The sequence below is a fragment of the Kocuria sp. ICS0012 genome, from assembly GCF_001665945.1.
Lineage (GTDB): Bacteria > Actinomycetota > Actinomycetes > Actinomycetales > Micrococcaceae > Kocuria > Kocuria marina.
In genome coordinates this window covers 1-104,229 of sequence record NZ_LZMM01000033.1, presented here as the reverse complement: position 1 = coordinate 104,229, position 104,229 = coordinate 1, and the positions used below count along the sequence as shown (strand labels likewise).

Here is a 104,229-nt window from a genome sequence, read left to right as displayed (position 1 = left end):
GGCGCGGCGGGGGGCCGGCCGGGCCCCCCCCCGCCCCGGGGGGGGCCGGGGGGCCCCCCCGCGGCGCGGGGGGGGGCGGCCCCCGGGGGGGGGGGGGGGGCCCCCCCCCCGCTTCTGTATGCTGGAGGGCGGTCTGCCACGGGCGGGCCGCCTCATGACCACGAATCGGCCCCCGGGAGGATCCATGCCCAGCATCATCGAATCGGAACCCCAGGACGAGGCCCTCGGCGGGGACCGGCAGCTGCGGCGCACCGAACCGGCACGTCGCAGGGTCCTGCTCAAGCTCTCGGGCGAGGTCTTCGGTGGCGGCAGCGTGGGCGTGGACACCTCGGTGGTGCGTGAGATCGCCGAACAGATCGCCGCGACCGTGGGCCGCGTGGAGACCTCCGTGGTGGTCGGTGGCGGCAACTTCTTCCGCGGCGCGGAGCTCTCCCAGGCCGGGATGGACCGTTCGCGCGCCGACTACATGGGCATGCTGGGCACCGTGATGAACTGCCTGGCGCTGCAGGACTTCCTGGAGCAGTGCGGCGTGGACACGCGCGTGCAGTCCGCCATCAAGATGGAGCAGGTCGCGGAGACCTACATCCCCCGCCGTGCGATCCGCCACATGGAGAAGGACCGCGTGGTGATCTTCGGTGCGGGTGCGGGCCTGCCCTACTTCTCCACGGACACCGTGGCCGCGCAGCGCGCCCTGGAGGTGCACGCGAGCGAGGTCCTCATGGCCAAGAACGGTGTGGACGGCGTCTACACCGCGGACCCGCGTAAGGACCCGGACGCGCAGCGTCTCGCGAGCCTCACATACGACCAGGCAATCGCGCGGGACATCCGCGTGATGGACCAGACCGCGTTCGCGCTGTGCCGCGACAACAACGTGACCATGCGCGTGTTCGGCATGGAGGGCGCGGGCAACGTGACCCGCGCGGTGCTGGGCGAGGAGATCGGGACCCTGGTCACCCCGTAAGGTCTCGCGGGCCGTCGCATCGCGCGACCAGCCACCCCCTGCCCGTTAGAGTGGGGAGAACGAACCGTCGCCACCGGCGTCAGTACCGCCGGCCGGCCAGCTCATAAGGAGAAACACCCGTGATTTCAGATGTCCTCTCGGATGCCACGACCAAGATGGGTAAGGCGGTGGACGCCGCCAAGACGGACTTCTCCACGGTTCGTACCGGCCGGGCCAACCCGGCGCTGTTCTCGAGCCTGCTCGTGGAGTACTACGGCACGCCCACCCCGCTGCAGCAGCTCGCGTCGTTCCAGACCCCCGAGGCCCGCACCCTGCTGATCACCCCCTACGACCGCAGCGCTCTCAACGACATCGAGAAGGCCCTGCGGGACTCGGATATCGGCGCGAACCCCGCCAACGACGGCAACGTGATTCGCGTGGTCATGCCCGAGCTCACCGAGGAGCGCCGCAAGGAGTACGTGAAGATTGTCTCGAACAAGGCGGAAGAGGGCCGGGTGTCCGTGCGCAACGTGCGCCGCCACGCTAAGGAGGCCATCGAGAAGCTCGTCAAGGACGGTGAGGTCGGCGAGGACGACGGCAAGCGCGGCGAGAAGGACCTGGACGCTGCGACCAAGAAACACATCGACCAGATCGACGATCTGCTTAAGAACAAGGAAGCCGAACTGCTCGGCGCCTGATGGCATCGGCTGATTCCCCCGGCTCCCCGCACCGCGACACCCGCCAGCCGTCTCCCGCCCCGGCGGGGGAGCAGGGGCGGGCGCACGACCCCCTGGTCACCACGGGCTCGCTGCGGCAGGTCCTCACCCGCCCCTTACAGCGCAGCACCGAGCACAAGGCCCCCTCGCGGGCGGGCCGTAACCTCCCGGCCGCCGTGGCCGTGGCCGTCGTGCTCATCGGCGCGCTCGTCACGGGACTGTTCTTCGTCCCGCTCGTACTGGCCCTGCTGGCCGGGACCGCGGCGGGTATCGGGGTGTGGGAGATCGCGCGGTCACTGACCTACAAGGGCGTGCAGATCCCGCAGGTCCCCGCGGTGATCGCGGCGGTGCTCATGCCGCTCGCGGCGTTCTTCGGCGGGGCGGAGGCGCTGTCCATGGCGCTCGTGCTCGCCGTGACACTCGTGGTGGTGTGGCGGGCCTTCGGGCCCAAGCAGGGGATGATGCTGTCCATCATGGGCTCGGTGTTCGCGCTCGTGTGGGCCTCGTTCCTGCTGAGTACGGCGGTGCTGCTCTACCACTCCCCGGACGGCCCCCACAAGGTCCTCACGATCATCCTGCTGGCCGTCAGCTCCGATACCTTCGGCTACGCGGTGGGGGTCGTATGGGGCAAACACCCCATGGCCCGCAAGATCTCTCCCAAGAAGTCGTGGGAGGGTTTCGCCGGATCCGTGGGCGGTGCCGTGGTCGTGGGCGTACTGTGCGCGCTTTTCCTCGTGGAGATGCCGTGGTGGCAGGGCGCGGTCCTGGCGGTCGCGATCGTCGTCGTGGCCACCGTGGGCGACTTCTCCGAGTCCATGATCAAGCGGGAGATCGGGATCAAGGACATGGGGACCCTGCTGCCTGGTCACGGCGGAGTGATGGATCGCATCGACTCCATCGTCTTCGCCGTGATCACCGGCTACGTGATCTTCGAACTGTTCACCGTCCTGGGGTGACGCGGTCGCGGGCCGACCGCCCGCGCGCCCGGTCCGCACGGACGCCGCCCCTCGCGGGTCGCGTCCCGGCCGCGGAAGGGCGGGTATGAGTACTCAGCAACGTTTCGATCGCCTCGGCGAGCGGGCCTGGGGTTACGACCCCGCCCAGGTGGACGACTTCCTGGACCGCCTCGCCGCGGTCATGCATACGACGACGCTGCCCGCCCCCGGTGGCCACGCGGACCCGGTCGCGGGCCCCGGGACGGTCGCTGAGCCGGTCGTTGACCCGGCCGATGTCACGGACCCCGTCACCGCCGAGGACTCTGCTGCGTCCGCGGACACCGCCGGGGCGACTGACGCGGACCGTGAACCCGAGAGCGCGGAGGCGGCGCAGCGGCGTCGTCGGCTGGGCAGCCGGCAGGTGCGCGAGCGCGTGTTCGACCGCGTCAAGGGCGGTTACGACCCCGGAGCGGTGGACGCCCACCTGGACGCCGTGGAGGACGAGCTGTTCGCGCGGGAGAAGGCCGCGTTCGTGGCCGAGCACGGCGCCCGGCGCTGGGAGGAGCACCTGGAGCTGTTGGCCGGGCTGTTGCTGGGGCGGCTCAACCGCCCGCACGGTGAACGCTTCCGCCGGCCGAGTTCGCACCGCACGCTGGGTTACGCGGCGGCGGACGTGGACGTGCTGTGCGACCGGCTCATGGACGCGTTGCGCGGTGAACCCGAGGTGGACCCGCGGCTCGTGAGGACGGCGGTCTTTCGATCCGCCCAGGGTCAGCGCAGCTACGAGGAACAACAGGTGGACGCGTTCCTGGACCGGGCCGTGGAGTTCGTCCTGGCCATGCGGCCGTAGCGGCGCGCCATGACGCTGAATGTATACACAGATCGATCAAAATTGTAAGGTGGGCTAACCAAACCGCGAATTTCAGGGGTTTTTCGACGTTGTGACGGGCATGTCTTGTGTCATTGGATACACAGTGCGTACTGTGGTGGCCATCACACAAGGAGGCACACATGGCGTCCACGCCCCCTGTCGACCCCAACGGTTCCACGGCAACCCGGGGCATCGACTTCCCCGCGGTCCAGCGTTCGCACGAGTTCCAACGGCTGCGCTCGACCCACCGATCCTTCGTCTTCCCCCTGGCCATCGCGTTCCTGGTCTGGTACCTGCTCTACGTGGTCCTCGCCATCTACGCGCCGGGCTTCATGTCCACGCGGGTCGTGGGCAACGTCAACCTGGGTCTGATCCTGGGTCTGCTGCAGTTCGTCACCACATTCGGGATCACCGCCGCGTACGTGAGCTTCGCCAACCGCAAGCTCGATCCGCAGGCCACCGCGTTGCGTGAGGACCTCGAATCCACTTCCGGCCACCGGGCCGACGACCACCAGGAGGCCCGGCCATGATCGCCGTCCCCGCCCTCTCGACACCCGCGGTGCACCTGGCGGAGACCGCCACGTCCACCGTGGGCAACCCCGCGATCAATATCTCGATCTTCCTGGCGTTCGTGCTCGTGACGCTCGTGGTCGTGATCCGGGCGTCCAAGTCCACCGCCACGGCCGCGGACTACTACGCGGGTGGGCGCTCGTTCTCCGGGACCCAGAACGGTCTGGCCATCGCGGGTGACTACCTCTCCGCGGCGTCGTTCCTGGGCATCGTGGGCGCGATCGCCCTGCAGGGCTACGACGGGTTCCTGTACTCGATCGGCTTCTTCGTCGCGTGGCTCGTGGCCCTGCTACTGATCGCCGAGCCGCTGCGCAACACCGGCAAGTTCACCATGGCGGACGTGCTGTCGTTCCGATTGCGGCAGAGGCCCGTGCGGGTTGCGGCGTCCATCTCAACCCTGGCCGTGACGTTCTTCTACCTCCTGGCGCAAATGGCCGGGGCGGGGGCCCTGGTGTCCCTGCTGCTGGGGATCGGCTCCCGGGCCGGGCAGTCCCTGGTGATCGTGATCGTGGGCGTCATCATGATCGTCTACGTGCTCGTGGGCGGCATGAAGGGCACCACATGGGTGCAAATCATCAAGGCGTGCCTGCTCGTATCCGGCGTCGCCGTGATGACCGTGTGGATCCTGGTCTTGTTCGGGTTCAATTTCTCGACCATGCTCGGCGCGGCCGTGGAGACGAACAACAACCCCGCGATGCTCGATCCCGGACTGAAGTACGGCGTGAGCGAGATCTCCAAGCTGGACTTCATCTCGCTGGGTCTGGCCCTCGTCCTGGGCGCCGCCGGCCTGCCGCACGTGCTCATGCGCTTCTATACGGTGCCCACCGCCAAGGAGGCCCGCAAGTCCGTGGTTTGGGCGATCACTCTGATCGGCCTGTTCTACCTCTTCACCCTGGTGCTCGGGTTCGGTGCGGCCGCGCTGATCGGTGCGGACCGGATCAAGGGCGCGCCTGGTGGTGTGAACTCGGCGGCTCCGTTGCTCGCGTACGAACTCGGCGGGTCCATCCTCATGGGTCTGATTGCGGCGGTCGCGTTCGCCACGATCCTCGCCGTGGTCGCCGGTCTGGCCATCACGGCCTCCGCGTCCTTCGCACACGACATCTACACGTCCGTGATCAAGAAGGGCACCTCGGACCCGCGTCAGGAACTGCGCGTGGCCAAGACCACCGTGGTGGTCATCGGCCTGATCTCGGTCGCCGGCGGCATTGGCGCGCAGGGTCAAAACGTGGCGTTCCTCGTGGCCCTCGCCTTCGCGGTGGCGGCCTCCGCCAATCTGCCCACCATCCTCTACTCGCTCTACTGGAAGCGCTTCACCACGCGCGGCGCGGTATTGTCCATGTACGGCGGGCTGATCATCTCCGTGGTGCTCATTATCTTCTCCCCGGTGATGTCCGGATCGGAGACCTCCATGATCCCCGGCGCGGACTTCGCGTTCTACCCGCTGTCCAACCCCGGCATCATCTCGATCCCGGCGTCCTTCCTGCTCGGTTTCCTGGGCTCGCTCAGCGAGCGCCGGCCGGAGGACCCGCGCAAGCAGTCCGAGATGGAAGTGCGTTCCCTCACGGGAGTGGGAGCGGAGAAGGCCGTCTCGCACTGACCTGGTTCACCGCCCCTTGACACGGCCGCCGTGTCCGGTTTCATCCGGACGCGGCGGCCCGTGTAGCGTTGATGTCTGGTACTACACTGTGAACCAGTTCGCTGACCACATGCGGTTGCGGAACACCGCAAACGCGCACAACGAGAACCAGAGGTGGAGAAATGGGCATCATTAGCTGGATCATCCTCGGTCTGATCGCCGGCGCGCTCGCCAAGCTGATCCTTCCGGGCAAGCAGGGTGGCGGGATCATCGTCACCATCATCCTCGGCATCGTGGGGGCCTTCCTGGGCGGCTGGCTGGGTAGCTTCATCCCCGGCCTGAGCGACGGGATCAACAGCTTCAGCATCGGCACGATCATCACGTCCGTGATCGGCGCGATCATCGTGCTGCTCATCTACGGCGCCGTCGTCGGCCGCCGTCGCTGAATCATCCGCGGGTCCTGAACGGGCCATCCGCACAAGGGCGTCACCTCCGGGTGGCGCCCTTGTCGTATCTCCCGTGTCGTGCGTCCGGAGTCGTGTGCTCGGTGCCGTGCGTGCGGGGTGCGGCGCTCACGCGATACTGGGGTCATGACTTCCTCCACCGGCATGACCCCCGATCTCGACTCCGCCACCCGGCAGGCCCCCCGGCGCCTCGTGATCCTGGGGTCCACGGGATCCATCGGGACGCAGGCGCTCGACGTCGTGTCCGAGGCCGCGGGGCTGCGCCGGCCCGTCTCGGATGCCACCCACGAGCCCTTCGAGGTCGTGGCGCTCGCCGCGGGCGCGGGTCACCTCGAGCTGCTCGCGCAGCAGGCCGTGACGTTCGGTGTCCGTGCGGTGGGCACGAGCGGTACGGCGGACGACGCCACCCGGTTGCGTGAGCTGATTGCGGACCGGTCACGCGCGGCGTCGTCGGCGGCACCCGAGGTCCTGTATGGGCCGGACGCTGCAACCCGGATCGCGCAGTGGGAGGGTTCGGACCTCGTGCTGAACGGGATCACCGGGAGCATCGGGCTCGCACCCACCCTGGCGGCGCTGGGAGCGGGTCGGCGGGTGGCGCTCGCGAACAAGGAGTCCCTGATCGCGGGCGGTCCGCTCGTGTTGCGCGCCGCGGCGGACACGGGCCTCCAGGACGCGCTGATCCCCGTGGACTCCGAACACTCGGCGATCGCCCAGGCCCTGCGCTCCGGGACGGCCTCCGAGGTGCGCCGGCTCGTGCTCACGGCGTCCGGCGGACCGTTCCGCGGCATGACGCGCGAGCAGCTCACGCGCGTGACACCCGAACAGGCCCTGCAGCACCCCACGTGGGACATGGGGGTCATGGTCACCACGAACTCCGCGACCATGGTCAACAAGGCACTGGAGGTGCTCGAGGCGAGCCTACTGTTCGACGTCCCCCTGGACCGGATCGACGTCACGGTGCATCCGCAATCGGTCGTGCACTCCATGGTGGAGTTCGTGGACGGATCCACCCTGGCGCAGGCGTCCCCGCCGGACATGCGCCTGCCCATCGCGCTCGGAATCGGCTGGCCCCACCGCGTGACCGGCGCCGCCGCGGGGTGCGACTGGACCCGGGCCGCACAGTGGACGTTCGAACCGCTCGATTCGCAGGCGTTCCCCGCCGTGGAGCTCATGAAGCACGCGGGTTCGCGCGGCGGGACGTGGCCCGCGGTGTTCAACGCCGCCAACGAGCAGGCCGTGCACGCGTTCCACCGCGGGGCGCTCGGCTTCATGCAGATCGTGGACATGGTCGAGCGTGTGCTGGAGGATCACGACGGCGTCACGCGGCCCACCCTCGAGGACGTCCTGGGGGCGGAGGAGTGGGCCCGGGCCCGCGCGGACGAACGTATCGCCGGGATGGCATAGGGCCCTTCCGGCGGTCGCCGGCCCATGGCAGGGCCGTGCTAAAATTCCGAGTGGATGACGAGATCCGGCGCGTAGCTCTGGCTGGCCGGACGGCAACCCTCTCCCGTAGCGGGGTGCCCCAGATGACCATCCGGTCGCGGTTGCAACAGATCACGGCAAGTGCGGTTCCCCGGAAATCAGCACGTACCCGTCCCTGTGCCCTCATCCAGGGGGGACTGTTCGCCCCGCGAGTCCCCGTCACAGACCCCTGGAAAGGCATGATCATGCGAACCAAGCGTTTGATTCCCGTCGTGTTGGCCACCACCCTGGGCCTCACCCTCACCGCGTGCGGCGGCGGCTCCGACAACTCGGACCCGGCCGCGGACGGCAAGATCACCGTCGGGATCGTGGGCTCGACCCCTGTGCAGGACGCGTTGAAGCAGGTCGCCGCGGACAACGACATCACGGTCGAGTACGTGGACTTCAGTGACTACAGCCAGCCGAACCCCGCTCTGAAGAGCGGTGACATCGACATGAACTGGTTCCAGCACATCGCGTACCTCGCCGATTACAACAACAACTCCGGGGACACCATCACTCCCGTGGGCTCCACGTCCATCTTCCCGCTGGGGCTGTACTCCAAGAGCGTGAAATCCGTGGGTGACTTCAAGCAGGGTGACGAGATCGCCGTGCCGAACGACTCGATCAACCTGTCCCGCGCCCTGAACCTCTTGCACCAGCAGGGTCTCGTGGAGTTCACCAAGGACACGATCGCCCCCACTGAGCAGGACATCGACACCGCCAAGTCCAAGGTCACGGTCCGCCCGGTGTCCGCCGAGCAGACCGTGCTGTCCATGGACTCCGTGGCCGCCTCCGTGGTCAACAACGACTTCCTGGACCGCGCGAACATCGATCCCAAGTCCGCGCTGGCTCAGGACGATCCCACCGCGGACAGTGCCAAGGTGTACGACAACCTCTTCGCCGCGACCGAGGCGAACGCGGACAACGAGACCCTGAAGAAGGTCGCGAGCTTCTATTACGACGACAAGGTCCAGGACGCGGAGAAGACCGAGACCAAGGGCACCGCGGTGCCCACCAAGGTGGACCAGCAGGAGCTCAAGGACTTGCTGGCCCGCTACTCGCAGGACCTCAAGGAGCAGACCAAGTGAGCCCGTCCGCCACGGCGGACACCCTGGTCAGTTTCCGGGACGTGAGCAAGGTCTTCGTCACGGGGTCCAAACGCCGCCCGCGCACCGTGACCGCGGTGGACTCCGTGGACCTGGACATCCGCCGCGGTGAGATCTTCGCGGTGATCGGCTACTCGGGGGCGGGCAAGTCCACCCTCGTGCGGCTGATCAACGGCCTGGAACCGATCTCGTCCGGGACGCTCGAGGTCGCCGGTAACCGTGTGGACGGGCGCAGCGAGTCCCAGCTGGCGCCCATCCGCCGCAAGATCGGGATGATCTTCCAGCAGTTCAACCTGTTCACGTCACGCACCGTGGCGGGCAACATCGAGTACCCGCTCAAGCGTGCCGGGTGGAAGCCCGAGGAACGCAAGGCGCGGGTCGCGGAACTGTTGGAGTTCGTGGGCTTGACCGAGCGCGCCGGGAACTACCCCGAGCAGCTCTCGGGTGGTCAGAAGCAGCGCGTGGGGATCGCCCGCGCGCTCGCGAGCAATCCCGAACTGCTGCTCGCGGACGAGTCCACCTCGGCGTTGGACCCGGAGACCACCCAGGAGGTCCTGGGTCTGCTCAAGCGCGTCAACCGTGAGCTGGGGATCACCATCGTGTTGATCACCCACGAGATGGACGTGGTGCGGGCCACCGCGGACCGCGTGGCCGTGATGGACAGCGGTCGGGTGGTGGAGACCGGGACCACCGCGGAGGTCTTCGCCCACCCGCGGGCGCAGACCACGCGCAAGTTCGTCTCCTCGGTCACGCGCACCGTGCCGCGCGCGGACGAGATCGAGAAGCTGCGCCGGGAACACCCCGGGCGGCTCGTGCTGGTGGACGTCACCGACCAGAACCGGATCGGGGACGTGCTCTCGGACGCCGCCCGTGACGGTGTCAGCTTCAACATTGCCTTCGGGGGGATCTCCATCCTGCAGTCACAGTCCTTCGGAACGCTCACGCTGTCCCTGACCGGTTCGGACGAGTCCGTGGACCGCGCCGTCGAGAGTCTGCGCGCCGTCACCACGGTGCGGGAGGTGAGTGAGTGATGGAGTGGTCTGCTCTGGGCCCGCAGTTGTTGGACGCAACCGGGCAGACGCTGTATATGGTCTCCGTGACCCTCGTGCTGGCCGGGCTCATCGGCCTGGCCGTGGGCATGGGGCTCTACGTGACCCGGCGGGGCAGCATCCTGGAGAACGGTCCACTGTTCACCGCGCTGAACCTCCTGGTGAACTTCGTGCGTCCCATCCCGTTCATCATCCTGCTGGCCGCCCTGGGTCAGGTCACGGAATCGGTCGTGGGCACGCGCCTGGGCCCCAACGCCGCGATCTTCACCATGACCATCGGCGCTACGTTCGCGGTGGCCCGCATCGTGGAGCAGAACCTCATGACGGTGGATCCCGGGGTGATCGAGGCCGCGCGGTCCATGGGGGTCTCGCGCTGGAAGATCATCACCACGGTGATCCTTCCGGAGGCGCTCGGCCCGCTCGTGCTGGGGTACACGTTCCTGGTCATCGGCATCACGGACATGTCCGCGATGGCCGGTGCGATCGGTGCCGGCGGTCTGGGTGACTTCGCGTTGCGCCTGGGCTACCAACGCTTCAACGACCAGGTCACGTGGGCCGCGGTGATCGTGATCATCATCCTGGTCCAGCTCGTACAGTTCTTCGGCAACTGGCTCGCGCGCAGGATCATGCGCCGCTGACGCTCACGCGCCCCGTACCATGGCGACGCCGCCCCCGGAACATTCCGGGGGCGGCGTCGTGTTTGGCGCATCACGTGCGGCTGTAGCACGTGGGAGGAGTGGGGCACAATGGACAGTGCAACATCGCGGGGCGCGCGTCACGGGCCCCGGACGCCACTTCCTTGGGAGGCAATTCGTGACCTCGGTCAATCTCGGTATGCCCGCCGCGCCCCAACCGGTGCTCTCGCCCCGGCGCAAGACCCGCCAGATCCAGGTGGGTGCGGTGGGTGTGGGGTCGGAGCACCCGATCAGCGTCCAGTCGATGACCACGACCCCCACCACGGACATCAACGCCACGCTGCAGCAGATCGCCGAGCTCAACGCCGCCGGTTGCGACATCGTGCGCGTGGCGTGCCCGTCCCAGGACGACGCCGACGCCCTGCCCATCATCGCCATGAAGTCCCCGATCCCGGTGATCGCGGACATCCACTTCCAGCCCAAGTACGTCTACGCCGCGATCGACGCCGGGTGCGCCGGTGTGCGCGTGAACCCGGGCAACATCCGCAAGTTCGACGACCAGATCGAGGGCATCTCCCGTGCGGCGGAGGCCGCGGGCGTGTCCATCCGGATCGGCGTGAACGCGGGCTCACTGGACAAGCGCCTGCTGCAGAAGTACGGCAAGGCCACCCCGGAGGCGCTCGTGGAGTCCGCCGTGTGGGAGGCCTCGCTGTTCGAGGAGCACGACTTCCACGACTTCAAGATCTCCGTCAAGCACAACGACCCCGTGACCATGGTGCGCGCCTACCAGTTGCTCGCCGAGCGCGGAGACTGGCCGCTGCACCTGGGTGTCACGGAGGCCGGCCCGGCCCTGCAGGGCACCGTCAAGTCCGCGACCGCCTTCGGCATCCTGCTCGGTCAGGGCATCGGGGACACCATCCGCGTGTCCCTGTCCGCGCCTCCGGTCGAAGAGGTCAAGGTGGGCAATCAGATCCTGCAGTCGCTTGGGCTGCGCCCGCGCAAGCTCGAGATCGTCTCGTGCCCCTCGTGCGGGCGCGCGCAGGTGGACGTCTACAAGCTCGCCGAGGAGGTCAACGAGGGCCTGGCCCACCTGACCGTGCCGCTGCGCGTGGCCGTGATGGGCTGCGTCGTCAACGGCCCGGGGGAAGCCCGCGAAGCGGACCTGGGCGTGGCCTCGGGCAACGGTAAGGGCCAGATCTTCGTGCGCGGTGAGGTCATCAAGACCGTTCCCGAGGACCAGATCGTGGAGACCCTGCTCGCCCAGGCCAATGAGATGGCCGAGAGCATGGAATTGGACGAGAACGGCCAGCCGGTCGAGGGCGCGCCGGTTGTGACCGCCGGGTGATCCTGCGCCGCGCCCCGCGGGTGCTCTCACCCGCCGCCGTGAACCAGTCGGCACTGGACCGCCTGCTGGCGCGGCACGCGGTGTCCGGGGTGTTCGTCGCGGCGCACGTGGCCCGGATCCGGGCCGCCCGCGGTCGGCGGCAGCCGCCCGTGATCGGTGTGGTGGACTCCTCCGGCGAGCTCGTGGGCGCGTGCTGGGCGGGAACCAACGTGGTCCCCGTGGTGCTCGACCAGACCGGGACGGACCTCGTCGCGGACGTCCTGGCCCGCGGCGGCCCCCGCTTCGCCTCGTTCTTCGGTCCCGCCGATCCCGTGCTCGGACTGTGGGAACGATTGCGGGACACGTGGCCCGAACCCTTCGACGTCCGTCCCGTGCAACCGCTGCTCGTGATGGACCGTGATCCCGCACCCGAGTTGTTCACGGGGCCCGCCCGCGATGTGCGATGGGCGCAGGACGAGGACTTCCCTCGCGTGCTGCCCGCGGCCGCGGCCATGTTCACCGAGGAAGTGGGGTACTCCCCCTTCACCACCGGGGCGGAGGGTTACCGCCAGCGAGTGCGCTCCCTCGTGCGCGATCGCAGGACCGCGGTGCTCACCGACGAGCACGGCACCGTGATCTTCAAGGCGGACATCGGGTCGCTGCACGGGTCCGTGTGCCAGATCCAGGGCGTGTGGGTGGACCCCGAGCACCGGGGGAGGGGACTGGCCGTGCCGTGTATGGCCGCGACCGTGGCGCTCGCCCGGCAGTACGTCCCGACCGTGAGCCTCTACGTGAACTCGTTCAACGCACCCGCCCTGGCCACATACCGCCGAGTGGGTTTCCGGCGGCACGGGGATTTCGCCACGGTCCTCCTGTGAGCCCCCGGGCCCGGCGTGCGCCGGTGCCGCGCAGCGATAGACTCGCGGGGATACCCGCCGCTTCGATCGATCCCTTCACGGGTGGATAGGATCCCTTCATGCCCCTTCGCCTGAGTTCCTTGTTCCTGCGCACGCTGCGCGAAGACCCCGTGGACGCAGACGTGGACAGCCACAAGCTCCTGGTGCGCGCCGGGTACATCCGCCGCGCGGCGCCCGGGATCTACACGTGGTTGCCCCTGGGGCTGAACGTCCTGGGGAAGGTCGAGCGGATCGTGCGCGAGGAGATGAACGCGATCGGCGCCCAGGAGGTGCACTTCCCGGCGCTGTTGCCGCGCGAACCCTACGAGGCCACCAACCGCTGGACCGAGTACGGTGAGAACCTCTTCCGGCTGCAGGACCGCAAGGGCGCGGACTACCTGCTCGCGCCCACGCACGAGGAGATGTTCACGCTGCTCGTGAAGGATCTTTACTCGTCCTACAAGGACCTCCCGGTCTCGCTGTACCAGATCCAGACCAAGTACCGGGACGAAGCCCGCCCCCGCGCGGGTCTGCTGCGCGGGCGGGAGTTCATCATGAAGGACTCCTACTCGTTCGACATCGACGACGCGGGGTTGGACGAGTCCTACGCTAAGCACCGCGCGGCGTACGTGCGGATCTTCGAACGCCTCGGCCTGCCGGTCGTGGCCGTGTCCGCGACCTCGGGGGCCATGGGCGGATCCCGGTCCGAGGAGTTCATGCACCCCTCGTCCGTGGGTGAGGACACCTTCGTGCGCTCGGCTGGAGGCTACGCCGCGAACGTGGAAGCCGTGACGACGGTGGTCCCGGAACCGATCGACTACGCGGACGCTCCTGCGGCCCACGTGCACCGTACCCCCGCGAGCCCCACGATCGAGACGCTTGTGGAGCGCTCCAACGAGTTGCACCCCCGCGAAGGCGAGCCGTGGACCGCCGCGGACACGCTCAAGAACGTCGTGCTGTCCGTCTCGTTGCCCGGTGGTAAGCGTCAGCTCGTGGCCGTGGGCGTTCCCGGGGACCGCGACGTGGACCTCAAGCGCGTGGAAGCCGGGATCGGTGAGGCCCTCGGACAGGGCGGTGAACTCGAGGTCGCCGCCGCGACCGAGGACGAGCTGCGTGCCGTGCCCGAACTCGTCAAGGGCTACATCGGTCCGGGTCTGAGCCGCGACGACGCCCTGCTCGGTTCCGAGTCCCGCACGGGCATCCCGTACTTCGTGGACCCCCGCGTGGTGCCGGGCACCTCGTGGATCACCGGCGCGAACGTGGCCGAGACCCACGTCTACCACCTGGTCGCCGAGCGCGACTTCTCGTGGGACGGCACCCTCGAGGCCTGCACGGTGCGTGACGGGGACCCCGCACCGGACGGTTCCGGGCCCCTCGAGATCGCGCGTGGCATGGAGATGGGCCACGTCTTCCAGCTCGGGCGCAAGTACGCCGATGCCCTCGGGCTCAGGGTGCTGGACAGCAACGGCAAGCTCGTGACCGTGACCATGGGCTCCTACGGTGTGGGCGTGACCCGCGCGCTCGCGGCCGTGGCGGAGTTCTACCACGACGACAAGGGCCTGTTGTGGCCGCGCGACCTCAGCCCCGCGGACGTCCACGTGGTCGCCACGGGCAAGGGCACGGAGGTGCTCGAGGCCGCGGAGGAGATCGTCGCGCACCTCGAGGACGCCGGGATCAGCGTCCTGTTCGACGATCGTCCCAAGGTCTCCCCGGGTGTGAAGTTCGGCGACGCCGAGCTGCTGGGCGTACCCACCGTGCTCGTGGTGGGCCGCGGGCTCAAGGACGGGATGCTCGAGCTCAAGGACCGCCGCAGCGGGCAGTCCCGGGACATCGCGCGCGAGGACGTGGTTGCCGAACTCACCGCCGAACTGCGCGGATCGGATACCCCCGCGGACGACACCCTGTAGTCCTGGCCCGGGTGTTCCGTCATGGACCTGTCCTCCCTCGCGGGCTCCGGTCTGGACTCCGCCGCCTCCGGCTTCGTCGTGCTGCTGGTGCTCACGGGTTTCGCCGCGGGGTTCATCGACGCCGTGGTGGGCGGTGGAGGGTTGCTCCAACTGCCCGTGATGCTGCTGATCCCGGGCATCACACCGGTCCAGGCGCTCGCGACGAACAAGATGGGCTCGGTCTTCGGCACGACCACGTCCGCGGTGACGTTCTACCGTCGCGTCCACCCGGACCTGCGCACCGCGCTGCCCATGGCCGTCGTGGCCCTCGTCGCGTCGGGGGCGGGTGCGGCCGTGGCCGCCGCACTCCCGGCCGCGGTGTTCAAGCCGATCATCGTGCTCGCGCTGATCGCCGTGCTCGTGTTCACGGTGGCCAAGCCGTCCATGGGTCAGCTGACCGCGCTGCGACACACCGGCGCGCGGCACTACGGACTGGCTGTCGCGCTGGGCGCCCTGATCGGTTTCTACGACGGCGTCATGGGCCCGGGAACGGGGTCGTTCCTGATCATCGGGCTCGTATCGTTACTGGGCTACAGCTTCCTCGCGGCGAGCGCGAAGGCCAAGATCGTCAACCTGGCCACGAACATCGGCGCCATCGCGGTCTTCGCCGCGCACGGTTCCGTCCTGTGGGGGCTGGGTCTCGTGCTCGGGCTCAGCAACATGGCCGGGGGTTACCTCGGCGCACGCACCGCGGTGGCCCGGGGCAGCGCGTTCATCCGCGTGGTCTTCTTTACAGTGGTCACGGTGTTGATCGCCAAGCTCGGGTGGGACGTCCTCACGGGTCGCTGACCGGCGCGTGCGCCGCGCGTCAGTCCCTCCCCGGCAGGGCGGGCACCGGGTGTTCGGGGTCCAGGCGCTGCGCTGCGACGGCCGTCTCCAGCAGCGCCGTGAGCAGCCAGTCCCGGTCCTCGGGCGACGACGCCCCCACGGCGGACACGAGGGCGGCGCTCGCCTCGCGCAGTGCCCCGCCCACCGCTCGGGTGGGGTCCTCCGCGAAGCCGGCGGGCAGGACGTGACCGCCCGCGACGGGTGCGGGATCGCACGACAACATCGGAGTCAACGCCGGCTCACGCAGCGTGGCATCGAGCGTGTCCGTGACCGCGTCCATGGTGCCCCTCTGTGCGGCGTCGGCCGGGATCCGCGCAGCGGCCGCCTCGGCGGTGAACCGCGCACGGTCCAGGGCCGTGACCGCGGCGAGCTGCGCAGGTTCGCACGACGACGCCGCGTCGTCGTCGGTGTCCTCGCCGTCCCCTTCCTTGGTGGCTACTTTCGATGCCGCTCCGCTGCCAGGGCCGTCACCGTCCCGTTCCCCTGCGGATCCGTCCGACGTTGCGGGGGAACCGGCCCCCGAACCCGCCTCGCTCTCTTCTGTTCGGCGTGCGGTGGGGTCCGCGCCAGCCGGTGGTGGCTCCGCCGCCCACCACGACGCCGCGACGCTCGCGGCGGTGGCCGCCAGCTCCCCGTTCGGCGAGGTCCTGGCGACGTCCTCGAGCCATGCTGCGGCGTCGGCCAGTGAACTCGGCGGGGCCCCGGTACCGCGTGCCTCGAGGTGGCGGGCCTGGGAGGGAGTTGCCGCCGGACCGAACGCGGCCTCCTGATCCGCCAGGACGGCGTCGGGAAGGACCGAGGGATCGGGGTGCAGGTCCGTGCGCACGGAGGCGACGGTCGCGCGCGCGCCGAGGCGTGCGGCGTCGTCGTCGGACAACGAACGCCAACGAGCCCACGAACCCGCGGCGAGCACGAGCACCAGGGCCAGGGTGAGCGCCTCGGCCAGGACGCGCCAGGCGCGGGCGGGAGGTGCGGGCGGGCGAGAACTCACGAATTCCTCCGGGGGACGGGTCTGTTCCATGATAGGGAGCAGCACGCAGGACGAACGCGGCGCGGTGACCCCGCGAGCCGCACGAGGAGGACGGACATGACGACAATGGACGAGGCGCGCATCCGCGCGAGCGTGGAACCGGTGGTCGAGGCCGCCGGGCTCTTCCTGGAACAGTGCGAGTTCACGGGCCAGGGCGGGAACCGAACGCTACGCGTGCTCGTGGACCTGCCGGACGGTACGGACTCGCTGAGCCTGGACCGCGTGGCGGAGGTGGCGCGGCAGGTCTCCGACGCCCTGGACCGTGACGACCCCGTGCCCGGCCCGCCCTACGAACTCGAGGTGTCCTCGCCGGGGGCCACGCGCGACCTGGAGACGCCGCGGCACTGGCGGCGCAGCGTGGGTCACCTCGTGCGGATCCGGCCCGCGGAGGGGGAGCGCTACTCGGCGCGGCTGCTCGAGGCGCACGAGGACCACGCCGTGGTCCAGCGCTGGCACCAACCCAAGAAGGGAATGCCGGTGAAGTACCTGGACCCCGAGCGCGTGGCCTACGCGGACGTGCGCGGTGCCAAGGTGGAGGTGGAGATCTGACGTCCCCGCGGGGATGTACGATAGCCGGAAGAACACGAGACAGACCCATGCAGCAGCGCTCCGCACCCCGCGTGCGGCGCGCTGTTTGGTTCCCGGCCCCGAACACGGTGCGGAACCCCCGCGTGGTGCGAAGGAAGGCCGGACACATGGACATCGACATGAGCACCCTGCGCTTGCTGGAACGCGAGCGCGACATCCCCGTGGACGTGCTGATCCCCACGATCGAACAGGCCCTGCTGCTCGCGTACATGCGCTCGCCCGGGGCCATCAACGGCGCCCGTGCCGAGGTCGATCGTCGCAGTGGACACGTGACCATCTGGGCTCCCGAGCTGGACGAGAACGACGAGCGGGTGGGCGAGTTCGATGACACCCCGTCCGGTTTCGGACGTATCGCCGCCGCGACCGCGCGCCAGGTCATCCTGCAGAAGCTGCGCGACGTCGAGGACGACAACGTCCTGGGTCACTTCAAGGGCCGTGAGGGGGAACTCGTCTCCGGTCAGATCCAGCAGGGCAACAACCCCAAGATGGTCCAGGTGAACCTGGGCACCGTGGAGGGACTGCTGCCGCCGCACGAGCAGGTCCCCGGGGAGCGCTACGAGCACGGTCAGCGGATCCGCGCGTTCGTCGTGGAGGCCAAGCGCGGGTTCAAGGGCCCGTCCATCACGCTGTCCCGCTCCCACCCGGATCTGGTGCGCCGACTGTTCGAGATGGAGGTCCCCGAGATCGCGGACGGTTCCGTGGAGATCGTGACCCTGGCGCGCGAGGCCGGGCACCGCACCAAGATGGCCGTGGCCGCCAAGCGCCCCGGGGCCAACGCCAAGGGTGCGTGCATCGGTGACATGGGTTCGCGCGTGCGCGCGGTGATGAACGAGCTCGGAGACGAGAAGATCGACATCATCGACTACTCGGACGATCCCGCCCGGTTCATTGGCAACGCCCTGTCCCCGGCGCGGGTGTCCCGGGTGAACGTGCTGGACGAGGGTGCCCGCTCCGCGCGCGCCGTCGTCCCGGACGCCCAGCTGTCCCTCGCGATCGGCAAGGAGGGGCAGAACGCCCGCCTGGCCGCGCGGCTCACGGGGTGGCGCATCGACATCGTCCCCGAATCCCGCGCGACGGATCGCTGAACAACCCCAGGATTCGGGGGAATCCGGCGCGGCGCGCTAGACTTTGCTCTGATCAGGTCGACCATCGTCCTTCCGCGCGGTTCCGTGCCGCCTGAAAACCGGACGACGGGTCATGAGGAGCGGGGATGAGCGTCAACAGTCTTCGTACCTGTGTGGGGTGCCGAGAGGTGAGCCCCCCTGATCAACTCGTCCGCGTGACGATGGAGGACACACCGCAGGGCCCCCGGGTCGTGGCGGATCTTCACCGCCGAGCGGGAGGCCGAGGAGCCTGGGTGCACGCCACCCGGCAGTGCGTTGCCACCGCGGTGCGCAAACGGGCGTTCCATCGCTCGTTCCGTACCGCCGTGACCACGGACGACCTCGAGCAACAGCTGCGCGTCCTCCTGCCGGTGCAGGAGGACGAACACCAGGAAAGCGAGTCAGAAGCCCATGGAAAACCAATGAGTGCCGGCCGATGAGTGCCTTCGAGTACTCAACCCGCGGCCACGCGGGACGCACGTGTGCGTCCGGTGGCCACGTCAACGGAAAATAAGCGGTTCGTACCTGTTTCGGTGCGGACCGAGACAGGAGAACAGTGGCCAAGCCCCGTGTCCACGAGCTCGCCAAAGAGCTCGGAATCACGTCCAAGGAAGCTATTTCCAAACTTCAGGAACTCGGCGAATTCGTTCGCGGAGCGTCCTCCACGGTGGAACCGCCCGTGGCCAAGAAACTGCGTTCGGCGTACCCCGCCGGCGGCGATTCCGCCGCCCAGTCCAAGAATTCCGCCGGGGGCAACTCCGGCAAGCCCGCGCAGCAGGGCGCCAGGAAGCCCGCGGAGAAGTCCTCCGCGCCCAAGCCCGGGGGCAGGGTCCAGTCCAAGCCCGCCGGTTCCGACGCCGCGGCCAAGCCCGCTGCCGGATTCGCCGCGCCGACCCCGGGTGCCCCCAAGGCCCCCGCGAAGCCGGTGTCCGAGCACCAAGCCTCCGAGACCCCGGTCGCGAAGCCCGCTGCCTCCAAGCCCGCCGCCTCCGACTCGGCCACGCCGCGCAGTGCGGCGACCCCGGGCCCCCGTGCCAACGTTCCCAAGCCCGGTAGTGCCAAGCCGGGTCAGTCCGCACCGCGTCCGGGGAACAACCCGTTCGCGTCCCAGCAGGGCATGGGCCGCGGTTCCGACGGTGGTCAGCGTGCGCCGCGCCCCGGCCAGCAGCGCTCGGCCAAGCCCGGAGCACCGCGTCCGGGGAACAACCCGTTCGCGTCCCAGCAGGGGATGCGTTCGAGCAATGCCGGTCAGGGCGGACCCCGTCCCGGCGGTCCCCGTCCGGGTGGCCCTCGTCCCGCTCAGGCGGGCCAGGGTGGCCCGCGTCCCGGTGCGCCCCGTACGGGTGCACCGCGAACGGGTCAGGGCGGCCCCCGTCCCGGTGGGCCCCGCCCCTCGCCGAACATGATGCCCGGTCACACCACGGGTGTGGCCCCGATCGGTAGCCGCCCGGCACCCGGTGGGGGACCCCGCCGCGGTGGTGGCGCCGGCGGTGGTGGTACCGGTGGCGGCGGTGGTTTCCGCGGCCGCGGTGGCCGCGGTGGCACGCAAGGTGCCTTCGGCCGCGGTGGTGCCCGCGGCAAGCACCGCAAGTCGAAGCGGGCGAAGCGCCAGGAGCTCGAGCAGATGAGCGCACCCGCCGTCGGCGGCGTGTCGGTTCCCCACGGCGACGGCAGCACTGTGGTGCGGCTGCGCCGCGGTGCCTCGCTCATGGACTTCGCGGAGAAGATCAACGCGAACCCGGCGTCGCTCGTGACCGTGCTCATCCACCTGGGTGAGATGGCCACGCAGACCCAGTCCCTGGACGAGGACACCTTCCAGCTGCTGGGTGCCGAGCTCGGCTACCAGATCCAGGTGGTCTCCCCGGAGGACGAGGAGCGCGAGCTGCTCGAGTCCTTCGACATCGACCTCGAGGCGGAACTGGAGGCTGAGGGCGAGGACGTCCTGGCACCGCGCCCGCCGGTGGTCACTGTCATGGGTCACGTGGACCACGGTAAGACCCGCCTGCTGGACGCGATCCGTAACACCAAGGTGATCGAGGGTGAGGCCGGCGGCATTACCCAGCACATCGGTGCGTACCAGATCTCCACCGAGGTGGACGGTCAGGAACGGCTCATCACGTTCATCGACACCCCGGGTCACGAGGCGTTCACCGCGATGCGTGCCCGTGGTGCGCAGGTCACGGACATCGCCGTGCTCGTGGTCGCCGCGGACGACGGCGTGATGCCGCAGACCGTCGAGGCACTCAACCACGCCCAGGCGGCGAACGTGCCGATCGTGGTGGCCGTGAACAAGGTCGACAAGCCGGACGCCAACCCGGAGAAGATCCGCGGTCAGCTCACCGAGTACGGCCTGGTGCCCGAGGAGTACGGCGGCGACACCATGTTCGTGGACGTCTCCGCCCGCGAGAACCTGCACATCGACGACTTGCTGGACGCCATCGTGCTCACGGCGGACGGCGCTCTGGAACTGCAGGCGAACCCGGACAAGAACGCCCGCGGCGTCGCCATCGAAGCCAACCTGGACAAGGGCCGCGGCGCGGTGTGCACCGTGCTGGTCCAGTCCGGCACCCTCACCGTGGGCGATTCGATCGTGGCCGGTGCCGCGTACGGTCGCGTGCGTGCCATGTTCGACGAGATGGGCCGCACCGTGGAGGCGGCGCTGCCGTCCCGCCCGGTGCAGGTGCTGGGTCTGTCCTCCGTGCCGCGCGCGGGTGACACGTTCCTGGCCACCCAGGAGGAGCGCACCGCGCGTCAGATCGCTGAGAAGCGTGAGGCCGCGGACCGCAATGCCCAACTCGCCAAGCGCCGCAAGCGGATCACGCTCGAGTCCTTCGACGAGGCCGTGGCCGAGGGCAAGATCGATACCCTCAACCTCATCATCAAGGGTGACGTGTCCGGTGCCGTGGAGGCGCTTGAGGACTCGCTGCTCAAGATCGACGTGGGCGAAGAGGTCCAGCTGCGGGTCATCCACCGCGGCGTGGGCGCGATCACCCAGAACGACGTCAACCTGGCCACGGTGGACAACGCCGTGATCATCGGCTTCAACGTTCGTCCCGCCGAGCGCGTGACGGACCTGGCCGAGCGCGAGGGCGTGGAGATGAAGTTCTACTCCGTGATCTACAACGCGATCGACGACGTCGAGAGCGCGCTCAAGGGCATGCTCAAGCCGGAGTACGAGGAGGTGGAGCTCGGTACCGCCGAGATCCGCGAGGTCTTCCGCTCGTCCAAGTGGGGCAACATCGCCGGTGCGTACATCACCAAGGGTGTGGTGCGCCGCAACGGCAAGGCCCGCCTGGTGCGCGACGGCAACGTGGTGCAGGACAACCTCACCATCGATTCGCTGCGCCGGTTCAAGGACGACGCCACCGAGGTGCGCGAGGGTTACGAGTGCGGTATCGGACTCGGTTCCTTCAACGACATCCGCGAGGGTGACCTCATCGAGACCTGGGAGATGCGCGAGAAGCCGCGCGACTGACGGGTCCCCGCGGCCGGTGCCCTCACGCGAGCGCACCGGCCGCGACCACGTGACAGCGGGTCCGGGTGCCCGTGTGATTCCCACGAGATCACGCGGGCACTCCGCCCGCACCGCGATCCGTTCCGTGACGGGCGGATCGCACCGGGTGACGCGTCACGGCGCACCACCCCCGCACAGTGCAACGCCCCGGCGTTGCCCGGACACGAGGAGTACCACCATGGCCGACGCCGCCCGCGCCGCTCGACTGGCCGATCGCATCAAGGTGATCGTGGCCCAGGCGCTCGAACGCAGGATCAAGGACCCCCGGGTGGGTTTCGTGACCGTCACGGACGCCCGGGTCACCAACGACCTGCAGCATGCGACCGTGTACTACACCGTTTACGGGGACGAGACGCAGCGTCAGGAGACCGCGCGGGCCCTGGAGTCCGCCAAGGGCATCCTGCGCTCCGAGGTGGGTAGGAACATCACCGCGCGCCTGACCCCCACGCTCACCTTCGTCGCGGACGAGATCCCCGCGGACGCCGCACGTCTCGAGTCGCTGCTGCGCACCGCGCGTGAGAAGGACGCCCAGGTGGCTGAACAGGCCCAGGGCGCTCAGTACGCCGCGGGGGATGACGCCTACCGCACGTCCGACGCGGATGACGAAGCCCCCGAGAGTCGGTCGCGGGACTGACCCGGTGACCGATCGCCAGCAGATCCCGAGCCCGGCACCCTCGCTCCCGAGGGTGGCCGGGCTCGTCGTCGTGGACAAACCGCTCGGCTGGACCTCGCACGACGTCGTCTCACGCATGCGCCGCCTCGCGGGGACCCGCAAGGTGGGTCACGCGGGCACGCTGGACCCCGCGGCGTCGGGCGTGCTGGTCGTGGGGGTCGAGAAGGCCACCAAGCTGCTGACCTACGTCACGGGCACGGACAAGACGTACCGGGCGAGCATCCGCCTGGGTGCCGCGACCGTGACCGACGACGCCGAGGGGGACGTCACGAGCACGGCCGCGCCCGAGCGGCTTGCCGCGCTCACCGATGACGCCGTCCTGGCCGCGGTCGCCGAGCTGACCGGTGACATCCAGCAGGTCCCGTCCGCGGTCAGCGCGATCAAGGTGGACGGGCAGCGCTCGTACGCCCGCGTGCGCAAGGGCGAGGACGTGGAGCTGCCCGCGCGACCGGTCACCGTCCACGAGTTCACGGTGCACGGGATCTCCCGCGAGCCGACCGACGCTGAGCCCACCGCGGTGGATGTCGATGCGACCGTGACGTGCTCCTCCGGGACGTACATCCGCGCCCTCGCGCGCGACCTCGGGGAGGCCCTGGGCGTGGGCGGGCACCTCACGGCGCTGAGGCGCACGCGCGTGGGGTCGTTCACGCTCGAGCAGTCGCACACGCTCGACGAGCTCACGGAGCAGGTGCGCGCCGGCGGCACGGTCTCGACGCTGCCGATCGACGACGCCGCCCGCGGGCTGTTTCCCGTGCGCGAGCTCGCCGCCCGGGAGGCTACGGACCTGTCGCACGGGCGCAGGATCGCCGCGACGCAGGTTCATCCTGGCGGCGCTTCGCAGGTCGACGGCGCCGCGTCTCGTTCCGGGGCAGGCGCCGGCGACACCGCATCCGCCGGCGACGCCGCGGCGTCGGGCTCCGAGGGGCGCGAGGGATCCCGGGCGGAGCTGCCCGTCGCATGCTTCGCACCGGACGGGACACTCGTGGCCCTCGCCGAGGACCGTGGCCCCGCCGACCGCCGGTACACGACGTCGGTGCTCGGGATCGCGGCGGGGGTGACGTTCACGGCTGCCGCGGCGCCAGATGATACAGGCGTGAAAAAACCCGGGGCGGGTGACCCCGGAGCGGGACAGGACGGAACCAAGCGAACGGAACGGACGCACGACTGATGCTGTGGGGTTATGACGGGTGGTTCTGGGCATCGGTGGTCCTGGGTGCGCTCTCGTGCGTGATCTGCCTCGTGCAGGCCGCGCGCGGCCGTGCGCCGGACGACTTCTCCCAGGGTTCCGTGCTCGTGCTCGAGGCGTTCCTGCTGGTCTACGCGGTGGGCTCAGTGTTCCTGCCCGTGCTGGGTCCGGATCCCTCCGGGAGCCTGCTCGAGTACTGGGGCTACTTGCTCACGGCGCTGCTGATCCCCGCGGGGACGTTCGTGTGGTCCCTCGTGGAACGCTCGCGGTGGTCCACCCTCATCCTGGCCGCCGCCGGTCCCGTGGTGGCCGTGATGGTCTACCGCATGAACTTCATCTACTACTACCAGTGACGCCGCAGCGGCCGGGACGGGCCGCCGGGGGAAGGACGAGCATGGCTGAGCCCTCACGCACCACGCTGCAGAACCGTTTCGGGCGGTCAGGGCCCCGCGCGGGATCCGACCGGAAGAACTCGGGGTTCGGGCGGCTGCTGATCGTGGTGTACGCCGTCTTCTCGCTCTCCGCGGGGGTGCGCTCGCTCTACCAGCTCGCCACCGAGTTCTCCGTGGCCCCGCTCGCGATCATCCTGTCCACGATCTCCGCCGCGATCTACGTCCTGGCGACGATCGCCTTGGCCAAGTCCGGTCCGGGCTGGCACAGGGTCGCCACGGTGGCCGTGGTCGTGGAGCTCGTGGGTGTGCTGGGCGTGGGCCTGCTCAGTGTCCTGGAACCGCAGTTGTTCCCCAAGGCGAGCGTGTGGTCCCACTTCGGTGCCGGCTACGGCTACGTGCCGCTCGTGCTCCCGATCGTGGGGCTCGTGTGGTTGTGGCTGACACGGCCCTCCCGGCGGAGCGGTAGGCTCTAGACGTCGCCCGCACACACCCTGACCACGCAGAAGACATCGAGGAGAACAGTGATTCGCTGGAGAAGCCTGGACGAGGTCACCCCGGGATTCGGTCCCTCCGTGGTGAGCATCGGCAACTTCGACGGTGTCCACCGCGGTCATCAACACGTGTTCGCGCGGCTGCTCGAGACCTCCCGGCGTCTCGAGGCCCGCTCCGTGGTCGTGACCTTCGATCCGCACCCGGCTCTCGTGCACCGGCCCGAATCTCACCCCGGACTCATCATGGGTCTCGAGGACAAGCTCGACGCCCTTGAGGCCACAGGCGTGGACGCCGTCCTCGTGCTGCCGTACAGCCTCGAGTTCTCCGGGCTGAGCCCCGAGGAGTTCGTGGTCGACTACCTCGTGAAACCACTGGGCGCGGTGTGTCTCGTGATCGGGTCGGACGTCCGACTCGGGCGTGACAACACGGGGGACCTGCCGGTGATCAGGGAGCTCGGCCGTGAACACGGCTTCGAGGTCGAGGTCGTGGACGACGTCGCGGGTCTGGTCCCCGAGGACACGGATGCACTCAACGGTCTGGTGGGCTGGAGCGACGACCGTCGCTGCTCGTCCACGTGGGTGCGCTCGTGCCTCGAGGCGGGGGACATCCGCGGTGCTGCCAAACTGCTCGGCCGGCACCACCGCATGCGCGGGGAAGTGGTGCACGGGGCCGCACGCGGGCGTGAACTGGGCTTCCCCACGGCCAACCTGGCACCCGAGGCCACGGGGTTCATCCCGGCGGATGGGGTCTACGCGGGCTGGCTCGTGGACCAGGACGGCACCCGCTGGCCCACGGCGATCTCCGTGGGGTCGAATCCCACGTTCGACGGTGTGAACCGCCAGGTCGAGGCCCACGTGATCGACCGCCCGGACGAGGCCGTGGAGGACTTCGACCTCTACGGGCAGACCGTGGTGGTCGAATTCGTGGAACGCCTGCGCGGGATGGTGGCCTACCGGGGGATCGACGCGCTCGTGTCCCAGATGCGCGACGACGTGAATCGGTCCCGCGACATCCTGCGGGAACAGGCGCGCGGGACCGACTGAGCTCACCCGGTGGGGCTGATCACATCTCCTCGTGCACGGAGGGGTCGAACCCCGAACCGCTGATGCCGGTGTGCAGCATGCGCACCCGTTCCATCTGCTCGTCCGTGAGTTCCCACTCGAACACGTCGATGTTCTCCGCCATGCGCTCGGTGTTCGAGGACTTGGGGATCGCCACGATGCTCGACTGCACGTGCCAGCGCAGCGCCACCTGGGCCGGGGTGCGTCCCACCTTGCGTGCGATCTCCACGAGCCACGGGTCCTGCAGGAGGTCCGTCTTGCGCCCCAGCGGGGACCACGCCTCGGTGAGGATCTTGTGCTCCTCGTGGAACGCCCGCAGGGTCTCTTGCTGGTACTGCGGGTGCAGCTCCACTTGGTTGACCACGGGCATCTCCCCGGTCTCCCGCTCCAGGCGCAGGAGGTGCTCGGGCAGGAAGTTGGAGACACCGATCGAGCGGATGAGGCCCTCGTCGCGCGCGGCCATCATGGCGCGCCACGTGTCCACGTACCGGTCCACGCTGGGGTTGGGCCAATGGATCAGGTAGAGGTCCAGGTAGTCCGTGCCGAGCCGTTCGAGCGTGCCCTCGAGCGACCGCCGCACGCTGTCCGTACCGTGATCCCGGCCCGGGAGCTTGGACGTGAGGAACAGGTCCGAGCGGGGGATGTCGCAATAGCGCACACCGAGGCCCACGCCGCGTTCGTTGCCGTAGTTCACCGCGGTGTCGATGAGCCGGTAGCCGCGCCACACGGCCTCGGGGATCAGGGCCTCGGCCTCGGCGTCGTCCATGGGGTACGTGCCGAACCCCAGCTGGGGGATCTCGTGACCGTCGCGCAGCACGTGCTTGGCGACGTCCGGGGCGGCGTCCTTCAGGTCCTTGGTCTTGTCGTCACTCATGCGTTCCTCGTTCTTCTCGACGTGTGGGTGGCTGGACGGGCGGGAGCCCGCCGAGCAGTTCGGTCACGGCCTGGGCACTGATCCGGGCCACGATGTCCAGTTCCATGTGGAACTGCTGGTCCGCGGCGGGACCGCACAGGTCCGAGATCGCGCGCACGGCCAGGAAGGGCACGCCACGGTCGTGGCACACGTGCGCGAGCGCCGTGGTCTCCATGTCCGTGCTCAGGGCTTCGGGGAACACCTCGCGGGTCGCCCCCACGTTGCGCGCCGTGACGAACGCACCGCCCGAGAGCATCGTCCCGCGCCACGCGGCGTAGCCCTCTGCGGCCACGAGGCTGCTCGCGGCCGTCACGAGCTCCGACGACGCCGCGAAGGCCGGGGGCATCCCGGGCACCTGTCCCGGTTCGTACCCGAAGGCGGTCGCGTCCGCGTCCGCGTAGCGGAACTCGGTGCCGATCACCAGGTCACCCACGTTGACGTCCGCGCGCAGGCCCCCGGCGGAACCGGCGGAGATCACGGCGCTCGGTTCGAACCGCTCCAGCATCACGCTCAGGGTCGACGCGGCATTGACCAATCCGATCCCGGTACGCACCACGAGCACGGGGCGCCCCGCGGCCTCGACGGCGTACAGCTCGGCACCGCCGATCACGTGGGGGTTCTCGCAGCGGGAGTCGGCGTCCGCGAGGAACGGTTCGGCCTCCTCCGCCATGGCGACCACGACGGCCGGTGCGCCCACGCACGCGGCGAACCGTGCGGCGTCGTCCGTCACCGCGTGACCTCGTCCCAGTGCTCGCGCTCGGCCAGGAATCCGCGCACCGCATCCTGGGCGGCCTCGAGGCTGTGGTTGGCGCCCCAGCCGCACTGCACCTCGTTCGCGGCCGGGACTTCGTCCGCCTCGAGGATGTCCCGGAAGGTGCGCTCGAGCAGGCGCTCGAACTCCTCGGTCTCCACTCCCAGCATGAGCGCGTAGAAACCGGTCTGGCAGCCCATGGGGGAGAAGTCGATCAGGGCGTCCGTGTGATTGCGCATGTGCTCCGCGGTGAGGTGCTCGATCGAGTGTACCGCCGGCATCTCCAGGTGCGCCTGGTTGGGCTGGGTGAAGCGGACGTCGTACTTCACGAGGGTGTCACCACCCGGCAGTTCCTTCCGATCCGCGATCCGCACGTAGGGGGCGGCCACGCTGCGGTGGTCCAGGTTGAATGATTCGACGTTCATCTTCTGCATGCCCCCATTGTTCCAGGTCGGTCCCGCTTCGCACGTCCGGGGCGCTCCCGCGGGGCGGCGACGTCGCTCCCGTTGGACGGCGCTGGCCCTCCCGCGGGGCGGCGACAGCGCTGCCGCACCGTGTGGGTGCGGGGCCCTGCAGCGGTGCGCCGCGCCGTCGTCCGCCGAGTGGTGACGGTCCTTACGGTGCCCCGGCGGAGGATCGGTTAGGATGGACGCTGGTCTGACTGCGGTCCGTGGCGGTCCGACCCCGGGAGCTCGCTCCCGGACCCCGGGCGAGAATCTCGCGCACCGGGCGGTCACGGTACTGACTCGAGGAGTTACACATGGCCCTGGATGCCACGATCAAGAACCAGATCATCACCGAGTACGCGACGCACGAGGGTGACACCGGTTCGCCCGAGGTGCAGATCGCGGTGCTGTCCCGTCGGATCTCCGATCTGACCGAGCACCTGAAGATGCACAAGCACGACCACCACACCCGCCGTGGCCTCATGGCCCTGGTGGGACGGCGTCGTCGCATGCTGGACTACCTGCGTCGCACCGACATCGCCCGCTACCGTGCGCTCATCGAGCGCCTCGGCCTGCGCAAGTGATGTGACCGGTTCCCCGTGCCCCTGTCGGAGCGCGGGGAACCGCCGCAACCGGCGCTGTTCGTGACGAACACCGCCACCCGGACCGCGTGTCCGGACAGTCCAACGAGAAATCACGTCATGGCGTGACCGCGCTGCATGTCGCGGTCCTCGACAGTGGCCTTCGCAACGCTCACGCGCTGCGAGCGCCTCGATCGAAGACCGGTGTGTCGCGCGGATCGCGCACCACGAAGAAACGGAGGTGACCCTTGGAGGGTCCCGAAATCCAGAGTGCAGAAGCCGTCATCGACAACGGCTCGTACGGCAAGCGCGTCGTGCGCTTCGAAACCGGCCGACTCGCCCGCCAGGCCGCGGGTTCGGCCATGGTCTACATCGACGAAGAGACCTCCATGCTCTCGGCCACGGCCGTGGGCAAGCACCCGCGGGAGGGCTTCGACTTCTTCCCGCTCACGGTGGACGTCGAGGAGCGGATGTACGCCGCAGGTCGCATCCCCGGTTCGTTCTTCCGCCGTGAGGGTCGCCCGTCCACGGACGCGATCCTCACGTGCCGTCTGATCGACCGCCCGCTGCGCCCCGCGTTCGGCAAGGGCCTGCGCAACGAGGTGCAGGTGGTCGTGACCGTCACGTCCATCGCCCCGGACGAGATCTACAACACCGTGGCGATCAACGCCGCGTCCATGTCCACGACCCTGTCCGGGCTGCCCTTCCAGGGCCCCGTGGGCGGCGTGCGCATGGCGCTCATGGCCCAGGAGAACGGTTCCCATCAGTGGATCGCGTTCCCCAAGCACTCGCAGCTGGAGAACGCCGTGTTCGACATGGCCGTGGCCGGCCGCGTGGTGAGCACCAAGGACGGCGGCTCGGACGTCGCGATCATGATGGTCGAGGCCGAGGCCACCGACAACGCCTGGGAGCTCATCAAGGGCCAGGGCGCGGTCGCACCGACCGAGGAGCTCGTGGCCGAGGGCCTCGAGGCCGCCAAGCCGTTCATCAAGGCCCTGTGCGACGCCCAGGCGGATCTCGCCTCCCGCACCGCCAAGCCCGAGCTGGACCTGCCTCGCTTCGGCGGGTACGGGGACGACGCCGCCGAGGCCGTCAAGGACTTCGTGGGCGAGCGCATGGCGGAGGTCTACTCGATCGCCGGCAAGCAGGAGCGCGAGGCCGCGACCGACGAACTGCACCAGTCCACGCTGTCCGAGCTCACGGGCGAGGGCAAGGCCTTCGAGGGCCGCGCGGACGAGGTCAACGGTGCCTACCAGGCCCTGACCAAGCAGACCGTGCGCCAGCGCATCCTCAAGGACAAGGTGCGCATCGACGGCCGCGGTCTCACGGACATCCGTCAGCTCAGCGCCGAGGTGGACGTGCTCCCGCGCGTGCACGGTTCCGCGCTGTTCGAGCGCGGAGAGACCCAGATCATGGGTGTCACCACGCTGAACATGCTCAAGCTGGAGCAGCAGATCGACTCGCTGGCCCCGGTCAAGCACAAGCGTTACATCCACCACTACAACTTCCCCCCGTACTCCACGGGTGAGACCGGCCGCGTGGGTTCGCCCAAGCGCCGCGAGATCGGTCACGGCGCGCTCGCCGAGCGTGCGATCACGCCCGTGCTGCCCTCTCGGGAGGAGTTCCCGTACGCGATCCGTCAGGTCTCCGAAGCGCTGGGATCCAACGGCTCCACGTCCATGGGTTCCGTGTGCGCGTCCACGCTGTCGCTGTACAACGCCGGTGTGCCGCTGCGCGCTCCCGTGGCCGGTATCGCCATGGGCCTGGTCTCCGACACCGTCAACGGCGAGGTCCAGTACGCGGCCCTGACCGACATCCTCGGTGCGGAGGACGCGCTGGGTGATATGGACTTCAAGGTCGCCGGTACGTCCGAGTTCGTGACCGCGATCCAGCTGGACACCAAGCTGGACGGTATCCCCGCCTCGGTCCTGGCCTCGGCCCTGACCCAGGCGCGCGAGGCCCGGCTCTACATCCTGGACGTGCTGACCTCCGCGATCGACGCCCCGGACGAGATGAGCGAGTTCGCGCCGCGCGTGATCTCGGTGAACGTGCCCGTGTCCAAGATCGGTGAGGTGATCGGCCCCAAGGGCAAGATGATCAACCAGATCCAGGAGGACACCGGCACCGACATCTCCATCGAGGACGACGGCACCGTGTACATCGGCGCCACGGATGGCCCCTCCGCGGAGGCCGCGCGCTCGGCGATCAACGCGATCGCCAACCCGCAGGTCCCCGAGGTGGGCGAGCGCTACCTGGGCACCGTGGTCAAGACCACCACGTTCGGTGCGTTCGTGTCCCTGACCCCGGGCAAGGATGGTCTGCTCCACATCTCCGAGATGCGCAAGCTCAACGACAACAAGCGCGTCAACGAGGTCGACGACGTCGTGTCCGTGGGCCAGAAGGTCCAGGTGGAGATCACCAAGGTGGACGACCGCGGCAAGCTGTCCCTCGCGCCCGTCGTGGCCGAGTCCGAGGCCCCGGCCGAGTCCTCCGACGACGAGAACTGAGCAGAGGGTGTTCGTTACTAGATGACAGTTGTTCACCTTCCCCTGAGGGCGGGCGATCCCGCGGAGCACGTCTCCGGCGGGGCCGCCCGCCTTCGGGCCTATTCGGCCACGGCGCAGGCGCCGGGCTTCACCCACGTGGTGCACGACGACGCCGAGGGCGCCGTGATCATGCGCACCGTCCTGCCGTGCGGGACCAGGGTGCTCACCGAGAAGATGCCCGGGCAGCGTTCGGTGTCCGTGGGGTTCTGGGTGAGCCTGGGCTCGCGTGACGAGGCCCCGGGCATGCTCGGTTCCACGCACTTCCTGGAGCACCTGCTGTTCAAGGGCACCTCCCGGCGCAGTTCGCTCGAGATCGCGGAGGCCTTCGACCGCGTGGGCGGGGAGTCCAACGCGTTCACGGCCCACGAACACACGTGCTACCACGCACGGGTGCTCTCCGAGCAGTTGCCCATGGCGGTGGACGTGCTCGCGGACATGTTCACCGGTGCCGTCCTGGACCCCGAGGAGTTCGACCGCGAACGCGGTGTGATCCTCGAGGAGATCGCCATGGACCGGGACGATCCCACGGACTTCGCGTTCGAACAGTTCAACGCCGAGGTGCTCCACGGGTCCGCGCTCGCGCGGCCCATCGCGGGCACCCCCGAGGAGATCCGCTCCGTGACCCGTGACGCGGTGTGGCAGCACTACCGCGGCTCCTACCGCCCCGAGAACCTCGTGGTCACGGTGGCCGGGGGCCTCGACCACGACCGCGTCGTGGAACTCGTGCGCGAGTCCCTGGCCCGCGCGGGCTGGGACCCGGACGCGACCGGTCACGCCGGTGCCCGGCGGGACTCCTCGCCGGCGCAGCTGACGCCCCTGGTGGGGACCCACACGTTCGAGCGCCCGGTCGAGCAGGCCCACGTGGTGCTGGGCGGCGCCGGACTGCAGTCGGGGGACGAGCGTCGCTTCGCGATGACCGTGCTCAACGCCGCCCTGGGTGGCGGGATGTCCTCGCGGTTGTTCCACACCATCCGGGAGCAGAAGGGGCTCGCGTACTCCACGTTCTCCTTCTCGGGCTCCTACTCGGACGCCGGGTTCTTCGGGATGTACGCGGGGTGCACGGGCGAGCGCGTGGACCAGGTCAGCGAGCTCATGCGCGCCGAGCTGGACCGGCTCGCCCAGGACGGGATGGATGCGGCAGAACTCGCGAAGGTCGAGGGCCAACTCAGCGGTGCCACGGTCCTCGCCCTCGAGGACACAGGGTCACGGATGTCCCGGCTGGGGTCCGCGGAACTGAAGACGGGCATCTTCATGGACGTGGACGAGTCCCTGCGGCGCATCCGCGCCGTGACGTCCGAGGACGTGCAGGCACTGGCCGCGCAATTGTCCGCGGACGCCACGGTGCGCACCGTGGTGGGGCCGCACGTCGAGCAGAACCAGGAATGAGACGGGATCAAATGAACGAGCAGATCAAGGTGGCCGTACTGGGCCGCAACGGACGCATGGGCTCCGAGGCAGTGAAGGCCATCACGGACGCCTCGGACATGGAACTCGTCGCGGCCCTCGGTCGCGGTGACGACCTGCAGGAGATCGTGAGCTCCGGCGCCCAGGTGGTCGTGGACCTAACGGTCCCGAGCGCCACGCGGGAGAACGTGCGCTTCGCCGTGGAACACGGTATCCACGCGGTCGTGGGGACCACGGGCTGGGACGACGCCACTCTGGCCGAGCTCGAGTCGTGGCTCGCCGATTCCCCGGACACGGGTGTGCTGATCGCCCCCAATTTCGCGGTGGGTGCGGTGCTCGCCATGAAGTTCTCCGAGATGGCCGCGGCGTTCTTCGAGTCCGTGGAGATCGTGGAGCTGCACCACCCCCAGAAGCTCGACGCCCCGTCCGGTACCGCGGCGCGAACCGCCGCGCTCGTGGCCGCCGCGCGCGAACGGGCCGGTGTGGCGCCGTCGCCGGATGCCACGGAATCCGATCCGCACGGCGCACGCGGTGCGGACCTGGACGGTGTGCACGTGCACTCGGTGCGGTTACGCGGGCTCGTGGCCCACCAGGAGACCCTGCTGGGCAACACGGGGGAGCAGCTGACCGTGCGCCACGATTCCTTCGACCGCGTGTCCTTCATGACGGGTGTGCTGTTGGGCGTGCGCTCGGTCGCGAAGCACCCGGGGCTGACCCACGGCTTGGACGGCTACATGGACCTGGGGCTGTGAGCCGCGCCCGTTCCTTCTCCGGTCTGCGCTGGTGGGCCACGGCCGTGATCGTGCTGCTCGTGATCACGGTGCTTATCCTGCCGATCTCCGTGGGCTCCAAGATCTGGCTCGTCGCCATGCTCGCGTTCGCCGCGGTGTTCACCGTGCTCGAGGTGGGTGCGAAGGGTCGTATCCTGGCCGCGCTCATGATCGGGCTGCTGGCCCTGTACCTCGCCTTGGCCCTCCACCGGGCGGTCCTGTTGCTCGGCACGGGGGGCTGGCTGCCCACCCTGCTGGGCGTGGCCATGCTCGTGATCCCCGCGGTGGGCACGTGGGCCATGGTGCGCGAGATCGTCTTCGGCGCCCGCACAGAACGCCTCGGCCGGGAACTCGCCGCGCGCGGTGAGCTTCCCGCGGACGATCTGCCGAGGACCCCGTCCGGACGGTACGTGCGGGCCGCCGCGGACGAGCACTTCGACGTCGTGCGCCGCGAGGTCGAGGCGTTCCCCGCAGACTGGGGCGGGTGGTACCGACTGAGCCTCGCGTACTCCGCGAGCGGCGACGGCCGGCGGGCCCGCAGGTCCATGCGCACCGCCATAGCCCTACATCGGGGGACGGATCCGGAAACGGTGCTCGCCCGCTCTGGGCGGTAACCTGTGGATATGACACACGACAGCGCACCTGCGCGGACGCAGCGGTCCGCGCCCATGTTCGGGTCCCTGCTCACTGCCATGGTCACGGTCTTCCACGACGACGGCTCGGTGGATCTCGAGGCCACGGGTCGCCTCGCCGAGCAACTCGTGGACGACGGTTGTGACGGTCTGGTGGTGTGCGGCACCACCGGTGAGTACTCCACCATGGCCGACCAGGAGAACCTTTCGGTCTTCCGTGCCGTCAAGGATGCCGTGGGCGGGCGCGTGCCGCTGCTCGCGGGGACCGGTTCGAACGACACCGAGCACTCTCGCTTCCTGTGCCTCGAGGCGCAGAAGATCGGGATGGACGGCCTGCTGATCGTCACCCCGTACTACAACAAGCCCAGCCAGGCGGGGGTCGAGGCGCACTTCCGTTCGCTTGCGGACTCCGTGGACACGCCCGTCATGGTGTACGACATCCCCGGGCGCTCGGGGATCCCGATCGAGCCCGAGACCATGATCTCTCTGGCCTCCCACCCGAACATCGTGGCCGTCAAGGACGCCAAGGCGGACTTCATGGCCGCCGCCCGGGTCATGGCCGAGACGGACCTGCTCTTCTACTCCGGCGACGACGGTCTCACCCTCCCGTGGATCGCGCTCGGCGCGTCCGGGCTCGTGGGTGTGACCACCCACATCGACACCCCGCGCTACCGCCAACTCGTGGACGCCTCCCTGGCGGGGGACCTCGAGACCGCGCAGCGGCTCAATGAGGAGTTGTTGCCGCTCGTGCGTGCCACCATGACCCGGATCCCCGGGGCCGTGGCCGCGAAGACCATTCTTCATTGGCAGGGCCGCCTGCCGAACAACACGGTGCGCTTGCCGCACGTGACACCCACACAGGCCGAGCTGGAGCAGATCCGCTCGGACCTGAGCACGTCGGTCATCGCCGACACGCTGACCACCTGAGATGAAAGGGGTCTCATGACCCATTGGAACACCACCGACCTCTCCGAACCGTCGGCACTCGCGAAGGACACCCTGCGAGTCATCCCCCTGGGCGGTCTGGGCGAGGTCGGTCGGAACATGACCGTGTTCGAGATCAACGGGCAGCTGCTCGTGGTCGACTGCGGTGTCCTGTTCCCCGAGGAAACCCAGCCCGGCGTGGACCTGATCCTGCCGGACATCAACCACATCCGTGAGCGCCTCGACGACATCGTCGCGATCGTGCTCACCCACGGGCACGAGGACCACATCGGCGCGGTCCCGTACCTGCTCAAGCGCCGCCCGGACATCCCCATCCTGGGCTCGCAGCTCACGCTCGCGTTGATCGAGGCCAAGCTGCAGGAGCACCGGATCAAGCCCTTCACCATGGCCGTGCGCGAGGGCCAGGTGGAGCGCCTCGGTGAGTTCGAGTGCGAATTCGTGGCCGTGAACCACTCCATCCCGGACGCCCTGGCAGTGTTCCTGCGCACCAAGGCCGGGACCGTGCTGCACACCGGTGACTTCAAGATGGACCAGCTGCCCCTGGACGGGCGGATCACGGACCTGCGTCACTTCGCCCGCCTGGGCGAGGAGGGTGTGGACCTGTTCCTCACGGACTCCACCAACGCCGAGGTTCCCGGGTTCATCGCGTCCGAGAAGGCCATCGGTCCCGTGCTCGCAGACGTGGTCGCCCGCGCCAAGCAGCGCGTGATCGTGGCGTCGTTCTCCTCCCACGTCCACCGCGTGCAGCAGGTGCTCGACGCCGCCGTGGCCAGTGGTCGCAAGGTCGTCCTGATGGGCCGATCCATGATCCGCAACATGGCGATCGCCGAGAAGCTCGGGTACCTGGACGTGCCGCCCAACGTGCTCGTGGACCAGAAGAAGGTGGGCGACTACCGGGACGACCAGATCGTCATCATGTGCACCGGTTCCCAGGGTGAGCCCATGGCCGCGCTGTCCCGCATGGCCAACGGGGACCACAAGGTCCAGGTCAACGCCGGGGACACCGTGATCCTGGCGTCCTCACTGATCCCGGGCAACGAGAACTCCGTGTTCCGCGTGATCAACGGGCTCATGCGCCTGGGCGCGGACGTGGTGCACAAGGGAAACGCCAAGGTCCATGTCTCGGGTCACGCCGGGGCGGGCGAGTTGCTGTACTGCTACAACATCGTGGAACCCGAGTACGTCATGCCGGTCCACGGCGAGATCCGGCACCTGATCGCCAACGGCAACCTGGCCCAGGAAACCGGCGTCCCCGCGGACCACGTGCTGCTCGCGGAGAACGGCACCGTGGTGGACATGCATTCCGGCGCGGCCAAAATCACCGGGCAGGTGGAATGCGGGTTCATCTACGTGGACGGCTCCTCCGTGGGTGAGATCACGGACGCGGACCTCAAGGACCGCATGACCCTCGGTGAGGAGGGCTTCATCTCCGTGATCACCGTGGTCAACCGGGACACCGGCAAGATCGTCTCCGGCCCGGACATCCACGCGCGCGGCGTGGCCGAGGAGGACACCGTGTTCAACGAGATCCGCCCCCGGATCTCCGCGGCCCTCGAGGACGCGCTCGGCGAGAGCGGCAAAAACCACACGACCCACCAGTTGCAGCAGATCGTGCGGCGCACCGTGGGCTCGTGGGTCTCCCGCAAGCTGCGGCGCAAGCCCATGATCGTGCCCGTGGTCGTCGAGGCCTGACGCCCCGAACCACCGCACTGAGCAGCGGCCCGCCTGGATCCGACTCCGGGCGGGCCGCTGCGCGTCCGGGTACCCTGGGGGCATGGCGTCTCGAACTTCCCCCGCGCGCTCCTCGAAGGCCTCCGGCAGGTCCTCGAGTTCCGCGCGTTCCCCTAAGAACGGCAAGAAGGCCCCCGCACGGTCCACGTCTGCACGCTCCGGATCCACGGGGCCCTCGGCCGGTTCCACCGCCCTGCACGGGGTGGTCAACGCGTGGTCCGGCGCCGGACACGTGGTGGGGGCCGCGGTGCGCCGCGTGGGGACCGTGCGCACGGACATGGCTCCCGAACAGCGCCGCGACGGCGGTGCGCTCGTGTGGCTCGTGCTCGCCGTCGTGATCGCCGCGGTCGAGTGGTGGAACCTGCGCGGCGTGGACCTCGCGCTCGTGGCGATCCCCGCGTCCTGGGTGCACGCGATCGTGGGCGGGACCTTCGGGTTCATGGCCCTCGTGCTGCCCATCTTCTGCTTCTTCTTCGCGATCCGCGTCTTCCGTCACCCCGAGGCCACGCAGGCCAACAACCGCATCGCGATCGGTCTGCTCGCGCTGTCCGTCGCCGGCGCGGGCACCGCGCACCTGCTGGGCGGCGCGCCCGGTCTGGGTGACGGGTTCGACGCCGTGTGGCGCGCGGGTGGTTTCGTGGGTTTCCTGGCCGCGGACCCGTTGGCGTCCCTGATCACCCGGTGGGGCGCGCTCGCGGTGTTCGTGCTGCTCGCGGCGTTGGCCGTGCTCGTCATGACCGCCACGCCCGTGGGGGAGATCGGGCCGCGCCTGCGCGAGCTCTACCGCCGTCTCACGGGCCAGTACGAGCCCCGCGCGACCGACGTCACCGATCCCGCGCACGACCGCTCCTACCTCGATCCCACCCGGCCCACGCGCGAGAAGCGCTCCCGGCGCTCCGAGCGACGCAAGCAGCGCCACGAGCTGGAACGCTACGACGGTGACGAGGCGTTCGAGCGCGCTGTCGTGGGCGAGGCCAACCGCCGCGAGGCACGGGACGCGGGATCGACGAGCGTGTTCGACGTCGGCTCGCACGCGGAGCGCTCCGCGCGCCGGGGTTCTGCCGGTGGGTCCTCCTCCGTGCGCGACGCCGCGCAGGCGGCGGGCTCCACCGCGGCGTCCGAGGTCCAGGACACCGACGCGATCCCGACCCCGGAGGCCGCCTTGCGCCCCGGCGAGAAGCGTCCCACCAAGTCCCAGCGCGCCGCGCAGAAATTACGCGAGGAGCAGGGGATCGCGCCCGCGGCGGATACCGCGGCGGCGTCGGACGCGCCCGCCCTCAAGGTGGACGATGACGCCCAGCCGCGCACCCACACGCCCGCGACACCCATCCCGGCCCGCTCCGAGCAGCTCAAGCTGCAGGGCGACGTCGCCTACAGCCTCCCGCCCGTGGCGGACCTCGTGCAGGGCCCGCCCGCCAAGGAACGCTCCGAGGCGAACGACCAGGTGGTCCGGGCGCTCACGAGCGTGCTCGAACAGTTCAAGGTGGACGCCGAGGTCACCGGCTTCTCGCGCGGGCCCACGGTCACGCGCTACGAGATCGAACTGGGCTCCGGGACCAAGGTGGAGCGCGTCACGGCGCTGTCCAAGAACATCGCGTACGCGGTGGCGTCCGCGGACGTGCGGATCCTCTCGCCCATCCCGGGCAAGTCCGCGATCGGCATCGAGATCCCCAACACGGATCGTGAGACCGTGGCGCTGGGGGACGTGCTGCGCTCGCAGAAGGCCCGGGCGTCCGAACACCCCATGATCATGGGCGTGGGCAAGGACGTGGAGGGCGGCTTCGTGCTCGCGAACCTCGCCAAGATGCCGCACATGCTCGTGGCCGGTGCTACCGGTGCGGGTAAGTCCTCGTTCGTGAACTCCATGATCGTCTCGATCCTCATGCGCTCCACCCCGGACGAGGTGCGCCTGGTCATGGTGGACCCCAAGCGTGTGGAACTCACCGCATACGAGGGCGTGCCGCACCTGATCACCCCGATCATCACCAACCCCAAGAAGGCCGCCGAGGCCCTGCAGTGGGTCGTGCGGGAGATGGACGCGCGCTACGACGACCTCTCCCACTTCGGGTACAAGCACATCGACGACTTCAACAAGGCCGTGCGCAACGGGAAGGTGCAACCCGAACCCGGGTCCAAGCGCACCATCCGCCCCTACCCGTACCTGCTGGTGATCGTGGACGAGCTCGCGGATCTCATGATGGTGGCCCCGCGGGACGTCGAGGACGCGATCGTGCGGATCACCCAGCTCGCGCGTGCCGCAGGCATCCACCTCGTGCTCGCCACGCAGCGGCCCTCGGTGGACGTCGTGACCGGTCTGATCAAGGCCAACGTCCCGTCCCGGATGGCGTTCGCGACGTCCTCGGTCACCGACTCCCGCGTGGTGCTGGACCAGCCCGGTGCGGAGAAGCTGATCGGCCAGGGTGACGCCCTGTTCCTGCCCATGGGTGCGTCCAAGCCCATGCGTGTGCAGGGCGCGTGGGTCTCCGAGTCGGAGATCCACAAGGTCGTGGAGCACGTGAAGTCGCAGATGAGCACGCACTACCGCGACGACGTCGTGCAGGAAGCGCCCAAGAAGACGATCGACGAGGACATCGGGGACGACCTCGACGTCCTGCTTCAGGCCGCCGAGCTGATCATCACCACGCAGTTCGGGTCCACGTCCATGCTCCAGCGCAAGCTGCGCGTGGGTTTCGCGAAGGCCGGGCGGCTCATGGACCTGCTCGAGTCACGCGGCGTGGTCGGGGCGTCCGAGGGGTCCAAGGCACGTGACGTCCTCGTCAAGCCGGACGACCTCGCCGCGACCCTCGCCCTGATCCGCGGCGAGGAACCACCCGCGCAGAGTACACCGGCCGCCGCAGACGGTGCGCTCGCGGCGTCGGCGTCCGGCGAGGACCTCGTGGCGGCGTCGCTGTCGAACGTGGCCCACGACTACCACGACGGGTCCGACCAATCCGAGGATGCATGGGAGTTGACGGGACGATGACGGTTAACGACGGCGCGGCGGCGCCCGGGGCGCCCGCCCCCAACGCCTCCAACTGGAACCTGCCGAATGCCCTGACGGCACTGCGGATCGTGATGGTCCCGTTCTTCGTGTGGTTCCTGGTGGCCGGGGGGACCCACGGCCAGGACTCCATGGGCATGCGCTGGGCCGCCGTGGTCACGTTCGGGCTCGCGATGCTCACGGACAAGCTCGACGGGGACATCGCCCGGGCGCGCAACCTCATCACGAGTTTCGGCAAGATCGCCGATCCCATCGCGGACAAACTGCTCACGGGTGCCGCGTTCGTGGTGCTGTCCATGCTCGGGGAGCTGTGGTGGTGGGTCACGATCGTGATCCTGGTGCGCGAGTGGGGCATCACGCTCATGCGATTCGTGGTGATCCGCTACGGCGTGATGGCCGCGTCCAAGGGCGGCAAGACCAAGACCGTCCTGCAGACCGCGGCGCTGATCGCCCTGCTGCTGCCGCTCACCCCCTTCGTGGGGCAGTGGTGGTTGTGGTTCGCATGGGTGCTCACCGCGCTCGCGTTGCTTGCCACCGTGATCACGGGCATCGACTATGTGATCAAGGCCGTGCAGTTGCGCAACCGGGCCGTGCGCGGGGATGCGGCGTGACAGAGAACCGGCCGGGGTACGACGCCGCGGAGCTCGTGCGCCGCGCCGTCGCTCGCGGGGTCACGGTGGGCACGGCCGAATCTCTCACCGGGGGCGCGCTCGCATCCGCGATCGTGACCGTGTCGGGTGCCTCGGCGTGTTTCGAGGGAGCGGTCGTGAGCTACTCGCACGCCGTCAAGGAACGCGTGCTGGGTGTGTCCCACGAGCTGCTCGAGGAACGCGGCGCGGTGGACCCGCAGGTCGCGGTGGCCATGGCCCGCGGTGCGCGCGAGCGCCTGGGCGTGGACTGGGCCGTGTCCACCACCGGGGTCGCCGGGCCGGAACCGCACGACGGACACCCCGTGGGAACCGTCTTCGTGGGGATCGCGGGTCCGGGTGTGGAGCGGGTGGAGCGTTTGGATCTCAGCGGTGACCGGGCCGAGATCCGGCAAGCCACCGTGGGCCGCGCGCTTGACGCATTGACGACTCAAATCTCATTCCCAGCCAACGCCTAGTGTTTTTAGGCCGCCGAGCGGGAACAATCGAACACGTAAGCCCGTTATGGATATCAGAGGTTGAGCCCGATGGGCTCAAGAGGCCTCGACCACTGCGTCGTCAGCGATGCAGAAGGCCCCGTCAATTCGTACGAGGAGAAGCAATTCACATGACGAAGCAACCCGTGTCTGTCAATGGTGTTGTCCGTTGGAAGGACGTGGGTGTGTCCGATGAAGCTCACGGGAAAACCAATGATGTCAAGGTCGGTGTCCTGCGTCAGGAGATAGGCGAGGTGCTGCGCAACGTCCGCCAGCGTCAGGGCCGGACCCTGCGCGAGGTCTCGCACAGTGCCCGCGTCTCGCTGGGGTACCTGAGCGAGGTGGAGCGAGGACAGAAGGAAGCCTCCTCCGAATTGCTCGCGTCCATCTGTGCGGCACTGGACATCCCGATGTCCCAGATGCTGCGCGAGGTCGCGGACCGTCTCGCCTACGCCGAGGGCACGTTCATCCCTGACACCGTGCCGTCCGAGCTCACGGAGGAGTTCACGCGGGAGATGCGTCAGTTGCGCGGTGGCACCGCCGCCGGCGCGCACTGAGTCAGACCCCGCTCGCTGCGGCCGAACCGGCCGCGGTGCACCAGACCAACGAACGGACCCGCCCTGTGGGCGGGTCCGTTGCTCATCGCAGCACCGTGGGGTCCGCACAGCGTGGAGAGTTAGCGGATCTATGCAGCGTCGATACCGAGGAGAAGTCGTTCATGCGAGTCAGTGCGTTCTGGGACCTGATGTCCCACGAATTCGGGGCGGTGTACAGCCGGGTTCTCGCTCGAGATCTGGTTTTAACCGAGTTGGGTGAGCGCACGGCCGCGGAGGCCCTCGAGTCCGGGACGGACCCCAAGACGGTGTGGTTCGCGGTGTGCCGCGCCCAGGAGATCCCCGAGTCCCGGTGGTGGGGTCCGGATCAACCGCCCCGGCGCTGAGTTCGCCGTGGGCGGCGTGCGCCACGCCGTCTTCGAAGGTATATTCGAATCAGCTCACGCGCGCTCCACAACCCGTCCGGTCGCTTATGGCTGTCGGACCCCCTTTGTACCGTGGAACGTGAAGACATCGACAGGGCCGCCCCGGCCCCCGAGAACCGAGGTGAAACATGGCAGCCAAGTCCAAGGGCGCACCGGCACCCTCTCAGGTGGCCGGATCCGATCGTCAGAAGGCACTGGACACCGTCCTGTCCCAGATCGACAAGAACTACGGCAAGGGATCGGTCATGCGGCTGGGGGATCGCCCCGCCAACAAGATCGAGACCATCCCCACCGGTTCCATCGCGCTGGACGTCGCACTGGGTATCGGCGGGTTCCCCCGCGGCCGTGTCGTGGAGATCTACGGCCCGGAATCCTCGGGTAAGACCACCGTGGCCCTGCACGCCGTGGCCAGCGTCCAGAAGGCCGGCGGGATCGCCGCCTTCATCGACGCCGAGCACGCGCTGGACCCGGTCTACGCCGAGAAGCTCGGTGTGGACACGGACAACCTGCTGGTGTCCCAGCCGGACACCGGTGAGCAGGCGCTCGAGATCATGGACATGCTCGTGGGTTCGGGCTCCATCGACATCATCGTGATCGACTCCGTGGCGGCCCTCGTGCCCAAGGCGGAGATCGAGGGCGAAATGGGCGACAGCCACGTGGGTCTGCAAGCCCGGTTGATGTCCCAGGCTCTGCGCAAGATCACGGGTCGGTTGTCCCACACCAACACCACCGCGATCTTCATCAACCAGCTGCGCGAGAAGATCGGCGTGTTCTTCGGCTCCCCGGAGACCACCACGGGTGGTAAGGCGCTGAAGTTCTACGCCTCCGTGCGCGTGGACGTCCGCCGGATCGAGACCCTCAAGGACGGTGCGAACCCCGTGGGTAACCGCACCCGCGCCAAGATCGTCAAGAACAAGATGGCCCCGCCCTTCAAGCAGGCCGAGTTCGACATCCTCTACGGTCAGGGCATCTCCATCGAGGGCGGCCTGATCGACATGGGCGTGGAACACGGCATCGTGAAGAAGTCCGGTGCGTGGTTCACCTACGAGGGGGACCAGCTCGGCCAGGGCAAGGAGAACTCGCGCCGCTTCCTCAAGGACAACCCGGAACTCGCCCAGGAGATCGAACGCAAGATCCTGGTCAAGCTCGGGATCAGCGAGGACCCGGACCAGGCCTCCCAGGACATGGAGGGGTTCGGCGACGATCCCCAGGACCTGGATCCGGATGCCCCGTTCGCACCGGCCAAGGACGAGACCGAACTTCCGGCATTCTGAGCTGACGCCGTCCCTTCATGACTGAGTCCGAACGCTATGGTTCCCGGCGCCGCCCGGCCGCCGATTCCCATTGGGGCCCGGCGGCGCCGCCCGCGTCCACGGAGTCACCGGGTGAGGCGGAGGCCGATCCCCGCGAGGTCGCCCGCGCGATCGTCCTGCGCCAGTTGAGCGCATCGGCCAAGTCGCGGCGCCAGCTCGAGGACAAACTCGCGGACCGCAACGTCCCCGAGGACGTCGCCCGGGAGGTGCTCGACCGGTTCGAGGAAGTGAACCTCGTGGACGATCGGGCCTACGCGGGGATGTTCGTCAGGTCCCGCGCCGAGACCCGCCGGTTGTCCCGCTCGGCTCTGCGCCGGGAACTCGCGCAGCGCGGGATCACGGGTGAGATCGCGGACGAGGCCCTCGAACAGCGCTCCGACCACGACGAACTGCGGGACGCCCACGTCCTCGTGCGCAAGAAGTTGCCCGCCTCCTTGGACCCGTCGGACCGCAAGGAACGCGACCGGCTGATCCGCAGGCTCGTGAGCATGCTCGGACGCAAGGGGTATCCGCCGGGACTCGCGTTCGCCGTGGTCAAGGAGGAGCTGGGCGCGCTGAAGTCCTCGGCGGAGGAGTTCGAATCGGAGGAGTCCGCGGGTGACGAGTTCGCCGGCGACGAGTTCTCCGCAGACGGGTTCCCAGGAGACGGCTTCTCGGGAGATGACTACGCCGCGGGCGGGTCCACAGTGGGCGGGCGCGATCGGCCGGACCCGGACGACGCCCACGTGTGGGACACGCCCTGATCGGTGCCCCTTTGGCCGTGGACGGCCGAGTTCCAGCAATTTGACCCCGTCCCTAAAATGGTGAGGTGACTCAGATGCCCCATGCCGTGCAGGAACCCGTGATCGCCACCGATGCACCCGCCTACGAGGTGCGCACTCTCGGATGTCAGATGAACGCCCACGACTCCGAGCGCATCACGGGACTGCTCGAGAGCGCCGGATACGTTCCCGCGGTGAACCGTGATCCGGACCTGGTCGTGTTCAACACGTGTGCCGTCCGGGAGAACGCGGACAACAAGCTGTACGGCCAGCTGGGTCAGCTGGCCCCCGTCAAGCGGCGCAACGAACGGTTGCAGATCGCGGTGGGCGGCTGCCTCGCCCAGAAGGACCGCGCCACTATCGTCGATAAGGCCCCGTGGGTGGACGTGGTCTTCGGGACCCACAACATCGGGTCCCTGCCGGTCCTGCTGGAACGCGCCCGGCACAACGAGCAGGCCCAGGTGGAAATCCTGGAAGCCCTCGAGACGTTCCCGTCGGCACTGCCGACCAAGCGGGAACAGGCCTACGCGGGGTGGGTGTCCATCTCGGTGGGGTGCAACAACACGTGTACGTTCTGCATCGTCCCCCAGCTGCGCGGCAAGGAGAAGGACCGCCGTCCCGGGGACATCCTCGCCGAGGTCCAGGCGCTCGTGGACTCCGGTGCGGTGGAAGTGACCCTGCTGGGGCAGAACGTGAACTCGTACGGCGTGGAGTTCGGTGACCGCGGTGCGTTCGCCAAACTGCTGCGCGCCTGCGGGGACATCCAGGGGTTGGAGCGGGTGCGCTTCACGAGTCCGCACCCCGCGGCCTTCACGGACGACGTGATCGATGCCATGGCGGAGACCCCCAACGTGATGCCTCAGTTGCACATGCCGCTGCAGTCCGGTTCGGACCGGATCCTCAAGGACATGCGGCGCTCGTACCGTTCCAAGAAGTTCCTGGGCATCCTGGACCGGGTGCGTGAGCGGATCCCGCACGCCGCGATCACCACCGACATCATCGTGGGCTTCCCAGGGGAGACCGAGCAGGACTTCCAGGACACCCTGGACGTCGTGGAGGCCTCCCGGTTCTCCTCCGCGTTCACCTTCCAGTATTCGGTGCGCCCGGGCACTCCCGCCGGGGAGATGGCGAACCAGGTCCCCGCCCCCGTGGTGCAGGAACGCTTCGAACGGTTGACCGCCCTGCAGGACCGAATCAGCGCGGAGTTGAACCGCGAGCTCGTGGGCGCGCGCACGGAGGTGCTCGTGAGCGCCCAATCGGGCCGTAGATCGGAAGCCACGCACCGACTGAGCGGGCGGGGCCCGGATCAGCGGCTCGTGCACTTCAGTGTCCCGGACGGAGCCGCACAACCGCGCCCGGGTGATTTCGTCACGGTTCCGGTGACCGGGGCCGCCACGTACCACCTGCTCTCGGACCCGCGGGACGCGAACGAGTACAGCGTACGGCGCTCCCGCGGCGGGGACGCGTGGGAGGCCGCCCAGGCGGAATCGTGTGGTGTGCCGTCGTCGTCGGGCAAACCCGCCGCCGTGGGGCTGGGCATGCCGTCGCTGCGGAAGCCCTGAGCGCGGTATGACCCGGGGGACGCAACGCCCGGTCGTGGCGGTCGTGGGGCCCACGGGGACCGGGAAGTCGGACCTCGGGATCGCGATCGCCCAGCGCGTGGGCGGGGAGATCGTCAACGCGGACGCCCTGCAGTTCTACCGGGGCATGGACATCGGGACCGCCAAGCTGCCCCCGGAGGAACGCGGGGGAGTGCCGCACCACCTGCTCGACATCTTGGACCTGCACGAGGAAGCGTCGGTCGCCGCGTTCCAGACTCGCGCTCGCACCGTCATCGCCGAGATCGAGGAACGCGGCAACGTGCCCGTCCTCGTGGGCGGCTCGGGACTGTACGTGCGCGCGGTGCTCGACCACATCGAATTCCCCGGAACCGATCCGCAGCTGCGAGCGCGGGTCGAAGCCGAGCTGCACGAGCACGGGCATGCCCGCATGCTGCAGCGGCTCACAGACGTGGATCCCGAATCAGCGGCCACGGTCAAGGACGACCGCAGACTGGTCCGGGCGATCGAGGTGCATCGGCTGACCGGACGGCCCTTCACGTCGTTCATGCCCGAGCGCCGGTACGTGCGGCCCACGGTGCAGATCGGTCTCGCCATGGAGCGGGACGTGCTCAACGAGCGGGTGGCCCGCCGCGTGGACACCATGCTCGAGCGGGGGTGGCTGGACGAGGTACGAGCGCTCGCGGCCCGGGGGCTGCGCGAGAGCCCCACCGCCGGGAAGGCCCTGGGGTACCCCCAGTTGCTCGCGGTGCTCGACGGCACGAGTACGCTCGAGCGCGCCCGGGACGAGACCGTGACCGCCACCCGCAGGTTCGTGAAGCGCCAGCGCACGTGGTTCCGGGCGGATCCTCGCGTGCACTGGTTGCGCGCGGACGATCCCGCGGGACCGTCCGCGCTGCCGGAACGGGCAATGGACGTCGTCCGGGCTCAGTATGATGGCGGCGATGACTGACACGACCGAGGGGACGGTAGGCAGCGTGAACTGGCAGGAACTGGCGGGCGTGCGCGTGACCAAGGCGCACGGCACGGGAAACGACTTCGTGGTCTTCACGGACCGGGACGGCACCCTGGACGTCTCACCGGACACGGTCGCGGCGGTGTGCGATCGACACCTCGGGCTGGGCGGTGACGGCCTGATCCGCGCCGTGCGCACCGAGCACGTGGCCGATGCCGGCGAGCTCGCCGAAGCGCACCCGGACGTCGAGTGGTTCATGGACTACCGCAACGGGGACGGTTCCGTGGCGCAGATGTGCGGTAACGGGGTGCGGGTGTTCGTGGACCACCTCGTGCGCGAGGGGCTCGTGAGCCTCCCGCGCGGTTCCCAACTGCGCATCGGCACGCGCGCGGGGATGCGCACCGTGGTTCGTACGTCCGACGGCTACGCCGTGGACATGGGTCCGTGGAGCTTCGAGGACGGGGACGCCGCGCGCGAGCGCGGTTCGGATTGCCTCGTGAATGCGGAGGGCCTCACGGTCCCGCGCCCGGGGGTGTCCATCAGCATGGGCAATCCCCACACGGTCGTGGCCCTGTCCGAGGGCGAGAAGTTGGACGGGCTGGACCTACACACCGCGCCCGTCGTGGAACCCACCCCTCCCGAGGGGACCAACGTGGAGTTCGTGGTGCCCTCGGACGACGGCGATTCCGAGTTCGGTCGCCTCGAGATGCGCGTCCACGAACGGGGTGTCGGCGAGACGTACTCGTGCGGCACGGGAGCGTGCGCGGCCGCGGCGGCCACCCGGTTCTGGGGCGGTCCCGACTCCCCGGACCGCTGGTTCGTGCGCGTCCCCGGGGGCGTGCTGTCCGTGACGTTCGTGCCCGCCCCGGACGGCACCGAGCATGTCGTCCTCGCGGGTCCGGTGCGCGTGGTGGCCACCGCCCAGCTCGTCTGAGTCGGTCGCGTTCGTGCCGTGGTGGGCTGAGTCGGGAGGGCCTCGCCGCGCGGCCCTGTTGCATGCATCGTCCGACGACGACGCTGCGCGCCGGCTCCCGGAGCGGCACCCTTGGCTCCTGTTTTCGACCCAACGCCCGGGGGTATAGGTTCCAACGCCGTACACGCGACCCCGGTTCCCGGCCCGGCATGCGTGCCTCCGCGCGCCTCAGGCGCGCTGGACAGTGATGACGCGGAAGCCCTTGTCGGTTGCGGCCCGGTCCACGCAATACCCCTCACCCAGGGTGGCCGCGAGCCAGCGCTGCAGTGAGTCCCCACCCAGGTTCTTCTGTACCACGAGCCACGCCGTACCACCGGGCGCGAGGCGGGGGAGCCACATCATGAGGATGTCGTGCAGTTCCTGCTTCCCCACGCGGATCGGCGGGTTGGACCAGATGGTGTCGAACGTACGATCCGCGGGTACGTCCTCGGGTAGATGGGTCTCCACGCCCGCGAGACCCAGCTCCCGCGCGTTTGCCGCAGTCAGCCGCAGGCTGCGTTCGTTGACGTCCACCGCGGTGACCGTGGCACTCGGTGCAGCGAGCGCGAGGGCCAGGGTGATCGGCCCCCACCCGCACCCGATGTCGAGCAGGTTCCGCCCGTGCGGATCGGGCACGTTGCGCAGCAGCGCGGCGGTTCCCTTGTCCAGGTCCGAGGGGGAGAAGACCCCCGCGGCCGTCCCCACGTCCACGGTGCGGCCCCGCAGCTCCACGGTGATCCGCCGCGGTTTCTCCGCGACGGACGGGTCGGACACGAAGTAATGCTGCGCGGGATTCTCGGGGGCCATGGCTCCACATGCTAGTGCCCCCGCCCGTCGTGTCAGTGCCCGGCGCTAGACTTGGTCAACCGTCTCCAGCCATAGATCAAGGAAATATGACGCAATCTCACCAGCACCAGAATCCCGCTCCGAAGCAGCCCGGACACTCCGCGGAACTGACCGGACCGGAACTGGAGGACGTCGTCTCGCGTGTCCTGGCCCGTGCGCGCACACGCTCCGAACCCACCCACGTCCACGACGCCGGTCAGGACGTCTTCGACGATGAACGGGGCGTCCACGGCGCCCGCGACCACGACGCGTCGTATGCCGCGGGTGGCGGACACGATCACCTGGGCCGCGCCCGTGAGCTCGCGGACGAGGACCACGTCCACGTCGAATCCGACGGCGATCAGCAGGACCTCGCCGAACGTCACGCGCTGCGCCGTGTCGCCGGGCTGTCCACCGAGCTCGAGGACGTCACCGAGGTCGAGTACCGGCAGCTGCGGCTCGAGCGCGTCGTCCTGGCGGGTCTGTTCTCGAGCGGGACCCTGGCCGATGCGGAGAACTCGCTGCGTGAGCTCGCGGCGCTCGCGGAGACCGCCGGTTCCGAGGTCATGGACGGTCTGCTGCAGCGGCGCGTGACCCCGGACCCCGGCACGTACCTCGGCTCGGGCAAGGCCCTGGAACTCAAGGACGTGGTGGCCGCGACCGGTGCGGACACCGTCATCGTGGATGCCGAGCTCGCGCCCTCGCAGCGTCGTGCCCTCGAGGACGTCGTGAAGGTCAAGGTCATTGACCGCACGGGTCTCATCCTGGACATCTTCGCCCAGCACGCCAAGTCCAAGGAGGGCAAGGCGCAGGTGGAGCTGGCGCAGCTCGAATACATGCTCCCGCGTCTGCGTGGTTGGGGTGAGTCGCTGTCCCGGCAGGCCGGTGGCCGTGCGGCCTCGGGTGAGGGCATCGGTAGCCGTGGTCCCGGTGAGACCAAGATCGAACTGGACCGGCGCCGGATCCGCCAGCGCATGGCCAAGTTGCGTCGGGAGATCGCGGCCATGAAGCCGGCGCGTGAGACCAAGCGACTCAACCGCAAGCGTCATTCCGTGCCCTCGGTCGCGATCGCGGGGTACACCAACGCGGGTAAGTCGTCTCTGCTCAACCGGTTGACGGATGCCGGGGTCCTCGTGGAGAACGCGCTGTTCGCCACGCTGGATCCCACGGTCCGCAAGGCCGAGACCCCGGACGGGATCGGCTACACGCTCGCGGACACCGTGGGCTTCGTGCGCTCGCTGCCCACCCAGTTGGTCGAGGCCTTCCGCTCCACCCTGGAAGAGGTCGCGGACGCGGACGTCATCGTGCACGTGGTGGATGCCTCCCACCCGGATCCGGAGGGTCAGCTCAAGGCCGTACGGGACGTCCTTACGGACGTGGGGGCCAATGACATCCCGGAGATCGTGGCCCTGAACAAGGCCGACATCGCGGATCCCGTGGTGCTGGGCCGTTTGCGCAATCACGAGCACCCGTCGGTGGCCGTGTCGGCGCGCACGGGAGAGGGCATCGAGGAATTGCAGCGGTTGATCTCCTCCGCTATTCCGCGCCCAAACCACGACATGGAACTGCTCGTGCCCTACGTTCACGGCGAGGTGGTCTCCCGGCTGCACGCCCAGGATGCCGAGATCCTGCGCACGGAACACACTCCCGAGGGCACGCGGTTGCGTGTGCGCGTTCGCGAGGAACTCGTGGGCGAACTCGAGCCCTACCGCGTGGCGGAGCCCGGGAGCCCGGCCGCCGCGCCCACCGCGGAGGATCCCGCCGGAGCATGAGCGCATCGTTCGTCGACGAAGCGGGGCACGACCTCTCGGACGTCCGCCCCGAAACGCTGCCCGGCGCGGTGGACACGCTCGAGCTCCTCGACTCCGCCGTGACCGCGCTGGGCGGGCAGCGCCGGGAGGGACAGCGGTTCATGGCGGCCAAGGTCGCCGAGGCCCTCGAGACCGGCCGGCATCTGTTGGTCCAGGCAGGGACCGGTACGGGTAAGTCGCTCGCATACCTCGTCCCGGCCCTGCGTCACGCCCGCACCGCGGACAAGCCCGTGGTCGTGGCCACGGCCACGCTGGCCCTGCAGTCCCAGATCACGGGCCGGGACGTCCCCCGCTTGCTCGACGCGCTCGAGGACGAACTGGACGACCGCCCCGTCGTCGCGCTGCTCAAGGGCCGCTCCAACTACGCGTGCCTGCACAAGGTCGAGGGCGGCTACCCGGACGACGACGGCGCCCTGTTCGACGTCCCCGGTTCGGGACCCGCCGCAGGGGGCGCGGATCGCCCCCTCGGTGGCTTGGCCCAGCAGGTGCTGCGGTTGCGGGAATGGGTCGAGACCACCGAGACCGGGGACCGGGACGACGTCCAGCCGGGTGTCACGGACGCCGCGTGGCGGCAGGTCTCCGTGACCGCTAAGGAGTGCCTGGGGCGCAAGTGCCCCCTCGTGGAGGAGTGCTTCGCCGAGCGCGCCCGGGCCGAGGCCGGCGAGGCGGACGTGGTGATCACCAACCACGCGCTGCTCGCGATCAACGCGTTCGAGGGGCTCGCGGTCCTGCCCGAGCACGACGTCGTGATCGTTGACGAGGCCCATGAGCTGCGGGACCGGGTCACGGGTGCCGTGACCGCGTCGCTGTCCGCCGCCGCGATACGAGCGGCGGCCACGGCCGTGCGCAAGCACACCGCGGCGTCGAGCGATGCACTCGAGAAGGCCGCGCAGGCCTTCGATCTCGCCTTCGACCCCGACCCGTCCGGACTCTTGCCACGAGGCTTCACTGAGGAGCAGGTCTACGCGGTCGGTGGCGTTCAGGATGCCGCGCGCACGGGGCTCAGTGACACCAAGGGCGATTCCAAGGGCGAGGACGCGGCACGTCACGCGGCCCGCTCACGATTGTCCGAGCTGCTGGACACCGCCGAGCGCATGCTGTCGGCGGACACCGCCCATGACGTCCTGTGGATCTCCCGCGTGGGTCGCTGGTCGCCCACCGAGGGATACGTGGGAGCGTCCGAAGGCGAACCGGCGACCCTGAACATCGCGCCGCTCAGCGTCGCGGGGCCCCTGCGGGAGGGGTTGTTCGACGGGCGCACGGTCGTGCTGACCTCGGCGACCCTGGCCGTGGGGTCATCGTTCTCGTCCACGGCCGGGGCTCTCGGCCTGCAGGGCCCGGGGTCCCCCGCGTGGCGGGGCGTGGACGTGGGCAGCCCCTTCGACTACCGCCGCCAGGGCATCCTCTACGTGGCCAAGCACCTCGCGAAACCCGGCCGTGGCGTCTCGGAGGAGCAACTCGAGGAACTGCTCGGGCTGCTCGAGGCCTCGGGCGGCGGCGCGCTCGGTCTGTTCTCGTCCCGCCGGGCCGCGGAGGACGCGGCGGAGGCGTTGCGCGATCGTACAGAGCTGCCCATCCTGTGCCAGGGGGACGCCTCCCTGCCGTCCCTGGTCAAGGAGTTCACCGACGATCCCTCAGCGAGCCTGTTCGGAACCATGAGCCTGTGGCAGGGAGTGGACGTGCCGGGACAGTCATGCCGACTGGTCGTGATCGACCGGATCCCGTTCCCGCGCCCGGACGATCCCCTGGGCACCGCCCGTACACGCGCGGCCGAACGGGCAGGCGGCAACGGGTTCATGTCGGTCTCGGCCACCCACGCCGCGGTGCGCCTGGCGCAGGGCGCCGGCCGACTGATCCGTGCGAGCGGGGACAAGGGCGTCGTCGCCGTGCTGGACTCGCGGCTCGCCACGGCGCGCTACGGGTCCTTCCTGGCCCAGTCCCTCCCGCCGCTGTGGCCCACCACGGACCGCTCGACCGTTCTCGGGGCGTTAGAGCGATTGGCGCGCTCCTGAGCGTTCGACGTCGCTGTGCTCACATCCGTGGTGCCGTCTAGGGAGACGCGCGTTGAGTGCCTCCGTGCTCCCCGCCGGATCATGCGCGGGTCGGCGCACGGTGTTACGGCGCGCGCCGCAGCCCTGTGAGCGCGGGTCCGTGGTCCGGAGCGCGAGCACGGGCGGTTCCGAGGCGGTGCACGCCGCCGGGTCCCGCGTGACGCGACGCGCGGGACCCGGAACCGTTCGGAGGGCGAGCTACAGGGAGCGGAAGACCGAGACGACCTTTCCCATCACGGTCGCGTGATCACCCAGGATGGGTTCGTAGCGGGTGTTCTGGGGCAGCAGCCACGTGTGGCCGTCGCGCTGGCGGAAGGTCTTGATGGTCGCTTCGTCGTCCAGCAGGGCAGCCACGACGTCCCCGTTCTGCGCGGAGTTCTGTTGGCGCACCACGACCCAGTCGCCGTCGCAGATGGCTGCGTCGATCATGGAGTCCCCGGAGACCTTGAGCATGAACAACTGGCCGTGACCCACGAACTGCCGTGGCAGGGAGTAGACCTCCTCGACCGATTGTTCGGCGGTGATGGGGCCACCGGCGGCGATGCGCCCCACGAGCGGTACGGGGACCATGGCGTCGTCGTCATCCGCGGCGGGCAGGTCGCCCATGGTGTGCACCGCGGGGGACGCGGCGCCCGATGCGCGGGTCGCCAAGGATTCCACGGAACCCGCGGGCTCGTCGGCCGGCCCCAGGTGGCGGTCGAGTTCCTCCGCGCTCAACGGGCGCAGGACCTCCATGGCGCGGGGTCGGCGCGGATCCCGGCGCAGGTAGCCCCACTTCTCGAGCTGGCCGAGCTGATGGGTCACGCTGGACAGGGACGCCAGACCCACGGTGTCACCGATCTCACGCATGGACGGCGGGTAGCCGCGCGTGGTGATGCAGCGCTGCACGGCACCGAGGATTCGTGCTTGTCGAGGGGTGAGCGTGCGCGGGCGTCGGTCGGACGCCTGCTGATTCGGGGAAGAAGTGCTCACGTGCGGGGTCCTTTCACCGTCCACGCTGTGCACACCCTGCGGTGGGCTGCGGAGGCCGCTTATGCGTGTCGGAGACGTGGGGTCAACTAACTCCTGTGTGACCTCGAGCTTAACCCGCGCGCGTCCCCGGGTTCAAATATGTGTTCGAAAAGGTCCTCGACAGCATTCGTACACCCGTGCTAGAACTGTGGGTAGAGATTCGAAAATGTGTTCTAAATACGCTCCGCGTTCGAACACCGCCACCTTCGGGTGGATCCGGTCAGATCACCAGGAGGTAGCCATGACCGCTCTCACCTTGTCGCGATCCGTTCGTTCCGCCACGGCTGCGTCCTCCGCCGCCGTGCGCGCTCGTACGTCGGCCCGCGCCGCGTCCGTCCAGGCCGCCCCGCGCGCCGCTCGCTCGCCGCTGCAGCTCACCCGCCGCGGCCGGTTCTTCCTGATCGGGCTGCCCTTCGTCACGGGAGCGGCGGCCCTGTTGGTGGTCGCCGCTGTCTTCCTGCTGCCGCCCACGGTCAAGGCATCCACGGAACCGGCGGGGGCGCCCGTGACCCACGGTGTCACGGTGCAGGCGAACCAGACCCTGTGGGAGATCGCCGCCGTCGCGGACCCGCAGCGGGACACCCGCGAGGTCATGAACGACATCGCCGAGCTCAACGGTCTGACGTCCTCCACCCTGCACACGGGTCAGGTCCTGGAGGTCCCGTCCCGCTGACGGTGACCCGTCGGTGACGTGATCCGTCGGTGCCAAGTGAGCGACTCCTGGTGCGCCGACAAGCTCCGGGCGGTGTCACGACTGGTCCGGGAATCGACACACCGTGAGACGTCGTGTGACCGGATATGCGCCGAGTCCATAGACTGGTCTGGTGAATTCTCGTGATGATTCCCTCGAAGCCCTTCCGCTGCGCGACGACCTGCGGGGCCTGTCTCCCTACGGTGCTCCCCAGCTGGAAGTCCGTGTCGCACTGAACACCAACGAGAACACCCATCCGGTTCCCGAGCCCGTGGTTCGGGCCATCACGCGGCGCGTTACCGATGCCGCGGCGTCCCTGAACCGCTACCCGGACCGGGACTTCACCAATCTGCGGACCACCCTAGCGTCCTATCTAGGTCACGAGCTGACCGAGGACAATCTGTGGGCCGCCAACGGGTCCAACGAGATCCTGCAGCAGATCCTGCAGGCCTTCGGTGGGCCGGAGCGCTCCGTGTTGAGCTTCGTCCCCACGTACTCGATGTACCCGTTGCTCGCCCTCGGGACCGGAACGCGGTTCATCGCGGGGGAGCGCGCCGCGGACTTCTCCCTGTCCGCGGAGTCGGCGGCTCGCCAGGTGGGGGAGCACGCCCCGAACATCGTGTTCCTGTGCTCGCCCAACAACCCCACCGGGACCGCGCTCGGACTGGATGTCGTCGAGGCCGTGTACGAGGCGGGGGAGGACCGCAACACCATCGTCGTCGTGGACGAGGCCTACGCCGAGTTCGCGCGCTTCGGAACCCCCTCGGCGCTAACCCTGCTTCCCGGCCGTCCCCGGCTCATCGTCACGCGCACCATGAGCAAGGCGTTCGCGTTAGCGGGTGCACGGCTCGGGTACTTCGCCGCGGACCGCTCCGTCGCGGACGCTATCCGCCTCGTGCGCTTGCCGTACCACCTGTCCTCGGTGACCCAGGCGACCGCACTGGCCGCACTCGAACACCACGAGACACTGCTCGGCACGGTCGAGGACATCAAACTGCAGCGCGACCGGATCGTGGACGAGCTCAAGAGACTGGGCCTGACCCCCGCCGAATCCGATTCCAACTTCGTGTTCTTCGAGTGCGGCGGGGACGCCCACGCCATGTGGCAGGGTCTGCTCGACCAGGGCGTCCTCGTGCGGGACGTGGGGATCCCCGGCCACCTACGGGTCACCGCCGGGACGGAAGCGGAGACCACCGCGTTTCTCGAGGCCGTGGAGTCCTACCTCGCCCGGTCCTGAGCCGGACCGTCCGGGCCAAGATTCTGAGCCGGCCCGGCTCGTCTCGAACCGTGGGACCGGTCGGGCCGCGGCCCCATGGTCCCACCCCAGCCATCTAGACTGGACCCGCCCGCCGAGCCGTCGCCGGGCGCCGTCCCCGAGGAGATGTCGTCTTTCATGAGCGCAGTCGAGAACCACCGCACCGCCACGGTGGAACGCGTGACCAGTGAATCCAGCGTGCGCGTGAGCCTGGACCTGGACGGGACGGGTACGTCCTCGATCGAGACCACGGTGCCGTTCTACAACCACATGCTCACGGCACTGTCCAAGCACTCCCTGATCGACCTGGACATCCAGGCCCACGGGGACACGGACATCGACGTCCACCACACGGTCGAGGACACAGCGATCGTCCTGGGTGATGCGCTGCGCCAGGGACTCGGGGACAAGCGGGGGATCCGCCGTTTCGGGCAGGCCACCGTGCCGCTCGACGAGGCACTCGCGTCCGCCGTGGTGGACGTGTCCGGGCGGCCCTACGTGGTGCACACGGGTGAACCGGAGGGCCAGCAATACCACTTGATCGGTGGTCACTTCACCGGGTCGATGACCCGCCACGTCTTCGAGTCCCTGGCCTACCACGCCCAGTTGTGCCTGCACGTGGAAGTGATCCGCGGCCGTGATCCGCACCACATTGCCGAGGCCCAGTTCAAGGCGCTTGCGCGGGCGTTACGCGAAGCCGTGGAGCCCGACGCCCGCATGGCCGGCGTGGTCCCGTCCACCAAGGGCGCCCTGTGAGCGGGGCGGAGCAGAACATGACGGAGGCGCCGAGCGTTGTCGTCCTGGACTACGGCGCGGGCAATGTGCGCTCTGCCGTGCGCGCCCTCGAGGAGGCCGGCGCGCGGGTGGTGCTGAGCGCCGATCCGCGCGACGTCATGGACGCGGACGGTCTCGTGGTCCCGGGCGTGGGAGCCTTCGCGGCCGTCATGGAGGGATTGCGCGCGGTGGACGCCCCGCGGCTCATCGATCGCCGGTTGAGCGGTGGCCGTCCGGTGCTGGGGATCTGCGTGGGCCTACAGGTCATGTTCGACCGCGGCGTGGAACACGGTCACGAGTCCGAGGGACTGGCACAGTGGCCGGGGACCGTGGAACGCCTCGACGCTCCGGTGGTCCCGCACATGGGCTGGAATGAGGTGCGCCCGCCGGAGGGCTCGGTACTGTTCCGCGGCATTGAGGACGAGCGGTTCTACTTTGTGCACTCCTACGGGGTGCGGGAGTGGGAATTCGACCAGAGCATCGAGCACATGGTGCCCCCGGGCGTCACCTGGTCCGAGCACGGGGCGCCCTTCGTGGCCGCCGTGGAGAACGGTCCGTTGAGCGCCACCCAGTTCCACCCCGAGAAGTCCTCCGCGGCGGGGATCGCCCTGCTGCGCAACTGGCTGTCCACGTTGCCGCGCACCGGACGCATGGCCGGGCGCATCCCCGCACCGAGTTCGGGGGCCCCGGCATGACCGCATCGGTGCTGCTGCTCGTGGCGGGGGCGTTCTTCGTGGGCGGGGCGATCTCCTTCCATCAACAGCGCAAGCCGCTGTGGAGCGTGGTGTTGCTCGCGTTTGTGGCCCTCGTGTTGATCGGCTACGGGGGCTACTCGTGGTTCACGAGCGTGTGAACCGGGCGTAGTGCCGTCGTCAACGGGTACGGGGCGTGCGCCGCACCGCGACAATCCAATCAACCACCGGACCACCACGGCGCCCGCGGGCGCCACGTGAGGAGAGACATGACCGAGACCACCGAACGCCGTTTGGAACTGCTGCCCGCGGTGGACGTGCAAGGCGGACAGGCCGTGCGCCTGGTCCAGGGGGAGGCCGGCTCCGAGACCGGCTACGGCGATCCGCTCGAGGCCGCCCTCGCGTGGCGGGACGCGGGCGCCGAATGGTTGCACCTCGTGGACCTCGACGCCGCGTTCGGTCGCGGTGACAACATCGAGGTCCTGCGCCGCGTGGCCGCGAACCTCGACCTCAAGATCGAGATGTCCGGCGGGATCCGGGACGACGAGTCCCTCGAGCGCGTCCTGACCCTGGACCCCGCGCGCATTAACCTGGGCACGGCGGCGCTCGAGAACCCCGAGTGGACGCATCGCGTGATCGCCGAGCACGGGGACAGGATCGCCGTGGGTCTGGACGTGCGCGGCACCACGCTCGCCGCGCGCGGCTGGACCAAGGACGGCGGCGACCTGTGGGAGGTGCTGGAGCGCCTCGAGGCCGACGGCTGCGCGCGGTACGTGGTCACCGACGTGACCAAGGACGGCACGCTGCGCGGGCCCAACACCGAGCTGCTGGCCGAGGTTGCCCGCCGCACGGACAAGCCCGTGGTGGCCTCGGGCGGAATTTCGTCCCTCGAGGACCTCGCTGCGCTGCGCGAGCTCGTCCCCGCCGGCATCGAGGGCGCGATCGTGGGCAAGGCGCTCTACGCCGGCAAGTTCACGCTCGCGCAGGCCCTGGACGTCGCCGGTCGCCCGAGTGCCTGAGCACCGCGCGGATCGCGGGCCCGGACGCGAAGCGCACCCGCCCTCCGGGCGCGGTGACCACGCCGTTTCCGGCCCCAGCGCACGCGTCCTTCCCGCGCACATCGCCGCCCAGCTGCGCTCGGCCGGTGGCTCCACAGACACCGGCGGTCAGTCGTGGGAGGGTCGCAATTTGGGGGAGGGTACGAGCCACACCCACCAGTTTCCCGACGACCCCGGCACCGCGGATCCGAATGTCGCCTGCGCACTTGACGCATGGCGCGCGGGGACAGTGGGCGAGGAGGAGGTCGTGGCCGCGCTCGCCGGGATCCGGGTGTTCGTGCCCATTGTGGCGCAGGTGTCCCAGTCCCACATCACCGAGGACGGCCTGGTCTCCGACAAGGAAGCGGACATGGCCCTCGTGAGCTTGCAGGCCGCCGACGGCCGCAAGGCCCTGCCGGTGTTCACGTCCACCAGTGCACTGACCGCATGGAACGCCCGGGCCCGACCGGTCGCCGCGGACATCCGCCGCGCCGCGCTGTCCGCGGTGCAAGACGGCTCCGCGCTGCTTGTCGTGGATCCGGGGGCGGATCCGGCCTTCGTGGTCCGGCGCCCCGCCCTGTGGGCCGTGGCGCAGGGACACGAGTGGACGCCGTCGTACCGGGATGTCGCGGTGGACGACGCCGTCACGCGCGCGGCACTCGGGCGCTCGGAGATCGTGGCGGCGCTCGCCGGCCCGGGTCGCGGTGTGAATGCCGCGCGGTCCGACGGCGCCACGTTACGCGGTGGGGGCGAGGGCCCGGAGCTCACGGTCACCCTGCAGCTGCGGGTGGGGCTGTCCGCCGACGAGGTACAGGCAGTAGTGGGGCATTACCAACAGCAGCTCGCGGCCCAGCCCGTCATGGCGGAGGCGGTGGATTCGATCGAGGTCCGGCTCACCGCGTGAGGTCACTGCATGAGATCACAGCGTGACGTCGCCGTCTGACGTCACCAAGAGGAACGCGGCGCACGACCACCGGTCGCGCGCCGCGTTCCTTAAAAGGGCTTCAACGGGGCTGACGCTCAGCCGTAGACCGGGCCCGTGAACTTCTCGCCGGGTCCGGCGCCGGGGGCGTCGGGGAACGGGGAGGCCTCGCGGAACGCGAGCTGGAGGGACTTGAGGCCGTCGCGCAACGGGCCGGCGTGCTGGGAGCCGATTTCGGGGGCGGCAGCGGTGATCAGACCTGCCAGGGCGATGATGAGCTTGCGCGCCTCGTCCAGGTCCTTGAGTTCCTCGGCGTTCTCCTCCGCGGCCAGGCCGCACTTCACGGCGGCGGCGCTCATTAGATGGACCGCGGCGGTCGTGATGACCTCGACCGCGGGGACCTCGGCGATGTCACGCATCTGGTTGTTCACCTCGGCGAGGGTCTCGTCGGGCAGTGCACCGAGATCGGAGGCGCCGTGGTCGTGGGCGGCGTCGTGAGCGTGGGCGGGACCCTGGGACGATGCGGTGTCGGTGAATTCGAAGCGCTCGGAGCGCGGCTGCTCGGACATGGGACCACTGTAGAACAGCGACCTCGCCCGGCGTGGGGCCGTCCCTCAACTGGCCCCGACGCCCCCGCATGCGTTATATTGGTGGACAGTGTGCAAGCGGAGATGACTCCCACCCGCCGCCGCCCGCCGAGTGACGCGATCACTCGGCACCAGGTGCCCGGGTTCGTGACCGAACGACCACGCCGTTTTCATGACGGTCGTGTCGTCTTGGTCTCTGTGTGGTTCTCACCTCCGCTCGCGCGTGCCGCAGCGGAGGTTTTTTGTTGTGGCCCAGGACCCAACCACGGGGAAACCCACGAACTCAGGAGCTTGGCATTAGCGATCCACGTATCAATGACAGAATCCGTGTCCCGGAAGTCCGCTTGGTCGGACCTGGCGGTGAGCAGGTCGGCATCGTTCGCGTGCAGGACGCGCTGCGGCTGGCCCGAGAATCGGATCTCGATCTGGTCGAGGTCGCACCCAACGCCAAGCCCCCCGTGGCCAAGCTCATGGACTTCGGCAAGTACAAGTACGAAGCTGCGGTCAAGGCTCGTGAGGCGCGCAAGAACCAGGCCAACACGGTGCTCAAGGAAGTGCGTTTCCGGTTGAAGATCGACACGCACGACTACGAGACCAAGGTGGGTCACGCCAAGCGCTTCCTCTCCGCGGGGGACAAGGTCAAGGCCATGATCCAGTTCCGCGGTCGTGAGCAGCAGCGCCCCGCGATGGGCGTGCGCCTGCTCGAGCGGCTCGCGGAAGACGTCGCCGAGGTCGGTGTCGTGGAGACCGCGCCCCGCGTGGACGGTCGCAACATGGTCATGGTCATCGGTCCGCTCAAGAACAAGGCGGAGGCTCGCGCTGAGGCCCGCAAGCAGAAGCAGCGGGAGACGTCGCAGTCCGAGAACCAGCGCAAGCAGCGGGTGGACACCTCTAATGCCGAGTCCGTGACCCAGTCCATCGGGGACGCGTTCCCGGCGGAACTGCGTCAGGCGGCCACCGTGCAGGCGGAGAGCTCGCAGAGCGCTCCCATCGCGGCGGAGGACAAGGTCCAGGAGACCGTGGCGCCGGCGTCCGGTACCGAAGCCACCCAGGCTCCGGCGCAGCCCGAGGCTTCTGCACAGCAGGCCACCGCGGACGCCAAGGTCGCAGCGGCCAAGCCGGCGGCGGCGCAGGCGGGTACCGCATCGGCGTCGTCACCCAAGCCCGCAGCGAGCCCCAAGCCCGCTGCAAGCGCGAAGCCGAGTGCGAAGCCCGCACCCGCGAAGCCGAGCGCGGCGGCCAAGCCCGCGGCACCGAAGCCCGGGGCGTTCAAGCCCGGGCCCGCCAAGAAGTAATCGCGGCACAGGAATTGACAGCGTTGGGCGTGTGATCGCCCGACACCAGCATGGTCGCGGCCGTGTGCCGCGACCCACCGGTGTGCCCCACCGGTCGATGTAAAAGGAGACGGTCACCATGCCGAAGATGAAGACCCACAGCGGTGCCAAGAAGCGTTTCAAGCTCACCGGTTCGGGCAAGGTCAAGCGCCAGCAGGCCAACCGCCGCCACTACCTGGAACACAAGTCCTCGCGTCTGACCCGCCGTCTCGCGGGCGACCAGATCGTCTCCACCCCGGGTGAGGCCAAGGCCATCAAGCGGATGCTGGCCAAGTAGGCCCTTCCTCTTCCATTTCGTCAGCGCCGCGTTTGCGCGGCGGGTAGTCATGTTCCGGCAGGGGTCGGAACCGAATCGTTAGGAGTACGCACGTGGCACGTGTGAAGCGGGCGGTCAATGCCCACAAGAAGCGTCGTGAAGTTCTGGAGAAGGCCTCGGGCTACCGCGGTCAGCGGTCCCGGTTGTACCGCAAGGCCAAGGAGCAGATGCTCCACTCGTACACCTACTCCTACAACGACCGTCGCAAGAAGAAGGGCGACTTCCGTCGGCTGTGGATCCAGCGCATCAACGCCGCCGCCCGCGCGAACGGTCTGACCTACAACCGCTTCATCCAGGGCCTGAAGGCCGCTGAGGTCGAGGTGGACCGTCGCATGCTGGCCGAGCTGGCCGTGAGCGACGAGAACGCGTTCGCGACTCTGGTCCGCGTGGCCAAGGACGCCCTGCCGGAGGACACCTCCGCGCCCCGCACCGCCGCCTGAGTGCCGCTGTGACGTTCGTCGAGCGCCTGGAAGACCGGTTGCTGTCCAACCCCCGAGCCGATCGGGTCAAGGACGTGACCGCGTTGACCAGGCGCTCGATGCGTTCCAAGCGCGGATTGTTCCGCGCCGAGGGTCCGCAGAACGTGCGCGAGGCGGTCCGTCTCGCGCTCGCGGATTCTCCCGCTCCCGGGTTGCCGAGGCTCGATGCCGTGTATGTGACCCTGCAGGAGCTCGACCGGCATCCGGGGATCGCTGCGGATCTTGCCGCGGTCGCCGACCGCGGTGACGCGTTCGTCCGGGCGGTCACCCCGGAGGTACTCGCGGCCATGACCGATGCGGTCACGCCGCAGGGGATGCTGGCGGTGTGCCGCTTCCCTTCCTCTGCTTTGGACGCGTCTGAGGCATCGGGCTCCTCTGACGACGCCGCTCGCGCCCTCGGTGCCGCACGCCTGGTGGGCATGCTGGTCCGGGTGCAGGACCCGGGTAACGCCGGCACCGTGATCCGTACCGCGGACGCCGCCGGCGCAGATGCCGTGCTGTGCACTCCCGGCACCGTGGACCCGTTCAACCCGAAATCCGTGCGCTCCTCTGCGGGGTCGCTGTTCCACGTCCCGGTGTTCACGGGCATGGAACTCGCCGCGGTCGTCGCGGCGGCTCGTGAGCACGGCATGGGTGTGCTCGCCGCGGACGGTTATGCCTCCATGACGGTCTCCGAGCTGGCCGACGCCGCGATGCTGCGCGCCGCGGGCATTTCTTCGGGGGACGTGGCGTATCCCCTCGAGCAGCCCACCGCGTGGCTGTTCGGTAATGAGGCGCAGGGACTGTCGGAAGCGGAGGTCGCGGCCGCGGATCTGTCTGTGGCGGTGCCGCTGTACGGGGCCGCCGAATCGCTCAACGTGGCCACCGCCGCGACCGTGTGTCTGTATGCATCGGCGCAAGCCCAGCGCCGGATTTTCGATCGCTGACGCTTCTCTCTCCGCGCTGTCCGAATTGTCGGTGACACACTGAACACCATGACTTCCGATCTCCCCGCGCGCTTCCGGACCCAGGTGGTCGGGGTGGCCCTGCTCGACGACGCACATCACCCCACCGCGTTCCTCGCCGCCCAGCGCGCCTACCCCGAGACATTGCGCGGGCTGTGGGAATTCCCGGGCGGCAAGCAGGAACCGGAGGAGAGCGCCGAGGACGCACTCGTGCGCGAATGCGCGGAGGAGCTGTCGGTGCGGGTGGAGCTTCTGGCTGAAATCTCAGGCCCCCATGCTCAGGGATGGCCACTGTCCGAGAAGGCCGCGATGCGAGTGTGGACCGGAACCACTGCGGATACACCCGTGGTGGGCACCGATCACCTAGCCGTGCGGTGGGTTCCGTCGAGCGACCCCGACGCCCTACTGGCCTTGCCGTGGATCCCGGCGGACCTTCCGATCGTGCGGGCATTGCTGGGACAGCTCGCCCCATGACCCCGCCGGGTCAGCGGACGCCATGGGTCCTCCACTAGACTGACCCTGCCCGCACCGGCCACGCTGCGGGCATTTGCACGAAAAGCGGCTCACCCACCGGGGGAGCGAGCTCGTGAGAACACCGTCCGCCAGTAGGAACGCGAGAAACCATGTCCGAGACCACACCGTCCGCCGCGGTGGACCCCACCGACGAGGCCGGGGTGACGGCCGCCCTCGAGCACGCACTGCGTGAGATCGAGGCCGCCGCCGACCTCTCCGAGCTGAAGACCGTTCGCCTGGCCCACACGGGGGAGAAATCCCCGCTGGCGCTGGCCAACCGTGCGATCGGTGGGCTGGACAAGGCCGCCAAGGCCACCGCGGGCAAGCTGGTGGGGCAGGCCCGCGGACGCGTGAACAAGGCGCTCGCGGCACGCGCCACCGTGCTCGAGGAGGAGAGGGATGCCCGCATCCTCGTGGAGGAAGCGGTGGACGTCACGGCGGCCACGCGGCGTCGTCGGCTGGGCGGACGGCACCCCCTGACCAACCTGATGGACCACATCGGGGACATCTTCGTGGGCATGGGCTGGGAGGTCGCGGAGGGACCGGAGCTCGAACACGAGTGGTTCAACTTCGACTCGCTGAACTTCAAGCCGGACCACCCGGCGCGGCAGATGCAGGACACGTTCTTCGTGGACCCGCCGTCGTCACACCTGGTGCTGCGCACCCACACCTCGCCGGTGCAGATGCGCTCGCTGCTGGAGCGCGAGCTGCCGGTGTATGTGGTGTGCCCGGGCAAGACCTACCGCACGGATGAACTGGACGCGACCCACACCCCGGTGTTCCACCAGGTGGAGGGCATCGCCGTGGACGAAGGGCTGTCCATGGCGGACCTCAAGGGCACCCTCACCCACTTCGCGCGCACCATGTTCGGCCCGGAAGCCGCGATCCGGTTGCGGCCCAACTACTTCCCCTTTACCGAACCCTCCGCGGAGCTGGACGTGTGGCACCCCACCGCCAAGGGCGGACCGCGGTGGATTGAGTGGGGTGGCTGCGGCATGATGCACCCCAACGTGCTGCGGGCCGCGGGGATCGACCCCGAGCGCTACTCGGGGTTCGCGTTCGGCATGGGCATCGAGCGGACCCTGATGTTCCGCAACAACGTCCCGGACATGCACGACATGGTCGAGGGCGACGTCCGTTTCAGCGAACACTTCGGGATGGAGATCTAGAGCAATGCGAGTTCCTTTGTCATGGCTGCGCGAGTACGCGCCCGTTCCCGAGGACGCCACCGCGGAGGACGTCCTGGCCACCCTCGTGAAGGTGGGTCTTGAGGAGGAGGACGTCCACCGCCCCTCCGACTCCCTCTCCGGTCCGATCGTGGTGGGCCAGGTGCTCTCCATGGAGCCCGAGACCCACTCCAACGGCAAGACCGTGAACTGGTGCTCTGTGCGCGTGGTGCCGGAGGGCCATGAGCAGACGCTGACGGGCAAGGGCATCGACCCCTCGGGCGTCCAGGGAATCATTTGCGGTGCCCACAACTTCTCGGTGGGTGACAAGGTGGTCGTCGCCCTTCCGGGTGCGGTGCTGCCGGGTGACTTCCGGATCTCCGCGCGCAAGACCTACGGCCACATCTCGGCAGGCATGATCGCCTCCGTGCGCGAGCTCGGCATTGGCGACGACCACGACGGCATCCTGGTGCTGTCTCGGATCGGGCTGAACCCCGAGATCGGCTCCGACGCCCTGGAGCTGCTGGGTCTCTACGACTCGGCGGCGGAGGTCAACGTGACCCCGGACCGCGGGTACGCGTTCTCGATCCGCGGGATCGCCCGCGAGTACTGCCACGCGGTCCGCGCACCTTTCACGGATCCCGTGGCGGAGCTCGCGCCGCGGGTGCCCGCGTCCACCGAGGACGGGTTCCCCGTGACCGTGTCCGACGACGCCCCGATCCACGGCCGCGCCGGGTGCAACCGCTTCGCGGTGCGCATCGTGGAGAACGTGGATCCATCCATCCCGTCCCCGCAGTGGCTCGTGTCGCGGTTGCGCCTGGCCGGGATCCGCTCCCTGAGCCTGCCCGTGGACATCTCCAACTACGTGATGCTCGAGTACGGCCAGCCGATCCATAACTACGACGCGGACACCCTGCAGGGCGGGATTACCGTGCGCCGTGCGCGGGCCGGCGAGAAGCTGACCACGCTGGACGACAAGTCCCGTGAGCTGAACACCGAGGACCTCGTGATCGCGGACGAATCCGGTCCCGTGGGCCTCGCCGGCGTCATGGGCGGCGCCGCGACCGAGGTCGGGGAGAACACCACGCGCGTGCTCGTGGAGGCCGCGCGCTTCGACGAGGTCTCGATCGCCCGCACCGCCCGCCGACACAAGCTTCCCTCGGAGGCGTCCAAGCGATACGAGCGCGGCGTGGACCCGCAGCTCGCGCCGGTTGCTGCGCAGCGCGTCGTCGACCTCCTCGTGGAGCTGGCCGGCGGCACGGACTCCGGGCGGGTCACGGACGTGGACCACACGGACCGCCCCGCCGCGATCGAGCTGCCCGCGGGCTACCCTGCGGCGCGCGTTGGAGTGGACTACTCTCCAGAGGTCGTCGAGCGCAGCCTCGTGGCCATCGGTGCCGAGGTCACGGAGACCGCGGACGGCTGGACCGTGGTCCCGCCGTCGTGGCGCCCGGATCTGCTCGAGAAGGAGGACCTCGTCGAGGAGGTCGCGCGTCTGGACGGCTACGACAAGATCCCCGATCGCCTTCCCGTGGCGCCTCCCGGGCGCGGCTTCACGCGCTCGCAGGCCGCACGACGCCGCGTGGCCAATACGCTCGCGGCCGCCGGGCTCACCGAGGTGCTCAGCTACCCGTTCGTGTCCCAGGCGGACAACGACCTGTGGGGCAGCGCGGACGGTGAGCACGTGGCGTCGATCAAGCTCGCGAACCCCATCAGCGAGGCCCAGTCCCTGCTGCGGGTGAGCATCCTGCCCGGGCTGCTCGAGGTGCTCAAGCGCAACCACTCGCGCGGACTGCGGGACCTGGCCCTCTACGAGATGGGCCACGTGTTCCTCGCGGACGGCTACACCCCGGACACCCAGCCCATCCCGCCGCTCGGCGTGCGCCCGGCCGCTCCGGAGCTCGAACGGCTCGACGCCGCCGTCCCCGACCAGCCGCGCAGGCTCGCCGCGGTGCTCACGGGGCACGACGCCGCTGCAGGCCCGTGGGTTGCGCCGCGCACCCTGGACTGGCAGGACGCGCTCGACGTCGCCGTGCTCGCCGCACGCAGCGTGGGCGTGGAGCTGAGGGTCACCCAGGGCTCGCATCACGCGTTCCACCCCGGGCGCACTGCGCAGCTGAGCACTCAGGACGGCGCCGTGATCGGTATGGCGGGAGAGCTGCACCCCAAGCTCGTCGCGGCCCAGGGTCTGCCCGAGCGCACGTGCGCCGTGGAACTCGACCTCTCGGCGCTGCTCGATCGTGAGGCCTCGGCGGTCACCGCGCAGGCGATCTCGGGTTACCCCGCGGCCACCCAGGACGTCGCACTCGTGGTGGACGCGGACGTCCCCGCCGCGGACCTGCTGGCCACAGTGCGCCGCGGTGCGGGCGAGCTGCTCGAGTCCGCCGAGGTCTTCGACGTGTATGCGGGCAAGGGCATCCCCGAGGGCAAGAAGTCCGTGGCGATCGCCCTGCGGTTCCGGGCTGCGGACCGCACCCTCACCGCGGACGAGGCCTCCGAAGCCCGCCAGGACGCCGTGAGTGCCGCCCACCGCGAGCACGGCGCCGAGATCCGAAGCTGATCACCCCCCACCAGCCAGGAGAAGTCATACCGTGGGCCACGACACCCAGGAACTCATCGATTTCGACGAGCACGACCAGGAGACACGACCCGGTGGTGCCCGAGGATGGTGGATCGTCCTCATCGTGCTGCTGGGGGCAGTCATGACCCTGGCGCTGGGGTTGGCCTCGGCGTTGTCCTTCGACAAGGCCTCCCGGCTGGAGGAGTGGGCGGGGGAGTCGATGGTCGTCTCCGGGACGTACCAGACGCTCACCAAGGACCTCGTGACCCAGGACTACAACGGGATCTACGCGGGCATCATGCCCAAGAACGAGCTGACCGAACGCTACCTGTTCGACAACCGGCTCGACGATCCAGTCAAGAAGACCGAGGGGAACCAGATCACGTTCCGCGGCACCCAGACGGGTGTCCAGGACTCCGACTTCCCGCGGGAGGTGGACGCCTTGCTCGCGGAGCAGAACGGTCACCTGACGGCCGTGGAGACGGGCGAGCCCGGCTCCTACGGGGACAGCGGGGTGACGGACTCGATGATCACCGGCCAGCGGATCCGCGCCGCGGCACTCGGGGTGGGCGCGCTGTTCTGCATCGGCCTCACGGCCTGGGGTGCGCGCCGCGTGCACCGCGGGGTGCGGGCAGACACCTAGAGCAGGGTCGGCTCACCAGCGCTTCCGAGGGCGTCATCCACCGACCTGGAGAAGCCGCGCATCCTCGCCAGCTGGAGCTCCGAGCACAGCGATCCGTCAGTGACCAACGCTGCAGCCAATCAGCCGCCCACCGCGACCCCGTAGCACGGACCACCCTCACCCCCGCCCCGGCCGCACCCGCGGTCTAGGGGCTCCAGCGTGCCCTGAACCACCGTCATCGTGAAGGGAATCACCGTGCCCACGCCTTCCACCCGCACCCGGCCTCTGGCCTTCATCACCGGCGCCTCCAACGGCATCGGCACCGACATCGCCCGCGAGCTGGCCACTCGCGGCTACGACATCATCGGCACCGGACGCAGCGACTCGATCGATACCGTCGCTGAGCAACTGCGTGCGCTTGGCGCGACCGTTTACCCAGTGCGGGCGGACCTGCGCACCTACGAGAACATGGAAAAGCTTTGGGATCAGGTTGAAGCCATTGCCCGCCCGCCGGACGTCGCGGTTCTCAACGCCGGGGAGCAGCTCGTGCGGGCCGTCCGCGAAGCGGGCGAGCCGGATCTTGGGTCTCTGGAGGTCCGCGAGGATCGCGGCCGTCGCCCCGGCTCCGCCGAGGCGCGCCGCAGGTTCTCGTAGGAGGTGTCGTGCACGGAGCGGTCGCCGTGGCTCATGTTGAGCCGGGCCACGTTCATGCCGGTCCGGATCGCCTCGGAGAGGTTCTCGTACGAGGAGATGGCCGGGCCTATCGTGGCCACGATCTTTGCTCGTCGCATGGGGGCTTCATGTCGTCAGTACTGAGGGATAAGGGATCAGAGAAGGGGGAGGGGTCGCACTGGTGCTCCGGGGTGGACGTGCACGGTTACTCTCAGCGGCCGAAGAGGACTTTGGCCTCGTCCCAGCGGTGCTGGAGGACGGTCTTGAGCCCCTCGAGCGCCTCGGCGAAGTCGATGCGGACCATGTCCGTGCCGCGGATGGCGACCATCCGGCCCCACTGCTTCTCGTGCACGAGGTCGACCACGGCCATCCCGAAGCGGGTGGCCAGCACCCGGTCGAAGCCCGTGGGGCGCCCCCGCGCTGAATGTGCCCGAGCGTGGTGTTGCGGGTCTCGATGCCGGTGAGGCGCTCGATCTCCTGCGTGACGTACTCCCCGATCCCGCCCAGCCGGGGAGGGCCGTCGGCCTCGGTGCCCTTCCCCGCCAGCACGTCCTCGTGATCCTCGGGGACGAAGCCCTCGGCGACGACCACCAGCGGGGACCGGCCCCGGTCGTAGACCTCCCGCACCCACGCGCAGACCTGGTCCATGGAGACCTTCTGCTCCGGGATCAGCACCGCGTGGGCCCCGGCGGACATCCCCGAGAGCAGGGCGATCCACCCGACGTCGCGGCCCATGACCTCGGCGACCATGCACCTGTGGTGGGACTCCCCGGTGGTGCGCAGCCGGTCCATGGCGTGGGTGACGATGGACACGGCGGTGTCGAAACCTAAGGTGTAGTCGATGACCTGCAGGTCGTTGTCGATGGTCTTGGGCACCCCCACCACGGGCAGGCCAGCCGTGCGGCCCCGGCGAGAGTGCCCTCCCCGCCGGTGGCCACGATCGCGTCGATGTGGTGGCGTTCGAGCATCACCCCGATGCTCCCGGGTCCGCCGCCGGGACCGGAGTAGGGGTGGGTGCGGGAGGTGCCCAGGATGGTCCCGTCCTCCCGGGCCAGGCCGCGGACCCGAGTGCGGGGCAGGTCCATCGTGTCGCCGTCCACGACCCCGCGCCAGCCGTCGCGGAAGCCCACGAACTCGTACTCGTAGGTCTTGATCCCGTGCAGCACCGCGGCGCGGATCACGGCGTTGAGTCCGGGTCAGTCCCCGCCGCTGGTCAGTACTCCGATCTTCATCCGTAGGGTCTCCTGGGGGATAGGGGCAAGGGTGGCGGGCATGAGCCGCTGAGGCGGGGTGGACCTGGCCACCTCGTGAGCTCGGTGATCTGCGGTCGGTGATCCGGCTACGGCAAGGGCGGTGCCGTGCAGTAGGCATTGGCGGGCAGCGCCGATGATCCCGGCGGCGTTGGACAGCTGGGCGGGCACGATGGGGGTATCCAGGTGCAGGTGGGGGAGGAAGTCCTCGTGCCGGGCCGAGATCGCGCCCCCGACGACGATCAGGTCGGGGGAGAGCAGGAACTCCAGGTGGCCCAGTTCCAGGTTCGGGACCAGCCATCCGTCGACGAACAGGGCCGAGCCAATCCCGGTGCCCAGGAGCAGGACCAGCACGGTGCCGCGGGCGGGGCGGCCCTCGGGTCCGCGGCCGGCGCCGTAGCGGACCTCGGCCAGCCCGGCCGCGTCGGCGTCGTTGAGCGCGTGCACGGGCCGGCCCAGCCGGTCGGTGAGGAAGCACTCGACCTCCAGGCCGATCCAGGTGCTGTCGATGTTCGCGGCCGAACGCGCCACGCCCTCGCGGGCGATGGTGGGCAGGGCCACCCCACGTTGGCCTCCTGATGTGGGGCCTGGGGCCGGGAGGACAGCTGGTGGAGCAGAACTCCGAGTACCTCGGCGACCGCCTGCGGGGTGATGGGCACGGGAGTGGGCAGTTGGAGAATCGGGGTGATAGGTGTGCCGTCGGCGGTGTCCTCGACCGCGTACTTGATCATGGTGCCGCCCATGTCGACGCCGATGTGGTGGCGGTACAGGGTGGACCACCCTTTGGTGGCCGTGCTGGGGCTGTCACTGTGTGTTGGTGAGGTGGACGTTCGTATTCGATTTTTTGAAGGAGTCAGCGCGGGTGGGACGCTCGGCATCGGTGGAGCCGCCCGTCGAACAGAGCGGGCGGCTCCACGGGCGCTGGGTGCCGATGGCAGGTCCTGTGCCTGGCTTAGTCGGGCAGACGCCGGCCGGTGGCGGCGTCGAAGAGGTGGACGTGCTCCAGGGTCGGAACGACCCAAATTGTGGTGTTGGGTGCCGGTGGGGTGCGGCCCTCGACGCGGACGATGAACTCGTGGGCGCCCGGGTCGTCCTCGGCCCCGGTGGTGTTGTCCACCGGCACCACCATGTTGGCGGCGGTGACGGGTGCGAGGTGGCCGTAGACGAAAGCGTCGGCGCCGAGTTCCTCAACGACGTCGGCCACGATCGGCAGCCCTTCGCCTTCGGGGGCGGGGTGGAGGTCCTCGGGGCGGATGCCGATGGTGACCTTGGCCTCGGTCAGCGCATTCCGCTGGGCATCGGTCAGCGGAATCCTCACCGTGCCCAGCTGTACGGTGCCGCCGGTGAGTGGGGCACGGAAGAGGTTCATGGTCGGCGAGCCGATGAACCCGGCGACGAACTCCGTGGCCGGGGCATCGTAGAGCGCCCGGGGGGTGTCGACCTGCATGAGGTGCCCGTCCTTGAGCACCGCCACCCGGTCGCCCATGGTCATCGCCTCGACCTGGTCATGGGTGACGTAGACGGTGGTGACCCCGAGTCGGCGGGTGAGGGAGGCGATCTGGGTGCGGGTTTGGACCCGCAACTTGGCGTCCAGGTTCGACAGCGGCTCGTCCATCAGGAACACCTGGGGGGAGCGCACGATGGCCCTTCCCATGGCCACGCGCTGGCGCTGGCCGCCGGAGAGGGCCTTGGGTTTGCGGTCGAGGTAGTCGGTGAGGTCCAGGATCTTGGCGGCCTCCTCGACCCGGGCCCGGCGTTCGGCGGCGGGGACCTTGGCGATCTTCAGGGCGAAGCCCATGTTCTCGGCCACGGTCATGTGCGGGTAGAGGGCGTAGTTCTGGAAGACCATCGCGATGTCGCGGTCGCGGGAGGGGACGTCGGTGACGTCGCGGTCGCCGATGAGGATCCGCCCGTCGGTGACCTCCTCCAGCCCAGCGAGCATGCGCAGGGTCGTGGACTTCCCGCATCCCGAAGGTCCGACGAGCACGAGAAACTCCCCGTCGGCGATGGACAGGTCCAGACCGGTCACCGAGGGCCGTTCGGCGCCGGGGTACTGACAGGTGACACGGTCATAACGAACAGAGGACATAGTGGATTTCCTTCCGAGTCTCCCCAGGTGGCCCTGCGGGATAGTGGGATGTGGAGCGGCACCGGATGGCGCCGAGAGGTGTGGTGTGACGAAGAGCCGGACGGCGCGGCGGAGCCGGGGACAACTCGCAGCCCTGTCGGTCGTTTGTCCGCCGCGAAAAGAACGTTGATGGACTCGTTGGTTTTGATGCGGATCGACGCGGGCGGTGGTTGGCCCAGATATCTTCGAACACCGGAACTAGCAGGTCCGGCCCACCGCTCACCTGTGCACCGTTGGTGACGGCATCTCAATGGTTCATCGGCTCAAGGCGGGCCTCCGGGATGCGGAAGAGCGGTGTCCGTACTTGCTCCATCCCGATTGCTAACCAAGCTCGGAGCGTCCGTCCGGTTACTGGGCAGCGACCCAAACGCGTCGGCACGCACCGGCACTTCCTGGTCGCTGGCCGTGGAGTGGGCGTGGGTGGTCTCGGCGAACTCGACGGTCAAGCCGTCGGGACCGCCGAGCGACGTTCCCCGGTGCACCATGGAGGGCACCTGACTTTTCGAGAGTTGGCCGAGGGCAGACACGTTCTCCCTGACTAGGTGCAACCGAAACGGCCCGGTCGGGTCGGAAACGGTCGTTGGCTTCAGGGTCGCAACGGTCACGTCGGCTCCGGACAGATTGTTCTTGTGTGGTTCACGCCATATTAGAAGCAACATGGACGAACATCAAGTATGTTAAAATAAACACAAAATTGTTTGAATGGTGGGGTTTGCCACCACGACGCGCCTCTCCGCGCCGTCCCCGATCCAGGAGGACTCATGTCCGAGATGCTTCCCGACCGCCGACGGCGGAAGATCCTCGACCGGGTGCGTGCGGCCGGTGCCGTGCGGGTGGCCGACCTAGCCGCCGAACTGAGCGTGTCCGACATGACGGTGCGCCGCGACCTGGACCGGCTGGCCCGTGACGGCGAACTGCAGAAGGTCCACGGCGGGGCCAAGCTGCCCGCGGGGTCCTCCGCCGTCGAGCCCGGCTTTATGCACAAGTCCGAGCTGCAGCTGCCAGAGAAGGCGGCGATCGCGGCGGCCGCGGAGTCGATGGTGGAGCCGGGGATGTCAGTCTCGCTGAACTCGGGGACCACGACCTACGCCCTGGCCCGTGCCCTGCGCCGGATTCCCGAGATCACGGTGGTGACCAACTCTCCGCGTATCGCCGATGCGCTCCAGGACGCGCCGGCCACGGGGCAGACCGTGGTGCTGCTGGGCGGCGTACGGACCCCCTCCGACGCGCTGGTGGGTCCGCTGGCCACGACCGCACTGCTCACGATGCATGTGGACGTGTGCTTCATGGGCGTCCACGGGATCAGCGAGCGGGAGGGTCTGACCACCCCCAACATGATGGAGGCCGAGATCAACCGCCTCTTCCTGCAGCGCTGCGACCGCAGCGTGGTGCTGGCCGACTCCACCAAGTGGGGCCTGGTCGGCCTCTACCGCATCGCCGACCTGGACGGGGTCGACACCGTCGTGATGGACGACGGTGTCGACCCCGCGGCCCGCGAAATCCTGAGTCAATACGTTCCCGATCTGCGACTGGAGCCCGTCCGATGACCTCTCCCGCCCCCGCCGAGCGCGCCACCGCACCGCTGATCGCGCACCGCACCCACCACCTCGCCGACGGCCGGGAGGCCGTATTCTTCTCCGACCGCGGCACCCCGCCGGTGGAGCAGGTTACCGACCGCCGGCCCCTGGATGCCCGCTCCGGGCACGGCGAGGTGCGCTTCGACCGCCTGACCGGGGAGTGGGTGGCCGTGGCCGCCCACCGCCAGACCCGCACCTACCTGCCCCCGGTCGACCAGTGCCCGCTGTGCCCGAGCACGGGCGGGCGGGAATCCGAGATCCCCACCGAGGACTTCGACGTCGTCGTCTTCGAGAACCGCTTCCCCTCCCTGGGTCCGCAGCTGGGGGTGCTGCCGGACCCGCAGGACGCGGGGGAGCGGTCCCTGTGGGGTGTCCCGTCCCCGGCCGTGGGGCGGTGCGAGGTGGTGGTTTTCACACCCGAGCACCAGGGCTCCTTCGCGTCCCTGCCCTTCGAACGGGCGCGCACCGTGGTGGAGGCCTGGGCCCAGCGCACCGAGGCGCTCTCGGCAATGGTCGGGATCCGCCAGGTCTTCCCCTTCGAGAACCGTGGGGAGCAGATCGGGGTGACCCTGCACCACCCGCACGGGCAGATCTACGCCTATCCCTATCCGGCTCCGCATGCCGCCCGGCTGGCCGCCCGCTCCCGCGCGCACCTGGCCGCCACGGGCCGGGCCCTGATGGGCGAGATCCTCGCCGACGAGGCCGCGGCGGGGGACCGCATGGTGATCGAGGGCGAGCACTTCTCCGCCTACGTCCCCTACGCCGCGCGCTGGCCCCTGGAGATCCATCTGGTCCCGCACCGCCAGGTCCCGGACCTGGCTGCCCTCACCGGGGCCGAGCGCGATGAGCTGACGGTCCTCTACCGCGATCTGGTGCAACGGGTGGACCGGCTCTACGACACGCCGACCCCCTACATCGCCGCCTGGCACCAGACCCCCGTGAACGCGGCCGACCGCGAGGCCGGGTGGCTGCACCTGCAGCTGACCAGCCCGCGCCGGGCCGAGGACAAACTGAAGTTCCTCGCCGGTTCCGAGGCCGCCATGGGCGCGTTCATCAACGACGTCACCGCCGAACAGACCGCCGCACGCCTGAGGGGGACCGCACGATGACCGATGAGCAGATCGATCACCACGAACACATCCGGGCCGAGGAGCACGCCCGCCGCTTCACCGAGGTGTACGGCCACGCCCCGGACGGGGTGTGGCGGGCCCCCGGGAGGGTGAACCTCATCGGGGAGCACACCGACTACAACGACGGGTTCGTGCTCCCCTTCGCCATCGACCGCACGGCGATGGTCGCCGTGCGGCTGCGCCGGGCCGCGGAGCCTGATCACGAGACGGTGGAGTTGGCCTCCACCTACGCCCCCGAGGGGGAGCGGCTCTCCCGCGCACGGTTCACGGTCCCCGGGCTCACACCAGGCGCCGTCGGTGACTGGGGCGCCTACCCCGCCGGGGTGGTGCACGCCCTGGGCACCCTGGACGGGGTGGAAGTCCCCGGCTTCGAGCTGCTGCTGGACTCCACCGTGCCGGTCGGGGCGGGGCTGTCCTCCTCCCACGCGGTGGAGGTCGCCACGATCGTGGCGCTCAACGACCTGCTGGGCCTGGGCCTCGACGCCCCGGCCATGGCGCGGCTGACCCAGCGGGCCGAGAACGAGTTCGTCGGCGCGCCCACCGGGATCATGGACCAGTCGGCCTCGCTGATGGGCCGGGCCGGCTCCGCCCTGTTCCTGGACTGCCGCTCCCTGGAGTCCGAGCTCGTGCCCCTGCCGGTGGCCGAGCACGGGCTGCGAGTCCTGGTGATCGACACGAAGGTCGCCCACTCCCACGCCGATGGCGGCTACGCCGCCCGCCGTACCGCCTGTGAGCGCGCCGCCGCCGCCCTCGGGGTGGCCTCCCTGCGCGACATCCCCGCCGACGCCGACCTGGCCGCCCTGGACCAGGAAGTGGCCCGTCGGGTGCGGCACGTGCTCTCCGAGAACCGCCGGGTCCTGCAGGCGGTACAGCTCCTGCGCGACGGCGACGTGGCCGGGGTCGGGGGCCTGCTCACGGCCTCCCACGCCTCCCTGCGCGAGGACTACGAGGTCTCCTGCCCCGAGCTGAACCTCGCCGTCGACACGGCCCTGGCCGCCGGAGCACTCGGGGCCCGGATGACCGGGGGAGGCTTCGGCGGCTCCGCCATCGCCCTCGTCCCCGCGGACCGGGAGGAGCAGGTCCGCAACGCCGTCCTGCGCGGCTTCGGCAGCCTGAAGACCCCCGACATCTTCACGGTCCTCCCGGCGGACGGCGCGCAGCGGCTGTGATCTGGTTGGTGACCGGCGGCGCCGGTACATCGGGTCCCACGTCCTCAGGGCGTTCGACGACGCCGGCATCGCCGTCGTGGCCCTCGACTCGCTCGTCAGCGGCCACCGCGCGTTCGTGCCCGGCCCGATCCCGTTCGTCCACGCCGACGTCCTGGACACCGGCACCGTGACGCAAGCGCTTCGCGACCACGACGTCAGCGGTGTCGTGCACCTGGCCGGGTACAAGTATGCCGGGGAGTCCGTCAGGAACCCGTTGCTGATCTACGAGCAGAACGTCACGGGGACCGCTCACCTGCTCACCGCCATGGAGAGGGTCGGGGTGCGGAACATGGTCTTCTCCTCGTCGGCCGCCGTGTACGGCAGGCCCCGGGCCGGCCTCGTCACGGAGGGCACTCCCACTCTCCCGGAGTCGCCCTGCGGGGAGAGCAAGCTCATCGGGGAGTGGCTGATCCGTGACCAGAGACGGGCCCGGGGGTTGCGTCACACCTCGCTGCGGTACTTCAACGTAGTCAGTTCCGGGACGCTGGAGCTCCACGACACCAGTCCCCACAACCTCTTCCCCCTCGTCCTGACCGCACTGGCCGAGGGCCGCCGACCGAAGATCTTCGCCACGGACTACGACACCCCAGACGGCACCTGCGTCCGCAACTACGTCCACGTCGGCGATCTCGCCGCAGCACAAGTGGCCGCGGGCCGGGCTCTCGAGTCGGCCGCACCCTGGAGCCGGTCTACAACCTCGGCTCCGGGACGGGTGTCTCCGTGCGGGAGATCATGGAGACCACCGCCCGCATCACCGGCATCGACTTCACGCCCGAGTTGTGCGACCGCCGCCCCGGCGACCCGGCCCGGATCGTCGCCGACGGAACACTGGCCGCCCGCGACCTCGACTGGAGGATGCGCCACACGCTCGAGAACATGGTCGCCGGCGCCCGCGCCGCGCACCGGTAGATCGCCCACATTGCCTATGACAGTCCGAACTCTGCGAAGCCACCGTCCTGCACTTCCCACAGGACCGATCTGCACTTCTGCCCGTTGGCGCGTTGCCAGACCTCATCAGGTCAACGGCTGCATTGATGATCCTCTCCGCGTTTACTCTGCGCGTCATCGTAATGGTTGGAGGCCTGAAGAAACCTGGCCATGCGGTTGAATCCCTGGGCAGTCTTGCAGGCATCGGCGGTGTCTGCGGTGGAAGATCGTCCCTCATTTTTTGCGGTCAATGGCGGGAATGCTCAGACATTATTCTTCTCAGGAACCAGTCTGAACGTTGACGTTTCAGCTTTTTCCTCATTAAGTCGAACGATGCGGCTAGACATGTAGCTCCTTTGGCTTCTAATTCAATGCTATTAGCGGTGCCTAACAGATTCTAGGAGAGACTCATGACATCGTTCATGCTGGTTGCTGGCGGCTACACGGCGGTTGTCGACACCTTTTCAGCTACGCTTTGTTCGCTCGAGTACGAAGGCAGACCTCTCATAGTCGCCCATACTCCGGGCGTCGCCAATGTAGACTACAGAGGCGTCGTGTGTGCCCCCTGGCCGAACAGATTGGCTGACGGCCAGTACCGGTTCGGCGGTCGGCATTATCAGGTTCCTGTCAATGAGCCCGAAAAAGGGACAGCGTTGCACGGACTCGGGGTCTTCCGGGACTGGGAGGTCTTGTCCAACAGTAAGAGTGAAGTTGTACTCGCTTTGCGACTGGGCTCGGACGCAGGGTATCCCTTTTCCGTACGGGTGGAAGCCCGATACATGGTAAGTCGGGACGGCTTGCACGCCGAGATTCGCGGCGTCAATGAAGGGCAGACGGCAGCACCATATGGTTCTTGTCCACACCCATACCTGGTGGCTGGGTCTGGGTGCGTCAATGATTGGACGCTCGAACTGGAAGCGGATCATTACTTGAGCGTCTCTTCTCAGCGTATGCTCCCGACGGCGCTTACCCCCACCGCCGAAGGGCCTTTCGACTTCCGCTCCGGGCGCGGCATCGAACAGATGCCCATCGACAATGCCTTTACTGGCGTGGCCGTCTCGTCGCGCGGAAGATGTATCGCCCGCCTCACGGCGTGCGACGGTCACGGAGCACTGCTCAGCTGGGACCCTCGCGCCAAGTGGGTGCAGATCTACACCGGGGACCACCTCCGGGACAACCCACGTGGCGGTTTGGCTGTCGAACCGATGGACTGCCCGCCAGACGCTTTCAACTCCGGCGAAGACTTGGTCGTCCTCGACCCCGGGGTTGAGCACTCACTGTCCTGGGCGCTGGAGGCTTTCTAGTGTCCTGGTCCGACCGAAGACAGAATAGGTGCCGAGTGGGATCCTCGCCGCGCTTGAAGGCTGCGGGGCGTGGATCCTGACCCAGCAACCGCAACGTGATCCATGCCGCGTGTGCACACGGTGTGCTTCCGTCCTACTCGGCCGATTCGCCGGGCATCCCACCTGCCCTGTGCTGACAGAGACGAGACCACGCATTCCGGTCTCCTCCTGCTCGAGTCGGAGTAAGTTGCCTATCGCACACGCAGTCCGACGACGAAGGAGTGCGTCGCGGGCCACAGCTGGTGCTGTGGGAGCACGTCCGGTCCGCAGGCCCGCGAGCCGATGCCGTGCTGGGCGGCGTCGAGGTAGAGGTGGACGCGTTCGCTCAGGGGCAGCTCGTGCGGGTGGGCGGCGGCTGCCAGTTCCTGGGCGGTGTGCCGGGAGGCTGTGAACCCAGGGCGTCCGACCTGCCCGCCGCCGAGTTGGTTAAAGGACTGCAGCTCAAGGTTGGGGCCCTCGCCGCCGGACAGGTGCAACCAGCGTACGTTGGGGCGGTGTCCCGTCTCCTGCGGCCGGGCGTAGCGCACTGCGAGCTTGTCGATGGTGCGCTCGTGCACGGCGACGAGTGCCGCCACGGCCACGTCGGCGTAGGACTCCTCGGGCCCAGGGCCGAACCACCGGGCGTGGTCGAGGGTCCCGGGCAGGCCCAGTCGCACGCCGACCCGGGGCCAGGTCCCTTCCCAGGGTCCACGCGGGGCGATGTCGACACGCATGACGAGCACGTCGCCGTCCGCCAGGTACGTCAGGTTCGTCTCGATGCCCATGGATGTTGCGGCGGCGCCGCTGCGGATGCGCACGATGAGTCGGTCGTCGAGGACCTGGACCTCGTGGGTTCGGTGGACCAGCCGATCCAAACCGCGCCGCGTCCAGCGCTCGGCGGAGGACGGTCCGGGCACGCCGAGGCCGCCGGTCTCCTCGGGCGAGGCCTCCTCGAGGCTGCCCTGACCCGAGCCGCGGTCGTTGTCGGTCGGCGCCCGCCACAGCTCGGGCGTCGGCCCGTCGACCGCCATCCCGCCGAGCCGGGTGAGCCGCCCGGTGCGCGCGTCGAAGCGGGCTGGGCCGAGAGTGATCTCCCCGCCGGCCTGCCGGGGTGCGGTGCTGCCCGTGGCGGGCGGTGCCGCCGGGCGGGGCGAACGCCACGTGAACCGGGAAGCGGTGAGATCGACCTGACAAGCACTGATCACGTGTCCGGCCGGCCCCCACGCCGCGGGGCGGGCCAGCGCTGCGACGAGCCGCAGCCAGACCTCGCTTCCCTGGCCGCCCACCCGGGAAAGTGCCGTCCTGACCGGGCCGGGCAGGACGATGTGTGCGGTGGAGCCCGCTGATACCGGCGGGACGTCGAGGTTGTCTGAGGCCATTGTCTCGCCGTCGACCTCGACCGCCCACCGGAAGGTGAGGTCGGTGGTGTCTGCAGTGTGCCGGTCGTTCGTCACGAGGACGGCGTCCGCGTCGCCCGTCAGCGTGAGACGGACAGGGGCGACGACGGCGGCGTACTCGGCCAGACCGGGGGAGGGCGTGCCGTCGGAGAGGATCATCCCGTCGGTGATGAAGTTGCCGTCGTGGATGACCTCCCCGAAGTCGCCGCCGTAGGCGTAGAACGGGGTGCCGTTCCCGGTGGTGGTCAGCAGGCCGTGGTCGCGCCACTCCCACACGAATCCGCCGTGGACGCGGGGGTAGGCGCGGATGCGCTCGTCGTACTCAGCGATCGCGCCCGGCCCGTTGCCCATGGCGTGGATGTACTCGCACATGACGAAGGGACGACGTCGCAGCCGCGCCCCCTGCGCGGGACTGCACGCCATGAGCCGCCCGTGCTCCCCACCGATGGCGTCGATCTCCTCCAGGGCGGGGTACATGCGCGAGTAGACGTCGGTGTACTCCCCGGTCTGGTCGCCCTCGTAGTGCACGGGGCGGCCCGGGTCGCGGCGGTGCACCCAGGCAGACATGGCGGCGAGGTTCTGCCCGGTGCCGGCCTCGTTCCCCAGCGACCACATGACGATGCTGGGGTGATTCTTGTCCCGCTCGACGGTGCGGGCGATCCGGTCGAGGTAGGCGTGGCGCCAGCGAGGGTCGTCGCTGGGGTTCTCCCGCCAGCCGACCTCCTCGAAGCCGTGGGTCTCGAGGTCACACTCGTCCATCACCCAGAAGCCGAGCTCGTCGGCGAGATCGAGCACGCCCGGGTGCGGCGGGTAGTGGCTCGTGCGGATCGCGTTGACGTTGTACCGCTTCATCAACTCCAGGTCGGCCCGGGCGTGCTCCGGGTCGAAGACCCGACCCCTCGTGGCCTCAATCTCGTGGCGGTTGACACCGCGAAAGATCACCTGGCGGCCGTTGACCAGGAACTGGTCGCCGACGATGCGCACAGTCCGGAAGCCGGTGCGTACGGTGACCGTCTCCCCACGGGCGGCGAGGACGACTTCGTAGCGGCGGGGTACCTCGGCGCTCCAGGGCTCCACGTCACCGACGGGGATCGGGGCGACGTCGGCCGGGCCGTCCCACCGGTGCTCAATCCCGAGGTCGGGGACGGTGACAGCGACAGGGAACGCCTCGGGTGCGGCGGCGAGCTCAAGGTCCAACGCGCCGTGGCCCGTCACATGATCGTAGTCGGCACGCACCCAGACATCGTCGATCCCCCCGGCGGGGCGGGCGAGGAGCATGACGTCGCGGAAGATCCCGGGCAACCACCACTGGTCCTGGTCCTCCAGGTAGGAGGCGTCGGACCACTGGTGGACCCGGACGGCGAGCTGGTTCTCGCCCGGTTGTAGATGAGCGGTGATGTCGAACTCGTGGACGAGACGGCTGCCCTTGCCCACGCCGACCTCTGTGCCGTTGACCCACAGTCGGTACGCCGACTCCACCCCGTCCAGGCGCAGCAGGATCCGTTCAGCGCCCGACCAGGCGCCGTCGCCCGGGAGCGTAAAGGTGCGCCGGTAGTCTCCGGTCGGGTTCTCGTCGGGCACGAACGGTGGGTCGATGGGGAAGGGGTAGTTGACGTTGGTGTAGATCGGGCGGCCATACCCGCCGTCGCCCTGGAGGACCCAGTGGCCGGGTACCGCGATAGTGTCCCAGGCGGCGTCGTCGCCCTCCCAAGGCTCAGTTCCCGGGTCGGCGACGGGCGAGAGCCGGAAGCGCCATGTTCCGGTGAGGTCGAGCACGGGGGCGTCCGAGTCGAGCCGGGAGCGCGGAGAGAGCGCGCCGTGGCCCGGGGAGTGGTCGGTGAGGTAGGTCGGGGCAGGCATGGGTCTCTGTTCCTTCTCAGGGCGGTGGGCGCGCGTGCGTTCTGGGATGGGCGGCGACGGGGGACGGATTCACTACTCCTTGACGGCGCCGGCCGTCATGCCGCCGCGCCAGAAGCGCTGGAGGACGATCATCGCGACGAGCAGCGGGATGATCGAGAGCAGCACCCCGCCGGTGGTGAGCTCGTAGAACTCCGGGAGTCGCTGAGTCTGGCTGTTCCAGTTGCTCAGGCCGAGGGTGATCGGGTAAAGCTCGTCGTCGGAGAGCATCACCAGGGGCAGGAAGTAGTTGTTCCAGATGCCGACGAGCTGGAAGAGAAACACCGTGACCATGGCCGGGACCATGGTCCGCAGGCCGATGGTGTGGAAGATGCGCATCTCTCCTGCCCCGTCGAGCCGGGCCGCCTCCATGAGCGAGTCCGGAACGGTGGATTGGGCGAAGATCCGGCACAGGAAGATGCCGAACGGCGAGACGAGGGAGGGCAGCAGGACGCTCCAGTACGTGTTGGCGAGGCCGAGCTCGCTGAAGAGCAGGAACAGCGGCAAGGCCGTCGCGGTGCCGGGCACGAGGACCCCGCCGAGGATGAGTCCGAAGATCGCCTCGCGTCCGCGGAAGCGGTACTTCGCCAGGGCGTAGCCGCCGGCGGCTGCGAAGTAGGTGGCGATGAGTCCGCCGACTCCTGCATAGAGCAGGCTATTGGTGAACCACCGCACGAAGATCCCACCGTCGTAGGTGAGAACCTGGGTGAGGTTTCCCCACAGGTTGAAGGTCGGCGCGAGCAGGAATCCGTGCGTGGCGAAGAGATCCTCGGTGCTCTTCGTCGCCGCGACCACGACCCAGTAGACGGGCACGAGGAAATAGAGGGCGACGACCGTGAGAAGGCCGGTGACGACGATGGTCGAGGCGGCGCCGCGGCCTGCCCCGCGGCGCCTGGCGCGAGGGGCGCCGGAGACGTTGGCCCGGTCGCGGCCGGTGACCGGTGTGCCAGTGGTAGTGGCCGAGAGGTCAGTCATCATTGCTCCTACGGTTGCTGAAGTACAGGAAGGCATAGGACAGCACGAACGCTGCGACCGCGATCGTCACGGCCTGGGCGGCGGCGACGTTGTAGTCGTTGTAGTTGAAGGCCGAGTTGTAGGCGGCGAGGTTGGGGGTGTACTCGCTGCCGACCGCCGGAGAAACGGTCTGTAGGATCTGCGGTTCGGCGAAGAGCTGGAGGGTGCCGATGATGGAGAAGATGGTGGTCAGCATCAGCGCCGGTCGAATGAGGGGAACCTGGATCGCCCGGGCGATGCGCCACGGGCCCGCGCCGTCGACGCGCGCGGCCTCATAGATCTCATCGGGGATGGCCTTGAGCTGGGCGATGATGATGAGCATGTTATAACCCGTGTAGGCCCAGGTGACGATGTTCGCGATGGACCACAGGACGACGTTCGGCCCGAGGAAGTCGAGTTCGATGCCGACGAGGGCGGCGACGTCAATGAACGGGCTGAGACCCGGAACGTAGAGGAAGGACCAGAGTACTGACGCGATCACCCCGGGCACGCCGTAGGGCATGAAGTACGCCGCCCGGAAGAACTGGGGCCACCGCGCCGAGGTGGACTCCAGCAGCAAGGCCAGCACGGTCGCCGCGAGGATCATCATCGTCACCTGTACGACACCGAAGAGGAGCATCCGACCGATCGATGCGAGGAATTCGGTGCCCGCGAAAGCCTGGACGTAGTTGGACAGACCGGCGAAGACGGTGCTCGTGCCCTGCTCGCCGAAGAGCCCTGCGCGATCCACCCTCGTGAAGCTCTGGACCACCGCGTAGGCGATGGGTGCGACGAACGTCAGGAGGAAGAGGAGCAGGAAGGGGCCGATGAGGATCCACGGTGCCCGACGTTGTGTGTTCATGCCGTCCTCACATTCAGACCTTTGTTCTTGAGCATCCGCACGGCCGCGTCCTGCGCGGCGCGGCAGGAGTCGACCAGCGGCACGCCGTCGGTGAGCTTTGACCGGAACCCGTCGGACAGGACGTTGAAGACCTGCTGGGCCGTGGGGGCCCAGCTCCAGTTCGGGTTCTGCTGCTGGGCCGCCGGCACGAAGACCTCGGTGTTGTAGTTCTGTCCACCGAAGAACTCCGACTGCTGAAGCCTCGGGGTGCCGATGTAGTCAGAGACGGGCGACCAGCCGATGCCGCAGTGGAGGATCTGGGCGTCGATCGCCTCCGGGTCAGTGGTCATCCACATGGCGAAGTCGGTCGCCTCCTGCGGATGCCGGGAGCTCGACATCGTCGCAACCGTCGAGCCGCCCAGCTGCGCGGAGCCGAAACCGCCGGTCCAGCGGGGCATCGGGGCTACTCGCCACAATCCCTCCGTGCCGCCGACGCCCTTGATGAGCTCGTCGGCCCAGGACGCGGAGGTGATGGCCCCGAGCTGTCCGGTCCCGGCTGCGGCGAACCAGCCGGGGGAGAACGGGCTGATCGAGACGTTGACGAGGTTCTCGTCAATGGCCCGGTCGAAGAAAGCGGCGACTTCAAGCGTCGCGTCGTCTGTCATGTCGATGACCCACGAGTCGCCATCGATTTGGAACCAGTTGGCACCGGCCTGCATGGCGTAGGCACAGAAGTAGCCACCGTCCGCGATGGGGAAGCACTCTAGGTATCGGTCGGCGGCGCGGTACTCGCGGGCCACGGCCGCCCAGTCTTCCCACGTCGCGGGCGGCTCGGCGCCGATTGCCTCCATGACGTCGGTCCGGTAGAAAAACGCGGTGGGCCCGGAGTCCTGCGGCAGCCCGTACACGCCGCCGTTGAACGTCACTTGGTTGAGAACTGAAGCCTCGAATCGATCGGTCACGGCGTCGGCGCCGTACTGGGTCATATCGACTAGGCCGTCCACCATCATGAAGGCCGATGCCTGCCGGAGCTCGACATGTGCGAGGTCGGGACCGCCGCCGGAGGCAAGCGCGGAAAACAGCTTTTGGTAGCCGCCCTGGTTGCCGCTCTTGATCCACACGGTCTCCACCTGGACGTGAGGATTCTTGGCGTTCCAGATATCGGTGACCTTGTCGAGACCCTTCAGCCAAGACCAGTAGGTCAGGCGTACAGGCTCGCCGGCCGCAGCGTCGGGTGAGGTGCGGCCGCAGGCGCCGAGCGCCAGGCTGGCGCCCACACCGAGACCTCCCCTAAGAACGGTGCGTCTTGAGAGCTCCATGCGAGTCTCCTTGCCCTGTAAAGTGAATCGATCCAGACCGAACATTTTCGAACATGGTGTTGCGGATCAAACTAACATAAACCATCAACGATCCACCAGACTCTGACAGTCTTCGCTTGTTGGCGGCCCATCTTCGAATTGCCTGAGCGCTTGGGGGGTGGGATTCTGAGATATGGCAAACCATCCTGCGGCCCCGCTGCCAATGGGGGATGGCGGCGGCGAAAAGCTGACCCGGTTGGTGCACCCCACCTTTGTGCGGGGGGTCTGGCCCAGCGGGCGCACATCGTGCTGCTGACCGTCCAGGGTGTCTCCAACACCGAGATCGCCGAAAGGGTGGGGCCACCGGCAATACGGTGATTGCCTGGCGGGCCTGCTACGGGTAGGCCGATATCGCCGGGCTGGCCGACCACGACCGGTCGGGCCGGCCCCGGCGGATCGACCACCGCGCGAATGTCACCGCCACGCTCAGAGTGCCGCCGAAGAAGTTCAGCGTCGCCCCTGGCCCTCGCACATGCTCGCGGGGCGGTTGGGTATCGACCACAACACCGTGGCCAATATCCGGCAAGAGTATGGGGTGGCCCCGTGGCGGGCGGGCATCTTCAAGTTCTCCACCGATCCCGAGCTGGTGGCCAAGGTCGTCGACGTGGTCGGTTTCTACCTGGCCCCACCCGAGAACGCGGTGGTGCTATCCCTGGACGAAAACCAACACATCCAGGCCCTTGAGCGCACGGCACCAGGTTCGCCGATGCAGCCCGGCCGGCGACGCGCATCCACGGCTACAACCGGCACGGGACCTCCACCCTGTTTGCGGCCCTGGAGATCGCCACCAGCCACGTCACCGCGGCGTGCAAGCCTGGGCACCAGCGCCAGGAGTTCCTGGCCTTCCTCAAGCAGGTTGTCCGAGCCTACCCCCAGGGAATCTGCACCTGGTGATGGACAACTACGCCGCGCACAAGGCCCCCGAGGTAAGAGCCTGGCTGGCGGAGAACCCTCGGTTCCAGATGCGCTTCACGCCGAACTCGGCCTCGTGGTCGAACTTGGTTGATGTGCCAACATCGCATTTGCCCAGTATTCGTCCGTCGTCGACATGAGGCGTGGTTCGGGCTCATCGAACGCCAGGCCCTGCATCGGGCCGACGTCGTTTCGGTGCCCGAGCTGAACAAGCGGATCCGGGCCTTCGTCACCGGCTGGAACGATCGCTGCCACCCGTGCGTGTGGACCAGAACCAGCACCGAGATCCTGAAAAAGCCAGCCGCCCAACCATTTAGAAGATGGACCATTAACAAAGTGTACTGACCGGACACGTTGATCGACGTCGCGGCTTGTCTTTGAGCGTGCTCGAACCCCTAGCGTGCAGGTCATGACGAATGACCGGGCCCTGGCAGATGCCCTGCGACTCGCCGTTGATCCGCCCGGTGGCGTGAACGTCGACGCGCTTAGAGAACTCACCCGAGCCGATTCCGAAGAGGACTGGGGCATTGCTGCGGCCGCCGAGCACTTAGGCGTCAGCCCTCACACCCTGCGCTACTACGAGCGCATCGGCCTGGTGGTCATCCCTAGGGACCACGCGGGGCATCGCCGGTTCGACGCCCCGACCGTACGGCGCCTCGTTTTCCTGACCCGGATGCGCGCATCAGGCATGTCCATCGCCGACCTGCGTCGATACATCGACCTCGTCAACGCCGGCGCAGACACAATTCCAGACCGACTCGACCTCCTCCTTGAGCACCGCGACACCCTGCGTTCCCAGATCACCCAACTCCAACTCGCCCTCGCCGCGACCGAGTACAAGCTCGCCGCCTACCAGGAAGGCCCCCAGCCATGACGACCCCCAGCACGACATCAACTCCGATGAGAACCTTGCTCGCCGCCAGCACGGCCAAGACGTCCTCTCGCGCATCGACGGCCACCAGGGCGAAGCCGTTATCGATTCCCTCGCTGACATCAGCCCCGCCCTGGGGCACCACGTCGCGGCTTTCGCCTTCGGTGACATTTACGACCGGCCCGGGCTCGACCCGCGCAGCCGTCAGCTCGTCACTATCGGGGCCTTGACCGCGCTGGGTGGCTGCGAGCCGCAACTGCGGGTCCACATGGGCGCCGCACTGAACGTCGGCCTCACAGAAGAGGAGATCGTCGAAGCCCTGCTCCACAGCTCGGTCTACGCCGGCTTCCCTCGCGCACTCAACGCGACGTTCGTCGCCAGGGAGGTATTCGCTTCGCGACGGGCCAACGCCTGACGACGAATCAGAACGGGCAGGAGGGCCGTCGGCTCATCTGGCGGCCCTCCTGTCGAGCACGCACAAGGACTTCCATGTCACACGCCAACGCAGCTCTCACACCCCGACACCGGCTCAAGGTGGCCCGGCTCGTCGTCGTCGACGGGCGGCCGATCAGTGAGGTCGCCGCCCGCTTCCAGGTGTCGTGGCCAACGGTGAAGCGGTGGGCCGACCGCTACCGGGCCGGGGAGTCCATGCACGACCGGTCGTCGCGCCCGAGGACGTCGCCGAACAAGACGCCGAAGCCTGTCAAGAAGCGATGCGTCAGCCTGCGAATCCGAATGCGGGAAGGGCCAGTTCAGCTCGCAGCCCGCCTCGGCGTCGCCGCGTCCAGCGTGCACCGCATCCTCACCACCGCACGCCTCAACCGGTCGGCCTACATCGACCGCGCCACTGGTGAGTCGATCAGGCGCTACGAGCACCCCCAGCCCGGCTCCTTGCCGCACGTGGACGTGAAGAAGCTCGGGAACATCCCCGACGGCGGTGGATGGCGCTACGTCGGCCGACGCCAAGAAAAACGCAATCGTGCGGCGACCCCTGGGAAGCCGAAGACCAAGTGGCGCAACCCGAAGCTCGGTTACGTGTTCGTCCACACCGTCATCGACGACCACTCCCGCGTCGCGTACACCGAGGTCCACGATGACGAGACCGCCGTCACTGCCGTCGTCGTCGTGCACCGAGCCGTCCATTGGTTCGGCAAACACGGCGTCACCATCGAACGGGTGCTGTCGGACAACGGAGGCGCCTACCGATCGCACCTGTGGCGTGACACCTGGGAGGCCTTGTCGATCACCCCGAAGCGGACGCGGCCGTGCCGACCACAGACCAACGGCAAGGTGGAGCGCTTCCACCGCACCATGGCCGACGGGTGGCCTACGCCCGTTGCTACACCAGCGAGCGAGAACGCCGCGACGCACTGTCCGACTGGCGCCACCAGTACAACCAGCACCGTCCGCACACGGCCTGCGGGAACCAGCCGCCGTTCTCGCATTTGATCAACGTCCTCGGTCAGTACACCTGGATCTCCGCTCCGGCACAAGCCGGTGGTGCACAGCCCCGTGGGTTCCCGGACCCACGGGGCGGTGTCATCTCACGGCAGTAGCAGGAGCTTCCCCTGCGTGCCGCGGGATTCGAGGTCGTGGTGCGCGGTGGCGGCGTCGTCGAGCGGGTACGTGGCGCCCACCCGGACCTCGAGGCCCCCGGAGGTCACGGCCTCCATGAGCTCGCCCCAGCGCCACGTGCGCTCGTCCCGGTCCCGCGTGTAGTAAGCCAGGGACGGGCGGGTCACGTAGAGCGCCCCGGAGCTGTTGAGCCGCTGCAGGTCCAGCGGGGGCACCTGGCCGGAGGAGCCCCCGAAGAGTACGGTGGTCCCGCGCACGCGGGTGGCCGCGAGGGATTCGTCGAAGGTCGTACGGCCCACAGAGTCATAGACCACGTCCGCGCCCAGGCCGTCCGTGAGCTCGCGCACACGCTCGGCGAAGCCCTCGTAGCCGAGCACGTGGTCCGCGCCGAGGCGCTTGGCCGTCGCGGCCTTATCCGGAGTGGAGGTCAGCGCGATCACGGTGGCGCCGATGCGCTTGAGCAGCTGGATGGCCAGCCCGCCCACACCGCCGGAGGCCGCCGTGACCACGGCGGTCTGCCCGGGCTGCACAGGGAACGTGGACCGCACCAGGTAGTGCGCCGTGAGTCCCTGCAGGGGCAGCGCACCGGCGGTCTGAGGGTCCATGCCGTCCGGCACGGGTAGCGCCTTGTCCTCCTCCACCGTGAAGAACTGCGCGTACGTGCGGGTGGCCTCGGAGGTTGCCACGCGCTGACCGGTCCGCACGGTGGTGACCTCTGAGCCCACAGCCACGACCTCGCCGGTGCCCTCTGAGCCTGCCGTGAACGGGAAGTCCACGGGGTACACGCCGGAGCGCTGGTAGGTCTCGATGAAGTTCACACCGGTGGCCTCGGTCCGCACGAGGACCTCCCGGGGGCCGGGCTCGGGGACGGGCACCTCGGCCGGGCGCAGCACCTCCGGGCCACCGGGCTCGTGCGCGACGATCGCCTGCATCGTGGTCTCGCTCACTGTCAGTTCCTCCTCGCAGCGGGGTGCCGTGCTCGCAGAGGGGCACGACGGCGTCCCCGTCAGTCTCGCGCTACGGCACCTCCCGGCACAAGGCAGTGCACGTCGGGGCGGGCGGTCACCCGCGCAGAGATTTGGAACGCGTTATGCATAAATATTGAATGGAGTGCATAGGAATACGGTATGGTGGAGCCCATGACCTACACCGCTGCAGTCTCAGGCGCCACCGGCTACGCAGGGGGAGAAGTGCTCCGTCTGCTGTGCGGGCACCCGGACATCGAGATCGCCACCGTGGCGGCCCACTCCTCCGCCGGGCAGAAGCTCGGGGCGCTCCAGCCGCACCTGCACGCGCTCGCGGACAGGGACGTCGTCGAGTCCACCGCGCAGAACCTCACGGGCCACGACGTCGTATTCCTGGCCCTGCCCCACGGTCAGTCCGCGGCGCTGGCCGAGCAGCTGCCCGCAGGCACGGTCGTGATCGACGCCGGGGCGGACCACCGGCTCGAGTCCGCCGAAGCGTGGGGAGCGTTCTACGGCTCAGACCACGCCGGCACGTGGCCCTACGGGCTGCCCGAGCTGCTCGTGGACCCGAACGGCCGCAAGCAGCGAGAGAACCTGCCCGGCGCCACCCGGATCGCCGTCCCTGGCTGCTACCCCACGGGATCGCTGCTCGCGCTGGCACCCGCGCTGGCGGCGGGACTGGTGTCTCCCCAGGACATCGTGATCGTGTCCGCGTCCGGGACCTCGGGCGCGGGCAAGGCCCTGAAACCTCACCTGCTCGGTGCCGAGACGATGGGGGGGATGTCCCCGTACGGCGTCGGCGGCGGGCATCGGCACACCCCGGAGATCGAACAGGGGCTGGGATGGGCGGCAGGCGAGGGCGTGCGGATCTCGTTCACCCCCACCCTGGCCCCCATGCCCCGCGGTATCCTCACCACGGCCACCGCCGCGCTGCGCCCGGGCACGACCGAGGAAGCTGTGCGGGAAGCCTACCGCGCCGCGTACGACGGCGAGCCGTTCGTCCACCTGTTGCCCGAGGGGCAGTGGCCCACCACCAAGTCGGTGCAGGCCTCGAACCACGTGGCGCTGCAGCTAGCCGTGGACCCGCACGCCGGGCGGCTCGTGGTGAGCGCGGCCATCGACAACCTGACCAAGGGGACGGCGGGGGCCGCCGTGCAGTCCCTCAACCTGGCCCTCGGCCTCCCCGAGACCTCGGGCCTCGCCGCGCAGGGCGTGGCACCGTGAATCCCGGGTCCCCGCTCGACCGCCCGTCCGAACCAGGAGCTGCGATGTCCTCGCACAACCCCATTCCCGACGTCCCCGTGAGCACCGACTCCGGCGTGTGCGCCGCGGCCGGTTTCAGCGCCGCTGGCGTGGTGGCCGGCTTCAAGAAGTCGGGTGGCCGTGACCTCGCCTTGGTGGTCAACACCGGGCCCGACGACGCCGCGGCCGCCCAATTCACCAGCAATCGCGTGGCCGCCGCCCCCGTCCACTGGTCCCGCGAGGTGATCCGGCAGGGCCGTGCCCGCGCGGTGGTGCTCAACTCGGGCGGGGCGAACGCGTGTACCGGCCCGCAGGGCTTCCAGAACACCCACGAGACCGCCGAGCTGGTGGGTGAGCAGCTGGGCATCGGCGCAGGGGACGTTCTGGTGTGCTCCACCGGGCTGATCGGGGAGCAGCTGCCGATGGACGTCGTGCGCGGCGGGGTCCCGGCCGTCGTGGCCGCGCTCGCACCCGGGCAGCGTGCCGCGGCGGAGGCCGCGGAGGCCATCATGACCACGGACACCGTCCCCAAGCAGGCCTGCGTGAGCGGCGCAGGGTGGAGCGTGGGCGGCATGGCCAAGGGGGCGGGCATGCTCGCACCGGGGCTTGCCACCATGCTCGTGGTCCTCACAACCGACGCCGTCCTGAGCGCGGAGGAGCTCTCGCTCGCCCTGAAGGAGGCGTGCCGTGTCACGTTCAACCGCGCGGACTCGGACGGGTGCATGTCCACCAACGACACCGTGGTCCTGATGTCCTCCGGCGCCTCGGCGCAGCGCCCGGACCAGGGGGAGTTCACGCACGCACTGACCGCGGTGTGCCACAGCCTCGCGCAGCAGCTGATCACGGACGCGGAGGGTGCCTCCCACGACATCGCGATCACCACGGTGGGCGCGGCCACGGAGACCGAGGCGGAGGACGTCTCCCGCACGGTGGCCCGCTCCAACCTGTTCAAGACAGCGGTGTTCGGTAACGACCCCAACTGGGGGCGTGTGCTCTCGGCGGTGGGCACCACGGACGCCCAGTTCGACCCCGACCGGATCGACGTCACCATCAACGGCGTGACGGTGTGCCGCAACGGCGCGATCGGTGATCCGCGCGAGGGCGTGGACCTCGCGGCGTTGCGCGCTGTGGACGTCCTCATTGACCTCAAGGCCGGGGACGCGAGCGCGACCGTGTGGACCAACGACCTCACCCATGACTATGTCGAGGAGAACAGCGCCTACTCCAGCTAGCGCGCCCACCATGTCACGACTCAGCGATAACACCAGGTACGAGACGGCCCGCTCGAAGGCGGAGACCCTCATGGAGGCCCTGCCGTGGATCCAGCGCTACGCGGGATCCACCATGGTCTTCAAGTACGGCGGCAACGCCATGATCAACGACGACCTGCGGCGCGCCTTCGCGGAGGACATGGTTTTCCTGCGCCACGTGGGCATCCGCCCGGTCGTGGTCCACGGCGGCGGCCCGCAGATCAGCGCGATGCTCGAGTCCCTGAACATCCCGTCCGAGTTCAAGGACGGTCTGCGCGTGACCACGCCCGAGGCCATGTCGGTCATCCGCATGGTCCTCACCGGGCAGGTGGGGCGGGAACTCGTGGGCCTGATCAACGCCCACGGCCCGTACGCGGTGGGCATGTCCGGCGAGGACGCGGGGCTGCTGCAGGCGCGCCGCGTGCGCACCGGGTCCGACGGCGCGCCCCTGGACCTCGGTCTCGTGGGTACCGTCACGCGCGTCAACACGGTCGCGGTCGAGCAGCTGCTGGACATCGGTAAGATCCCGGTCATCGCCTCGATCGCCCCGGAGCTCGCGGATTCGGACGACGATGCCGCGGGGCGGGGTGCGCTCACGGGGCAAGTCCTCAATGTCAATGCGGACACGGCGGCCGCCGAGGTGGCCGTGGCCCTGGGCGCGGAGAAGTTCGTGGCCCTCACGGACGTCGAGGGGCTCTACGCGGACTGGCCGGATCGCTCGTCGCTGATCTCGTCCCTATCCGCGGCGGAACTGCGTGAGATGCTGCCGGAGCTCGAATCGGGGATGATCCCCAAGATGTGGGCGGCTCTGCGAGCGGTGGACGGCGGTGTGCCGCGCGCGAGCATCGTGGACGGGCGCACGGAGCACTCGTCCCTGTTGGAGATCTTCACGGACACGGGTATCGGCACAGAGGTCACACCGGACGGAGTTGAGCACTCATGAGCAACCAGGACGAACTGCTGGGGGAGTACAAGGAACACCTTCTGGGAGTGTTCGGGGATCCATCACTCGTGCTCGTGTCGGGCGAGGGCGTGCACGTCACCGATGCCAACGGCAAGCGGTACCTCGACCTGCTCGCGGGGATCGCGGTGAACGCCCTGGGCCACGCGCACCCCGCGTGGGTGCGGGCGGTCTCGGAGCAAGCGGGAACCCTCGCGCACATCTCCAACCTGTTCACGTCCCCGGGCAGTATCCACCTGGCCGAGAAACTGCTCAAGGTCACTGGGGCGCCCGAGGGCTCCCACGTGTTCTTTGCGAACTCGGGCTCGGAGGCGAACGAGGCCGCGTTCAAGCTCGCGCGTCGCCACGGCCGCGCGCACCCGGACGCGCAGGGTCGGCCCCGGACGCGTGTGCTCGCACTCGAGAACTCGTTCCACGGCCGGACCATGGGATCCCTGTCACTTACGGCCAAGGCGGCCTACCGCGAACCGTTCGAACCGCTGCCCGCCGGGGTCACCCACATCCCGGCCACGGCGGAGGCCCTCGAGCGCGAACTCGACGACACCGTGAGTGCGGTGATCGTGGAACCCGTCCAGGGCGAGGCCGGCGTGCACGGGCTACCCGAGGGGTTCCTGGCACTGGCCCGCAGGCTCACGCGGGAGCGCGGTGCACTGCTGATCGTGGACGAGGTGCAGTCCGGGATGGGCCGCACCGGCGCGTGGCTCGCCGCCACCGCCCAGCTGCCCCGGGGTGAGTTCCCGGATGCTGTGACGTTCGCCAAGGGGCTCGGTGGCGGGTTCCCCGTGGGGGCCATGCTCACGGCGGGACCGGAGGTCTCGGCCCTACTGGGAGCGGGTCAGCACGGCACCACGTTCGGGGGCAATCCCCTGGCGATGGCCGCGGGACTCGCAACTGTCACGACCCTCGAGAACGAGAACCTGCTCGTCAACGCCCGGGAGGTGGGAGCCCACCTCGCGCAGCGGCTGCGGGAGGTTCCCGGGGTGGGGGAGGTCCGCCAGTACGGTCTGTTGGTCGGCGTGGACCTCGTCGCGGAGAACACCGAGGACGCGGAGAACGCCGGGACCTCCGGGGACCCCATGGCCCAGCGCGTCGTCGCCGCCGCGCGCGAGGCGGGATTCATCCTCAACGCCACCGGACCCACCACGCTGCGTCTGGCGCCGCCTCTCATCATCACTGCGGAGCAGGCGGACACGTTCGTCGAGGCCCTGCCGCATGTGCTCGAGACCGTCCGCGCCCGCTGAGCCCCGGACAGCACCACACCCGAAGGAGAATCCCCCGTGCCCCGTCACTTCCTGGTCGACACCGATCTCACCCCCGAGGAACAGTCCGAGGTCCTGGACCTTGCCGCCGCGCTCAAGGCGGACCGGTTCTCCCGCCGCCCGCTCGCGGGTCCACAGACCGTGGGGATCATCTTCGACAAGACCTCCACCCGCACCCGCGTCTCATTCGCGGCCGGGGTGAGCGACCTGGGCGGCAACCCGCTGATCATCAACCCGGGGGAGTCCCAGCTGGGTCACAAGGAAACCGTCGCGGACAGCGCCCGCGTGCTCTCCCGGATGCTCGCGGCGATCGTGTGGCGCACGTACGCGCAGTCCGGGCTCGAGGAGATGGCCGAGTTCAGCGACGTCCCGGTGATCAACGCCCTGTCCGACGACTACCACCCGTGCCAGATCCTCGCGGACCTGCTGACGCTGCGCGAGGAGTTCGGGGACGTGGCCGGGCGCACCCTGGTTTACCTGGGGGACGCCGCCAACAACATGGCGAACTCCTACCTGCTCGGCTGCGCCACGGCCGGCATGCACGTGCGCGTGGCCGGACCGGAAGGCTACCTGCCGCGCGAGGACGTCGTCGCCGCGGCCCGCGAACGCGCCGAGCTCACCGGCGGCTCGGTGCTCGTGACCACGGACGCGAGAGAGGCGCTGAAGGACGCGGACGCCGTCGTCACCGACACGTGGGTGTCCATGGGCCAGGAGAGCGAGAAAACCGAGCGCGCGCAGATCTTCACGCCGTACTCCGTGACCTCCGAGGCCATGGCGCACGCGGCCGACGACGCCGTGTTCCTGCACTGCCTGCCCGCCTACCGCGGCTTCGAGGTCGCCGCGGACGTGATCGACGGCCCCGCGTCCCGGGTGTGGGACGAGGCCGAGAACCGGGTGCACGCGCAGAAGGCCCTGCTCACGTTCCTGCTGGATTCCTCGGGACTGGCCGCGGACCTGCCCGCCGCCTTGCGCCGGGAGGAGGCACGGTGAGCATCCCCACGACCAAGACGGCGCGCCAGGCCCGGATCCTCGAACTTGTGACCGGAGGAGACGTCCACTCGCAGGCCGAACTGGCCGAACTGCTCGCGGCGGACGGCATCCAGGTGACCCAGGCGACCCTGTCCCGGGACCTTGTGGAACTCGAGGCGGTGCGCGTGCGCTCCGCGAGCGGGGGCATGGTCTACGCGGTTCCCCAGGCGGGGGTGGACCGGTCCCCGACCAGCGGCGTCACCCGCGAGAGCACCGACGCCAAGCTCGCCGCACTGTGCCGCGAGCTGCTCGTGACGGCCGAGGGCAGCGCCAACCTCGTGATCCTGCGCACCCCGCCCGGGGCCGCGCAGTACTTCGCCTCGGCGATCGACCACTCGCTGCTCCCCGAGGTGCTCGGCACCATTGCCGGGGACGACACCATCATGGTGGTCAGCCGGGATCCCCAGGGCGGGGAGCAGCTCGCGCGGAAGTTCCTGGACCTCGCCCGCTGAGCGCGCCCACCAGGCACGCGGACGACGCCGCCCGCGCGCCGTCCGCGCCCGTGCCACCTCCCGGCGGTGGGCCCCCAGCCCCTGGAAGAGCAGGTGCCGTCCGCCCGGTTCAGGCCTCGCGCGTCTCGTAGCTCTCCAGCAGCGGCAGCAGGTGCTCCTGGCCGAAGACGCGGGCCACGTCCTGTGCGTGCTGGTGACCCGTGGCCTGGCCCGCCCCCGCCTCGAGCAGCGCGCGGGCAATGGGCTCGTTGCCGCGGAACACCGCACAGACCAGGGCAGTGAAGCCCATGTCGCTCACGCGCTCGGTGTCCGCGCCGCGGGCGAGCAGCATGGCCACCGTCTCCTCGCGCTCCAGGTACGCCGCCAGGTTCAGCAGGGTGTCCCCCTTGCTGTTCGTGAGGTTGACCGGCACCCCGGCGTCGAGCGCAGAGCTCAGCAGCTGGGTGTCGCCGTTGCGGGCGGCGTCGAACAGGGATGAGACGTAGGCCAGCTCCGCCTCGGTGAATTGGGGGCTCTGCGCGTTTCTGTGCTGGTCGGTCACGGGGGATCCTCCTGTGCGGGGGCCACGGCCCGTGGCCCGGGAACGAATTGACGGGATTGCGGAGAGCGGCGGCCGGGGCTCGTCGCGTGCGGCGCTGTCTAGTGTCGCACGCGGAATCCAGGCGGGGTCGACGTTTGACTCGAATATCCGATACGGGCAGTATCACGTGTTAGAACTCACACCGTCTTCTGGAGGACCCATGACCAACCTGGCCACCCTGCTCACCACCTCGGCCGCCCAGTACACGTCCGATCCCGCGATCATTCTCGACGAGCTGCACATGACCTACGGGCAGCTGGACGATCTCTCCGCCCGCGGCGCGGCGCTGCTCAAGGCCAACGGCATCCGACCGGGGGACCGCGTGGCCCTCGTGCTGCCCAACGTGCCGCACATGGCCGTGCTGTACTACGCGATCCTGCGCGCCGGCGGCATCGTAGTCCCCCTCAACCCCCTGCTCACGCCCCGAGAGCTCACCTACCACTTCCAGGACTCCGGGTGCTCCTTCGTGCTCGCGTGGGAGGACATGGCGCAGGCCAGCCAGAAGGCGGCCGAGGAGATCGAGGGCCTCAACGTGCTGCCCATCAGCGCCCGCGGAACGGTGGAGCGCCTCCAGGGTGTGGATCCCGACCGTGACGTCGTGGAGCGTCAGGACTCGGACACGGCCGTGCTGCTCTACACGTCCGGGACCACCGGCCGCCCCAAGGGGGCGGAGCTGACCCACCACAACCTGCTCACCAACGCCGAGGTCGCCGGCGAGGTGTTCAACCTGCACCACGGGGACGTGATGTTCGGTGGGCTGCCCTTCTTCCACGTGTTCGGCCAGACGGTGGCGCTCAACGGCGTGATCTGCAGCGGTGCGGCCGTGACTCTGCTGCCCCGCTTCCACCCGGGCAAGGCCCTGGAGATCCTGCGCCGCGACGGTGTCACGATCTTCGCGGGGGTCCCCACCATGTACGTGGCCCTGCTGCACCAGGCCAACCAGGACCCGCAGGCCGTCGAGGGCGTGGACCTGCGTGCCGGCGTGTCCGGAGGGTCCCCCATGCCCGTAGAGGTCATGGTCAGGTTCGAGAAGGTCTTCAACACCACCGTGTTCGAGGGGTACGGGCTGTCCGAGACCTCGCCGGTGGTGTGCTTCAACCAGCCGGGCAACGAGCGCAAGCCGGGCTCCATCGGCACGGCCGTGCGCGGTGCGGAGCTGCGCGTGGTGGACGGGGACGACCAGCAGGTCCCCACCAACGAGGTCGGTGAGCTCGTGGTGCGCGGGCAGTACGTGATGAAGGGCTACTGGAACAAGCCCGAAGCCACCGAGAACGCGATGCGCGGCGGCTGGTTCCACACCGGTGACATGGCCCGCGAGGACGAGGACGGCGCGTTCTTCATCGTGGACCGGAAGAAGGACATGATCCTGCGCGGCGGTTACAACGTGTACCCGCGCGAGGTCGAGGAGGCCATCTACCAGTTCCCCGGCGTGGTGGAGGCCGCGGTGCTGGGGGTCCCGAGCGAGAAGCACGGCGAGGAGGTCGGGGCCGTGGTGGTCTTCGAGTCCGGGGTGCTCGAGTCCAAGGGCCGCGAGGCGCTCACGCGAGAGCTGGACGCGTTCGTGCAGGAACGGGTGGCCAAGTACAAGTACCCCCGCATCTACCGCGTCACGGACGAGCTGCCCAAAGGCCCGACGGGCAAGATCCTCAAGCGCGAACTGACCCTCGATGCATAAATACTGATTGCTGTGTATAGTCATGCATGAGCCGCGGGGCACTCCCGCGTAGTCGGCGTCGTCGAGCAGTTGTGGAGGAAAGCACCGTGAGTGATCGCGTGGTATTGGCCTACTCGGGCGGATTGGACACGTCCGTGGCCATCGGGTGGATCGGTGAGGCCACCGGTGCCGAGGTCATCGCCGTGGCCGTGGATGTCGGACAGGGTGGCGAGGACCTCGAGACCGTGCGTCAGCGCGCCCTGGACTGCGGTGCCGTGGAGGCGTACGTCGCGGACGCCCGTGACGAGTTCGCGAGCGAGTACTGCATGCCCGCGTTGAAGGCCAACGGTCTCTACATGGACTCCTACCCCCTGGTCTCGGCCGTCTCCCGCCCGGTGATCGTCAAGCACCTCGTGAAGGCCGCGAAGCAGTTCGGTGCCACCACGGTGGCCCACGGCTGCACGGGCAAGGGCAACGACCAGGTGCGCTTCGAGGTGGGCATCCAGACCCTGGGTCCCGAACTCAAGTGCATCGCGCCGGTACGTGACCTCGCGTTGACCCGTGAGAAGGCCATCACGTACGCGGAGAACAACAACCTGCCGATCGCCACGACCAAGAAGAACCCCTTCTCGATCGACCAGAACGTGTGGGGCCGCGCGGTGGAGACCGGGTTCCTCGAGGACATCTGGAACGCGCCCACCAAGGACGTCTACGACTACACGGACGATCCCACGTTCCCGCCCGCCGCGGACGAGGTCGTGATCACGTTCGAGCAGGGCGTGCCCGTGGCGCTCGACGGCAAGCCCGTCACGCCGCTGCAGGCCATCCAGGAGCTCAACCGCCGCGCGGGTGCCCAGGGTGTGGGGCGGATCGACATCGTTGAGGACCGGCTCGTGGGCATCAAGTCCCGCGAGATCTACGAGGCCCCGGGTGCCATGGCGTTGATCGCCGCGCACAAGGAACTCGAGAACGTCACGATCGAGCGCGAGCAGGCCCGCTTCAAGAAGACCGTGGGTCAGCGCTGGACCGAGCTCGTCTACGACGGCCAGTGGTTCTCCCCGTTGAAGAAGTCCTTGGACGTGTTCATCGAGGACACCCAGAAGTACGTCAACGGTGACATCCGCATGGAGTTGCACGCGGGCCGGGCCACCGTGACCGGGCGGCGTTCGTCCACGGGTCTCTACGACTTCAACCTGGCCACGTACGACGAGGGTGACTCCTTCGACCAGTCCAACGCCCGCGGGTTCATCGAACTGTTCGGGATGTCCTCCAAGGTGGCCTCCCGCCGCGAGCAGGGCCTCGCCGAGGGCTGACATCCGTCTCCCGCGCCCCGGTGCGCGGGTGATCACCACATCATCGCGAACGGCCGGGCTCCTAGACTGGAGCCCGGCCGTTCCCCGCGCCGGGTGAGTGCCCGGCAATCCACGGTCCCACGACGTCCACGAGGAGCATCATGGCCCAGCACGAGCAGCACGGAACCAACGAGGGCGCCCTGTGGGGCGGTCGATTCGCGGGCGGGCCCGCGGACGCCCTCGCCGCGCTGAGCAAGTCCACCGATTTCGATTGGCGTCTGGCGCCGTACGACATCGCGGGGTCCCGCGCCCACGCCCGCGTGCTGCACACGGCCGGCCTGTTGAGCGAGGACGAGTTGAGCGGCATGCTGGACGCACTCGACCGGCTCGAGGCGGACGTGCGCAGCGGGGCGTACGCGCCGTCGCCGTCGGACGAGGACGTCCACGGGTGCCTCGAGCGCGGGCTCATCGAGCGCGCCGGGGCGAACCTGGGCGGCAAGCTGCGCGCGGGTCGCTCCCGCAACGACCAGATCGCGACCCTGGGTCGGATGTACCTGCGCGACCACGCCTCGATCATCGCGCGCAACCTGCTGGAGCTCGTGCGAGCCCTCGTGGAGCAGGCGCGGCGCCACCCGTACGCCCCCATGCCCGGGCGCACCCACCTGCAGCACGCCCAGCCCGTGCTGCTGTCCCACCACCTGCTCGCCCACGCGTGGGCGGTACTGCGGGACGTCCAGCGGCTCGCCGACTGGGACAACCGTGCGGCGGTGTCCCCGTACGGTTCGGGCGCGCTCGCGGGATCGTCGCTGGGCCTGGACCCCAATGCCGTGGCGGCCGAGCTCGGCTTCGACTCCGCGGTGTTCAACTCGATCGACGGCACCGCGTCGCGGGACGTCTACGCGGAGTTCGCGTGGGTGTGCGCCATGGCCGCCGTGGACGTCTCCCGGATGAGCGAGGAGGTGACCACGTGGGCCACCAAGGAGTTCTCGTTCGTGACCCTGGACGACGCCTATTCGACCGGCTCATCGATCATGCCGCAGAAGAAGAACCCGGACGTCGCGGAACTCGCGCGCGGTAAGGCCGGGCGGTTGATCGGTGACCTCGCGGGTTTGCTCGCGACCCTCAAGGGGTTGCCGCTCGCGTACAACCGGGATCTGCAAGAGGACAAGGAACCCGTCTTCGACGCGATCGACCAGCTCGAGGTGCTGTTGCCCGCCGTCACGGGCATGATGGCGACCCTCGAGTTCCACACGCAGCGCCTCGCCGAGCTCGCCCCGCAGGGTTTCGCGCTCGCGACCGACGTCGCCGAATGGCTCGTGCGCCAGGGCGTCCCATTCCGCGAGGCGCACGAGGTCTCCGGGGAGGCCGTGCGCGTGTGCGAGGACGAGGGCATCGAGCTGTGGGACCTGACCGATGAGCAGTTCGCCGCGATCTCGCCGCACCTCACGCCCGGGGTCCGGGAGGTGCTCACGGTCGAGGGTTCCCTGTCCTCGCGCAACTCCCAGGGCGGCACCGCGCCGGACGCGGTCGCCCAACAGCTCACCGAGCTCGAACGGCAGCTCGCGGAGCTGGACGCCTTTGCTGCGCGCGAGCCCGTCGTCTCGTGACGGCCGGACTGCACGAGCTTCTCCTCGCCCCGGCCCCCGACGTCGCTCCCCGGCTGCTCGGCGCCGTCCTCGTGTGCGCGCGCCCCGGGGGCACGGTGGGGCTGCGGCTGACCGAGGTCGAGGCCTACGGCGGCCCGCAGGACTCGGACCTGCCGGATCCCGGGGCCCACACCTACCGGGGTCGCACGGCGCGCAACGCCTCGATGTTCGGCCCGCCCGGGCACGTCTACGTGTACTTCACGTACGGGCTGCATCACGCGGTGAACTTCGTGTGCCGGCCCGAGGGCGTCGGGGGCGGTGTCCTGATCCGCTCGGGTGAGGTCGTGCTGGGCTCCGAGGTGGCCACGCAGCGTAGGCTCGCGAACCGCAGTTCCGCACCGGCCTTCGCCTCGCTCGCGCGCGGGCCCGGCAACGTGGCGCAAGCCCTCGCACTGACCCGCGACGACGACGGCGCCGCGCTCGCCGATCTCGGCATCGCCCCCGATCCCGTGGCCCGGGCGCGCGAGGAGGTCGAACGGCGCGGTGACGACACGTGGGCCGGACTGGTCCTGGCGCAACGCCCCGCGAGCGACGTCGTCGTGACGGCCCGGACGGGCGTGTCCGGGGAGGGCGGGACGGACGCGTACCCGTGGCGCTACGCACTGCCGGGCGAGCCCACGGTGTCCCCGTACCGCAAGGCCACCGTCAAACGCCGCCGCACGCGCTAGCGCACCGCCCGCCGCGCGGTGCGCCGGATACGATGGAGCGGTGACTGAATCCGTGGAACAGATGATCGACCGGTTGTGCGCCAAGATCCCCGACCATCCCGAGCCGGGGGTGCTCTTCCGCGATCTCACGCCCCTGTTCGCGGACGGGGACGGTTTCCAGCGCACCGTGGACGCGCTCGTGGACGCCTTCCGCGGCCAGTACGACTGCGTGGCCGGTGTGGAGGCGCGCGGATTCATGATCGCCGCGGCCGTGGCGTACGCGTCCGGGGTGGGGATCATCCCGGTGCGCAAGGCGGGCAAGCTCCCGCGCGAGACCATCTCCCAGGCCTACGACCTCGAGTACGGCACGGGCACCCTGGAGATCCACACCGACGACGCTCCCCGCGGTTCGCGCGTCCTGGTCCTGGACGACGTCCTCGCCACGGGCGGGACCCTGGGTGCCACGGCGTCGTTGTTGACGCGCGGCGGGTACAACGTCGCGGGTTTCGGCGTGATCATGGAGCTGACTGCGCTGCGCGGCCGGGCCCAACTGGGTGGGCATCGCGTGCGCGCACTGTTGCGCGTGTGACGGGGGAGTCGCGGGTCGAGCGGTAGGATAGACGATCGCCGGTTGAGCGACCGGACCCGTCGGCAGTGTGCGTGAGGTGAAGGGCGTGGAGGAATCCGCATCCGTGGAGGTGTCCCGGCAACTGGGGGAGGAACGGCGCTACGTCGCCGAGGCCTACGCCCGGTTGGACGAGTTGCGGCAACTCAATGCGGATGAGTTGCGCCGCGTCCGGACCACGAACTTCGGCGGGGGACACCAGGCGCGGTCCGAACGTGACGCATTCGCCACGCATTACGAGGACCGCCTCACCCAACTCAACTCGGTGGATGAACGTTTGGTCTTCGGTCGCCTGGACACCACCGAGGGGGAGCGGCATTACGTGGGCCGGCTCGGACTGGCCACGGAGGACCACCGCCGGCTCGTACTGGACTGGCGGGCCCGCGAGGCCGGGGCCTTCTACCAGGCCACCGCCGCCAACCCCATGGACCTGGTGCGTCGACGCCACCTCATCATGGACGGGCGGGACGTCACCGCCCTCGAGGACGACGTCCTGGATCCGGGTGCCGTCTCCGACGCCGAGGTTGTGCACGGCGAGGGCGCGCTCATCGCGGCCCTGAACTCCGAGCGCACGGGCCGCATGACGGACATCGTCGCCACGATCCAGGCCGAACAAGACCGCATTATTCGCGCCCCGCTGTCCGGGGTGCGCGTGGTCCAGGGTGGCCCGGGTACCGGCAAGACCGCCGTGGCCCTGCACCGTGCCGCGTACTTGTTATACGAACACCGGGAGCGGCTCGCCAAGTCGGGTGTGCTGATCGTGGGTCCGTCGTCGTCGTTCCTGTGGTACATCGAACGCGTGCTTCCGGCGCTCGGGGAGACCGGCGTGGTGATGTCGTCCCTCGCGGACCTCTATCCGGGTGTGCACGGCACGGTCGAGACCGACCCCTGGGTGACCCGCTGGAAGTCCGGGCTGCACATGGTGGACGTCATCAAGCGCGCCGTTGCTGACCGGCAGAAGGTTCCCGAGCGCACGCAGTGGCTCACCGTGGACGGCCACCGCGTGCGGCTCGAACCCTCGCTTGTGCGCCGGGCCCGGGAGCGTGCGCGCGCCACGGGCAAGCCGCACAACGAGGCCCGCGAGACGTTCGTGAAGGTCATCGTCAAGGAGCTCGCCCAGAACCTCGGGGACGAGCTCAACGAGAAGGCCGGGACCACGATGGACCGCTCGTACCTCAAGGAGGACCTGCGACAGTCCCGAGAGGTACGCATCGCGCTCAACCTGCTGTGGTTGCCCTTGACACCCCAGCAACTCGTGGCTCAGTTGTTCGGCAAGGAGCACTACCTGCGCTCCGCCGCCCCGCGGCTCTCGGACGCCCAGGTCTCGCGCCTGCTGCGGCCCGTCGACGCGCCGTTGACCGTACCCGACGTCGCCCTGCTGGACGAGGCCGCGGAACTGTTGGGCGACTTCGAGTCCGCCGGTATCAAGGTGCGCGGGGACCGTTCGCTCGAGGAGCGCAAGGCCCAGGAATCGGCGCAGAAGGCGCTCGAGGCCATGGCGGAGGGTTTCGAGGACATCGGTGCCCAGGGCGTCGTCACGGTCGAACAGCTCACGTCTTTCAACGCTGAGGCGCCGCACCGGATGACGGCGGCCGAAGCGGCGTCGTCGGACCGTACGTGGGCGTACGGGCACGTAGTCGTGGACGAGGCGCAGGAACTCTCGCCCATGCAGTGGCGCGTGCTCATGCGCCGGTGCCCCCTGAAGTCCTTCACGGTGGTCGGTGACATCGCTCAGGCGGGGAACGCGGCGGCGGCCCGGACCTGGGACGAGGCGCTCGAGCCGTTCGTGGGGGAGCGATTCACGCTCGAGGAACTCACGGTCAACTACCGCACCCCGCAACCGATCGCCGACGCCGCGGTGCGGGTCGCGCAGGCTACGGGGATCGCGGTCTCCGATCCCACGGCGGTGCGCGGCGGCGATCCGCCCGTGATCGTGCCGGTGGCCGTCGAGGCGGAGCTGGCCGCGGAGATCGTGGCGCAGGTGCGGCGCGAACTGGAGCGGCTCGCCGGGGGTCTCGTGGGAGTGGTGTGCCCCGGGGGACGTTTGGCCGCGGTGGGTAAGGCCCTGGACGAGGCCTTCCCGGGGCTCGTGGCCGCGGGCATGCGCAGCCTGGACCGGCGGATCATGGTGCTCACCCCGTGGGATGCCAAGGGCCTCGAGTTCGATTCCGTGGTGGTCGTGGAACCCACGGAGATCGCGGACGACCCCGCCGGGGGCCCGGGCAATCTGTACGTGGCCATGACCCGTCCCACCCAGCGGTTGTACCTCGTGGCGGCCCACGGACTGCCCGACGGGATCACCCCGCAACCCGGGGAACCGGGCGCCGGGGACCCCACGGCGGCCTGATAACTTAGTCCACGTGTCAACCACCGATCTCAGCACGCAGCACAACGATCCGTCCTTCTCCTCCCTGTGGGAGGAGCTGAACTGGCGCGGACTCGTCCAGGTCTCCACGGATGCGGAGGCCCTGCAGGAAACGCTCGACGGTGGTCCCATCACGTATTACTGCGGGTTCGACCCCACGGCGTCCTCCCTGCACCTGGGACACCTGGTGCAGTTGTTGCTGCTTCGCCGACTCCAACTCGCGGGACACCACCCGATCGGTCTGGTCGGCGGATCCACCGGGCTGATCGGTGATCCGCGGCAGACCTCGGAACGCGTCCTCAACTCGCGCGAGACCGTGGCCGAATGGGTAAACCTGCTGCGCGAACAGGTCCAGCGGTTCCTGTCCTTCGAGGGGGACAATCCCGCGCGCATGGTCAACAACCTGGACTGGACGTCCCAGCTGTCCGCGATCGATTTCCTGCGGGACATCGGCAAGAACTTCCGCGTGGGCACCATGATCAAGAAGGACATCGTGGCCAAGCGGTTGAACTCGGAAGAGGGGATCTCCTACACCGAGTTCAGCTACCAGATCCTGCAGGGACTGGACTTCCTCAACCTGTACCGGCAGTACGACTGCGTCCTGCAGACCGGCGGTTCCGACCAGTGGGGCAACCTCACCTCCGGCACCGACCTGGTGCGCAAGGCCGAGGGTGCCACGGTGCACGCGATCGGCACGCCGCTGATCACCAACTCGGACGGCACCAAGTTCGGGAAGTCGGAGGGCAATGCCATCTGGCTGGATCCGGAACTGACCTCGCCTTACGCCTTCTACCAGTTCTGGCTCAACACCGCGGACGCGGACGTGGCGGATCGACTCAAGGTCTTCACCTTCCGCACCCGCGAGGAGATCGCGGAACTGCAGCGTCTCACCGAGGAGGAACCCTTCCGGCGTGAGGCCCAGAAGGTCCTGGCCTCGGACGTCAACACCCTGGTGCACGGACCCGAGGCCACGCGCAAGGCGATCGAGGCGTCCGCCGCCGTGTTCGGCAAGGGTTCTTTCGAGGACCTGGACGAAGACACGCTCGCGGCGGTCGCGGCAGAGCTGCCCCACGCGGAGGTCGCACCGGGTGAGCACGCCGTGGTGGATCTGCTCGTGGCCACGGGCCTGGCGGAATCCAAGTCCGCCGCGCGGCGCACGCTCAAGGAGGGCGGTGCTTCCGTCAACAACCGCAAGCTCTCGGGGGAGGACGCCACCCTGACCGCGGACGACCTGTTGCACGGTCGGTTCGCGCTGCTGCGCCGGGGCAAGAAGAACCTGGCAGCCGTCACGGTCGGGAGCTGATCGTCGGGCACCGGGTCCCCGTCGGGCCCCTGATCACATACCCCGGGCATGGACGCCCGGAACCGCCGCACGGCGGAGCACCCGCGAGCCGGGGCCAGCGTTTTGCGCCGGTCCCGGCTCGTGTGTAATGTATTCCGAGTCGCCGCGGCGAGGAACCGAGAAGGAACCGGAGCCGCGGGGTGACCGGCAAAGATCAGCCCGACACGTCGGACCTCGTTCATGCTATGGTTACCTGGCATTCGGCAGCGCGAAGCGAATCGGCTTGAACAGTCAAGTTGACACGCCGAGCAACGCGGAACTAAGCTTGATGAGTCGCTTCGCGGCGGACCGAAGAGGTTCGATCCGAGAGGCAACTCCCAAAATCGTCGATCGGCCCGGAGCGGCTCGATCGGACAACCGACCGTTGTGGCCCTGGTGAGGGGCCGTGTGGTGTGGTTTGTTGTTTGTCAACTCAATAGTGTGTCTAGTTTGTTGATACCAAAGTTTTTTTGTTTTTGGTTGATGGCCTGACAGTCCCTGGGGTGTTTTCCCGTTTCCTGGGGGTGTTGGGTGTCAGCTGGGATCCTGCCCTGGTTCTGCTGCGCTGTTTGG

Annotated in this window: 91 protein-coding genes, 6 pseudogenes and 1 riboswitch; of the genes and pseudogenes, 80 read left to right on the top strand and 17 right to left on the bottom strand. The window is 69.0% G+C overall.

Going from position 1 to position 104,229, the window contains the following annotated elements; all coding sequences use genetic code 11:
• Positions 1–184: 184 nt before the first annotated feature.
• The 15 genes from pyrH to A5728_RS04920 all read left to right on the top strand — a co-directional run bounded on the left by pyrH (position 185) and on the right by A5728_RS04920 (position 15,281).
• Complete coding sequence (gene pyrH, locus A5728_RS04990; protein ID WP_064845980.1) at positions 185–961, top strand: UMP kinase; 777 nt, start codon at positions 185–187, stop codon at positions 959–961.
• 119 nt (positions 962–1,080) lie between these two features.
• A complete protein-coding gene (gene frr / locus A5728_RS04985) occupies positions 1,081–1,638 on the top strand; it encodes a ribosome recycling factor (protein ID WP_035963538.1) in 558 nt (185 codons plus the stop codon).
• The gene (locus A5728_RS04980; protein WP_064845979.1) at positions 1,638–2,612 is read left to right on the top strand and encodes a phosphatidate cytidylyltransferase; all 975 of its coding nucleotides are present in this window, start codon (positions 1,638–1,640) and stop codon (positions 2,610–2,612) included. The genes frr and A5728_RS04980 overlap by 1 nt, the downstream gene beginning before the upstream one ends.
• Before the next feature lie 85 nt (positions 2,613–2,697).
• Positions 2,698–3,441, top strand: coding sequence for a DivIVA domain-containing protein (locus tag A5728_RS04975; RefSeq protein WP_064845978.1), 744 nt, complete (start codon positions 2,698–2,700; stop codon positions 3,439–3,441).
• 161 nt (positions 3,442–3,602) lie between these two features.
• The gene (locus A5728_RS04970; protein WP_064845977.1) at positions 3,603–3,992 is read left to right on the top strand and encodes a DUF485 domain-containing protein; all 390 of its coding nucleotides are present in this window, start codon (positions 3,603–3,605) and stop codon (positions 3,990–3,992) included.
• Positions 3,989–5,629 carry a cation acetate symporter gene (locus A5728_RS04965; RefSeq protein ID WP_064845976.1) on the top strand — a complete coding sequence of 547 codons (1,641 nt, stop codon included), beginning with the start codon at positions 3,989–3,991 and terminating at the stop codon, positions 5,627–5,629. Before A5728_RS04970 ends, A5728_RS04965 begins: the two co-directional genes overlap by 4 nt.
• A 161-nt stretch (positions 5,630–5,790) precedes the next feature.
• Positions 5,791–6,054: a GlsB/YeaQ/YmgE family stress response membrane protein gene (locus A5728_RS04960; protein WP_035963529.1), complete on the top strand. Its 264-nt coding sequence runs from the start codon at positions 5,791–5,793 to the stop codon at positions 6,052–6,054.
• Positions 6,055–6,216: 162 nt separating this feature from the next.
• The gene (gene dxr, locus A5728_RS04955) at positions 6,217–7,476 is read left to right on the top strand and encodes a 1-deoxy-D-xylulose-5-phosphate reductoisomerase (RefSeq protein WP_064845975.1); all 1,260 of its coding nucleotides are present in this window, start codon (positions 6,217–6,219) and stop codon (positions 7,474–7,476) included.
• A 53-nt stretch (positions 7,477–7,529) separates the two neighbouring features.
• Positions 7,530–7,644: riboswitch (SAM riboswitch) on the top strand.
• 95 nt (positions 7,645–7,739) lie between these two features.
• Positions 7,740–8,624: a MetQ/NlpA family ABC transporter substrate-binding protein gene (locus A5728_RS04950; RefSeq protein ID WP_064845993.1), complete on the top strand. Its 885-nt coding sequence runs from the start codon at positions 7,740–7,742 to the stop codon at positions 8,622–8,624.
• The gene (locus A5728_RS04945; RefSeq protein WP_064845974.1) at positions 8,621–9,673 is read left to right on the top strand and encodes a methionine ABC transporter ATP-binding protein; all 1,053 of its coding nucleotides are present in this window, start codon (positions 8,621–8,623) and stop codon (positions 9,671–9,673) included. Before A5728_RS04950 ends, A5728_RS04945 begins: the two co-directional genes overlap by 4 nt.
• On the top strand, positions 9,673–10,329 hold the full coding sequence (locus A5728_RS04940) for a methionine ABC transporter permease (protein ID WP_035963525.1): 657 nt from the start codon (positions 9,673–9,675) through the stop codon (positions 10,327–10,329). The genes A5728_RS04945 and A5728_RS04940 overlap by 1 nt, the downstream gene beginning before the upstream one ends.
• Before the next feature lie 175 nt (positions 10,330–10,504).
• A complete protein-coding gene (gene ispG, locus A5728_RS04935) occupies positions 10,505–11,671 on the top strand; it encodes a flavodoxin-dependent (E)-4-hydroxy-3-methylbut-2-enyl-diphosphate synthase (RefSeq protein ID WP_064845973.1) in 1,167 nt (388 codons plus the stop codon).
• 38 nt (positions 11,672–11,709) lie between these two features.
• Positions 11,710–12,528, top strand: coding sequence for a GNAT family N-acetyltransferase (locus A5728_RS04930; RefSeq protein WP_231885514.1), 819 nt, complete (start codon positions 11,710–11,712; stop codon positions 12,526–12,528).
• 98 nt (positions 12,529–12,626) lie between these two features.
• Positions 12,627–14,453 carry a proline--tRNA ligase gene (locus tag A5728_RS04925; RefSeq protein ID WP_064845971.1) on the top strand — a complete coding sequence of 609 codons (1,827 nt, stop codon included), beginning with the start codon at positions 12,627–12,629 and terminating at the stop codon, positions 14,451–14,453.
• Between the two features lie 21 nt (positions 14,454–14,474).
• A complete protein-coding gene (locus A5728_RS04920) occupies positions 14,475–15,281 on the top strand; it encodes a TSUP family transporter (RefSeq protein WP_064845970.1) in 807 nt (268 codons plus the stop codon).
• Positions 15,282–15,300: 19 nt separating this feature from the next.
• Here the strand turns inward: A5728_RS04920 and A5728_RS04915 are convergent, their stop codons facing one another.
• On the bottom strand, positions 15,301–16,311 hold the full coding sequence (locus A5728_RS04915) for a hypothetical protein (RefSeq protein ID WP_156523386.1): 1,011 nt from the start codon (positions 16,309–16,311) through the stop codon (positions 15,301–15,303).
• 96 nt (positions 16,312–16,407) lie between these two features.
• Here A5728_RS04915 and rimP point away from each other — a divergent pair, with 96 nt between their 5' ends.
• The 9 genes from rimP to A5728_RS04870 all read left to right on the top strand — a co-directional run bounded on the left by rimP (position 16,408) and on the right by A5728_RS04870 (position 25,341).
• Entirely contained in the window at positions 16,408–16,899 is a 492-nt protein-coding gene (rimP, locus tag A5728_RS04910; RefSeq protein ID WP_064845968.1) for a ribosome maturation factor RimP, read from the top strand.
• A gap of 146 nt (positions 16,900–17,045) precedes the next feature.
• Complete coding sequence (nusA, locus tag A5728_RS04905; protein WP_064845967.1) at positions 17,046–18,023, top strand: transcription termination factor NusA; 978 nt, start codon at positions 17,046–17,048, stop codon at positions 18,021–18,023.
• Between the two features lie 125 nt (positions 18,024–18,148).
• Positions 18,149–18,481, top strand: a complete 333-nt coding sequence (locus A5728_RS04900) for a YlxR family protein (RefSeq protein ID WP_064845966.1) — start codon at positions 18,149–18,151, stop codon at positions 18,479–18,481.
• Between the two features lie 116 nt (positions 18,482–18,597).
• Positions 18,598–21,516 (top strand): translation initiation factor IF-2, encoded by a 2,919-nt coding sequence (gene infB, locus A5728_RS04895; protein ID WP_064845965.1) that lies wholly within the window; start codon positions 18,598–18,600, stop codon positions 21,514–21,516.
• Between the two features lie 217 nt (positions 21,517–21,733).
• Entirely contained in the window at positions 21,734–22,189 is a 456-nt protein-coding gene (rbfA, locus tag A5728_RS04890; protein WP_064845964.1) for a 30S ribosome-binding factor RbfA, read from the top strand.
• A gap of 4 nt (positions 22,190–22,193) precedes the next feature.
• Positions 22,194–23,396: a tRNA pseudouridine(55) synthase TruB gene (gene truB / locus A5728_RS04885; protein ID WP_231885513.1), complete on the top strand. Its 1,203-nt coding sequence runs from the start codon at positions 22,194–22,196 to the stop codon at positions 23,394–23,396.
• Positions 23,396–23,767 carry a hypothetical protein gene (locus A5728_RS04880; RefSeq protein ID WP_035963481.1) on the top strand — a complete coding sequence of 124 codons (372 nt, stop codon included), beginning with the start codon at positions 23,396–23,398 and terminating at the stop codon, positions 23,765–23,767. Before truB ends, A5728_RS04880 begins: the two co-directional genes overlap by 1 nt.
• 41 nt (positions 23,768–23,808) lie before the next feature.
• A complete protein-coding gene (locus tag A5728_RS04875) occupies positions 23,809–24,279 on the top strand; it encodes a hypothetical protein (protein ID WP_193519683.1) in 471 nt (156 codons plus the stop codon).
• Between the two features lie 48 nt (positions 24,280–24,327).
• On the top strand, positions 24,328–25,341 hold the full coding sequence (locus A5728_RS04870) for a bifunctional riboflavin kinase/FAD synthetase (RefSeq protein ID WP_064845963.1): 1,014 nt from the start codon (positions 24,328–24,330) through the stop codon (positions 25,339–25,341).
• 19 nt (positions 25,342–25,360) lie between these two features.
• Here the strand turns inward: A5728_RS04870 and A5728_RS04865 are convergent, their stop codons facing one another.
• Genes A5728_RS04865 through A5728_RS04855 form a run of 3 tightly spaced genes read right to left on the bottom strand, consistent with a single transcriptional unit; the run spans position 25,361 to position 27,457 of the window.
• Positions 25,361–26,233 carry an aldo/keto reductase gene (locus tag A5728_RS04865; RefSeq protein ID WP_064845962.1) on the bottom strand — a complete coding sequence of 291 codons (873 nt, stop codon included), beginning with the start codon at positions 26,231–26,233 and terminating at the stop codon, positions 25,361–25,363.
• On the bottom strand, positions 26,226–27,002 hold the full coding sequence (locus A5728_RS04860; protein ID WP_231885512.1) for a 5'-methylthioadenosine/adenosylhomocysteine nucleosidase: 777 nt from the start codon (positions 27,000–27,002) through the stop codon (positions 26,226–26,228). Before A5728_RS04860 ends, A5728_RS04865 begins: the two co-directional genes overlap by 8 nt.
• Entirely contained in the window at positions 26,999–27,457 is a 459-nt protein-coding gene (locus A5728_RS04855; protein WP_035963447.1) for an S-ribosylhomocysteine lyase, read from the bottom strand. Before A5728_RS04855 ends, A5728_RS04860 begins: the two co-directional genes overlap by 4 nt.
• A 326-nt stretch (positions 27,458–27,783) precedes the next feature.
• Here A5728_RS04855 and rpsO point away from each other — a divergent pair, with 326 nt between their 5' ends.
• The 17 genes from rpsO to dapF all read left to right on the top strand — a co-directional run bounded on the left by rpsO (position 27,784) and on the right by dapF (position 46,703).
• The gene (rpsO, locus tag A5728_RS04850) at positions 27,784–28,053 is read left to right on the top strand and encodes a 30S ribosomal protein S15 (protein WP_035963435.1); all 270 of its coding nucleotides are present in this window, start codon (positions 27,784–27,786) and stop codon (positions 28,051–28,053) included.
• 245 nt (positions 28,054–28,298) lie between these two features.
• Positions 28,299–30,557, top strand: coding sequence for a polyribonucleotide nucleotidyltransferase (locus A5728_RS04845; protein ID WP_064845961.1), 2,259 nt, complete (start codon positions 28,299–28,301; stop codon positions 30,555–30,557).
• A gap of 21 nt (positions 30,558–30,578) precedes the next feature.
• Entirely contained in the window at positions 30,579–31,982 is a 1,404-nt protein-coding gene (locus A5728_RS04840; protein ID WP_082943244.1) for a pitrilysin family protein, read from the top strand.
• A gap of 11 nt (positions 31,983–31,993) precedes the next feature.
• A complete protein-coding gene (gene dapB, locus A5728_RS04835; protein WP_064845960.1) occupies positions 31,994–32,752 on the top strand; it encodes a 4-hydroxy-tetrahydrodipicolinate reductase in 759 nt (252 codons plus the stop codon).
• Positions 32,749–33,384 (top strand): hypothetical protein, encoded by a 636-nt coding sequence (locus A5728_RS04830; protein ID WP_064845959.1) that lies wholly within the window; start codon positions 32,749–32,751, stop codon positions 33,382–33,384. The genes dapB and A5728_RS04830 overlap by 4 nt, the downstream gene beginning before the upstream one ends.
• Before the next feature lie 9 nt (positions 33,385–33,393).
• Positions 33,394–34,329, top strand: a complete 936-nt coding sequence (dapA, locus tag A5728_RS04825; protein WP_064845958.1) for a 4-hydroxy-tetrahydrodipicolinate synthase — start codon at positions 33,394–33,396, stop codon at positions 34,327–34,329.
• 15 nt (positions 34,330–34,344) lie between these two features.
• Positions 34,345–36,039, top strand: coding sequence for a ribonuclease J (locus A5728_RS04820; protein WP_064845957.1), 1,695 nt, complete (start codon positions 34,345–34,347; stop codon positions 36,037–36,039).
• 82 nt (positions 36,040–36,121) lie between these two features.
• Positions 36,122–39,061 carry a DNA translocase FtsK gene (locus A5728_RS04815; protein WP_064845956.1) on the top strand — a complete coding sequence of 980 codons (2,940 nt, stop codon included), beginning with the start codon at positions 36,122–36,124 and terminating at the stop codon, positions 39,059–39,061.
• A complete protein-coding gene (gene pgsA, locus A5728_RS04810; protein ID WP_064845955.1) occupies positions 39,058–39,690 on the top strand; it encodes a CDP-diacylglycerol--glycerol-3-phosphate 3-phosphatidyltransferase in 633 nt (210 codons plus the stop codon). Before A5728_RS04815 ends, pgsA begins: the two co-directional genes overlap by 4 nt.
• Complete coding sequence (locus tag A5728_RS04805; RefSeq protein WP_064845954.1) at positions 39,687–40,184, top strand: CinA family protein; 498 nt, start codon at positions 39,687–39,689, stop codon at positions 40,182–40,184. The genes pgsA and A5728_RS04805 overlap by 4 nt, the downstream gene beginning before the upstream one ends.
• 149 nt (positions 40,185–40,333) lie before the next feature.
• Positions 40,334–40,759 carry a helix-turn-helix domain-containing protein gene (locus A5728_RS04800; RefSeq protein ID WP_064845953.1) on the top strand — a complete coding sequence of 142 codons (426 nt, stop codon included), beginning with the start codon at positions 40,334–40,336 and terminating at the stop codon, positions 40,757–40,759.
• A 161-nt stretch (positions 40,760–40,920) separates the two neighbouring features.
• Positions 40,921–41,142, top strand: coding sequence for a DUF3046 domain-containing protein (locus A5728_RS04795; protein WP_064845952.1), 222 nt, complete (start codon positions 40,921–40,923; stop codon positions 41,140–41,142).
• 167 nt (positions 41,143–41,309) lie between these two features.
• Positions 41,310–42,455, top strand: a complete 1,146-nt coding sequence (gene recA, locus A5728_RS04790) for a recombinase RecA (protein WP_064845951.1) — start codon at positions 41,310–41,312, stop codon at positions 42,453–42,455.
• Positions 42,456–42,472: 17 nt separating this feature from the next.
• Positions 42,473–43,237 (top strand): regulatory protein RecX, encoded by a 765-nt coding sequence (locus A5728_RS13460; protein ID WP_082943242.1) that lies wholly within the window; start codon positions 42,473–42,475, stop codon positions 43,235–43,237.
• 74 nt (positions 43,238–43,311) lie between these two features.
• A complete protein-coding gene (gene miaB, locus A5728_RS04780; RefSeq protein WP_064845950.1) occupies positions 43,312–44,817 on the top strand; it encodes a tRNA (N6-isopentenyl adenosine(37)-C2)-methylthiotransferase MiaB in 1,506 nt (501 codons plus the stop codon).
• A 7-nt stretch (positions 44,818–44,824) separates the two neighbouring features.
• Positions 44,825–45,766 carry a tRNA (adenosine(37)-N6)-dimethylallyltransferase MiaA gene (miaA, locus tag A5728_RS04775; protein WP_064845949.1) on the top strand — a complete coding sequence of 314 codons (942 nt, stop codon included), beginning with the start codon at positions 44,825–44,827 and terminating at the stop codon, positions 45,764–45,766.
• Positions 45,759–46,703: a diaminopimelate epimerase gene (gene dapF / locus A5728_RS04770; RefSeq protein ID WP_064845989.1), complete on the top strand. Its 945-nt coding sequence runs from the start codon at positions 45,759–45,761 to the stop codon at positions 46,701–46,703. The genes miaA and dapF overlap by 8 nt, the downstream gene beginning before the upstream one ends.
• Before the next feature lie 207 nt (positions 46,704–46,910).
• On the opposite strand, the gene A5728_RS04765 is transcribed toward dapF, so the two are convergent.
• Positions 46,911–47,528: a class I SAM-dependent methyltransferase gene (locus A5728_RS04765; protein WP_064845948.1), complete on the bottom strand. Its 618-nt coding sequence runs from the start codon at positions 47,526–47,528 to the stop codon at positions 46,911–46,913.
• 86 nt (positions 47,529–47,614) lie between these two features.
• On the opposite strand from A5728_RS04765, the gene hflX reads away from it, so the two are divergent.
• Both hflX and A5728_RS04755 read left to right on the top strand, forming a co-directional pair.
• A complete protein-coding gene (gene hflX, locus A5728_RS04760; protein ID WP_064845947.1) occupies positions 47,615–49,318 on the top strand; it encodes a GTPase HflX in 1,704 nt (567 codons plus the stop codon).
• Positions 49,315–51,369 carry an ATP-dependent DNA helicase gene (locus A5728_RS04755; protein ID WP_197493098.1) on the top strand — a complete coding sequence of 685 codons (2,055 nt, stop codon included), beginning with the start codon at positions 49,315–49,317 and terminating at the stop codon, positions 51,367–51,369. The genes hflX and A5728_RS04755 overlap by 4 nt, the downstream gene beginning before the upstream one ends.
• A 237-nt stretch (positions 51,370–51,606) precedes the next feature.
• On the opposite strand, the gene lexA is transcribed toward A5728_RS04755, so the two are convergent.
• Positions 51,607–52,380 (bottom strand): transcriptional repressor LexA, encoded by a 774-nt coding sequence (gene lexA, locus A5728_RS04750; protein ID WP_064845946.1) that lies wholly within the window; start codon positions 52,378–52,380, stop codon positions 51,607–51,609.
• Positions 52,381–52,660: 280 nt separating this feature from the next.
• Here lexA and A5728_RS04745 point away from each other — a divergent pair, with 280 nt between their 5' ends.
• The 7 genes from A5728_RS04745 to A5728_RS04720 all read left to right on the top strand — a co-directional run bounded on the left by A5728_RS04745 (position 52,661) and on the right by A5728_RS04720 (position 57,772).
• The gene (locus A5728_RS04745; RefSeq protein WP_082943240.1) at positions 52,661–53,092 is read left to right on the top strand and encodes a LysM peptidoglycan-binding domain-containing protein; all 432 of its coding nucleotides are present in this window, start codon (positions 52,661–52,663) and stop codon (positions 53,090–53,092) included.
• Between the two features lie 151 nt (positions 53,093–53,243).
• The gene (locus A5728_RS04740; RefSeq protein ID WP_064845945.1) at positions 53,244–54,347 is read left to right on the top strand and encodes a histidinol-phosphate transaminase; all 1,104 of its coding nucleotides are present in this window, start codon (positions 53,244–53,246) and stop codon (positions 54,345–54,347) included.
• A gap of 156 nt (positions 54,348–54,503) precedes the next feature.
• Positions 54,504–55,121, top strand: a complete 618-nt coding sequence (gene hisB, locus A5728_RS04735; protein WP_064845944.1) for an imidazoleglycerol-phosphate dehydratase HisB — start codon at positions 54,504–54,506, stop codon at positions 55,119–55,121.
• 17 nt (positions 55,122–55,138) lie between these two features.
• Positions 55,139–55,834 (top strand): imidazole glycerol phosphate synthase subunit HisH, encoded by a 696-nt coding sequence (hisH, locus tag A5728_RS04730; protein WP_064845943.1) that lies wholly within the window; start codon positions 55,139–55,141, stop codon positions 55,832–55,834.
• Entirely contained in the window at positions 55,831–55,992 is a 162-nt protein-coding gene (locus A5728_RS14445) for a hypothetical protein (RefSeq protein WP_165489804.1), read from the top strand. Before hisH ends, A5728_RS14445 begins: the two co-directional genes overlap by 4 nt.
• A gap of 108 nt (positions 55,993–56,100) precedes the next feature.
• Complete coding sequence (gene priA / locus A5728_RS04725; RefSeq protein ID WP_064845942.1) at positions 56,101–56,850, top strand: bifunctional 1-(5-phosphoribosyl)-5-((5-phosphoribosylamino)methylideneamino)imidazole-4-carboxamide isomerase/phosphoribosylanthranilate isomerase PriA; 750 nt, start codon at positions 56,101–56,103, stop codon at positions 56,848–56,850.
• Between the two features lie 100 nt (positions 56,851–56,950).
• The gene (locus tag A5728_RS04720; RefSeq protein WP_064845986.1) at positions 56,951–57,772 is read left to right on the top strand and encodes an SseB family protein; all 822 of its coding nucleotides are present in this window, start codon (positions 56,951–56,953) and stop codon (positions 57,770–57,772) included.
• A 116-nt stretch (positions 57,773–57,888) separates the two neighbouring features.
• On the opposite strand, the gene A5728_RS04715 is transcribed toward A5728_RS04720, so the two are convergent.
• Positions 57,889–58,359, bottom strand: coding sequence for a DUF1844 domain-containing protein (locus A5728_RS04715; protein WP_064845941.1), 471 nt, complete (start codon positions 58,357–58,359; stop codon positions 57,889–57,891).
• 362 nt (positions 58,360–58,721) lie between these two features.
• On the opposite strand from A5728_RS04715, the gene infC reads away from it, so the two are divergent.
• From infC to A5728_RS14735, 9 genes and pseudogenes are all read left to right on the top strand, one after another.
• On the top strand, positions 58,722–59,672 hold the full coding sequence (gene infC / locus A5728_RS04710) for a translation initiation factor IF-3 (protein ID WP_231885511.1): 951 nt from the start codon (positions 58,722–58,724) through the stop codon (positions 59,670–59,672).
• 118 nt (positions 59,673–59,790) lie between these two features.
• Entirely contained in the window at positions 59,791–59,988 is a 198-nt protein-coding gene (rpmI, locus tag A5728_RS04705; RefSeq protein WP_035963278.1) for a 50S ribosomal protein L35, read from the top strand.
• A gap of 92 nt (positions 59,989–60,080) precedes the next feature.
• Positions 60,081–60,467: a 50S ribosomal protein L20 gene (gene rplT / locus A5728_RS04700; protein WP_035963276.1), complete on the top strand. Its 387-nt coding sequence runs from the start codon at positions 60,081–60,083 to the stop codon at positions 60,465–60,467.
• A gap of 8 nt (positions 60,468–60,475) precedes the next feature.
• The gene (locus tag A5728_RS04695; RefSeq protein ID WP_064845940.1) at positions 60,476–61,432 is read left to right on the top strand and encodes an RNA methyltransferase; all 957 of its coding nucleotides are present in this window, start codon (positions 60,476–60,478) and stop codon (positions 61,430–61,432) included.
• A gap of 48 nt (positions 61,433–61,480) precedes the next feature.
• The gene (locus A5728_RS04690; protein ID WP_064845939.1) at positions 61,481–61,924 is read left to right on the top strand and encodes a (deoxy)nucleoside triphosphate pyrophosphohydrolase; all 444 of its coding nucleotides are present in this window, start codon (positions 61,481–61,483) and stop codon (positions 61,922–61,924) included.
• 149 nt (positions 61,925–62,073) lie between these two features.
• Positions 62,074–63,132 (top strand): phenylalanine--tRNA ligase subunit alpha, encoded by a 1,059-nt coding sequence (gene pheS / locus A5728_RS04685; RefSeq protein ID WP_064845938.1) that lies wholly within the window; start codon positions 62,074–62,076, stop codon positions 63,130–63,132.
• Between the two features lie 4 nt (positions 63,133–63,136).
• A complete protein-coding gene (gene pheT / locus A5728_RS04680) occupies positions 63,137–65,689 on the top strand; it encodes a phenylalanine--tRNA ligase subunit beta (RefSeq protein ID WP_064845937.1) in 2,553 nt (850 codons plus the stop codon).
• Positions 65,690–65,720: 31 nt separating this feature from the next.
• Positions 65,721–66,332 carry a hypothetical protein gene (locus A5728_RS04675; protein ID WP_064845936.1) on the top strand — a complete coding sequence of 204 codons (612 nt, stop codon included), beginning with the start codon at positions 65,721–65,723 and terminating at the stop codon, positions 66,330–66,332.
• A gap of 219 nt (positions 66,333–66,551) precedes the next feature.
• Positions 66,552–66,812: pseudogene (locus tag A5728_RS14735) on the top strand (SDR family NAD(P)-dependent oxidoreductase); the annotation flags it as partial.
• A 30-nt stretch (positions 66,813–66,842) separates the two neighbouring features.
• Here the strand turns inward: A5728_RS14735 and A5728_RS14730 are convergent.
• The 4 genes and pseudogenes from A5728_RS14730 to A5728_RS04660 all read right to left on the bottom strand — a co-directional run.
• Positions 66,843–67,102 (bottom strand): annotated as a pseudogene (locus A5728_RS14730) (pyruvate kinase); the annotation flags it as partial.
• 92 nt (positions 67,103–67,194) lie between these two features.
• Positions 67,195–68,164 (bottom strand): annotated as a pseudogene (locus A5728_RS04665) (ATP-dependent 6-phosphofructokinase).
• Between the two features lie 180 nt (positions 68,165–68,344).
• Positions 68,345–68,976, bottom strand: a pseudogene (locus A5728_RS13450) (ROK family protein); the annotation flags it as partial.
• 209 nt (positions 68,977–69,185) lie between these two features.
• The gene (locus tag A5728_RS04660; RefSeq protein ID WP_039102262.1) at positions 69,186–70,322 is read right to left on the bottom strand and encodes an ABC transporter ATP-binding protein; all 1,137 of its coding nucleotides are present in this window, start codon (positions 70,320–70,322) and stop codon (positions 69,186–69,188) included.
• Positions 70,323–71,122: 800 nt separating this feature from the next.
• Here A5728_RS04660 and A5728_RS04655 point away from each other — a divergent pair.
• The 5 genes and pseudogenes from A5728_RS04655 to A5728_RS04635 all read left to right on the top strand — a co-directional run bounded on the left by A5728_RS04655 (position 71,123) and on the right by A5728_RS04635 (position 76,507).
• On the top strand, positions 71,123–71,908 hold the full coding sequence (locus A5728_RS04655; RefSeq protein ID WP_052239393.1) for a DeoR/GlpR family DNA-binding transcription regulator: 786 nt from the start codon (positions 71,123–71,125) through the stop codon (positions 71,906–71,908).
• Positions 71,905–73,047, top strand: coding sequence for a galactose-1-phosphate uridylyltransferase (gene galT, locus A5728_RS04650; protein WP_064845934.1), 1,143 nt, complete (start codon positions 71,905–71,907; stop codon positions 73,045–73,047). The genes A5728_RS04655 and galT overlap by 4 nt, the downstream gene beginning before the upstream one ends.
• Positions 73,044–74,237: a galactokinase gene (gene galK, locus A5728_RS04645; RefSeq protein WP_039102264.1), complete on the top strand. Its 1,194-nt coding sequence runs from the start codon at positions 73,044–73,046 to the stop codon at positions 74,235–74,237. Before galT ends, galK begins: the two co-directional genes overlap by 4 nt.
• Positions 74,234–75,185, top strand: a pseudogene (gene galE / locus A5728_RS04640) (UDP-glucose 4-epimerase GalE). The gene galK and the pseudogene galE overlap by 4 nt, the downstream one beginning before the upstream one ends.
• A gap of 428 nt (positions 75,186–75,613) precedes the next feature.
• Positions 75,614–76,507 carry an aldose 1-epimerase family protein gene (locus A5728_RS04635; protein WP_064845933.1) on the top strand — a complete coding sequence of 298 codons (894 nt, stop codon included), beginning with the start codon at positions 75,614–75,616 and terminating at the stop codon, positions 76,505–76,507.
• Positions 76,508–76,737: 230 nt separating this feature from the next.
• Here the strand turns inward: A5728_RS04635 and A5728_RS04630 are convergent, their stop codons facing one another.
• From A5728_RS04630 to A5728_RS04615, 4 genes are all read right to left on the bottom strand, one after another.
• A complete protein-coding gene (locus A5728_RS04630) occupies positions 76,738–79,782 on the bottom strand; it encodes a glycoside hydrolase family 2 TIM barrel-domain containing protein (RefSeq protein WP_064845932.1) in 3,045 nt (1,014 codons plus the stop codon).
• A 72-nt stretch (positions 79,783–79,854) separates the two neighbouring features.
• Positions 79,855–80,793 (bottom strand): carbohydrate ABC transporter permease, encoded by a 939-nt coding sequence (locus tag A5728_RS04625; protein WP_064845931.1) that lies wholly within the window; start codon positions 80,791–80,793, stop codon positions 79,855–79,857.
• Positions 80,786–81,673: a carbohydrate ABC transporter permease gene (locus A5728_RS04620; protein ID WP_064845930.1), complete on the bottom strand. Its 888-nt coding sequence runs from the start codon at positions 81,671–81,673 to the stop codon at positions 80,786–80,788. Before A5728_RS04620 ends, A5728_RS04625 begins: the two co-directional genes overlap by 8 nt.
• Positions 81,670–82,971, bottom strand: a complete 1,302-nt coding sequence (locus A5728_RS04615; protein WP_039102269.1) for an ABC transporter substrate-binding protein — start codon at positions 82,969–82,971, stop codon at positions 81,670–81,672. Before A5728_RS04615 ends, A5728_RS04620 begins: the two co-directional genes overlap by 4 nt.
• 1,360 nt (positions 82,972–84,331) lie before the next feature.
• Between A5728_RS04615 and A5728_RS04610 the strand changes: the two genes are divergently transcribed.
• The 3 genes and pseudogenes from A5728_RS04610 (at position 84,332) to A5728_RS04600 (ending at position 86,349) form a co-directional block, all read left to right on the top strand.
• Positions 84,332–84,796 carry a MerR family transcriptional regulator gene (locus tag A5728_RS04610; RefSeq protein ID WP_064845984.1) on the top strand — a complete coding sequence of 155 codons (465 nt, stop codon included), beginning with the start codon at positions 84,332–84,334 and terminating at the stop codon, positions 84,794–84,796.
• Positions 84,693–85,208, top strand: coding sequence for a carboxymuconolactone decarboxylase family protein (locus tag A5728_RS04605; RefSeq protein WP_156523385.1), 516 nt, complete (start codon positions 84,693–84,695; stop codon positions 85,206–85,208). Before A5728_RS04610 ends, A5728_RS04605 begins: the two co-directional genes overlap by 104 nt.
• Positions 85,209–85,282: 74 nt before the next feature.
• A pseudogene (locus A5728_RS04600) lies at positions 85,283–86,349 on the top strand (IS481 family transposase).
• On the opposite strand, the gene A5728_RS04595 reads toward A5728_RS04600, so the two are convergent.
• Positions 86,338–87,300: a quinone oxidoreductase gene (locus A5728_RS04595; RefSeq protein ID WP_064845982.1), complete on the bottom strand. Its 963-nt coding sequence runs from the start codon at positions 87,298–87,300 to the stop codon at positions 86,338–86,340. The pseudogene A5728_RS04600 and the gene A5728_RS04595 overlap by 12 nt on opposite strands.
• Before the next feature lie 207 nt (positions 87,301–87,507).
• On the opposite strand from A5728_RS04595, the gene argC reads away from it, so the two are divergent.
• From argC to A5728_RS04565, 6 genes are read left to right on the top strand one after another with little or no spacing between them, the layout of a single operon-like run.
• Entirely contained in the window at positions 87,508–88,557 is a 1,050-nt protein-coding gene (gene argC / locus A5728_RS04590) for an N-acetyl-gamma-glutamyl-phosphate reductase (protein WP_064845981.1), read from the top strand.
• 44 nt (positions 88,558–88,601) lie between these two features.
• On the top strand, positions 88,602–89,807 hold the full coding sequence (gene argJ, locus A5728_RS04585; RefSeq protein ID WP_064845929.1) for a bifunctional glutamate N-acetyltransferase/amino-acid acetyltransferase ArgJ: 1,206 nt from the start codon (positions 88,602–88,604) through the stop codon (positions 89,805–89,807).
• A gap of 10 nt (positions 89,808–89,817) precedes the next feature.
• Entirely contained in the window at positions 89,818–90,768 is a 951-nt protein-coding gene (argB, locus tag A5728_RS04580; protein WP_064845928.1) for an acetylglutamate kinase, read from the top strand.
• Positions 90,765–92,027 (top strand): acetylornithine transaminase, encoded by a 1,263-nt coding sequence (locus A5728_RS04575; protein ID WP_064845927.1) that lies wholly within the window; start codon positions 90,765–90,767, stop codon positions 92,025–92,027. The genes argB and A5728_RS04575 overlap by 4 nt, the downstream gene beginning before the upstream one ends.
• 36 nt (positions 92,028–92,063) lie before the next feature.
• On the top strand, positions 92,064–93,035 hold the full coding sequence (argF, locus tag A5728_RS04570) for an ornithine carbamoyltransferase (protein ID WP_064845926.1): 972 nt from the start codon (positions 92,064–92,066) through the stop codon (positions 93,033–93,035).
• Positions 93,032–93,526, top strand: coding sequence for an arginine repressor (locus A5728_RS04565; protein WP_064845925.1), 495 nt, complete (start codon positions 93,032–93,034; stop codon positions 93,524–93,526). The genes argF and A5728_RS04565 overlap by 4 nt, the downstream gene beginning before the upstream one ends.
• Before the next feature lie 109 nt (positions 93,527–93,635).
• Here the strand turns inward: A5728_RS04565 and A5728_RS04560 are convergent, their stop codons facing one another.
• Positions 93,636–94,067 carry an ankyrin repeat domain-containing protein gene (locus A5728_RS04560; RefSeq protein ID WP_064845924.1) on the bottom strand — a complete coding sequence of 144 codons (432 nt, stop codon included), beginning with the start codon at positions 94,065–94,067 and terminating at the stop codon, positions 93,636–93,638.
• 199 nt (positions 94,068–94,266) lie between these two features.
• Between A5728_RS04560 and A5728_RS04555 the strand changes: the two genes are divergently transcribed.
• The 7 genes from A5728_RS04555 to tyrS all read left to right on the top strand — a co-directional run bounded on the left by A5728_RS04555 (position 94,267) and on the right by tyrS (position 103,638).
• Complete coding sequence (locus A5728_RS04555; RefSeq protein ID WP_064845923.1) at positions 94,267–95,781, top strand: long-chain fatty acid--CoA ligase; 1,515 nt, start codon at positions 94,267–94,269, stop codon at positions 95,779–95,781.
• 86 nt (positions 95,782–95,867) lie between these two features.
• Positions 95,868–97,073 (top strand): argininosuccinate synthase, encoded by a 1,206-nt coding sequence (locus A5728_RS04550; protein WP_064845922.1) that lies wholly within the window; start codon positions 95,868–95,870, stop codon positions 97,071–97,073.
• A gap of 140 nt (positions 97,074–97,213) precedes the next feature.
• Positions 97,214–98,659: an argininosuccinate lyase gene (gene argH, locus A5728_RS04545; RefSeq protein WP_064845921.1), complete on the top strand. Its 1,446-nt coding sequence runs from the start codon at positions 97,214–97,216 to the stop codon at positions 98,657–98,659.
• Positions 98,656–99,366 carry a DNA-3-methyladenine glycosylase gene (locus A5728_RS04540; RefSeq protein ID WP_064845920.1) on the top strand — a complete coding sequence of 237 codons (711 nt, stop codon included), beginning with the start codon at positions 98,656–98,658 and terminating at the stop codon, positions 99,364–99,366. Before argH ends, A5728_RS04540 begins: the two co-directional genes overlap by 4 nt.
• Before the next feature lie 40 nt (positions 99,367–99,406).
• A complete protein-coding gene (locus tag A5728_RS04535) occupies positions 99,407–99,934 on the top strand; it encodes an adenine phosphoribosyltransferase (protein ID WP_064845919.1) in 528 nt (175 codons plus the stop codon).
• Between the two features lie 85 nt (positions 99,935–100,019).
• Entirely contained in the window at positions 100,020–102,317 is a 2,298-nt protein-coding gene (locus A5728_RS04530) for an AAA family ATPase (RefSeq protein WP_368079772.1), read from the top strand.
• 13 nt (positions 102,318–102,330) lie between these two features.
• Positions 102,331–103,638, top strand: coding sequence for a tyrosine--tRNA ligase (tyrS, locus tag A5728_RS04525; RefSeq protein WP_064845917.1), 1,308 nt, complete (start codon positions 102,331–102,333; stop codon positions 103,636–103,638).
• Positions 103,639–104,229 lie beyond the last annotated feature (591 nt).

Excerpts from the sequence above, each read along its gene's own strand:
- A5728_RS04975 (WP_064845978.1), top strand. The coding sequence starts at position 2,698 with ATGAGTACTCAGCAACGTTTCGATCGCCTCGGCGAGCGGGCCTGGGGT.
- A5728_RS04715 (WP_064845941.1), bottom strand. The coding sequence starts at position 58,359 with ATGTCCGAGCAGCCGCGCTCCGAGCGCTTCGAATTCACCGACACCGCA.
- pheS (WP_064845938.1), top strand. The coding sequence starts at position 62,074 with ATGTCCGAGACCACACCGTCCGCCGCGGTGGACCCCACCGACGAGGCC.
- hisH (WP_064845943.1), top strand. The coding sequence starts at position 55,139 with ATGACGGAGGCGCCGAGCGTTGTCGTCCTGGACTACGGCGCGGGCAAT.
- dapA (WP_064845958.1), top strand. The coding sequence starts at position 33,394 with ATGACACACGACAGCGCACCTGCGCGGACGCAGCGGTCCGCGCCCATG.
- A5728_RS04980 (WP_064845979.1), top strand. The coding sequence starts at position 1,638 with ATGGCATCGGCTGATTCCCCCGGCTCCCCGCACCGCGACACCCGCCAG.
- A5728_RS04660 (WP_039102262.1), bottom strand. The coding sequence starts at position 70,322 with ATGTCCTCTGTTCGTTATGACCGTGTCACCTGTCAGTACCCCGGCGCC.
- A5728_RS04630 (WP_064845932.1), bottom strand. The coding sequence starts at position 79,782 with ATGCCTGCCCCGACCTACCTCACCGACCACTCCCCGGGCCACGGCGCG.
- miaB (WP_064845950.1), top strand. The coding sequence starts at position 43,312 with ATGCCCCATGCCGTGCAGGAACCCGTGATCGCCACCGATGCACCCGCC.
- argJ (WP_064845929.1), top strand. The coding sequence starts at position 88,602 with ATGTCCTCGCACAACCCCATTCCCGACGTCCCCGTGAGCACCGACTCC.
- A5728_RS04855 (WP_035963447.1), bottom strand. The coding sequence starts at position 27,457 with ATGCAGAAGATGAACGTCGAATCATTCAACCTGGACCACCGCAGCGTG.
- argB (WP_064845928.1), top strand. The coding sequence starts at position 89,818 with ATGTCACGACTCAGCGATAACACCAGGTACGAGACGGCCCGCTCGAAG.
- A5728_RS04900 (WP_064845966.1), top strand. The coding sequence starts at position 18,149 with ATGAGCGTCAACAGTCTTCGTACCTGTGTGGGGTGCCGAGAGGTGAGC.
- A5728_RS04865 (WP_064845962.1), bottom strand. The coding sequence starts at position 26,233 with ATGAGTGACGACAAGACCAAGGACCTGAAGGACGCCGCCCCGGACGTC.
- hflX (WP_064845947.1), top strand. The coding sequence starts at position 47,615 with ATGACGCAATCTCACCAGCACCAGAATCCCGCTCCGAAGCAGCCCGGA.
- A5728_RS04620 (WP_064845930.1), bottom strand. The coding sequence starts at position 81,673 with ATGAACACACAACGTCGGGCACCGTGGATCCTCATCGGCCCCTTCCTG.
- A5728_RS04795 (WP_064845952.1), top strand. The coding sequence starts at position 40,921 with ATGCGAGTCAGTGCGTTCTGGGACCTGATGTCCCACGAATTCGGGGCG.
- A5728_RS04960 (WP_035963529.1), top strand. The coding sequence starts at position 5,791 with ATGGGCATCATTAGCTGGATCATCCTCGGTCTGATCGCCGGCGCGCTC.
- A5728_RS04920 (WP_064845970.1), top strand. The coding sequence starts at position 14,475 with ATGGACCTGTCCTCCCTCGCGGGCTCCGGTCTGGACTCCGCCGCCTCC.
- A5728_RS04925 (WP_064845971.1), top strand. The coding sequence starts at position 12,627 with ATGCCCCTTCGCCTGAGTTCCTTGTTCCTGCGCACGCTGCGCGAAGAC.
- miaA (WP_064845949.1), top strand. The coding sequence starts at position 44,825 with ATGACCCGGGGGACGCAACGCCCGGTCGTGGCGGTCGTGGGGCCCACG.
- A5728_RS04800 (WP_064845953.1), top strand. The coding sequence starts at position 40,334 with ATGACGAAGCAACCCGTGTCTGTCAATGGTGTTGTCCGTTGGAAGGAC.
- A5728_RS04635 (WP_064845933.1), top strand. The coding sequence starts at position 75,614 with ATGACATCGTTCATGCTGGTTGCTGGCGGCTACACGGCGGTTGTCGAC.
- dxr (WP_064845975.1), top strand. The coding sequence starts at position 6,217 with ATGACCCCCGATCTCGACTCCGCCACCCGGCAGGCCCCCCGGCGCCTC.
- dapF (WP_064845989.1), top strand. The coding sequence starts at position 45,759 with ATGACTGACACGACCGAGGGGACGGTAGGCAGCGTGAACTGGCAGGAA.
- rpsO (WP_035963435.1), top strand. The coding sequence starts at position 27,784 with ATGGCCCTGGATGCCACGATCAAGAACCAGATCATCACCGAGTACGCG.
- argH (WP_064845921.1), top strand. The coding sequence starts at position 97,214 with ATGGCCCAGCACGAGCAGCACGGAACCAACGAGGGCGCCCTGTGGGGC.
- A5728_RS04575 (WP_064845927.1), top strand. The coding sequence starts at position 90,765 with ATGAGCAACCAGGACGAACTGCTGGGGGAGTACAAGGAACACCTTCTG.
- rpmI (WP_035963278.1), top strand. The coding sequence starts at position 59,791 with ATGCCGAAGATGAAGACCCACAGCGGTGCCAAGAAGCGTTTCAAGCTC.
- A5728_RS04595 (WP_064845982.1), bottom strand. The coding sequence starts at position 87,300 with ATGCAGGCGATCGTCGCGCACGAGCCCGGTGGCCCGGAGGTGCTGCGC.
- nusA (WP_064845967.1), top strand. The coding sequence starts at position 17,046 with ATGGACATCGACATGAGCACCCTGCGCTTGCTGGAACGCGAGCGCGAC.
- rbfA (WP_064845964.1), top strand. The coding sequence starts at position 21,734 with ATGGCCGACGCCGCCCGCGCCGCTCGACTGGCCGATCGCATCAAGGTG.
- pyrH (WP_064845980.1), top strand. The coding sequence starts at position 185 with ATGCCCAGCATCATCGAATCGGAACCCCAGGACGAGGCCCTCGGCGGG.
- A5728_RS04745 (WP_082943240.1), top strand. The coding sequence starts at position 52,661 with ATGACCGCTCTCACCTTGTCGCGATCCGTTCGTTCCGCCACGGCTGCG.
- A5728_RS04940 (WP_035963525.1), top strand. The coding sequence starts at position 9,673 with ATGGAGTGGTCTGCTCTGGGCCCGCAGTTGTTGGACGCAACCGGGCAG.
- galK (WP_039102264.1), top strand. The coding sequence starts at position 73,044 with ATGACCGATGAGCAGATCGATCACCACGAACACATCCGGGCCGAGGAG.
- A5728_RS04555 (WP_064845923.1), top strand. The coding sequence starts at position 94,267 with ATGACCAACCTGGCCACCCTGCTCACCACCTCGGCCGCCCAGTACACG.
- A5728_RS14445 (WP_165489804.1), top strand. The coding sequence starts at position 55,831 with ATGACCGCATCGGTGCTGCTGCTCGTGGCGGGGGCGTTCTTCGTGGGC.
- A5728_RS04690 (WP_064845939.1), top strand. The coding sequence starts at position 61,481 with ATGACTTCCGATCTCCCCGCGCGCTTCCGGACCCAGGTGGTCGGGGTG.
- A5728_RS04625 (WP_064845931.1), bottom strand. The coding sequence starts at position 80,793 with ATGACTGACCTCTCGGCCACTACCACTGGCACACCGGTCACCGGCCGC.
- A5728_RS04840 (WP_082943244.1), top strand. The coding sequence starts at position 30,579 with ATGACAGTTGTTCACCTTCCCCTGAGGGCGGGCGATCCCGCGGAGCAC.
- A5728_RS04610 (WP_064845984.1), top strand. The coding sequence starts at position 84,332 with ATGACGAATGACCGGGCCCTGGCAGATGCCCTGCGACTCGCCGTTGAT.
- A5728_RS04875 (WP_193519683.1), top strand. The coding sequence starts at position 23,809 with ATGGCTGAGCCCTCACGCACCACGCTGCAGAACCGTTTCGGGCGGTCA.
- A5728_RS04615 (WP_039102269.1), bottom strand. The coding sequence starts at position 82,971 with ATGGAGCTCTCAAGACGCACCGTTCTTAGGGGAGGTCTCGGTGTGGGC.
- argC (WP_064845981.1), top strand. The coding sequence starts at position 87,508 with ATGACCTACACCGCTGCAGTCTCAGGCGCCACCGGCTACGCAGGGGGA.
- A5728_RS04655 (WP_052239393.1), top strand. The coding sequence starts at position 71,123 with ATGTCCGAGATGCTTCCCGACCGCCGACGGCGGAAGATCCTCGACCGG.
- A5728_RS04970 (WP_064845977.1), top strand. The coding sequence starts at position 3,603 with ATGGCGTCCACGCCCCCTGTCGACCCCAACGGTTCCACGGCAACCCGG.
- rimP (WP_064845968.1), top strand. The coding sequence starts at position 16,408 with ATGACGACAATGGACGAGGCGCGCATCCGCGCGAGCGTGGAACCGGTG.
- priA (WP_064845942.1), top strand. The coding sequence starts at position 56,101 with ATGACCGAGACCACCGAACGCCGTTTGGAACTGCTGCCCGCGGTGGAC.
- hisB (WP_064845944.1), top strand. The coding sequence starts at position 54,504 with ATGAGCGCAGTCGAGAACCACCGCACCGCCACGGTGGAACGCGTGACC.
- A5728_RS04950 (WP_064845993.1), top strand. The coding sequence starts at position 7,740 with ATGCGAACCAAGCGTTTGATTCCCGTCGTGTTGGCCACCACCCTGGGC.
- dapB (WP_064845960.1), top strand. The coding sequence starts at position 31,994 with ATGAACGAGCAGATCAAGGTGGCCGTACTGGGCCGCAACGGACGCATG.
- pgsA (WP_064845955.1), top strand. The coding sequence starts at position 39,058 with ATGACGGTTAACGACGGCGCGGCGGCGCCCGGGGCGCCCGCCCCCAAC.
- A5728_RS04820 (WP_064845957.1), top strand. The coding sequence starts at position 34,345 with ATGACCCATTGGAACACCACCGACCTCTCCGAACCGTCGGCACTCGCG.
- galT (WP_064845934.1), top strand. The coding sequence starts at position 71,905 with ATGACCTCTCCCGCCCCCGCCGAGCGCGCCACCGCACCGCTGATCGCG.
- A5728_RS04755 (WP_197493098.1), top strand. The coding sequence starts at position 49,315 with ATGAGCGCATCGTTCGTCGACGAAGCGGGGCACGACCTCTCGGACGTC.
- A5728_RS13460 (WP_082943242.1), top strand. The coding sequence starts at position 42,473 with ATGACTGAGTCCGAACGCTATGGTTCCCGGCGCCGCCCGGCCGCCGAT.
- A5728_RS04765 (WP_064845948.1), bottom strand. The coding sequence starts at position 47,528 with ATGGCCCCCGAGAATCCCGCGCAGCATTACTTCGTGTCCGACCCGTCC.
- pheT (WP_064845937.1), top strand. The coding sequence starts at position 63,137 with ATGCGAGTTCCTTTGTCATGGCTGCGCGAGTACGCGCCCGTTCCCGAG.
- recA (WP_064845951.1), top strand. The coding sequence starts at position 41,310 with ATGGCAGCCAAGTCCAAGGGCGCACCGGCACCCTCTCAGGTGGCCGGA.
- A5728_RS04880 (WP_035963481.1), top strand. The coding sequence starts at position 23,396 with ATGCTGTGGGGTTATGACGGGTGGTTCTGGGCATCGGTGGTCCTGGGT.
- A5728_RS04815 (WP_064845956.1), top strand. The coding sequence starts at position 36,122 with ATGGCGTCTCGAACTTCCCCCGCGCGCTCCTCGAAGGCCTCCGGCAGG.
- A5728_RS04965 (WP_064845976.1), top strand. The coding sequence starts at position 3,989 with ATGATCGCCGTCCCCGCCCTCTCGACACCCGCGGTGCACCTGGCGGAG.